Consider the following 104,637-nt stretch of genomic DNA (forward strand, 5'->3'; position numbering starts at 1 on the left):
AGAAATGTTTGTGGTAATTCATATTCTACCAGATGGTTGAAATGGATTTTTTGTGCTCTAATCCAGTGAAAACGATTTTTCTTACTGGATCGGAACAGTGTTCAGTTTAATTTTACAATCGGCGAAAATAATATTTTTACAATTATTTAGTAAATTAAAACCGCTCTCACTTAGAGAACGGTTGAAAATTAAAAAGCATTCAGTTATGATGGCAATTTCGCGAACTGGCTGTGGTAAAGCTGGCTGTAAAAGCCGCCCCGGGCCAAAAGGTCAGCGTGCTTGCCGCGTTCAATAATCTGTCCGTCCTTCATCACCAGGATCAAGTCAGCATTAACGACCGTGGACAAACGGTGGGCCACGACAAAGCTGGTCCGGGCCTGCATCAACTTGTCAAAAGCAGCTTGAATCAGCATTTCCGTCCGAGTGTCGATAGAGCTGGTTGCTTCATCCAAAATCAGCATTGGCGGGTCTAGCAGCATGACCCTGGTGATGCAGAGTAGCTGCTTTTGCCCAGCGCTTAAGCTGTCAGCGGAAAGGGGCGTGTCCAGGCCCTGGGGCAGGCGGCGGATAAAGTCCCAGCTGTGGGCAGCTTTCGTGGCTTCAATGATTTCTTCATCCGTCGCGTCTTCCTTGCCGTAAGCCAGGTTATCCCGGACTGTCCCCTCTTCCAGCCAGGTGTCCTGCAAAACCATGCCGAAATTTTTTCTCAAGGCATGGCGGGACATGTCCTTGATATTGGTGCTGCCTAAGTAGATTCCGCCAGAATCCACGTCATAAAAGCGCATAAGCAGGTTGATGGTGGTCGTCTTCCCGCAGCCGGTCGGCCCGACCAGGGCAACCCGCATCCCCGGCTTGGCAGTCAAGTTAAAGTCCCTGATCAAAGGCTTGTCCGCCTGGTAAGAAAAGTTGACATGGTCAAAAACAACTGAATCAGTCTTGACTTCAGGCAGCTTTTCATCAGCCGTATTCAAGTCAACCGGATCAACTTCTGGCTCTTCATTGATCAGTTCAAAGACCCGACCGGCGCAAGCAGCCGCGTTTTGCAGCTCAGTAATAACCGAACTGATGTCGTTAAACGGCTTCATGTACTGGTTAGAGTAATTAAGCAAAACGCTGAGTCCGCCGACAGTAAGTCGCCCGCCCATGATGGCCAAGGCACCCAGCAGGGCAACCAGGGCATAGATCAGGGAATTGATAAAGCGGGTTGCCGGGTTGGTCAGACTGGAATAAAAGGTCGCCTGCTGGCTGTATTCCTGGAGACGGCGGTTAATTTCAGCGAAACGGCTTGAGGCAGTTTTTTCATAGCCAAAAGCCTTAACCACCTTGACCCCGCTCACCATTTCCTCAATCAAGCTGGTCTGCTCACCCCGGGTCTGGCTCTGCTTTCTGAACATCTTGTAAGACCGGCTGGCAATAAAGCGGGCCACAATGAAACTCAAGGGAGTCAAGACCAAAACCAGGAGGGTAATTTCGACCGACTGGCTGAACATGAAGATCAAAGTAGCTACAATAGTGATCAGACCGGAGAAAAGCTGGGAAAAGCCTAAAAGCAGCCCGTCTGAAAGCTGGTCGGTGTCGGCAATGATTCGGGAAACGATATCCCCACTTGGGTGCTGGTCTAGATATGACAGGGGCAAAAGCTGCAGCTGCCGGATGGCCTTTTCCCGGATATCCTGGACAGTCCAGTAGGTCAGTTTATTGTTGATAAGGCCCATCAGCCAGGTGGCAGCAGCTGAGACAATCACCAAGATTAAAATCTGGATCAGATCCTGGCCAATAGCCGGAAAGTTAACTTTGCCGCTGCCGACGATCTGGTCAATGGCCCGGCCAAAGATGATCGGCACATAAAGCTGGAGGATGACGGAAATTGCTGCCAAAATTACGCTGATGACCAAAAGAAGGCGGTAGCGGCCGATAATTGGCAGAAGCTGCTTCATCGCCTGCCAGCTGTCCATTTTCTTGTCTTGCTTTTTCATCGGCTCTCCTCCTTATCTTCTTTCGCTTCTTTTTCCTTCGGGAACTGGGAATAATAGATTTCCTGGTAAACCTGGCAATTTGTCAAAAGCTCTTCGTGCTTGCCGCTGGCCACCAGCTTGCCATCGTCTAAGACCAGAATCTGGTCAGCCTGCATGATGCTGGAAGCCCGCTGGGAAACCAGGATCTTAGTTACGTCCTTTAAGCTGGCCAGGGCCTGCCGCAGACGCGCCCCCGTTGCCAGGTCAAGAGCACTGTCACTATCATCTAAAATTAAAAGCGGTGCCTGCTTAACCAGGGCCCGGGCAATGGTCAAACGCTGCTTTTGCCCGCCGGAAAGGTTTCTGCCTTCCTGCTCGAGCTGAAAGTCCAGCTGGCCGGGCTTGCCCAAGACTACTTCTTTCGCTTGGGCCAATTCCAGAGCCCGCCACAAGTCATCATCGCTGGCGTCCAGCCTGCCCATCAGCAGGTTGTCCCGGATGCTGCCGGCAAAAAGCTGGGCCTTTTGCGGCACCAGGGCATACTGGTCCAGCAGCTGCTCTTGGGTCAGTTTTTTTATGGAAACTCCGCCCAGCTTGATCTCCCCTTCCCCGCAGTCATAAAAGCGGGTCAAGAGCTTCGAGAGGGTGCTCTTGCCGCTGCCCGTCCCCCCGATAATGCCGATAGTTGCAGCCGGCTTAATTGTAAAAGTCAGGTCAGCAACGGCTGGAGCGGCAGCTTCCGGGTACGTAAAGAAAACATTTTGAAAGTCAACCTGGCTGTTTGTGACCTTTGGCCCTGCCTCAGGATAAGTCAAGTCGTTTTCCGTGGCCAGAACCTGGCCAACCCGGTCACCGCAGGCCCAGGCCCGGTTGATGGTAATAATCAAGCTGGCGAGCTTGATCAGTTCCACGATCATTTGGGCCAGGTAGTTGTAAAGAGCCACCACTTGCCCTTGGACCATTGCTCCGCTATTTACTTGAACGGCGCCAACTTGAATCAAGACAATCGCCGCGATATTGATCATGACATAAGTCACCGGATTTATGGTGGCTGACAGGCGGCCGACAAACTCGTTCAGCTTGGTCATGGCGGAAACCTTTTCATCAAATTTGGCCACGGCAGCTCTTTCTTTCCTAAAGGCCCGGATAACCCGGACCCCGGCCAGGTTTTCATTGCTAAGGCGGGTGATTTCATCCAGCCGCTTCTGCAGCTTCCCGTAAAGGGGGATGCTGACCAACATGATGCCAAAAACAACCAGGGCCAAAAGCGGAATCGCCACGGCAAAGATCAAGGCCGCTTTAGCATTGACCGTGAAAGCCGCGATCATTGAGCCAAAGACGATAAAGGGACTTCTTAATAAAAGGCGCAGGGCCATGTTGAAGCCGGTCTGCACCTGGTTGATATCACTTGTTAAGCGAGTAATCAAGGTGCTTGGCGGCAATTGATCCAGGTTGGCGAAACTAAACTTTTCCACCTTGTCAAATGCCGCCTGCCGCAGCTGGCTGGCCAGGCCCACGCTGGCCTTGGCGGCAAACCACTGGGCCGTGATGCTGGCGCTGATCCCCAAAATTGCCAAGATTACCAGAAGACTCGTCTGCTGGTAAACATAAATCCTGTTTCCTTCTTTAATTCCATAGTCGATAATCCTGGCCACGACCAGGGGAACGAACAGGTCAAAAAGAGCTTCTAGCAACTTAAACAGAGGGGCCAGAATGCTCTCTTTTTTATAGTCTTTGAGATAGCTAAAGACGTATTTCATATGCCACTTCCTTAATTTCTTTGATACTTCAAGACTCTATCATACTTTAATCTTATTAAAATCAACAGTGTGAACTTTCTAAAATTATTTCTAAGTCTATCAATTTTGTGTGTTTAGTACTTGATTTCTTTCGGGATTAGCAATAAAGTTTAGTCATAATATCAAGAGTAAACACTTTTTTATTCTAAATAGCTTTATTTCTATTTCCCGGCAGCCTTTTTAGGCACTAAAATTAGAAATTGTTGGAGAAAAATTATTTTTTGAAAGTTGCGATTTTTTAATAACAATCGTTTTTATTTCTTGGGGAATTGAGATATTATTATATCAGAACTGTTTGATACGCGTAGCATAATCTATCTGACATTTCAATCTTTTTATTATGAGGAGCTTAGTAAACCCGTGAGAATCGAACACCTAGAGATCTTTGTAAACGCCGCGCAGACGCAGAGCTTTACCAAGACTGCACAAAACATGAACATGTCCCAGCCAGCGGTTTCCCTGGCCATATCCTCAATCGAGAAGCAACTTGGCTACCAGCTGTTCAGCCGCTCCCGCCGCAAGATGCTGCTGACCCCAGCTGGCCGGTCTTTGTACAACAGCATCAAAAGCGAATTGAATGACTACCGGACCGCCGTTTCAAAGGCCAAACGGATCGCCATGTCAGAAGGCCAAATCACTTTGAAGGTCGGCCTGATCGGGATTTTGGCCGAGCAGCTGATTCTGCCTGGCCTCATCCGCCAGTTCCGCCGGAGTCGGGACACCGTCAACATTGAACTCTTCGTTGAAAGCAGCCCGGTTTTATTTGAAAAGCTGGCTTCCCATGAACTGGACCTTGTTCTGTCCACTCTGGAAGCCATGCCGAAATACCCGGACTTCACCGCCTACACGATTGGCAAGTTGAAGTGGTGCACCCTGGTGCCAAATGACCACCCTCTGGCAGAAAAGGACCTGCTCTCAGAAAAGGACCTGGACGGCAAGGATCTGGTCTTCCTGGACCTTTCATGTTCATCACCGCTGATCACCTTGATGCAGGACCGGATTGAAAAGAACTGCAAGCAAAGCCGGATCTTCTTTGCCAACAATGTCGTGGCCCAAACCATGATGGTCTACACCCAGCAGGGCCTGGCCATCCAGCCTTACGCTGGCCCGCTTGATAACGACAACTGCGAAGTCAACGGCCTAAAGCGGGTTCCGCTGGACGTCAAGGTCAGCTCAGACTTGACCTTCTTTACTTGCAAGGACGTCCTCAACGAACACGTTTTGGACTTGATGAACTGGCTCAAGGCACAGAACCTGGGCTAAAATTATAATCATACACAAAAATGCTCATCGTCTGATGAGCATTTTTCATTTCTGTTCTTTAGTCTTGAGTTATTTGATTTCATTAAAGGACTTGTTGCAATAGTTGATCAATTGCCGCATATCCTGCTTGCCCCAGTTCCAGGCCCGGAATTCCTTTAGAAATTCTTCTGAGCAATAGTTCAAGTAATGGTCCTCTGCTTCTTCTAAAATCTGCCGGGGATCCATGGCCTTGATCTCTTCCAGCCGGCTTTCCCTAATATAAGCCGGGTCATTCAAAAGAGACTTGCGGCTGACGGGCTTCAGCTGGCAGCCCCAACTGGCTGCCCGGGCACTTGCCAGGTGCAAAAAGGCAGCATTATGGGTGATGCAGTCTTGCAGAATCTGCTGGCCCCGGCCGGATTGTCTGGGCATCTCCAGACTGAAGCAGTACTGCCGGTTTAAAGTCAAAAAAAGGCCATGGTTGTCTAGGCACTCAAAAAGCTTCATCTGGTGCAGGCCCACCAGGTCAAGCGGCTTGTGGCGCATAATGAAAAAAGAAAAATAGGCGTGCGAGCCAAAGGACTGCACATACTGGTCCGACATTCCAATCTGCCGGCAGAGCTGCTTTTTAATAGTCAGTTCATGGGCGGGTTCCTTCTTTCTCAATTCATGAACCAGGCGGCGGCAAGTCTTCTTTTTAAGCAAGACCCAGCCGGCATCGGCGTCATAAACGATCGTCTTGTACTTACCCAAAAGCAGGTCCATCTGGAAGTCGTATGCCGCGACCGTCTTCTGGTTTATCTGGTAGTCCTCGTCGTCCTGAGCGGCTATTTCCCCGCCAGCAAGCAAGGCAGGCAGATTCTGCCGGTCAACCAACGCCACATTCATATCGCGAATTTTCTTTCTCGTTCTCATTTTCTCCTAAACAAGCTCCTAACACTATTTATCGGTTATATGTTGTTATTTTTCTCCTCGTCTAATTTAACAAAAAGGTCCTTGTAAAGCAAGCGGTTTCATTAACTTTGTCCAACTTTTATCAACTTTGTATGCGCTTTCGGCATTAGTTGATTTTCCAGCTGGGGACGTGTAGAATATTTTCCGTAAAAGCCCGGTTGCTTTTAACCGGACAAGTCAAGTTTTGCTAGAAGGAAAATGAAAATTTGCAAGTCGACCTTATCTCACTGACAATTTCAGGGCTGGTCCTGCTGGTCTTGATCCTCAACATTCTCTATTCTCCAGCCTTCAACCGCCTGGACCGGAAACTGCACCAGAAACTGGTGCGGACGCGGAAGAATATTTTTTGGAAGATCATCGCCTTCATCAACGAGCCCAAGTTGGTCATTGTCTGGGACGTCTTGATTGCCGGCCTGCTCTTAAACGAAGATAATTACCGGCTCGGCCTTTGGGTCCTGGCGACCTTAGGAGTGACCGACGCGATAGGCTATATCGTCAAGCACCTGGTCAAGCGGAGCCGTCCGCATGCCCACTTGTCTGAAGAAGAAGGCTACAGCTTTCCTAGCGGCCATGTCTTGGGGGCAACGACCATGTGCCTCATCCTTTACGCCCTGCTCAGACGGAAATTTGACCAGTTCTTTGCCGTAATTCTTTTGGTCTACTGGCTTTTTGTGGTTATCTCCCGCCTTAACCTCCGGGCCCACTACCCTTCAGATGTAATCGGTGCCGTGGCCTTGTCGGTCTTCTGCTTTACAGTGGTGCAGACAATCTATGCGGCCCTCTTTTTGAATTGAGAAATGATAGAGACAAAAAAGTCCAGAGTTCTTAATTGGCAGAACCCTGGACTTTTTAATTTTACTTGTTAGTTGTGAAAGCCGACCATGAGACCGCCTCTTTCCGCGTAGAAAGAGCACAGGCCCCGCATTGGCCGGATGGAAATGTCAGCATCCGGAAATTCTGCTAGCAGCAATTCCTTCAGCTTCTCAGCATCAGCCTCATTTTCGCAGTGGTCGATCACTACCCGGCCACCTTGGTACTTCTCCTCCTTCATCTGCTTGACCAGTTCCCGCAGGGTCTTCTTCATCCCTCTGGCCTTGGTCAAAGGCTGCAAGTCGCCATCAACGCTGGCCATTCCGATCAAATTAATCTTCAGCATCCCGGCAATTTTAGCCACGGCTGGCGACACCCGGCCGTTTAAAGACAGGTTTCGCAGGGACTGGAGGACGAAAACCAGGTGGGTCTTGGTCCGGTAGTCGGCAATTTTGGCTTCCAGGTCAGCGAAGCGGAGATTGTCGTCTTTAAGAATACTTTCGATTCCTTCCAAGATTACTTCCAGTTCCGGGCCTGCTGACCGAGAGTCAACGACCACGATCTGGGCATGCGGGTGGGTCTCTAAATAGATGTCTCTGGCCTGCAAGGCGGAAGAGTAGGTCCCCGACAAGCCGCTGGTAATCGTCACGATCACAGCCTTCTCGCAGCCTTCCAGACTGTCCAGCCAGCGCTGGATGCTTGGCGCAGCCGTCTTGCCTGCTTCCTGGCTGGCCTCCATTTTATCTAAAAAAGCGCCCATGTCCAGCTGCTCGTCATCCAGCCAATTTTCCTGGCCGATGGTCAAAGTCAGTGGCACGACCTCAAGGCCGCGGCTTGGATCACTCAAAGTATTGGCGCTTGAATCAACTATCAGTCTCACGTTTTCCATAATATTATCCCGATTCTACTTTGTTTACGGCATCTTCTGCCTTGCCTGTTTCTAAATCTATTTTAACAGTTTTTGCCAGACTGGGGGATTTTTTCACTAACCGCTTACAGGCCTGTAATTTTGCTAAACTTTTTTAGCAAAGAGTAAAATTTGTAAAAAAACGGTTTTCGGAATCGTTTTCAACAAACTAGCTGTTTACGGATTCACAAGCTTATACTATAATGAACTTGTAAATAATTACAGAGCGAATGCTCTTGCTGTCGGAGAATTCCTCCGCCAGCGTATTTTAAGGAGGATTTTTTAATGACCAAGGTTGTTATTGAAAACGTTCATGCTAGAGAAATCTTTGACTCACGTGGTAACCCAACTGTTGAAGTTGAAGTTACTTTGTCAAACGGCGTAGTTGGCCGCGCTGAAGTTCCATCTGGTGCTTCAACTGGTGAAAACGAAGCTGTTGAATTGCGTGACGGTGGCTCACGTTTGGGCGGCAAGGGTGTTATGAAGGCTGTTAACAACGTTAACACTGCCATCAACAACGAACTGCAAGGCGCAGACCCATTCAACCAACCAGCTATCGACAAGGCTATGATCGAACTTGACGGTACTCCAAACAAGGGTAAGTTGGGCGCTAACGCTATCTTGGGTACTTCAATGGCTACTGCTGTAGCAGCTGCTAAGGCTACCCACCAACCTCTTTACCGTTACCTTGGCGGTACTGACTTGTCAATGCCTCAAACTTTCCACAACGTTATCAACGGTGGTGAACACGCTGACAACGGCATCGACATCCAAGAATTCATGATCACTCCAGTTAAGAAGACTTCATTCCGTGACGGCTTCGAAAAGATCGTTAACACTTACCACACCTTGAAGAAGGTTTTGGAAGAAAAGGGTTACGAAACTGGCTTGGGTGACGAAGGTGGTTTCGCTCCTAACATGAAGGACTCAGAAGAAGCTTTGAAGGCTTTGCACGAAGCCATCGAACGTGCTGGTTACGTTCCAGGTGAAGACATCGCTATCGCCTGCGACTGTGCTGCTTCATACTACTTCAACAAGGAAGACGGCAAGTACCACCTGGAAGGCAAGGTTCTTGACGGTGACCAATTGGCAGAATACTACGACAAGTTGCTCGCAGAATTCCCAGAATTGATCTCAATGGAAGACCCATACGACGAAAACGACACTGAAGGTATGGTTAAGTTCACTCAAAGCCACAAGGACCGTCTGCAAATCGTTCTTGACGACTTCATCTGCACCAACCCTAAGCTGTTGAACAAGGCTATCAAGGAAGGCGCAGGTAACGCTTCATTGATCAAGCTGAACCAAATCGGTACTGTAACCGAAACTTTGGAAACTATCCGTCTTTCACGCAAGAACGGTTACAACACCATGATTTCTCACCGTTCAGGTGAAACTGGTGACACCTTCATCGCTGACTTCGCTGTTGCTACTAACGGTGGCCAACTGAAGACTGGTGCCCCAGCTCGTTCAGAACGTGTTGAAAAGTACAACCAATTGCTGAGAATCGAAGAACAACTCGGTGACGGCGAACGTCTCGACTTCTTCCCAGACAACGTTGACTTGGACTAATTTAGTTATTTAAATTAGCCTCAACTAAAAGAGTTTGCTTCGGCAAACTCTTTTTTTGTGCCCTTTTTTAATGTCTACTCTTGTCTATTTGCTGGAAGCGGTTTGAATTACTAACTTTTTACCATCCAGTTGCCCTTTTAAGAGCTGCTTGACTACCTTCTTGGCGTTTGGGTTGGCCTTCTTGGTAATCCCTGCCTTGCCAGCTTGGTCGCCTTCTTCAAAGCAGCTGTCACGTCTTCTTTCTTGTTCCAGTTAAACAAGGCATAGCTTTGGTCATATAACTTGATGGAAGAAGCGTCAATAGTGATAAAAGGAATTTGTCGGTCTCCTTGTTAGAATCTTAAGTCTTGGACCAAATTTTGTCTATTTTTTAACGTGAAATGCATAAATAATAAATAAAGAATAGTTTTACACTCTTTTTGCCAAATTTTTATGAAAATTGTTTTTCCTCTTGTATTTTACTAAGATTTAGTCTAAAATTAAAGACTAATAAAAGAGCTAAGAAAATTTCTTATTTTTTATTTTTTCTTAAACAGATTGGAGCAAATTACCATGAGGACTAGGAGCAACAGACAAAGCTAAAGATCATCTCTTTGATGAAGCTTTAGCAGCCAATTCGCAAACATCGTTAATTAGGCACTGCTGCCTAGCGACTTGTCTGTCTAATCAGTCACTCTTTTATCCAGTAATATGCTTATATGATCTTTTTAATCTTATTAACTTTATTACAGAATTTAAAAGTACTCTTTCTAATTAGCCAAACAGCTTGCCAGAGTCAGCTTTGCCTTAGATCATAGAAAAGGATCGCACATGAACAAGATCATCGAGGTTAAGCACTTAAAGAAGAACTACGGTGAAAAAGAAGTCCTAAAGGACGTCAACGCCGCCATTGAAAAAGGCAAGGTAATTACGGTTATCGGACCATCTGGTTCCGGGAAGAGTACTTTTTTGCGTTGTCTGAACTTACTGGAAAAGCCAACCAGCGGCCAGGTCATTTTTGAAGGAACGGAACTGACCGACCTTAAAGAAGAAGAATTGGACCAGCTCCGGGAGAAGATGGGCATGGTCTTCCAAAGCTTCAACCTCTTCCCTAACATGTCCGTCATTGAAAACGTCAAGCTGGCGCCAATGAAGGTCAAGGGAATGAGTGACCAGGAAGCTGACAAATTGGCCCATGAACTCCTGGCAAAAGTTGGCCTGGATGACTTTGCTGACCACACCCCGGCCAGCCTGTCCGGCGGCCAGCAGCAGCGTGTCGCCATTGCCCGGGCGCTAGCCATGCAGCCGGACATGATGCTTTTTGACGAACCGACCAGTGCCTTGGACCCGGAAATGGTCGGGGAAGTCTTAAAGACCATGCAGGATTTAGCCCAAACTGGGATGACCATGGTTGTGGTCACCCACGAAATGGGCTTCGCGAGAAAAGTAGCTGATGAAGTCTGGTTCATGGCCGACGGTTATCTCTTGGAACAGGGCAGCCCCGACCAGGTATTCGACCACCCGCAAAGTGATCGGGCCAAGGACTTTTTAGCAAAAATTTTGGAAGCCTAGCTAGCAAAGGAAGAATAAAGCAAGATGAAGAAACTTATTAAAATTATGACCGCCCTCCTCCTCTTGGCTGGGCTCTTTACCGCGGCAATTCCAGCAGTTGATGCCGCCAGCAGCAAGAAAGTGGCCAGCGGCACGGTCATGAAGAAGATCAAGAAGTCCGGCAAATTAGTTGTCGGCATATCCGCTGACTACCCGCCATTGGAATTTACCAAGAACGTCAACGGCAAAAACAAGTATGTCGGCGTCGATGTTGAACTGGCCAAGCAGATCGCCAAGGACCTGGGGGTCAAGCTGGAAATCAAGAACATGGACTTTGACTCCCTCCTGGTTGCCCTGGAAACTGGCAAGATCGACGTCATCATTTCCGGGATGACCCCAACAGCAGAACGGAAGAAGAGCATTGACTTCTCCAAGATCTACTACGCTGAAAAGTCCGACTACTTTGTCATCAATAAGACCAACAAGGCCAAATACACCAGCACCGCTTCCTTCAAGGGTAAGACGGTTGGTGCCCAGACCGGGTCCCTGCAATACACTTCCTTGAAGAAGAACGCTGCTAAGAGCGGAATCAAGTTCAAGGGCCTGGCCAAGATCAACAACCTGCTCATGGCCCTTAAATCCGGCAAAGTTGACGCCGTTTTATTGGGTGAACTGAATGCCAAGACTTACGCCACTAACGACACTTCCCTGTCCCTGGTCAAGTCCAGCCTCAGCCAGGCCCAGATGGGCAATGCTGTCGGTGTAGCCAAGGGGCAAGGCGATCTGGTCAAGGCCATCAACAAGACCATCAACAACTGCCAAAAGCAAGACCTGTTTAACAAGAAGTACATCCCTGCCGCTGCCAAAGCCATGAAACAGGCCTCTAGCAAGACCAACAACTCCATGAGCAAGTACGCCAGCTACTTCGCGACTGGCCTGGGCTACACCATGATCATTACGATTTGCTCCGTCACGATTGGTTTGATTCTGGGTGTCATCTTTGCCTTGATGCGTCTGTCTAAAAACAAGCTTTTGCACGCCATCGCCGTTTGCTACATTGAATTTCTCCGGGGCACCCCGCAGATGGTTCAGATCATGTTTGTCTACTTCGGGGTCGGGATGCTGATCAAGAATATGCCGGCCCTGGCCGCCGGGATCATCGCTATCGGCCTTAACTCCGGGGCTTACGTGGCTGAAGACATCCGGTCCGGGATCAATTCCGTAGACAAGGGGCAAACTGAAGCTGCCCGGTCCTTGGGCCTCAGCCAGGCCAAGACCTACCGCTACGTGGTCTTCCCGCAAGCCTTGAAGAATATCTGGCCAGCCCTGGGCAATGAATTCATTACCTTGACTAAGGACAGCTCCCTGGTCTCCGTCATCGGGGTCGGGGAATTGATGTACGAGACCGGCCTGGTCCAAACCGCGACCTACCGCGGGGTCATGCCGCTTTTTATCACCATGTGCATCTACTTCGTGGTCACCTTTATCTTGACCCGCCTGCTCAACTACTTTGAACGGCGGATGAACCTGACTTCAAGCCGGGCATAAAGACAAAAAATAGAAACAAAAGAAACTGGAAACCATGTATTGGCTTCCAGTTTTTGTTTTGCTTTGATATTAATTATAGAGGGAGATAATCTGCGCCATAAGTGGGGTAACTACCCGGTCTTTACGCCAAACCAGCTGCAGGCGGGTCCGCCACTTGGCTAAATCAACCGGATAAATGCGGCCTTTGGCGTAAGTTCTGGCAATTGATTCCGGCACCAGGGCAATCCCCAGGCCGGAGTCACTCCAGCGGATGGCGGTTCTGGAATCATCGCACTTGACCACGAAATTTGGAGTCAAGCCTGTTTCCGCGAAGGCTTCCTTGAACATGTCCTCAAAGCGGCGGTAGATGACCAGGGGCTGGCCAGCCAGATCTTGCAATCCTACCTTTTCTTTACCAGAAAAAAAGTCCTGGCAGGTAACAGCGGTCATCGGCTCATCGCTGATGTCGACAAAATGCAAGTTGACCCGGTTGTAGGGGGTGCGGACGATGGCCAGGTCCAGCAGGTTGCCCTGCAGCTTGTCCAGGATACCGAAGGTGTTGTCTTCGTAGATGTCAAAGGAGACGCCGGGATGTTGGCGGGCAAAAGCCGTCAATTTAGCGGAGGGAAGCTTGCCAATTGAAGAAGAGACAGAGCCAAGTTTGACTCTTCCCCGCCCGCCCCGGTCCAGCTCCGTGATTTCCGTTTGGGCGTTTTTCGCTAAGGTCAAAATCTGACCGGCATAATCCCGCAGTTTTTTTCCCGCTTCGGTCAGTTCAATTCCATAGGGCTGGCGGACAAAAAGTTTTGCCCCCAGTTCCTCTTCTAATTGCTTTAGCTGGTAGCTGAGGGCCGGCTGACCGACAAAGAGCCGCTTGGCCGCAGATGTAATCTGCCCTTCTTCAGCTACGACTAAAAAGTAATTGAGCTGCTTGAAATTCATTTTCTTCTCTCTTTAATGATCTTTGGGCTTAGTAGATATCAACTTTTTAGATATCTAACATCATAAAACAGTATTTTATTTATATCAACCCGGGGACTACAATGAATAGTGAGAAAAATAACTTCTATATGTAACACGTAACGACTGAAGAATAATTACAAGGAGATGCTTGAATGAAAGTAAAAGGCTTGACGCAGGCCGAAGCTGACCTGCGCTTAAAAAAAGACGGACTCAACCAGGTGCCGCAACCGGAATTCAGCTTCTGGAAGGAATTTGCCGGTAAGCTTTGGAATCTCAGTGCCTGGATTCTGGAGGCAGCACTTCTTTTGGAATGTGCCCTGGGCAAGTGGATTCAGTCCCTCTTCGTTTTGCTCATGCTGCTCTTTGCCGCCTACAATGGGGCGACGCAAAAGAAGAAGTCCCGCAAGGTTCTGAGTTCAATTTCCCAGCAGTTGACCCCGGTAGTCGCTGTTTTAAGAGATGACCGCTGGCAAAAAATTGACTCCAAATACCTGGTAGTCGGCGATATCGTCAACCTGCAAAGAGGGGACATTTTGGCAGCCGACATTGACCTTTTGGACGGGGACTTGACCTTAGATGAATCTTCAATCACCGGGGAAGCCAAGAATGTCCATAAAAAAGCTGGGGCGACCGCCTTCGCGGGCACGACCGTCATGGACGGCGAGGCCTTGGGCAGGGTCAGCGCGACCGGGACCAATTCCAGAAACGGGCAGACCATCAACTTGATTAACACGTCCGCGGCACCTGGCCACTTGCAGCAGCTTTTGACCAAGATTATCTACTACCTCTGCCTTTTGGACGGGGTTTTGACCGTCATCCTCTTGATCGCGGCTGTCATCCGAGACGAAAATGTCTTGGAAATGCTGCCCTTCCTGGCCATGATGTTCATCGCTTCTATTCCGGTAGCCATGCCGTCAACTTTTGCCCTCTCCAACTCCTTTGAGGCCACCCGCCTGTCTAAAGAAGGAGTTTTGACCAGTGATTTGACCGGGATTCAAGACGCGGCCAACCTGAACCTGCTCTTACTGGACAAGACCGGGACTATTACTGAAAACAAGACAGCTGTTGCCTCTTTTGCTAATTTTTCAAAGCTCTCAGATGAAGAAGTCCTGGCTTCGGCCAGCCTGGCCATCGACCAACGCAACCAAAGCGTGATTGACCTGGCTTTAATGGACTATCTGCAAGAGAAAAAGATAGCAGTTAAAGAAGCAGAAGCTTTTATCCCCTTCACTTCCAGCCAGGGCTATTCTGAAGGGCAAGGAGATGGCCATAATGTCAAGCTAGGCTCAGTCAAGCAGCTCAGCAAGATTGACCCGGCTATTTCTGAAAAAATGGCGGCTGTTGACCTTAGCCTGGGCCGGTCAGTCGGGATTTTGCTCGATGACCATTTGGCAGGGATTTTTATCACTAAAGACAAGGTCAGAGCTGATTCAAAAGCTGCCCTGGCCGAACTGGTCAAGCGGGGAATCAAGCCGATCATGCTGACCGGGGACAACCAGAAAACCGCGGCCAGCGTGGCTGAAGAAGTTGGCTTGACTGGCAAGGTCATCTCCATCAGCGACTTTAAAGAGGGCGTAAAGGCTGAAGACCTGGCCGGGATCGCCGACGTTTTGCCGGAAGACAAACTGGCCATGGTGAAATACTTCCAAAAGGCCGGCTATATCGTCGGCATGACCGGGGACGGGGTCAACGACTCCCCTGCCCTCAAGCAGGCTGAAGTCGGCATCGCTGTGTCAAATGCCGCTGACGTGGCAAAAAAGAGCAGCAAGATGGTCCTTTTGGATGAGGGCCTTAGCCCTATCGTCAAGATCCTGGATGCCGGCCACCGGGTTTACCAGCGGATGACCACCTGGTCTTTGACCAAACTGGCCAGAACGGCTGAACTGACCATGCTCTTGACCTTCTCTTATCTTATTTTCGGCTACCTGCCGATGGCCTTAAATGCAATGGTCATCTACACGATCATGAACAACATGGTCACCATGATGATCGGGACCGACAAGACTCACATCACTTACAAGCCGGAGAACTGGGACATGGGCAAGCTGGCTAAAATTGCCTTCTCCTTGGCCGGAGCCTGGACAATCATCGGTTTTACCTTCGTCTCCGCCTTAACAAAGGCCGGAGTAAATCATGATCAAGTTGGGACCATGGTCTACGTCTTCTTAGTTATGAGCGCCATGATGATCGTCTTGATCACCCGGACCAAGCGCTTCTTCTGGCAGTCTGCCCCATCTAAGCCGGTAGCCATTGTCCAGATAACCGATATCCTTTTGACCTGCCTTTTAGCACTTTTGGGCATCGCCATGCCGGTCATCGGGATTAAGGAGCTCTTGACCTCTTTGGCCGTAGCCTTCCTGGCTGCCGTATTGATCGATCTGGTCTACCAGCCGGTCATGAAAAAGGTCCAGCTGGCTAATGGCCAGTAAGGCAAACTGAATAATCTACTAAATACTTATTACTGTTTAATCTGACTAAAAAGGACCCGCTTTCGCGAGTCCTTTTACTTTGCTGTTAGATCTGTTTACTAGTTGCCAATTACTCTTCACTTGCCTGTTTGCTTTTTTCCAGCTGCTTTTGCCGGTATGCAATCAAGCGCTCGAATTCAGTTTTCAGCAAGGCCCCCATCGGGACGGCAATCAGCATCCCTACAAAGCCGCCCATAGCCCCGCCGGCAATCACGCAGGCGATAACATACAGGGGGTGGATGTGAATGGCTGAAGAGAGGAGCTTGGGATTGAGGATATTGCCATCAATCGCCTGGATCAAGAGGAGAATGATCATCCCCACGATCAGGGCCGTCATGTTCTGGCTGAGGGTGCAGGCTAAAACTACCATCCCATAGCCTAAAATCGGGCCAAAGTAGGGGATCAGGTTCCCCAACCCGGTCACCAGGCCAATCAAAAGGCCATATGGGACCTTGGCGATCAGCATGGCCAGACTGACTAAGAGGCCGACGATAAAGGCATCGACAATCTGCCCTCTGATATAGCCAGAGAAGGCCCGGTCAGCGTCAGCGAGGAAGACCTTGATTCCGTTGATTACTTTTCTATTTAAGAGGGTGCCCAGGTTTCTCTTCCAGTAAGCCGCAATCCGCTGGCCATCGTAGAGGAAGTAGATGGAAAAAATTACCCCGAAGAAGAAGTCGCTCAAAAAGCCAGTTACCCGGCTGACCCCTTTTTGCAGGTAGGAAACCATGCCGCTAGTCGACCAGCCCTGCTTTTGCAGGTAGGCCATGATTTCGTTGATAAAGCTGCTGTACTGGGCCTTCAGCTGGTCATAAAGACTTTGCAGGCTGTCCAGGCTGAAATGGCTCAGCTGCTTAGAGAAGGTCACGAAAACCGATGTGGCGGCCAGCAAAATAACCAGCAGCAGTAAGAGCAGGGTCAAGGCCACGGCTGCTGACCGGCTGGCCGTCGCCACTGCCCCCCGGCTGCTGCCCTTGGAAAACTTTCGGTCAAAGAAGTTGGTCAAGGGCATCAAGAGATAGGTTAAAACCAGGCCGTAAGTCAAAGGCTGGGCAATTGCCGCCAGGATCTTGCCTACCCTGACCCAGAAGCCAGTTGACTCATAGGCTAAAAGCAGGATGAAAAGACCGGCAAAGACCGTGCCCAGACAGTAGAGGGCAATCTTAAAATACTTCTGATCAATATGGTTCCAGAATTTGTTCATCATACACCTCGCTAGTTTGACTAGCTTTTATTATAACAGTTTCTGGTCCTGGCCAAAGCAAGAAAAAAATAACAGTTGCGAAAACTGCTATTTTTTAGCTTATTCCCGGTTATGATTTTTACATCACGTGGTGGATCCAGCCTTCCGGGGCTTCGACTTTCCCGTTTTGGATGCCAGTCAAAGTGTTGTAAAGTTCTTCCATAAACTTGCCTGGCTTGTCCATGCCTGATGGCAGGTCGATGACCTGGTCGCCGTTGACAATGCGGCCAACTGGTGACAATACGGCAGCCGTACCGACCAAAGCACATTCCTTGAAGGATGGAACTTCGTCGAAGCGGACCTTTCTTTCTTCAACCGTCAAGTTGAGGTAGTGTTCAGCCAAGTATACAATGGAGCGTCTAGTGATTGATGGCAAAATTGAATTTGACTTAGGAACGACCAAGTGGTTGTTTTGGTCGATGAAGATAATGTTTGAGCCACCCGTTTCCTCAATGTAAGTTTGGGTAGCTGGGTCCAGGTACATGTTTTCAGCAAAACCAGCCTGGTGGGCAGTAACAGTCGCCTTCAAACTCATGGCATAGTTCAAAGCGGCCTTAACGTGACCAGTCCCGCGAGGAGCGGCCCGGTCATATTGGGCAACCTGGACAGCAACTGGCGTAGCCCCGCCCTTGTAGTATGGACCAACTGGCGTAGCGAAGACCCTGAACATGTAGTCAGTTGCCGGAGCAACCCCGATAATTGGGGTGGTGCCGATTTCGTATGGACGCAGGTAAAGAGTCGCGCCTGAACCGTATGGCGGTACCCAGTCAACATTGCCCTTGACCACTTGGTCGATGGCTTCAACGAACTTGTCCTTTGGATAAGGCTGCATTTCGATCCGCTTAGCAGAGTTGTACATCCGTTCCGCGTTTTGGTCTGGCCGGAAGACAACAACTGAGCCGTCCTTCCAGGTGTAGGCCTTCATCCCTTCAAAAACTTGTTGAGCATATTGCAGGGTTTCAGCACATTCATTTAATACGACATTGGGGTCGTCGGTCAGCTTGCCGCCTTCCCAGGCACCGTCGTGGAAATAGTCCACGTAGCGCTTGTCGGTTTGATGATAGCCAAAGCCGATATTTGCCCAATCGAGATCTTTTTTAGCCATGATATTACCTCCTAAAAATTCAATCACTAGTTTTTATAGAAGTAACTATAATACTCTTTCTGAAAGTTAGCAAGGCGTTTTTTAAAATTATTTTCATTTTGTCGCTATTTTCTGCTAACTTTAATTCTTCTAAGGCCTAAGCCTTGCGAAGACAAGCCTTTTTACCCCAATTTTCTCTTTTTTTAAAGCTGGCTAATCCTTTCTTAATTTTCCTTGTTGGTTGACAAAAGGTCCTCATCCAGCCCCCGGCTGCATTCTGCCTGCAGGGTAACATGGTTGATAGCAAACTTTTCCTTCAAGCAGTCTGCAATCTCTTCATCAAGCTCTTCAATCCGCTTGGCAGTAAGACCGGAGTCAACAATAATGTGGGCGTCCAGCATGATGGTATCGTCGCTGTAACGCCAGACATGCAGGTGGTGGAGTTGCCTTACCTCTTTAAAGGCTAAAACCGCCTTTTCGATGGCATCCAGGTCCAGGTCAGGGTTAGTTTCCATCAAAACGTTGGCTGAGTCTCTGGTGACTTCAAAAGCCTCTTTCAAGAGGAAAATTGCCGCGGCCATGGTTAAGATCGGATCCACCAGGGTCCAGTTTTGGTAATAAATCAAGAGGGACCCCACCACGACGGCAACGCTGGACAAGGTATCCGACATCATGTTCAAAAAGAGGGCCCGGGAATTCAAATTCTCCTTGCTCCCCTTGCCTAAAATCAGCATCGAGATCAAGTTGCCGGCTAAGCCGATCAAGGAGACGATAAACATGACTCTCCCTTCGATCGGTTCAGGCTTGCTGAAGCGCTGGATGGCCGAGATGAAAAGATAGATGCTGATGGCTAGCAAGAAAAGTCCGTTGGTGTAAGCCGCCAGGGTTTCCGACCGCTTGTAGCCAAAAGTCTTATGCTGATCCTTGCTTCTTTTGGCGATCAAATTTGCTGCGAAGGCTACCACAATGGAAACAACGTCGCTCAAGTTATGCAAGGCATCTGACAAGAGCGCCAGGGAACCGGAGATAATCCCGCCGACAATTTCAGCGGCGGTAATGATGACATTGAAGATCGTCACCCACAAATATCTTTTGGAAGATTGGTCTTTCATGATTTTTACCTGCGCAATCTTTTATATATCGTTTTCGGTATGTTTACTCTTGCCTACACTATATAACAAAAATGATATATAATCAAGTGGAGATGACTGGAAAGGAGACCCGCATGACACATGAAGAACTAATCGATCAGGCGGCCCGATTTTTCAAGGTCTTGGGCAACAGCCTGCGGATCCACATTCTCTTTTACTTGAGAACCCATGGCGAAAGCCCGGTATCGGCAATAGTTGACCACCTGGGCGTTTCACAGCCAGTGATTTCCAAGCAGCTGGGCATTTTGAAACAGTATGATTTTGTGCAAAAGCGTAAAGAAGGTACTTTTGTCTACTATTCAATCAACGACCAGGATATAGTGCAGATCATCGACGCGATGACTGAACACCTGGACCACCTGGACCGGCTGCAATAATTTAACTTTTATTTTTAATACAAACAAAAACGGCTTCTACTTTCCAGTAAAGCCGTTTTTTCTGTCTTGCTCTTAAAATTAAGCGCCGGTGTATTGAACCAGGGAGAAGATGTCCACGTCCGGGAACTTTTCTCTGCCCTTAAGGTCGGTCAGTTCAATGTAAAAGGCTGCCCCAACAACCTTCCCGCCCAAGCGTTCAATCAATTCCTTAGTAGCGTGCAGGGTGCCGGCCGTAGCCATCAAGTCGTCGCAGATGACTACTCTTTGGCCAGGCTTGATCGCGTCCTTGTGCATTTCCAGCACGTTTGACCCGTATTCCAGGTCGTAAGCTGCCGCTTCAACTTCACGAGGCAGCTTATGAGGCTTGCGGGCTGGCACGAAGCCGATGCCCAGTTCAATTGCTACCGGAGTCCCGACCAGGAAGCCCCGGGCTTCTGGCCCGACGATTACATCAGCTTGCCGGCTCTTAGCGTATTCAGCAATTTCGTGAGTAGCTGCCGCGAAGGCTTCACCGTCCTGCAGGATCGGAGTAATGTCCCGGAAGATGATTCCTTCATTCGGGAAGTCCTTGACGCTGGCAATGTACTTCTTAAAATCAATTGACATTTTGTAGTCCTCCATTTGCTAGGCCACTGGCATAGCGAATTAATTCATTTGAAGAGATTGTTCGTAATTTGTTAACGAAGGCATATTCTGCTTTCACTGACCGGTAATAGGCTGAATCGTCCAAAGACTTCTTTGTCGGACTCGGCTCAGGGAGCAATCTGTCCTCTTCCATTTTAACAAAATCAAGGGTAAAAAACACCCTCAAAATAAACATGATACTGTCCGGATCCATCCCCAGCTGGCTGGCGGCCAGCATGTAATCATTCGGCTTTAGCCCCGGGTGAGCCAAAAAGTACTGCCAGACCAGGCCGAAGTTGCCCCGGCTGGGCAGAGCCTGCCCTGGCAGCTGGTCCAGCTGGAAACGCAGGTAGAGCTGGCGGTAAGGCTTGGCCAGGACAAAGTTCAGCTGGGCCTCATTGGCTGGCACGTCAAGGACTGACACGATTTGCCGGCTGAGGTCTTCATTGTCCTTGGCCAGGGAAATTTGCTCTTTAGTTATGCCAAAATGGTTCATGGCCTGGCTGAGATTTTTCTCATCAAATAAGAGATACTTGTCCGCAAAACCCAGCAAATTCTCCTGCCCGCGGAAGTCCACAATCCGGGCGGCTGGTGCATAAAGCGGCTGCCCGTAATGCAGGTCAACAATCCGGAACTGGACATCGGTCCTGCCTTTAAAAGTGTTAGAAGCAAGCTTGACCAGCATCTGCTGCAAATAAGGCAGGACAGTTTGGTTTAAGCCATGGTCAAAGTCCACCGCCCTGACCGGGCCCACCATGAAGCTGCAGCCCTTCCGCATGGGACGGAAGTTAGAGATCTGCGGCTTGTCAAGCAAAAAGACCGGCTGGGGGTTGTCCGTGCCAAAAGGCCCGGCCTGGGCCAGGTCATAAACGCTGGTCAAATCAACATCTAATGGACTGATCGTGCCATCATATTCCTGGACCTTTTCCGGAGCCTTCTCCCCTGCCTTAAAACTTTGGTTAAAGTCGCGCCTGAGCTGGTTCAGCTTTTCCTCAGTCGTCGACAGGCCGCAGGCAAAATCGTGGCCGCCAAACTGGGTGATGGACTTGCCTTCAAAAGGCTTCAAGGCGTTGAAGAGGTTGAAGCCCTGGCTGGACCGGCCGGAACCCTTGACCAGGCCGGCTTCGTTTTTCGTCAGCATCAAGGTTGGCTTGTGGTATTTTTCCACGATCTTGTTGGCGACTAAGCCCATGACTCCTTCATGCCAGGCTGGGTCATAAAGGGTCAAGGTCGCGTCTTTCTGGTAGCCCCGGCTCTTAATTTGAGCCTCAGCCGCCTGCATGGTCGCTTGGGTCAGGTCCTTTCGCTCATTGTTCAGCTTTTCAATCTGATCGGCTAATTCCTGGGCTTCGCCCGGGCTTTCCGCCAAAAGCAGCCTTACGGCCAGGCTGGCGTCAGCCAGGCGGCCGCAAGCGTTTAAGCGGGGAGCAATGCTAAAGCCGACGTCTTCTTCATCAATCATCCCCTGGCTAAGGCCGGCATTGCGGATAAGAGCCACCAGGCCCGGCCGGGAGCTTTCATTCAGCATCTCCAGGCCCCGTTTGACGATAATATGTCCTTCACCGGAAACCTTGACCATGTCCCCGATCGTTCCGATCATGGCCAGTTCCAAAAATTCGCTGGCCGTGTCTTCTAAGACTGCCCGGGCAATAGTATAAGCTACCCCGGCCCCGCAATAGTCGTCAAAAGGATATGCCTGGCCCGGGTAGTTGCAGTGCACCAGGGCATAAGCGTCCGGCTTTTTATCTTTGAAGGTGTGGTGGTCGGTGACAATCACGTCCACACCGTGAGACTGGGCATAGGCCACTTCTTCAATCCCGGTCACCCCATTGTCAACGGTGATGATCAATTTGGTCCCGTCCGCCACAATCTCCTTGTAGCGGTCCAAACTTGGCCCATAGCCGTCCTTGAAGCGGTCAGGAATGAAGTAATGGACGTCGGCCCCCATGATGGTCAGCATTTCCGTCATGATCGCCGTGGCGGTAATCCCGTCGGCATCATAGTCCCCGTAGATGGTAATTTTTTCTCCCTCGTCCAAAGCCTGGTTGATCCGGCCGACTGCCTTGTCCATGTCATGCATCAAAAAGGGATCAGCCAGGTCATTTTCATTAGCGCGGAGCCAGTAGTCGATTTTTTCTTCGCTGTCAATTCCCCGCAAAGAAAACAACTTAGCCGTTAATGGGCTAAGTTGAAATTCCTCAACCAGGTTACTGGCCAAAGGAGTAGCTGTTCTTTCTTGCCATTTCATCGAAGTTTAAACATCTCCAAATTCTGCTTGCTGGCCGGCTTGACCGCGGTCAGTTTGCCTCTTAAAGACCAGCGGTTTACCCCGCCGTCGGCACAAGTGATCAAGGTCACGATCTTCTTCTTGGTGTTGGCGACCAGCCAGACAGCGCTAGGGTCAACTACCTTCTTGTAGTAGATCTTGTAAGCGTAGACCTTCTTCAAGTCAGTCAAATAGACCATGCTGCCCAGCTTGACCCGCTCAAGGGGTGAAAAAAGGGCACCCTGGTCGGTCATGTAGTGGCCAGCCAAAGGGTAGTTCCCCTTCCCCATCTTCTGGTCAGCCCGCATAGTCCCGCCCCCGGTTGACAAAGCCGAATCCGACAGGCCCTGCATAATCGGCAGGTAGAGCTTGACACTAGGGATGGAAATCGCCCCAATAGCGCCAGCAGTGTTCTTGACTCGGCTGCGGGTGGTTTGGGCAAAGTCAATTGACTTGACCTTCTTAAAGTCGTACATCCCCTTCTTTTTCTGGTTCTGCACGACCTGGTCCCGGGTCAGGCCCTTTAAAGCCGCGGTCTGATTCTGCTTGACCAAAAAAGCGCTGATCTGCCGGTTAAAGACTAAAGCCAGGCCCAGCAAAAAGAGGATTACGGCAATCAGGCGCAGAATAATCCGGCGGACTGGGTGATCTTTTGTATTTTTACTTGCCTTTGATGTCATCGTCATTCATCCGTAATACTGCCATGAAGGCATCCTGCGGGACTTCCACCCGGCCAACTGACTTCATCCGCTTCTTGCCCCGCTTTTGCTTCTCTAAAAGCTTAGCCCGCCGGTCTGGGTCACCGGTGTGGATCTTCCAGGTAACGTCTTTTCGGTAAGGCTTGATCGTGGCCCGAGAAATGATCTTGGACCCGATTGCCCCTTGGATGTCGACTTGGAAGTTTTGCCGCGGAATCAGCTTCTTCAAAAGGCTGCACATTTGAACAGCCCGGTCCCGGGCTTCTTCGCGATGGGCGATAAAGCTCAAGGCATCGATCGGTTCCTTGTTCAAAAGGATGTCGATCTTGACCAGGTTGGTGGCCTTGTAGCCGATGATTTCATAGTCTAAAGAAGCATAGCCCTTGGTCGAAGACTTGAGCTGGTCAAAGAAGTCGTAGATGATTTCTGCCAGGGGCATTTCGTAGACCACATTGACCCGGTATTTGTCCAGGTAATCCATGGTCTGGAACTCACCCCGCTTGCCTTCACACAGTTGCATTACTGCTCCGACGAAGTCGTTTGGCACCATGATTTCCGCCTTGACGTAAGGCTCTTGCAGTTCTTTATATTCACCGGCATCCGGCAGGTCAGCCGGGTTGTCGATCAATTTGACCTCACCTGTTGGCATGATGGCGTGGTAGTCAACTGACGGAGCGGTCATGATGAGGTCCAGGTCAAATTCCTGCTCCAGCCGCTCTTGAACGACGTCCATGTGCAGAAGGCCCAAAAAGCCGCAGCGGAAACCAAAGCCCAGAGCTTGGGAAGTTTCTGGCTCAAATTCCAGGGAAGCATCGTTAAGCTGCAATTTCTGCAGGGCTTCCTTTAAGTCGTCATAATCTCTGTTGTCGGTTGGGTACATACCAGAGTAAACCATTGGCGGAATTTGCCGGTAGCCTGGCAAGGCTTCTTTCGTCGGTTTTTCAGCGCTAGTGATGGTGTCCCCGACCCGGGTTTCCCGGACGGACTTGATATTGGCGGTAATGTAGCCAACATCCCCGGCGATCAAGATGTCTTCTTTAACCGGGTGGGGGCTGGAAACGCCGACTTCAGTTACTTCGTACTTCTTGCCGGTGTTCATGATCATGATTTCGTCGCCCGGCTTAACCGTGCCTTCTTCGATTCTAACGGACATGACCACCCCCCGGTAGTCATCGTACTTGGAGTCAAAGATCAAGGCCTTAAGGGGCTTGGTCAAGTCCCCGGTCGGAGCTGGGATATCGGTTACGATTCTTTCCAAAAGTTCCGGAATCCCTGCCCCGGTCTTGCCGGAAACTTCCACGGCATCGCTGGCGTCCAAGCCCAGCATGTCGCTGATTTCGCTCTTGGCCATGTCCGGGTCGGCGCTAGGCAGGTCAATCTTGTTTAAAACAGGCAGGATTTCCAGGTCATTTTCCAAGGCCAGGTAAGTGTTGGACAGGGTCTGGGCCTGGACACCCTGGGAGGCGTCAACGACCAGAACAGCCCCTTCACAGGCGGCCAGGGACCGGGAAACTTCATAGGAGAAGTCGACGTGGCCTGGGGTGTCGATCAAGTGGAAAATGTAGTCTTCCCCGTCATTGGCGTGGTACTTGACCTGCACCGAGTTCATCTTGATGGTAATCCCCCGCTGCCGTTCAAGGGGCATGTCATCCAGCATTTGATTTTTCAGCTGCCGCTTGGAAACCGTGTCCGTCAATTCCAGAATCCGGTCGGCAATCGTTGATTTGCCGTGGTCAACATGGGCCACGATTGAAAAATTGCGGATGTGCTTTTGGTAGTCTTTTAATTTCTCTAAGTCCATATATTTTCTCGCATCCTTACTAAAGTACTAAACAATTATACCCGAAAACAAACCGTTTGTCTTTTCCCAGTCATCAAAAAAGGCAGTCCTTGCAGACTACCTCCTTAAATTACTTTAAAAATTTAGCTCAGCTTCTCCTTCAAACGTTCAAAGAAGCCTTTTTCCTGCGGGGCAATGGAGCCGCCGCTGGCTTTGACGAATTCCAGCAGTGCCTTGCGCTGGGCCTCGTTGATCGACTTAGGAATCACGATTTCAACCGTGGTTACCTGGTCACCGGTGCTGCCGCCACGCAGGCTCGGAACACCCTTGTCCTTTAAAGTAAACTTCTGGTTTGGCTGGGTGCCGGCTGGAATCTTCAGTTTCGTGTCGCCGTAAACCGTCTTGACGTTGATTTCATCACCCAAGGTTGCCTGGGCAAAGGAAATCGGCACGGTCGTGTAGATGGTCTGGCCACGCCTGATGAAGTCCTTGCTTGGCCGCACCCGGAAGACGATGTAAAGGTCCCCGTAAGGGCCGCCGTTCTTGCCGGCCTCACCTTGGCCGGCAAGGCGGATCTGCTGGCCGTTGTCGATACCAGCTGGCACCTTAACCTGCAGGGTCTGCTTCTGGGTCTTGACCCCCTTGCCGTGGCAATTCTGGCATGGATGCTGGATGATGACCCCACTGCCGGCACACTTGTCACAGGTCGTTTGCCGCTGGATCATGCCCAGAACGCTTCTTTGCGTAATGGTCATCATGCCGCTGCCCCCGCACTTGTCGCAGGTGATCGGGTGTGTGCCCTTTTCAGCCCCGGAACCCTTGCAGACTTCACAGGTAGTTGACCGGCTGTAGCTGATTTCACTGGTCTTGCCCTTGATGGCGTCCATAAAGTCAATTGTCATGGTGTAGTCCAGGTCGGCCCCCCGCTGCGGAGCGGTCGGGTCTACCTGCTGGCGGGCGCCGCCGCCAAAGAAGCTGTTGAAGATGTCACCAAAGTCACCAAAATCAGCTCCGCTAAAGCCCTGGCCACCGTACTGGCCGCCAAAGCCGCCCTGGCCATTCATGCCAGCCTGGCCAAATTGGTCATACTGTTGCCGTTTTTGCGGGTCATGAAGCACTTCGTAAGCTTCGTTGACTTCCTTGTACTTTTCTTCTGCCCCTGCTTCGTGGTTTAAGTCCGGGTGATACTTCTTGGCCAACTTCCGGTAGGCCTTGCTGATTTCTGCGTCACTGGCATCCCGGCTCACGCCTAAGACGTCATAATAGTCACGGTTTGCTGCCATCTGTTTATTATTGCTCCTTTTACTAACAAAAGAAAAGAACTACATCAAGCAGTTCTTCTCCTTTTGTTTAATTATAGTCGCTTTACTTGTCTGGGTCTACCTTGGTGAAGTCGCCGTCAACCGTGTCGCCGTTTGCGCCATTTGAACCATTGTCAGTTGGGCCTGCTTGACCGCCTTGGCCTTGCTGGTTTTGGGCGTTTTGCTGGTAGAGCTTGACAGCCAGGTCTTGGGCAACCTTGCTCAAAGCGTCCTTCTTTTCCTTCATTTCGTCCAGATTGTTGTCCTTTTGGGCCTTCTTCAAGTCTTCCAGGGCATTCTTAACTGGTTGAACGTCGCTGTCTGAAAGCTTGCCTTCAACTTCCTTCAAAGTCTTTTCGGTTTGGAAGATCAAGCCGTCAACTTCGTTTCTGAGGTCAACTTCTTCCTTCTTCTTTGCGTCTTCGTCAGCGTGTTCTTCAGCTTCCTTCTTCATTCTTTCGATTTCTTCGTCTGACAGGCCAGAAGCTGATTGGATGGTAATCTTTTGTTCCTTGCCAGTCCCCATGTCCTTAGCTGAAACATTAACGATACCGTTCTTGTCGATGTCGAAGGTAACTTGGATTTGCGGCACGCCACGTGGAGCAGCTGGAATGTCAGTCAGTTCGAACCGGCCCAAAGTCTTGTTGTCAGCTGCCATTGGCCGTTCACCTTGCAAAACGTGGATGTCAACGGCTGGTTGGTTGTCAGCGGCAGTTGAGAAGATCTGACTCTTGGAAGTTGGGATGGTGGTGTTTCTGTCGATCAGCTTGGTAAAGACCCCGCCCATGGTTTCAATACCCAGGGAAAGCGGAGTAACGTCAAGCAAAACGATGTCCTTAACGTCACCGGAGATAACCCCGCCTTGGATTGCTGCCCCCAAAGCAACGGCTTCGTCTGGGTTGATTGAGTGGTCTGGTTCCTTGCCGGCCCATTGCTTTACGGCTTCTTGAACGGCTGGAATACGGGTTGAACCACCATTCAAGATAACCTTGTCGATGTCGCCAACTGACAGGCCAGCGTCACGCAGGGCGTTGTCAAATGGAATCTTGGTTCTTTGCACTAAGTCGTCAGTCAGTTCGTTGAACTTAGCCCGGGTAAGGTCTGCTTCCAGGTGCAGAGGACCTGCTTCACCAGCAGAGATGAATGGAAGAGAGATGTGGGTTGAAGATACGCCTGACAAGTCCTTCTTGGCCTTTTCAGCTGCATCCTTCAAGCGCTGCATTGCCATCTTGTCCTTGGACAAGTCAACGCCGTTTTCTTGCTTAAAGCCAGCAACCAGCCAGTCGATGATCTTGTTGTCGAAGTCGTCCCCACCCAGGTGAGTATCACCGTTGGTTGACAGAACTTGGAAGACGCCGTCACCTAATTGCAGAACGGAAACGTCGAAAGTACCACCACCAAGGTCGTAAACCAGAACAGTTTCGTCGTCTTCATCCTTGTCCAAGCCGTAAGCCAGGGCTGAAGCAGTTGGTTCGTTGATGATCCGTTGCACGTTGAGGCCCGCGATCTTGCCGGCGTCCTTGGTTGCTTGCCGTTGAGCGTCGTTGAAGTAGGCTGGAACGGTAATAACCGCATCAGTAACTGGTTCACCAAGGTAGTCTTCTGAGAACTTCTTGATGTATTGCAAGATCATGGCTGAAATTTCCTGCGGGGTGTAAGCCTTGTCGCCAACCTTGACCTTGTAGTCACTTTCGCCCATGTGCCGCTTGATGGAAACGATGGTGTTCGGGTTGGTGATGGCTTGCCGCTTGGCAACTTCACCGACTTGAATTTCGCCGTCCTTAAAGGCAACTACTGAAGGGGTAGTTCTGGCGCCTTCCGGGTTGGTAATAATCTTTGGTTCCTTGCCTTCCAAAACCGCAACTGCTGAGTTGGTGGTACCTAAGTCAATCCCAATAACTTTAGACATTGTCTTTTATCTCCTTTGTTTTATTTTTGCTTGTTTATTGCTTTATTTAAAAAATTGCCTTACTGGGCAACGACAACCATGGCCGGCCGCAGGGTCCGGTCCTTGTAGACGTAACCCTTTTGCAGAACCTGAACGACATGGTCTTTTTGATCATCATTTTCAGCCGGTACGCTTTGGACCGCCTGGTGCAATGTCGGATCAAACTTTTCGCCATCAGCCTTGATTTCTTCAATGCCGTTGTCCTTCAAGGCTCTGATCAAGCCTTCCAGGGTCATTTCGATCCCTTTCTTCAGCTGGCTGGAAGCCTCGTCGTCGGCCTTGACCTGGAGGGCTCTTTCCAAGTTGTCTACGCTGGCCAGGATATCCTTGCCCAGACGCTGGGACTCGTACTTGACCAGGTTGGCTCTTTCCTTGCTGTAGCGGCGCTGGGCGTTTTGAATCTCAGCTTCGCTTCTTAAGTATTTGTCTTCCAGGTCCTTGTTCTTCTGGGTCAAAGCGGCAACTTCAGCCTTGAGCTGGTCCAATTCTGCATCAGTTGTCTTGTCTTCTTTAACTTCTTCTTTTTTGTCTTCTTTTACGCTGCCCTTGTCAGCTTCAGCTGACTTGGCTTGCTTTTCCTGGTCTTCTTGCGGCAAATCCTTCTCACTTGGAAATTCTTCTTTGCTCACGACAAACCTCCTTATTTAAATCTGCCATAGTAATCTAACAACTTGCGGGCCAGTTCCTGGCGGAAGTATTCCATCAAGCCGATCATTTCCGAATAAGGCATGTTTCTCGGCCCCAGCAGGGCGATCGTCCCCCGGCCGTAGCGGCCCACACTATATTCAGCCGTCACCAGGCTGAAGTCCTTGAGCAGGTCATTTTGCAACTCACTGCCTAAGCGGACATGAACTGGATAATGGCCGTGACTGTCACTCAGATCAATTAGCTCATCAGCTAAAGAGCTGGAATTGATCAGTTCATAGAGCGACTTGATATCTTTTAAATCGCTGTTTTCTGTATTATTGAGCAGGTTCAGCTGACCGTCAACGTACAGCTGCTCGCTTGCCGCGTCTTTAATGACGGCTTCCAAAAGCTCCAGAAATTCCGGGGCGTTCTTGCCGACAATATTGGAGCTGGACAATTGCTCAAAAGTCTGCTTATTGATTTCGCTTAGATTCTTGCCAACCAGCTGGTCATTGATCAAGCGGACAGCTTGTTCAATTTCATCCCCTGAGATGTGCCGCGGCAAGGTGTAAAGCTGGTTCTTGACGCTCCCATCGCTGGTTACCAGGATAGCCATGACCTGCCGGGGAGCCAGGGGCACGATTCTGAAGCCCGTAATGCTGATATTCTTGACTTCCGGCCCTTCAGCAAAGGCCGTGTAGTCAGTCAGGTCTGACAGGATCCTGGCGGCTTCCTTGACGATCTCGTCCACTTGGTTGAACGGCTGGTCAAACTGGTAGCCAATTTGATTGTAAATTTCTTCCGGCAGCTGCAACGGCTGCACTAAATTGTCCAGGTAGTAGCGGTAACCCTCAGTCGATGGCACACGGCCACTGGAGGAGTGGGTCTTTTCAATCAAGCCATGCTCTTCCAGGACTGCCATCTCATTGCGGATGGTCGCGCTGGACACTTTAATCGGCAATTGATTCATGACTGTCTTTGAGCCAATCGGCTCATGCGTCTTGGTAAAGTCTTGAATAATTGTCTTTAGAATAAGTTCTTGACGTTCGGTCAACATAACATCGCCCTCACTTTTAGCACTCACATCTTTCATGTGCTAACATGGTATAGATTAACAAGAAATTAGCAGTTAGTCAAGGAGAATGCTAAAAAAATCCCACAAAAAAACGGTCTCTTTAAAAAGACCGTTCTTATTACTGCTTAATCAGTGAACTGAAATAGTTTTCACTGGCGACCTGGTCCAGCTTCAGCTGCTCGCTTAAAGCCGCCATGTCGGCAAACTTTTCTTCCCCGCGCAGATACTTGTACCAGGCGATGGTAATTTGCTGGCCGTAGATGTCCTGGTCAAAGTCGAAGATATTAGATTCGATGTAAATCTTCTTCTCATCATTGAAGGTGACATTGTAGCCGACACTGGTCATTGACTGGTACCAGCTGTCTCCCACCTGGGTCATGGTCGCGTAGACGCCGATTTTCGGCAGAACTTTTGGCCAGGCCAATTCCAGATTCGCAGTTGGGAAGCCCAGTTTGTGGCCATTTCTGAAGCCGTGGACGACTTTGCCGCTGGTCAAATACGGATGACCCAAAAGCTCCGTGGCCAAGCGGAGATTGCCACTTTTCACAGCCTGGCGGATTTCAGTTGAACCGATTTTTTCCCCGGCAAAGATCTGCTTCGGGACCACCTTGATGTCAAAGCGGCCCTTGGCAAAGACGGGCAGATTTTCCATGTTGGCCACATCCTTTGGGCCATAGCTGTAGTCAAAGCCGGCAACAACCGTGTCTGCCTTCAGGCCCATGATAATTTCATCAACGAAGGCCTGGGGGGCCAGCTGGCTGAATTCCGGGGTGAACTTGAGAATTACCAGGTAGTCGACCCCGATCTTGGACATTTCGTAGGCCTTTTCCTCCGGGGTGTTCAGGTACTCAAAGTTCTTGACCCCGGCATAGACCTCCTTGGGGTGGCGGTCAAAGGTCAGCACCATCAATGGCAGATCCTTCTCATCTGCAATTATCCGGGCTTCCTTGATCAACTTCTGGTGGCCGATATGAACTCCGTCAAAAAAGCCCAGAGCCAGCACAACCTTGCCGGCCGTCAGTTCTTCCTTGAACGGATAGCTTAGATTTATTACTTTCAAACTTAATCCCTCAATTACTCATTAGCTAAAAGCATTAGGTCCGGACAGTAGAGACCTTGTCCCTTAGCCCGGTAAATCGCTTTAACTTTTTCATTATACCGCAAAGCGACCTTGTCTGCATCAAGAGTAAGTTTGATCCAGGCCCCGTTTTTCACCTGTTGCCATAAGGCATCGTCTAAATCAAATTGCGGGTAGTCAGCGAAAAAGCTGTCGATTGGCTGAATATAATCTTCAGCATGGTCCAGATTTTCCGCCAGTTCTTCCAAAGTTACCGCGTCTTGCAGCTTGTAGCCGGAGCTGGCCGTCCGCCGCAGTTTGGTCATCACTGCCGGCAGACCCAATTTTTCACCCAGATCGTTGACCAGACTGCGGACATAGGTCCCCTTGGAGCATTCGACTTCGTAAGAAAATGTCTGCCGGCCCTTTTCAGGGTCAAACTGGCTAGGCCGCGTCAAATCATAGCGGAAAACCTGGACAGACCGCTTAGGCCGATCAACTGAAATCCCTTCTCTGGCATATTCGTAAAGGCGCTTGCCATTCACCCTGACGGCGGAATAAATTGGCGGCTGCTGGACGATTTCCCCGGTCAAAGCCTGCATAGCCTCTTTAATGGCCTGGTCACTGACTGGCTCAATCAGTTTTTTCACTGCCAAAACTTTCCCCTCCAGGTCATAAGAGTCCGTGGCCAGGCCCAGCATCCCTTCACCAACGTAAGCTTTTGGCCGCTGATGCATCAGCTCAATCAGTTTTGTTGCCTGGCCCAGAGCAATAGGCAAAACGCCAGTGACTTCCGGGTCCAGGGTCCCGGCATGGCCGATCTTCTTTTGCTTTAAGAGCCGACGCAACTTATAAACCACATCCCCGCTGGTCATGCCCGCTGCCTTGTCGATTACGATAATTCCATTGAACATTGTTTTCTCCTTGCTTAAAACGCAAAAAAGCGCCCGAAGGCGCTTTTTGCTAGTTCTGGCGATCTTGTTCCTGCTTCTTCAAGTCAGCGAGCAAACGGTCGATCTTGCTGCCGTAAATCACGGACTGGTCCCGCTTGAAAATCAGTTCCGGAACCTTGTACATGGTCAAGCTCTGGCCGAGCAAGTGCCGCATGGTTCCCTTAGCCTTTTCCAAACCGGCTTCCGCTTCTTTTTGCGCCTGTTCATCTTCAGTCAGCAGACTGTAGTAGACAGTCGCGTATGAAAAATCATTGCTGCACTCCACGGCGGTAAAAGTCACGTCGCTGACCCGGGGATCGCGGATGTTCTTGCGGATGATCTTAGTCAGCTCCCGCAAGATTTCGCCTTCAACCCGTCCTTTTCTGTGCTTCATTTCAGCCTCCTGTTAACCTGGCTTAACTTCCTGCATTTCGTAGGCTTCCAGTTCGTCGCCTTCCTTGATGTCGTTGAAGTTTTCAATGGTCAAACCACAGTCAAAGCCTGCCTTGACTTCCTTGACGTCATCCTTGAACCGGCGCAATGAAGCAACCTTGCCGTCGTACTTGACCACGCCGTCTCTGATAACCCGAATGCCTGATTCTCTAGTCACGTAACCACTGTCGACAAAGGCACCAGCGATTGTCCCGATCTTGGATACCTTCCAAGTTTCACGGACAGTAAGGTTACCGATAACCTTTTCCTCGTAAGTTGGTTCCAGCATCCCTTGCATAGCGGCCTTAACGTCATCGATCGCCTTGTAGATGATGCTGTAAAGGCGGATGTCGACGCCTTCTTGGGCAGCCTGGCTCTTGGCCGTAGCCGTTGGCCGGACGTTGAAACCGATAATCAAGGCGTTTGAAGCGCTGGCCAGAGTAACGTCACTTTCGTTGATGGCCCCGACGCCGGAGTGAATAATGTTAACCCGGACGCCTTCAACGTCGATCTTTTGGAAGGATTGAGCCAAGGCTTCGGCAGACCCTTGCACGTCAGCCTTCAAAACGATGTCAACAGACTTCATGCTTTCCCGCTTCATCGTGTCAAAGAGGTTGTCCAGAGTAACGTGCTGAACGTTTTCCCGCTGCTTTTGCAAGGATTGCTGTGCCCGGGCTTCACCAACCGCGCGGGCAGTCTTTTCATCGTCAAAGACAACCAGCTTGTCGGCTGATTCCGGCACGTCGTTCAAACCAGTAATTTCAACTGGCATTGACGGCGTAGCCTTCTTGACCTGGTGGCCTTTGTCGTTGGTCATGGTCCGGACGCGGCCAAAAGTGTCACCGACAACGATTGGGTCACCGACCCGCAGGGTCCCCTGCTGGATCAAAACGTCGGCAACCGGCCCCTTGCCCCGGGACAAACGGGCTTCAACAACAGTACCGATGGCCTTTTGCTTCGGATCAGCCTTCAGTTCCAGCATGTCGGCTTCAAGGATGATGTTTTCCAAAAGTTCATCGATCCCCATCCCGGTCTTGGCTGAGATGTTAACGAAGATGGTTGAACCGCCGTAATTTTCCGGAATCAGTTCATACTGCATCAATTGTTCAGTGACGTGGGCAGGGTTGGCGCCTGGCCGGTCCATCTTGTTGATGGCCACAATGATTGGCACGCCCGCGCTCTTGGCGTGGTCGATAGCTTCAATGGTCTGCGGCATAACCCCGTCATCAGCGGCAACGATCAAAACGACAATGTCGGTGATTTCCGCCCCGCGGGCCCGCATGCTTGAGAAGGCCGCGTGACCTGGAGTGTCCAGGAAGGTGATCAAACGGTCGTTGATCCGGACCTGGTAGGCCCCGATGTTCTGGGTGATCCCGCCGGCTTCGTGTTCAGAAACCCGGGTGTGGCGCAGGCGGTCCAGCAAGGTGGTCTTACCGTGGTCGACGTGCCCCATGATGGTGACGACTGGCGGACGGACAACCTGGTTTTCAGAGTTCTTGGACTCTTCCATTTCCTGGGCGAAAATGTTGTCGATGTCGGAAATGTCTTCGTGGACCTTTTCAACAGCTTCGATGCCGTAGTCAGCAGCCAGCAGTTCGATGGTGTCCTTGTCCAGTGACTGGTTCTGGTTGGTCATGATCCCCAACATGAAGAGCTTCTTCACGATTTCAGCTGGTTCCCGGTGGAGGATCTTACCCAGGTCTTGAGCGTTCATGCCGACTTCGTATTCAAAGCTTTCTGGAAGCGGACGATCCTTTCTTTGGGTAACCTGCTTCTTGACTTGCGGGGTATTTTGGTACTTCTTGTTCTTGCGCTTGCGCCGTTCGCTGCGGTCACTATTTGCGCCCCGGCCCTGGTCAGCGTAGGAGTTTTGCCCCTTGCGGCCAGGCTTGCCGCTGTTTCTGCGGCGGTTATCCTTGTTTTCCGGCATTGGCACTTCAGTGAAGCTTGGCCGTGAACTGGGCCGGCGAGAAGATGAAGGCTTGGCAGCTGGCTTTGCACTGCTTGCCTGGTTTTGCTTCAAGCGGGCTGGGGATGGCTTCAAGATCTTTGGCCCGCGGACCTTTGGTGCTTCAGCTGTCTTTTCAGCACTTTCGACCTTCTTGACAACCGGCTTGCTTTCACTGGCCGCAACCTTGTTCAAGGACTTCTTGTATTCCCGCTTAGCAGCCTTGCTTTCCTGGTCCAGACGGACTTCGTCAGCCCGCTGCTTTTGCTTGAGGTCCTTCAGCAAATCCTGGGCGGCTGGCCGGCGGCGCTTGCTGTGGTCGTTAGAGTGGTTGTTTGCCCGGCGGCGGGTATTTGATCTCTTGCCTTCAGTCTTCTTTTCGCCCTTGCGAATCGCACTGACTGAAATCTTTAATTTACCAGACTTGCCGCTGGTTTTCTTGTTATCCATGCCCAATTCCTTTGAAGTTTCGTTTTCTTGTTTCTTGGTCATTAGATCACACTCCTTCTTTAATCTTATCCAGCAAGGCTTTCGCAAAACCACGATCTGTTAATGCCAAAACTTTGCGTTTCTTACCTACAGCCTGGCTGAGTTCAGCTTCCGTAAAAACGCCGACCAATGGCGTTGGGTGGGCCTTCAAGGCGGCTTCAATCTCGCTCCGGCTGTTTTCTGCTAAATCATTCGCGATGATAACGCACTTAAGCTTGCCTTTCTTTAATTTGGCCAAAACGATGTCCGTACCCGAAACGGTCTTCCCGGCCCGGGTGGCCAAACCAAGCAAGTTTAAGGCTTTCTCTCGGTTGTTAATTATTTTTGATCACCAAATAATTCTTTTCTTGCCTTCTGGTGGTCCACGTAAGCGAAGAGCTCGTCGTAAAATTCATCGGCGACCTTCACGCCCAAACTGCGTTCCAGTACCTTTGACTTCCGGGCAGCCGCGATCTTCTCCGGTTCTAAGGAAACATAAGCGCCGCGGCCTGGCTTCTTGCCACTTGGATCAACAAAAACATTCTTTTCCTTGTCGACAACGATTCTGACCAGGTCCTTCTTCGGCTGCATCGTATCGGTCAACAAGTCTTTCCGCATGGGGATTTTTCTCTTTTTCAAGGAAATCACCTATTCTTCTTCGTCAAGATCCAGGTCTTCCGCTTCTTCAGCTTCAGTACTTTCATCAGTTTCACTTTCTGCTTGTTCATCTGCTGCTTCTTCTTCAGTTGCTGCTGCTTGATCCAGGTCTTGTTCTTCTGCTACTTCAGTTTCGTCTTCTACTTCGCTTTCGTCAACAAATTCGACTTCAGATTCTGGCCGGATGTCAATCTTGTAGCCAGTCAAGCGGGCAGCCAGGCGGACGTTTTGCCCCTTCTTGCCGATGGCCAGGGAAAGCTGGTAGTCCGGCACGATCACAAAGGCCTTCTTTTCATCGTCTTCGTCTTCAAACTGAACAGCGATGACTTCAGCTGGGTTCAAGGCATTGGCGATGTAGTCAGATGGGTCTTCTTCGTACTGCACGATGTCGATGTTTTCCCCGCCCAGTTCGTTGACCACGTTTTGGACACGGGTCCCTCTTGGGCCGACACAGGTACCAACCGGGTCGATGTTCGGGTCGTTGGACTTAACGGCGATCTTGGTTCTTTCGCCGGCTTCCCGGGCGATGGACATGATTTCAACGGTCCCGTCAAAGATTTCCGGCACTTCTTGTTCAAAAAGCCGCTTAACTACGTCCGGAGCAGTCCGGGACACCCGGATCTGGGCCCCCTTGCCGTCAGCGCCAACCTTAGTTACCAGGACGCGGACCCGGTCTTGCGGGTTGTAGTGTTCACCTGGAATAGTGTCGCGCTTGATGTCCATAACGGCTTCAACATTGCCAATGTTGACGTAAACGAAACGGTTGTCGGTTCTTTCCACCGTCCCGGTTACCAGTTCATCTTCGTATTGAGAGTACTCGTTGACGATGTGGGCATTTTCAGCTTCCCGCAGCCGCTGCATTACGACCTGCTTGGCCGTAGCTGCCGCGGTCCGGCCAAAGTTCTTTGGGGTAACTTCGAACTTGATCGTGTCGCCAACTTCGTAAGCCCGGTTGATGGCCAGGGCATCCTTTAAGCTGACTTCCACCCGGTCGTCTTGCACTTCGTCAACTACCGTCTTCAAAGCCATAACCTTAAAGTCGCCCTTCTTTTCATTAAAGTCGATTTCAACATTTTCAGCCTGGCCGTAGTTCTTCTTGTAGGCAGCGGCCAGAGCGGCCTTCATGGCTTCAACGATAACATCTTGTTTGATGCCCTTGGTCTTTTCCAAGACGTCAAAGGCTTCCAGCATTTCTTTTGACATAAGTTTTGGATCACTCTTTCTAAAATTCGATTGCAAAACGGGCGCTGGCGATCTGCTTGCGCGGAATAGTCAGCTGCTTGCGCCGGGTCTTGATCTTGATTTCCAGTTTAATCTCCTGGTCATCCAGGTCAAGCAAATGACCTTCAAAGACCTTCTCGCCTTCCAATTTTTGATAGAGACCGACGTGGATATACTGACCCTTGGCCTTTTCCCAGTCCTGCTCCTTCTTGATCGGTCTTTCCAGTCCTGGTGAGGACAGTTCCAAAATATACGGGTCTGGCAGCGGATCTGGCTGCATTAAGTCCAATTTTTCTCCAACCAACTCACTCAGCTCCGCAATCGTTTCGATGTCAATCCCGTTTGGCTGCTTGTCCACGTAGATTCGCAGATAGTCTTGACTCTTTTCCTTGACATATTCCAAATCAACAAGTTCACAGTCATGACCGATAATGACCGGTTCGATTGCTTCTTGGATAGGTGTTAAGTTTTTTGGCAAAATTTTCCTCCGTAATAAAAAGAGTGAGCATTGCTGCTCACTCGAATTTACCATATTCGATCTGAAAAAGATTATAACAAAATTTTTCCCACTTGTAAATAGGAAGCTCTTAGAAGAGAGAAAGTTGGTTTTGATCAGGCATCCCCTCTAAGACATTGTTGTTTTCAAAGAAGTCCATAATCTTCTGGGAAACCTTGCCCCGTACCTGCAGGTCTTCTTTTGACAAAAACGGTGCTTCACTGCGGGCGGCCACGATCTGCTTGGCGGCAGAGTCGCCCAAGCCGTCAACCGCGTTAAACGGAGCCAGAATCGTGTGCTTGTCAACAATCTTGTAGGTTGTAGCTTCAGACTCGTTGATGTCGACCATTTTAAAGTTGATTCCCCGCTCAATGGCTTCATTGACCAGTTCCATGTAGGTCTGCAGGTCCTTTTCCAGCTTGGTAGCCGCCGTCCCTTTTTCCTTGATCCGGTTGATCAAGGCAACAACTGTGTTCTTGCCCCGGCTCATGGCTTCCAGGTCAACCTTGTCAGCTCTGACTGAGAAGTAGGAAGCATAGTAGATCTCTGGGTAGTAGACCTTAAACCATGCTACCCGCAGAGCCATCAAGATGTAGGCGGCCGCGTGGGCCTTCGGGAACATGTACTTGATCTTTAAGCAGGACGGAATGTACCAGTCTGGAATATTCTTGTTTTCCTTTAAAACGGCCATGTTCTCGTCAGAAATCCCCTTCCCCTTCCGAACGGTTTCCATGGTCCAAAAAGCAACTTCGTTAGGCACGCCCCAGTGGATCAAGTCAGTCATGATGTTGTCACGGCAGCCGATCACGCTCTTCAACTTGCAAGTGCCGTTGTTAATCAGTTCTTCGGCATTGCCCAGCCAGACGTCCGTCCCGTGGGATAGGCCGGAAATCTGCAGGAGTTCGGCAAAAGTAGACGGTTTGGTCTCTTCCAGCATCCCCCGGACAAAAGGCGTCCCGAATTCCGGCAGGCCCAGGGTCCCGGTCTTGGAATTAATCTGCTCTGGGGTAACCCCCAAGGCTTCCGGACTGGAGAAGAGGGACATGACCTTAGGGTCATCTGTTGGAATCGTCAAAGGATCAATCCCGGACAAGTCCTGCAGCATTCTGATCATAGTCGGGTCCTGGTGACCCAGGATATCGAACTTCAAGAGGTTGTCGTGGATCTGGTGGAAGTCAAAGTGGGTCGTCTTCCACTCCTTGGAAATATCATCTGATGGATACTGCAAAGGGGTCAGTTCATAGATATCCTTGTCATCCGGCAAAACGACGATCCCGGCCGGGTGCTGGCCAGTCGTGGCCTTGACCCCGGTAACCCCGATGGCCAGGCGGTCAACTTCCGCGTTGTTCATCTTGATTTCCGGGTGCTCGTCCTGGTAGTGCTTGGCATAGCCAATCGCCTTTTTATCGGCCAGGGTACCAACCGTACCGGCTTTAAAGGAGTGGTTTGGCCCAAACATAACTCTGATGAAATTGTGGGCAACTGGCTGGTAGTCACCAGAGAAGTTCAAGTCGATGTCGGGCACCTTGTCGCCGTGGAAGCCCAGGAAGGTTTCAAATGGGATGTTCTGCCCGTCTTTAACCATCATGACCTGGCAGTCTGGACACTTTTTATCCGGCAAGTCAAAGCCGGAGGCGTATTCGCCGTTTTCAAAAAATTCTGACTTCTTGCACTTCGGGCAGCGGTAGTGGGGCGGCATAGGGTTGATTTCCGTGATCCCCATCATGGTCGCGACCAGACTGGAGCCGACAGAGCCCCGGGAGCCGACCAGGTAGCCATCTTTAACTGACTTGGCCACCAGCATCTGGGAAATCAGGTAAACGACCCCATAGCCGTTACCGATAATGGCATCAAGCTCCCGGTCAAGCCGCGCCTGGATATTGTCCGGCAAGGGATCACCATAAAGTTCGTGGGCCTTGTCATAGGTTAGCTTGCGTACCCGCTCAGCCGTATGCGGAATCTTTGGCGGGAAGCTTTCGTCTTGGACCGGCTGCACCCCTTCATCGATCATGGCATTGATCTTGTTGGGGTTAGTGATAACCACTTCTTTGGCAACTTCTTCGCCCATGAAGCTGAATTCATCCAGCATCTCCTGGGTGGTATAGAAGTGCAGGTCAGGGTGCTGCTTGTTGCGGTTTGGATTACCCCTTTGGGCAGCCAGCAATACGTCCCGGTAAATGGCTTCATGCTTGTCGATATAGTGGGCATCGCTGGTTGCTACGACTGGCTTGTCCAGTTCCTTGCCCAGCTTGTAGATATTAGTCAGAATTTCTCCCAGCTGACCTTCGTCGGCAATCAAGCCATCCGCGATCAGGCTTGAATAGTTTGACGGCGGCTGGATTTCCAAAAAGTCGTAGAATTCCGCCTTCTTTTTGGCTTCTTCATAACCCTTCTGCATCATGGCAATGAAGACTTCCCCCTGGCTGCAGGCAGACCCGTACAAAAGGCCAGCGTGCAGGCGGCGGAGTTCTGACTTAGGAGTTCTGAGCCCCTTGAAGTTATACTTGATTCCGGCCAAGGAAACCAGTTCATACAAATTCCGCAGGCCTGGCTTTTGGTTCTGGGCTAAGACCGTAATATGGGTCGGCCGGGCCCGCTTGTAGCCTTCCCCGTTGCTGTAGTCGTTCATCTTGCCCAGGTCGTCTTCCTGGTACTTGTCGTTAAAGGCATCTAAAAGTTTGAACATCAAATAGCCGGTTGCCTCGGCGTCCTGGTTGGCCCGGTGGTGGTGTTCCAGGACCACATTGTACTTGCGACAAAGCGAGTCCAGGGTGTGGCGGGACTGTTCCGGGTGCAGGAGGCGGGAAACTTCCAAAGTGTCGACGACCGGCTGGCTGATTTCCGGGTAGCCGCAGCGCTTCAAAGCCGCGTCAACGAAGCCCACGTCAAACTGGACATTGTGTCCGCAGAGCGGGTCACTACCGTAAAAATCCATGAACTGTTTGATCACGACATCTTCGTCATCAGCTGCCTGAACCATCTCGTCGGTGATTGAAGTCAAGTTAATCGTAGTTTCAGACAAAGGGTGGTGGGGATTGATGAACTTGTCGAAGCGTTCAATCACTTCCCCGTTCTTCATCTTGACGGCCCCGATTTCAATGATCGTGTCGTAAACCGAAGACAGACCGGTCGTTTCAACGTCGAAAATGACGAATTCCTGGTCTTCATATGGCATGTGAGCCGGGTTTAAAACCAGCAGGCCGTGGTCTTCAACCATGTTGGCTTCCAGGCCCATGATGACCTTCATCCCGGTCTTTTTGCCCGCTTCAAAAGCATTCGGCAGGGCCTGCAGATCGGCATGGTCAGTGATGGCAATGGCGGGCTGGCCGAACTTCTTGGCTGTCTTGATGATGTCCGCCACGTCAGCTGTCGCGTCCAGCTGGCTCATGTTGGTGTGGACGTGCAATTCCACGTGCTTTTCTTCACCCTGGTAGGCTTCTTTCCGGCCCACGTGCTCGGTTAATTCCATGCTGTAGATGTTGAAGATTAAATCATGGGCGTACTGGTCGTCTTTAAGACTGCCCTGCATGCGGATCCAGACACCAGGCTTGATCCCCTTCAAGTATTCGATTTCTTCCTTGTCAGAATCACGGACAAATTTCTTAAAGGAGATGGAGCCGGTATAGTCAGTCATTTCCCCATTAAAAATAAAGGAACCCGACCGCAGTTCCTGCATTTCCGCCTTGAAGACATGGCCTTCGACAACCGCGCTACGCTGGTCTTCTGACAAATCCTTCAACTGGGTGATTTCTGCCTTGTCACTGATGGCGCCTGGGCCAAAGCTGGTCTTCTTACCCCGCCGGCCCTGGTAGCTGGACCGGGGAGCTGGCTTGGGCTTGGCCGGGGCCTGCTGGAAGGCTTCCTGCATGTTCTTTTCATGGGCTTCCACCAGCTGGGCCAGGCTTTCAAAGTCGCTTTGCCCAGCCTGGTCATCAACTTCTGTCAAAAGCTTGACGTTAAAGAAGCCATAATCGCGCAGTTCTAAAGAGAAACTGTCTAAAAGCCGCTGCTCCAGCATTTTATCAAAAAGCTGGCCGCTAACTGGAATAACCCAGCGGCCACTATCTTCATGAGGCGTCTGCCCAACCAGGAAACTCTGGGCCGCCGGATTGGCAGACAAGACTTCTGAATTTTCAACCACGTAATGCCAGTAGTCTGGCAGGTACTGCTGCTGACCATCAGCCGTTTCAACTAACAAGCGGGTGTCGACAAAGTCATTAAATTCATGCTTGATTGCCTGGTTCAAGGCATTGTAGCTTTCAAAGCGCAGTGGAGTAGTAAAAAAAACGTGGATATCCCATCTACGTTCTTTTCTGTAGACATCCACGTTTTTTATCTCCCCTGCCTGTAAAACCGCCTCGTCAGCTGCCCCTGCCGGGAAGCCGACCTGTTTTAACAATTTAAGAAAAAGTTGGTTTTTATCAGTCACGAGAGTTCAATCCTAATCTAATTCGCTGGCAATAAAGTCTTCCAGGTCGGTAACGGCCAGCTTTTGTGCCTGGTCGTCGCCTGGGCGCTTGACTTCAACGATCCCGTCAGCCGCGTCGCGGCCAACAGTAATTCTGATTGGCGCGCCAACCAGGTCAGCATCGTTGAACTTGACGCCTGGACGTTCGTTACGGTCATCGTAAAGGACGTCATACTTAGCAAACTTAGCTTCCAGGTCTTCGGCCAGCTTGCTTTGGGTTTCATCCTTCATCTTCATCTGGATGATGTGAATCCCAAATGGCGCGATTTCCTTTGGCCAAGCAACCCCGTTTTCAGTCGCGTGCTGTTCAACAACGGCTGAAAGCAGGCGGGTAACCCCGATCCCGTATGAGCCCATGATGACCGGTTGGGACTTGCCGTTTTGGTCCAAGAACTTGGCCCCCATGGTTTCCGTGTAGTAGGTCCCCAGCTTGAAGATGTGACCAACTTCAATTGAGGTCGTGAACTGCAGTGGTTCATGGTCAACCGGGTCAGGTTCGCCTTCATTGGCAACCCGGAGGTCAGCAAAACGGTCAGCCTTGAAGTCCCGGTCCAGGTTGGCATTGATGAATTGCGCATCGCTTTCACCAGCACCAACAACCACGTTGTAGAGGCCTTTGACAGTTTCGTCAGCCACGATTTCGTCAGCCCAGTCAGCATTTACCGGGCCAACGCCGCCCTTACCAGCCCCGGTCAGTTCTTCCAGGTCGCTAGTTTCAGCAACCCGCAGGCTGTCGCAGTCCAAGAGGTGAGTCAGCTTGACTTCGTTGACTTCTTTGTCAGCCCGGATCAAAACCAGAACCTTCTTCTTTTCGTCAACGATGTAGAGAACGCTCTTGACAATTCTGGTTGCCGGTACTTGCAAGAAATCAGCCAGCTTGTCAATTGAGTCGCAGCCTGGAGTAGCAACCTTTTCCATTGCCTTCAGTTCTTCAGGCTCTTGCTTGAAGGTATCAACGCTGACGGCCATTTCCAGGTTAGCGGCGTAGGTACCAGAAGCGTTGGTGGCAATAGTGTCTTCACCGACAGCGGCAGGTGCCTGGAACTCAGTGGAGTTCTTGCCCCCCATAGTCCCAGAATCAGCGATAACTGGCCGGACTTCCACGCCCGTGCGCTTGAAGATCTTGAGGTAGGCTGCCTTTTCATCATCAAACTGCTTATCCAGCTGTTCTTGGCTGGCCGCAAAACTGTAGCCGTCCAGCATTACGAATTCTCTGCCCCGGAGAAGACCGAAACGTGGCCGGTTTTCATCCCGGAACTTGGTTTGAATCTGGTAAAGGTGCAGGGGCATTTGTTTGTAAGACTTGAGGCTCTTAGCCACCACGTCAGTGAAGGTTTCTTCGTGGGTTGGCCCCAGCAGCATTTCCCGGCCATGCCGGTCCTTCAAACGGAACATTTCCGGACCATACTTCGGCAGACGGCCGGATTCTTCCCACATTGAAGCCGGCAGCATATGCGGCATGATCATTTCAACCACGCCAGCATTGGCCATTTCTTCTTCAATGATCTTTTCAGTCTTGCGCAAGACCTTGTAACCCAGCGGCAGGTATGAGTAGACACCAGCCGTAACTTGCCGGATGTAGCCGCCCCGCAGCATTACTTGGTGGCTCTTTGCAACCGCGTCGGCTGGAGTTTCCTTCAGCGTCGGCATGAAAAAGATTGATTGACGCATAATTAACTAAATTCTCCTAAACATTTATTATTTCAAGGACTACTTGATAAAGTAGCGGTAGATGTCGTTGCCAGTTACCGCGATGATCAAAATCAGCAAGAAGACCACCCCGATCAAGTCAACAACTGTTTCATGCTCCTCTGGAATCGGCTTGCCCCGCAGGAGTTCGATGAGTTCCAGCAAAAGCTTGCCCCCGTCCAGGCCGGGAATCGGAATCAAGTTGACGATCCCCAGGTTGATGGACAGCATGCCGACAAAGGCCAGCATATAGGTTAGGCCCATGGAAGTTGCCTTAGAGGTTTCCGAGTAGATCCCGACTGGACCAGACAATTTGTTTAAGCTGAAGTGCTTGAACAAGTTGCCCAGGGCCTGGAAGATCATCCCCGTCACCTGCCAGCTGAAATCCCAACCCCGCTTCAGCTTGGCGGAAAATGAATTGTCGGCCTGGGCAACGATGCCAACCAGGTAAGACTTGGTCTTCTTTGAGTACTTTGGCGTCAGCTTGACTGACTTTTCGCTCCCCTTCCGCTTGACCTTGACAGTCATTGTCTTGCCCTTGGAAGAAGAGATTGCCTGGCTGACCTGGTCAAAAGTGCTGATCTTCTGGCCGTTGATGGCCATGATCTGGTCACCCTTTTGCAAAAGGTGCTGGGCCGGTGAATTAGCCGCTACCTGACCGACAGTCGTCGTTGCCGGGCCAACTGAGGCAAAACTGTAGATCATCAAGACCACAAAGCCCAAAACGATATTCATGAAAGGTCCGGCAAAAGAGGTTGACAGTTTCTTCCAAGGCTTGGCCGCCGGCAGCTGCACGTCCCGGGGAGCAATCTGCAGTTCAGTGCCCGTTTCATCGATCATGGTCGCGTCATGGTCGACCTTGTAGGTCACCAGCTGGCTCTCGTCCCCGTTTTCATATCCTTCAATCGTCAAGTCATCAACCAGGTCGGCCTTGGTCACCCGCAAAGGGCGGCCTTCAATTGGCAGGTCCGATTCTGAAGCATCGATTCGTGTAACAATTCCAGCCCCATTCAGTTCCAAGACAACAGCCGTCCCAGGGTCGATTTCACTCTGCTCGTCGGGACCAGCCAGGCGAACATAGCCGCCAAGCGGCAGCCAGCGGATCGTGTAGGTAGTCTGTCCTGGCCGCCACTGAACAAGTTTTGGCCCCATGCCGATTGAAAATTCGCGCACCAAAATACCGGCCTTTTTCGCCACGAAAAAGTGTCCAAATTCGTGGACAAAGACCACCAGGCCGAAAACTATAATGAAGGCTAGAATACTTTTCACAGTGACCTCCTAAATCCCAAAGATCAGGGCGACGATTGGCAAAACGAAAAGCGTACTGTCAAACCGGTCCAGGATCCCGCCGTGACCCGGCAAGATCTTGCCGGAGTCTTTAACGCCGTAGAAGCGCTTGTAGGCAGATTCAACCAGGTCGCCCATCTGGCCGGCGATTGACAGGAAGAAGGAAGCAATGATCAAGCTCGTCTTGTCGCCGCCGACTGGAGCCAGGTTGACATAAATTGCCGTCACGATAACCGCGATGATCACGGCCCCGATTGACCCTTCCCAAGTCTTGTTCGGGCTGATTACTGGCCAAAGCTTGTGCTTGCCGAACTTGCGGCCAACCATGTAGGCAGCCGTATCAGTTGTCCAGACAATCACGAAGGCAAAGAGCAAGCGCCACAAGCCATGGACTGGATCGCTGTTTCTGATCGCAGCCAGGTAGTGGAAACCAGTCCCAATATACAAACTTGACAGGACGTAAACGCCAATATCGTCAAAAGTCGTCTTGTTCTTAGACAAAACCGTCCAGGTCAAAAGCAGCATTACCAAGGCATAAAAGACGCCCCACTTGCTCCAGTGTTTTGGCAAAAAGCCGAAGAAGGAATTGGGCACGGTCCAGGTCAAGGTGGCCAGGGCAGCTAGGGTAAAGTCAACTGAGACCAGAATCTGCTTCTTCATCAAGAAGACTTCACTAATGCCGACAGCAGCCAAAAAGGCAGCCAGCCAGTCAATCCACATACCCCCGGCAACCAGGACCGGGATAAAAATCAATAAGGCAACAACTGCTGTAATTACTCTTTGTTTCATATTACCTAACTATCTGTTTCATCTAATTTACCAAAGCGCCGGTCCCGGTGCTGGTAGATCTTAACCATTTCGGCCAAGTCGTTTTCGTCGAAGTCCGGCCAGGCCTTGTCCGTAAAGGCAAGCTCTGAGTAGGCAATCTGCCAGAGCAGGAAGTTGCTGATTCTCTGCTCGCCAGAGGTTCTGATCAAGAGGTCTGGATCAGAATAAGGGGCAAACTTGGCAGTCATCAGCTTGGCGGAAACCATGTCTTCAGTAATTGCCTCCGGCTCAATTTCCCCGCTAGCAGCTTTTTTAGCCAGAGCCTGCACGGCTGAAACGATTTCTTTTCTTGACCCGTAATTGAAGGCAAAATTCAATACGAGGCCGGTATTGCCAGCCGTTTCCGCCATGGCCCGCTCAACCACTTCCCTGGTTGAATCCGGCAAGGCATCCAGGTAGCCCATGATGTTGACCTTAACATTGTGGGCCTGCAGGCGGGGCATGAACTTGTCAAAAAACTTGACCGGCAGGTTCATCAAATAATTGACTTCATCCTTTGGCCGGGCCCAGTTTTCCGTTGAAAAAGCATAAAGAGTCAGGACTTTAATTCCTAACTCATCTGCCGCGAGCGCAATCTTTTCAACGTTGTCCATCCCGGCCTTGTGGCCCATGAAGCGCGGCATGTGCCGCTTCTTCGCCCAGCGGCCATTGCCATCCATGATGATCGCCAAATGATTCAGCTGCTTATTCTTATCCATAATTAACCCTGAGTGATTTCCTTGCGCTTGTTGTCAGCCATTTGGTCAATCTTCTTGGTTGATTCGTCAGTGACCTTCTGGACTTCCTTTTCCAGGCGCCGTTCTTCGTCTTCAGTGATTTCGCCGTCTTTCTCCTGCTTCTTTAAAGCCTTCATGGCTTCCTGGCGAACGTTGCGGACAGCGATCTTGGCTTCTTCAGCCAGCTTGCCGACTTCCTTGGCAATTTCCTGCCGACGTTCCCCAGTCAGTTGCGGGATAACCAGGCGGATAACGTTACCGTCATTGGCCGGGGTAAGCCCCAGGTCAGAAGCCAGAATGGCGTGTTCGATATCGTTTAAGGAAGTCTTGTCGTAAGGGGTAATCATCAAAACCCGTGGTTCTGGGATGGTAATCCCGGCCATTTGCACCAGCGGAGTTGGTACCCCGTAGTATTCAACCATAACCCGGTCCAAAAGGGAAGCGTTGGCAACCCCGGCCCGGACAGTCGCCAGATTGCTCTGGTAGACTTCGATGGACTTGTTCATGTTGCTCTTTGCTTTAGCAATCGTTTCGTTGTTCATTATTTGTCACCTCTGATAATGGTCCCGATGTTTTCGCCTTCAACAACCCGCTTGATGTTGCCTGGAGTGTTGACGTTGAAGACAATCAATGGAATATGGGTATCCATGGACAAGGAGCTGGCAGTTCTGTCCATGACTTGCAGGCCCTTGGAGATCATGTCCAGCTGGGTCAGTTCAGCAAACTTCTTGGCGCTTGGATCCAGGTTCGGGTCAGCCGTGTAGACCCCGTCAACCCCGTTCTTGGCCATCAGGATCACGTCAGCGTTAATTTCTGCTGCCCGCAAAGCAGCCGTAGTGTCAGTTGAGAAGTACGGGTTGCCAGTGCCGCCACCGAAGATAACGACCCGGTTCTTTTCCATGTGGCTGATTGCCACCCGGCGGATGTAAGGTTCAGCCACTTGTCGCATGGAGATTGAAGTTTGCAGTCTGGTTGGCACACCGGCAGTTTCCAGACCATCTTGCAGGGCCAGGCCATTCATGATCGTGGCCAGCATGCCCATGTAGTCAGCCTGAGCTCTTTCCATGCCCAGCTTGGCTCCGGTTTCACCGCGCCACATGTTGCCGCCGCCGCAAACGACGCCGATCTGCACGCCCATGTCATGAACCAGCTTAATTTCATGTGCCAATTTCTTGATCACAGTTGGGTCAATGCCAGTTCCCTTTTCCCCGGCCAAAGCTTCGCCGGAAATTTTCAAAATGATACGATGATATTTAACTTGACTCATAATGCCCTCCTAATTAGCTCTAACTATTTTACCATAAAACAGAAAACTGTCTCTCCTATTTACGCTATTTCCCCAGCTTAAATTTGCAAAAGCAAATTTGCCGACAAAAAAAGGATGGGTTCCCCCATCCTTTTTCTTGCTAGAAGAAATTAGTTCTTCATTTGTGCAGCAACTTCAGCAGCAAAGTCTTCTTGCTTCTTTTCGATGCCTTCGCCGACTTCGAAACGAACAAAGCTTACTACGGAAGCGTTGACTGATTCAAGGTATTGTTCAACAGTCTTGCTGTCGTCCATAACGTAAAGTTGGGCAAGCAAGGTGTTTTCTTGGTCAACCTTGGTGTTGTCCAGCATGAAGCGGGCCATCTTGCCTGGGATGATCTTGTCCCAGATCTTTTCTGGCTTGCCTTCAGCCTTCAATTCTGCCTTGATGTCTTCTTCAGCTTGAGCAACGACTTCGTCAGTCAATTGAGCCTTTGAACCATACTTAAGGTGTGGCAAAGCTGGCTTGTTGACCATGGCACGTGATTCGTTGTCTTGGTCAATCTTGTGGTTGAGCTGAGCCAGTTCTTCGCGAACGAAAGCTGGATCAAGTTCTTTGTATGAAAGAACCTTTGGGCTCATTGCGGCAATGTGCATTGCAATGTGCTTAGCCAAAGCTTCGTCGCCGCCTTCAAGAACAGTCAAGACGCCGATGTGACCGCCGTTGTGTTGGTAAGCGCCAAAGTGTTGGTCATCAGTCTTTTCAAGAACAGCGAAGCGGCGGAAGGAAATCTTTTCGCCGATAGTTGCAGTAGCATTTACGTATGCTTCTTCAAGGCTTTCGCCTGAAGGCATGGTCAATGCCAAAGCTTCTTCGTTGTTGGCTGGCTTGCCCTTGGCAATAGTTTCAGCAGTTTCGTTAACCAAAGTCTTGAACTGGTCGTTTTGAGCAACGAAGTCAGTTTCAGCGTTAACTTCAACGATAGCAGCAACGTTGCCGTCAACGTAAACGCCAGTCAAACCTTCAGCAGCAATCCGGTTAGCCTTCTTGGCAGCCTTTGCTTCACCCTTTTCGTGGATGATTTCGATAGCTCTTTGCATGTCGCCTTCGGCTTCAACCAGGGCCTTCTTGGCGTCCATGACGCCGGCACCAGTAGTTTCACGCAATTCCTTGACTTGCTTAGCAGTAATGTTTGCCATTTAAAAAAGTCCTCCAGGTCAAACTAAATAACAGAATTCTTCCTAAAGATAGTTTACGACAAATTATTCAGCGTCGTCTACTTCTTCAGCAGAGTTTTCTTCAGCACTTTCAGACAATTCCTTTTCAACGTCGGCGTTATCTGCACCTTGCTTGCCTTCGATTACGGCGTCAGCCATAGCACCGGCAATCAAGCGGATAGCACGGATAGCGTCGTCGTTTGAAGGGATGATTACGTCGATCGGAGTTGGGTCAGTGTTGGTGTCAACCATGGCTACAACTGGGATACCAAGCTTGTTAGCTTCGTGAACGGCGATCTTTTCCTTCTTAGGGTCAACGACGAACATTACGTCAGGAATCCGAGGCATGTCTTCGATACCGCCCAGGAACTTTTGCAGCTTGTCCAATTCCTTGGTCAGCAAAGCAACTTCCTTCTTTGGCAGTACGTCGAAGGTGCCGTCTTCAGCCATCTTCTTCAAGTCCTTCAAACGCTTAACCCGGCTTTGGATAGTAGTCCAGTTGGTCAAAGTACCACCCAACCAGCGTTGGTTGACGTAGTATTGACCTGCACGGGTAGCTTCTTCAGCGATTGCTTCTTGAGCTTGCTTCTTGGTACCAACGAACAAGAAAACACCGTCGTCTTGAGCAACAGCCTTAACGTAGTTGTAGGCGTCGTCAAGCATCTTGATGGTCTTTTGCAAGTCGATGATGTAGATCCCGTTTCTTTGAGTGAAGATGTATGGCTTCATCTTCGGGTCCCATCTTCTGGTTTGGTGACCAAAGTGTACACCAGCTTCAAGCAATTGCTTCATAGATACAACTGACATAAATAAATTCCTCCTAGGTTATTTCCTCTCAAGCGTTCATTTCAGCATTCAACCGTTTGTCTTTAGGCACCTGAATGCCAATCGCTCTTGATGTGTTTTCTAGCGTGCAATCGCACGCTTGTCTATCATACTCGATTTTCCTTTTAAACGCAAGCTTTTCCGCCTAAAAATTAACCCCCTGCTCTTTGAGGAATTTTTCCTTCCATGCCCGGTCATGGTGCTTGAACCAATATTCCCGCTGCATGGCCGTCCGCTTGTCGGCATACTCTTCATGATAGATCATTTCCACCGGCCGCCGGCTCTTGGTGTACTTGGCGCCTTTACCGGAATTATGAGCGTCCAGCCTCTTCTTTAAATCGTTGGTATAGCCGCCGTAAAAGCTGCCATCACTGCACAAGAGAACATAGAAGTAGTGCTTTTCCTCCGGCAATTTGGCCTCTAAAATTTCCTTGATTGCTGGGGTATTACTGCCATCTGCCTCATGGACTTCGATTGCATCGCGAAGAATCAGCCCGTCACCCTTCCCGCTTCTGACCGCTTCAACGATGACCAAATTAGCATCTTGCCCTCTTCTAGAAACAAATGGCTGGACAGTCTTAACGGCCAGGTCATGTTTAAAGCCGTAATTGATGATCTCACCCAGCCGCTCTGGCCGGTGGACCATGAACATCTTCCCCTTCATTTTCAAGAGGCCGGCTGAAACGGCGATAATTTCCTCTAAGTTGATTTCCAGTTCATGGCGGGCAATGGCTTTAGACCGGTCCGGGTTCAGCTTATGGCCGGCCGGGGCCTTGAAATAAGGCGGGTTGACCACGACGACGTCATAGCTGTCTTTTCGCAAAAAGCTGCCCGCGTCTTTGACATTGCCCTGGTGAACCGTGATCCTGTCCTGCATATCGTTTAATTCGACCGATCGCCGGGCCTTGTAAACGATGTCCTCTTGCAGTTCAACATCATCGTAATGGGCCTTGTTAAAAGCAGCCATGTAGAGGCTGGCTGCCGCGTTGCCGCTGCAGAGTTCAACCACCTTGGACCGGTTTTTGATGGCTTCTTTGGCCCAGTAAGCCAGAAGCAGGGTGTCCAGGGAAAAGGCAAAAGACTGCCCGTCCTGGATGATTTTCAGCTGCTCGCCCAGCATGTAATCGATACGTTCATTTTCCTTAAGTTCAATCATGTAATTCTGAAGCCCGTCCCTTATTCTTAGATGTGTTATAATTTATTCTACATCATTTGGAGGTTCTTTTATGCTTTATCGTATTTTCAGACCGATCGCCCGCTTCATCGTCTGGGTCTTAAACGGCCACCTGCATGTCCACCACAAGGAAAGACTGCCAGAAGGTACCTATATTTTAGTTGCCCCGCACCGGAACTGGTGGGAGCCGATTCTTTTCGCCCTGGCCGCCAGCCCTACGGAATTCATGTTCATGACCAAGCAGGAGCTGTTTAAAAATCCGATCCTCCGCTGGATCTTAAACAATGCCCACGCCTTCCCGGTCAACCGCAAGCACCCAGGTCCTTCCGTCATCAAGATACCGGTCAAAGGCCTAAAGTCTGAAGGCCTGTCTTTGATCATGTTCCCTTCCGGCACTCGGCACTCAGCCTCCCTTAAGTCCGGCGCCCTGGTTATCGCCAGAATGTCCGGCCGCCCCTTGCTTCCGGCAGTCTACCAAGGCCCGCTGACTTTTAAGGGAGTTTTGCAAAGAAAGGGCATGGAAATCAACTTTGGCGACCCAATCGTCATCGACCGCAAGACCAAATTGACCCCGGAAACTGAAGCTGCCTACAATCAGCAGCTGGAAGACGCCTGGAAAAAGATCGACCAGGAACTGGATCCGGATTTCCACTATGAAGCTAAATAATTAAAGATGACAAAACAACAAGAAAAGGATTGAGTATGGCGCTCAATCCTTTTTCTTTATGCTTTTTCTACTCTTGCTTATTACTTGTTATTTTCCAGGTATTCCATAATCTGGACAGCGTTAGTTGCCGCCCCCTTCCGGATCTGGTCACCGGTGCACCAGAGAGTAAGGCCGTTAGGGTTAGTCAAGTCCCGGCGCAGGCGGCCAACTTGCACGATATCTTTGTTGGAGTTTTCCAATGGCGTCGGCGTGTGATCAGTAACCAGGAGGTCGCCGTCAAAAGCCGCGATGGCTTTTTCAGCAGCTTCAACTGAGACCGGTTCTTCAGTGACAACCGTCACCGCAATTGAGTGGGACCGGTAGACCGGGACCCGGACGCAGGTGCAGGTCACCAACAAGTCTGGCAAGTGCAAGATCTTTCTGCCTTCATTCTGCATCTTCATTTCTTCAGTCGTATAACCGTTTTCCAAAGGACTACCAATGTCAGCGATGACGTTAAAGGCGATCTGGGCCGGGAAGACCTTGGCTTCCACGCTCTCGCCCTTGGTCAATGCCGTTACTTCATCCTTCAGTTCGCTGATCCCGCCCATGCCAGCGCCAGAAACGGCCTGGTAAGTGCAGGCATTGATAGCCTTAATCGGGGACAACTTGGCAATCGGTGCCAGAGCCATCAAGGTAATGGCGGTTGAACAGTTGGGATTGGCAATCACGCCGTGGTGGTCTAAGGCATCTTGGCCATTAATTTCAGGAACTACCAAAGGCACGCCGTCTTCTTGCCGGAAGGCTGAGCTGTTGTCAATGTAGACTGCCCCGCTCTTTTCGACCAGGGGCCGGTATTCCTTAGACAAGCTGTTGGAAACTGCCCCCAAAACGTAGTCCAGGCCATTCAGTCTTTCCTGGCTGACCACTTCCAGGGTCAATTCCTGGCCAGCAAAGGGCAGTTTTTTGCCCTTGGAGCGCTCGGAAGCAAAAACGCGTAGTTCTTCAACCGGCAATTGTCTTTCTTCAATGCATTCCAGCATCTGCCGGCCAACGGCCCCTGTAGCTCCTAAAATACCAATTTTCATTTATCTTTCCACTCTTTCTTCACTAATAAACTGCTGATAAATTTCCTTGATTGCCGGCACCAGGTCTTGGTTATTGACGCCAATGACGATGCTTTGCTCGTCGCAGGCCTGGCTGATGGTGCGGATGTTGATCTGCTGGTCACCCAGAGTTGACAAAATCTTGCCCGACATACCAGGCATCTGCCGCATGGCCCGGCCAACCACGGCCTACATGGCCTGCTGGTCTTCGACCTGGACTTTTAACAATTCCTGGCACTTGTCCAGGTCAATCGAACCATCATAATGGAAACGGATCACCCGGCTGGCGTCAATGAAGTCCGCGTCCAAGTATTCAGCCAGGCAGAGACCGGTCAAGTATTCGCCACGGGAAACCGGATAGTCCAGGTTCAAATTCTGGGCCAAGTTCTGCCTGATCTTGGCAAATTCCCTGCCCAGGTCGATTTTGAGGCCCAGGCTGCGCTTAATTTCCATGTACTTTTCTACGATAGACTGGAAAATCGATTCATAGCTGACATCGTAGGTAATGTGGGCCGCGCAGAGATAGAGGAGGTCAGTGACTTTATGGTCCTCCTGCCCGCTCTTGCCGCAGGCGCTAGTGACCACATACTCGCGGTCCGGGTCAGCCAGAATAATCTGCTTGACCTTCTTAAACTGTTCGCTGTTGGCGACTGAAGAGCCGCCGAATTTGACTGCTTTACTCATCTGCCACTCCCGCCAAAAAGGCTGCCGGGTCCCCGCTTTCCTTGACCAGGCTTGAAATTTCCGGCAAAGTCAGCTTTTTGGTCAGAAATGCCTTTTCGCTGATTCTTTCTGCTACTGCATCCTTGAAAAAATCCGCCCGGTCAGTCCGCAGGTAAAAGGTCTGCTCTTCCTCATCAGTCAGCTGGGTCGGCTGGCTGCTTGCAACGATTTCCTTTTTCCTTTCAGCCAAATCCAAGAGGTCCTGGACAGCAGCGTGGGCGGTTGGCAAGGGCCCCGCCCCCTGGCCGACAAAAGTTGCCGGACCCAGGGAGGCGGAATCAGTTTCCAGGGCATTGAAGTTAAGGCCTACTCCGGCTAAAAGGCTGGTCTTTTTTAGCATGACCGGCAAAACCTGCAAGGACAGCTTCTCACCTGCCTGCCGGCCCCGGCCCAGCAACTTGATGGTCCGGCCATTTGCCTTGGCCCAGGCAAAGTCTTCCTTGGTCAAATGCCGTATCCCCCACTGGTCAACCTGGCTTGGATCAGCAATTTTGCCAAAAGCAGTCAATGCTGACAAGCAGACCTTGTAGCAGACGTCCCCGCCGTCGATGTCATCGCTGGGATCTTTTTCCGCGTAGCCTAGTTCCTGGGCCTCTTTTAAACAAGCGGCAAAGTCCAGGTCCTTTTCTGCCATTTGGGAAAGGATGTAGTTGCTGGTCCCGTTAAAAATCCCCTGGAAGGCCGTAACCGGCTCCAAGCGCTGGATATGCTTGATGCTGTCGATCCAGGGGATGCCGCCGCCAACGCTGGCCTCATAGGCCAATACCAGGCCCTTCTGCCTGGCTAAATCGAAGAGCTCGCCGGCATAGACCGCCAGCATCTTCTTATTGGCCGTCACCACGTGCTTGCCGGCTTCCAGGACCCGCTTAACATAGCTGTGGGCCGGTTCTAACCCTCCGATACACTCGCAAACCACTGAAATTTCCGGATCACTCACGATTTCCTCAAAGTCAGTCGTATGCTGGTCATCCAGGATCTGTTCATCTCTGTGCACCAGGATTTTTTTAATTTTAATCTTCCGCAAAAGAGGAGTTTCAGCTTCTTCAACCAGCTTGACAATACCCCCGCCAACCACGCCGCGGCCTAAGATCGCAATTTGCATACCCGCCTCCGTTGTTTCTAATTTAGGGACACTTGTTTTTGAATTAAAAACATAGTATCATTATCCGCAAGGCTTGACAAGGGAAAAGTTAGTTATTATTAAACAAAAATTAAAGCAATTTGTCAAAGGAGGATTTGCCATGACTGACTATTTTTACGTTCATAAAAAGATCCTGCCCGACTATCTGGAGAAGGTCCTGGAGGCCAGGGAAATGCTGGACAGCCGGGAAGCAGCCACAGTCACCGAGGCGACTGAGCGGGTCGGCATCTCCCGCAATACATACTACCGCTATAAAGACTATGTTTTTAGAGCCAAGGACCCTTCAAGGGGCCAGCAGGCGGTCTTTTCCCTGCTTTTAGCTGACCAGCCCGGGGCCCTGTCAGCCGTTTTAACCTGTGTTACCGGCCACCAGGCCTCGGTTTTGACCATTTCCCAGGCCATTCCTTTGGCCAGCCATGCCAGTGTCTTGATGTCCCTGGATTTGAGCGGCCTTGAAGGTGACCTCAACACCCTTTTGGGCGATTTGCAGTCCCTGCCCTTTGTCAAAAATCTCCAGCTCGCTGGATTAGAATAATAAAAGAGCGCGTCAGATGAACGCGCTCTTTATTTTGCTTTAATTCATTCTTAGTTTTCACGGTTTTGCTGGAGGGTGTAAAGATCATAGTAGTAGCCCTTTTGCGCCAGCAATTCCGCGTGCTTGCCATGTTCGACGATTCTCCCCTTGTCCAAAACGATGATCTGATCAGCATCAGCAATCGTCGATAGGCGGTGGGCAATGGCCAGGGTCGTGCGGCCCTGGCGCAGCTTTTTAAGACCTGCCTGAATCAGGCTCTCCGTTTCCGTGTCCACGTTGGCGGTTGCTTCATCCAAAATCAAAATCCTAGGATTGGTTACCAGGGTCCGGGCAAAGGAAATCAACTGTCTTTCCCCGCTGGAGAATTCCGACCCGCCTTCAATGACCTTGGCCTGGTATTTTCCAGGCAATTTTTCGATAAAGCGGTCTGCCTGGACGGTTTTGGCGGCTTGTTCAATCTGCTCATCAGTGATCTTGTCATTGTACAAGCGGATGTTGGAAGCCACATCCCCGTAGAACATGAAAGGTTCCTGCAAAACCAGGCCCAGCTTCTGCCGCAGTTCTGCCTTAGTAAAGTCCCGGATATCAGTCCCGTCCAATAGGATCTGGCCATCGTGGAACTCGTAAAAACGCATCATCACGTTGATGATCGAACTCTTGCCTGACCCAGTATGGCCAACAATCCCCAAGGTCTCACCTGGATTAAGGGTAAAGGATATATCGTGAAGAACGTCATGCTTGCCATCGTATGAAAACGACACGTGCTTAAACTCGATTTTCCCTTCTGTGATCTTAGCGTCAGCCAGCTCTTTTTGCTCAGGCTCGTATTCTTCCTGGTCCAAAATCTTGAAGATCCGCTTGCCGGCTACAATCCCGTCAGTAAAGAAAGTCAACGAGTTCATCATGTCCGACAAGGGATTAAAAAAGTTCTGCACGTAGTTGGCAAAAGCATAGATCATGCCGGCCGGGACAAAAGTTGCCCGGAGGGGGTAGCCGAACCAGACTAACACGCAGGTCAAGGCCAAAGAATAGAGCAGAGCCGTAAACGGCGACAAGAGCAGGCCGTTGGTTCTGATCAGCTTAAAGCGTGTCTGCATCTGCTGGCGGTTGATTTTTTCAAAATCATCGTCTATCCGCTTTTCCTGGCGGAACTGCTGAATTACGTTTATACCGGCAATGCTTTCTTCCAGCTTGGTGTTGATCAAGGAGTTCCGGGCCCGGTATTCGTGGTAGATTTTGGAGTTGACCCGGTTGTAAAGCCAGATTGCCCCAACGATCAGTGGCATAAAGGCCGTCACGATCCCCCCGGCCACCGGGTCAGCCATATACATGGCGATCAAGGCGGTTACCATGGAGACGATCCCTAAAAGAAAGGCAGCGAAAACCTGCATGAAGCTGCCCAAGGTCATCGTGTCATTGGTTACGCGGGACAAGATCGACCCGGCTGGAGTCTGGTCAAAATACCGCATCCCCAGGGTGTGAATTTTTGCATAAAGGACCCGGCGAACCTTTTCCAGGGCCTTTTCTCCGGCCAGGGCATAAAGGTATTCATAGGTAAACTGGCAGACCGACTTAAATACTACGCCAATGCCGTAGATCAAGGCAACATAATAAACCGTGCTAAAGTCAACCCGGCCGCTTTTTAGATAATGGTCCATGTAATACTGCAGCCAGGTTGGCAAGAGCATGTTAATCGCGGAAACTGCCACCATCCCTAAGACGGCAACCAGTAATTCTCCCTTGTAAAGCCAGACAAAGGTCCATAGCCGCTTTAAAATCTGCCCCTGTTCTTTGGTCGAAATCGGCTGCTGCCAGATTGACTGGAAGTCTTCATTATTCATCGTCATCTTCACCTACCTTCTGAGCCAGTTCCTGCCGCTGCCACATCCGGGCATACCAGCCCCCCTTGGCCAGCAATTCTTCATGTGTCCCTTTTTCTGCCACCTGCCCGTCCTGCATTACCAAGATTATGTCAGCATCCATCACGCTGCTTAAGCGGTGAGCAGCAATGACGGTGATCTTCTTTTCCCGCTCTTTTTTCAAGTTGGTCAGGATCGCCTTCTCAGTTTTAGCGTCAACAGCTGACAAAGCATCGTCCAAGATCAAGATTTCGCTGTCATGCAGAAGTGCTCTGGCAATCGACATTCGCTGCTTTTGCCCGCCTGACAGGGAAACCCCGTTTTCTCCAATCATTGTCTCATAGCCATTTGAAAAGGCCAGGATATCGTCGTGAAGGGCGCTCTTTTTAGCCGCGGCTTCTACCTCTTCCTGGCTGGCCTCCGGCTTGGCAAAGGCAATATTGTCTCTGACCGACATGGAGAACAGGAAGTTGTTTTGGGGAACGTAGGAAATTTCCTTCAAGTAGACGTCCAGGGGAATCTGCCGGATGTCGTGGCCGGCAAAAGTGATCCGGCCCTTGTAGTTATCAAACTCCCGCATCAAAAGCTGGATAATGGTCGTCTTGCCTGACCCGACCCGGCCAACCAGGCCGATCGTCTGCCCGTTTTTCAAGTCAAAGTCCACTGCCCCCAAGGCATTCTTGTCTGGTTCATCCGGGTAAGCAAAACAGGTCACGTGATAGCGCAAATCCCCAGTCAGCTTCTGCTCCTTGTCCATTGAATCCGAGTCCACGATCAAAGATTTTTCATTGAGCAGGCTCATGACCCGATCGTAGCTGGCACTCCCCCGCTCAAGAACGTTAAACAGGTAGCCAATGGCAAACATCGGCCAGACCATAGCCCCAATGTAGGAAACAAAGGAAATTAGCTGGCCCAGGCTGATCGTCTTGCTGAGAACCAGCCGGCCACCGTAAATAATGGTGATCATATAGGTGATCCCGATGATCATGGTAATCATCGGATCGTAGAGTGAGTCGATCCGGAAGACCTTTTTATTGATATCTACTGTTTCATAGGTCATCTTGTTAAAAGCTTCCGCATCTTCTTTTCCCTGGCCAAAAGTCTTCAAGACCTTAATCCCGGACAAGGATTCTTGAGTTTTGTTGTTCAAGCGGGAAAAAGCCGCCTGCGAATCCATATAAGCATCGTGCAGGCGATCGCCCAGATAACGGGCACCAAAAGCCAAAAGGGGCAGCGGCAGCATGGCAACCAGGGTCAAGCGCCAGTCTACCAGGATCATCATGGCCAGCAAGGTGGTCCCCCCGGTAAAAATCGCGTCGATCAAGGTCAAGATCCCGTCACCGGCCACGTTCTGCACGGCCTGGACGTCATTGGTCGCCCGGGCCATCAAGTCCCCGGTCCGGTAGCGCTGGAAGAAGGTCCGGTCCATCTGCAGAAAATGCCAGAAGAGCCGGCCGCGGAGTTCCTTTTCCAAAATTGCCGCTCCGCCGTAAATCTGCTTGCGCCAGAAATAGCGGCAAACGTACAGGGCCATAGCCGCCAGCAAAATTGCCAAAACATAGCTAAAAAACTGCTGCCAGCTGATTTTCCCCGTATCCAACTGGTCAGCCATCATGCCCAGGATCCGCGGCGGGACCAGGTTGGCTGCCGAGGTCAGGATTAAGGCCGTAATCCCTAAGGCATAACGCTTGCGGTGGGCTTTAAAGAACCAGCCCAGCTTGCTGAAAGTATCCATTTTTTCCTCCCTCTTTTATTTCGGTTTTATTTTTTTTCCTTCTTTTCTAATTCCCCTAGCCCGCAAAAAAAGAGCGCCAGGATTCCCCTAGTGCTCTATGGCTGACCAGCCTAGTTCTTGGCTGACTGGTGCTTAATCATGTTCATCACTTGGTTTACCTTCTTGGCTGAAGGCTTCTGGCCCATTTGTGACATCATGGTTTCAACCATTTCCCGGGTAATTGGGGGATTCTTCTTAAAGTAGTTCTTCATGTAAGTCCGGGCACCGTAAAAACCGGCAACCGCACCCAGAAGAGCAGCCAAAATAATCAAGAAAATCGCCAAACCTAAATTCATTATCGCTAAACCTCCATTGGTCTTTATTTGTTATCCGCCTCAGCGGAGATGCATTCGTTAGTCACACAAATACTATCTTACAAAACTTTAGACCATTTTTAAAGGATAAATCTTATCTGAGACCCTTTTCCTTCTGAATTTGCTTGGCTTTCTCCGGCGTAACATCCTTGCCTTTGCCGTCAACAATCACGAGGCTGTCCAGCTGCTGCTTGAAGCCCGCCCGGAAATTGGCGATAAACTTCTTGTGCAGTTCCTTGCGTTCAGCTTCTTCAGCTTCTGTCAAGCCGCTTTCCTGCTTCTTCTTGTACAATTCATTGATTCTTTGTCTTACTTGATCTGATTCTGCCATAAAATATAGCCGCCTTTCTTGTGATAAGAATAGTGTACTCGCTTTGTAAAAATAAAAAAAGTCTTAAGCCTAGAACGCCTGTTTGCAAACTTCCCGAATATTTGCTAAAATAAATAATAACCGACAATAAGATTTTTGACGAAGGAAAAGTAACTATGGCAACTCACGACTCAAAACAATTAGAAATTCTGCAATACATCTACGACACTGTTGAAAACCGGGGCTTCCCGCCAACTGTCCGGGAAATCTGCGCGGCTGTAGGCCTGTCCTCAACCTCTACTGTCCACGGCCACTTGACCAGACTGGAGCACAAAGGCTACCTCATCAAGGACGCTACCAAGCCCCGGGCTTTGGAAATCACCCACGCCGGCCTTGACGCCTTGGGCATCAAGCCTAAAGATATTCCGGTCATCGGGGTTGTTACCGCCGGCCAGCCGATCCTGGCTGTCCAGGACGTGGAAGACTACTTCCCGCTTCCGCCGAACCTGGCCAGTGATGCCGGTGAGCTCTTCATGCTCCGGGTACACGGCACCTCAATGATCAATGCCGGTATCTTGAACGGGGACTATGTCATCGTCCGCAAGCAGACCACGTCCCAGAACGGGGAAATCGTGGTCGCCATGACTGATGACGGCGAAGCAACGGTCAAGCGCTTCTACAAAGAAGACCTCCACTACCGCCTGCAGCCGGAAAATGATGCCATGGATCCAATTATTTTGGACCATGTGCAAATTTTGGGCAAGGTTGTTGGCCTTTACAGAACAAATATTGATTAATTCAATATTGCCGGTAAGTGACCAATATTGACTAATATTTTTCGAAAAAGATGCTTTGTTTTATGCAAATCATCTTTTTCTTTTAACCGTTTTCTGAAAACGGTTGACATTTTCATAGCGTTTTCTATTGCTATTTTCCTAAAACTCCGTTAATCTAGTAACTATTCGACAAATTATTAGTTAAAGGGGTTTTCAATTAATGAATATCATCATTGCTTTTCTACCAGCCATTGGTTGGGGGGTTATGCCTTGGATCGTCAACAAGGTTCCTAACAGCAAGCCGGCTAACCAAATCTTAGGCGTCGGCATGGGTGCCACTATCGTCGGCATCATCGTGACTTTAAGCCAGCATCCGGCCATGTCCATGCCTGTCTTCTTCCTGTCCCTTCTCTCCGGTGCTTTATGGACCATCGGCCAAATCGGCCAGTTTATTTCCTTCACCCGGATCGGGGTCAGCAAGACCATGCCGATCTCAACTGGCCTGCAGCTGGTCGGCAACACCATCATCGGGGCTTTGATCTTCGGTGAATGGAAAACCAGCAACGACTTTATCTTCGGGATCATTGCCCTGATCATCATCATGGCCGGCGTCATCTTGACCGCCTACACTGAAAAGGGCGACGACTTCACTCAAAAGACCACCAACAAGGATATCCTCTTCCTGGTCTTGACCACGGTCGGCTACCTGGCCTACTCCGCCTTCCCGAAGACGATTACGGCGGATGCTGAATCAATGTTCCTGCCGCAAACCATGGGGATCCTGCTGGGGTCTGTGACCTACCTGGCCTTCAGCGGCAACAAGGCTGCCTTCAAGGAAAAGGCCAGCTATCTTGACCTCTTCGCCGGTATCAGCTTCGGTATCGCGGCTTACACCTACATTATCTCCGCCCAAGTCAACGGAGTAACTAACGCCTTCATTTACGGGCAGCTGAGCGTGATCATCTCCACTATCGGCGGGATGACTCTGCTGGGCGAACGCAAGCAAGGCAAAGAACTGGTCGCGACGCTTGCCGGCCTTTGCCTGATCGTTGTCGGCGCTATCCTTTAAAAAGTTTAGTTAGAGATAAAAACAAAACTACAAATATAAAATTTACGTGCTAGCAAAAAAGCTGGGAGCAGACGCTCCCAGCTTTTTTGCTTTCTGTTTTGTTCTGATTCACTATTGAATCTTGACCTTCTGGCTTTCTGCCTGCTTAACGTCAAAGCCGGAGACCTTGCCGAACCACTTCTTGACCAGCTGGTCGTATTTGCCGCTGGTCCGCAGCTTCTTCAAGGCCTTATTAATGGCCTGGCGCATTTCAGTCTGCCCCTTTTCAACCCCAATACCGTAGGGCTCCTCTGCCAAACTGGCCTTAGTCAAGGTGAATTCCGGAGTATCAGCGATCAAACCAGCTAAAATCCCGTTGTCATCGATCATGACGTCCCCTTGCCCGGCTTTTAAAGCGTTGAAGGCTGACCCGTAGTCGTCAAACTGCTTGACGCTGGCCTTTGGAGCCAGCTTGGCTACCTGGTTGGCCACGTCGGTCCCCTTGATGGCAATAACCACGACTCCCTTTTTATTCAAGTCAGCAATGCTTCTGATCTTACTGGACTTCTTAACGATCATGGATTCGTTGGCGTTAAAGTAAACGTCAGAGAAGTCAATCACCTTCATCCGCTCCTTGGTGATGGTCATGGTTGAAATGACCGCATCAAGGGAACCGTTGTGCAAAAGGGTGATCCGGGTCTTTTCCGTGATCGGCCGGAAGACAGCCTTGCCTTTAGGGCCAAGTATCTGCTTGGTGATGGCCGTGGCCAGGTCGATTTCAAAGCCTTCGATCTTGCCGGTCTTGATGTTGGTCAAACCGAAGAGCTTGGTATCCGGCCGGACCCCCCAGGTAATCTGCTTGGACTGCTTGGCCCGGGCATAGCTGTTCTCCTGCTTGCTAGAACAGGCGGTCAGGCTGGTCGCTAGCAAAAGCAGCAGACCACAGGCCAAGGCCTGGATGATTCTCTTGATTGTTTGCGGCTGTCTTTTCATGTTTTTCATCTTTCTATCATATCGGATCTATTTAACATTATACCCGATATTCAAGAAAGTTTCTTTTGTTTATATTAAAAGTCACTTTTTCTTATTTTATTAAGCCAGGCCTGGTAAAAATTTTGAAAAATTATGATTTCAGAAAAGTAAAGCCTTTTCCTGGAGTTTTTTCTACTGAAAAAATGCAAATTAAAATCAACCGTAATCTACATTTTTCATGGCTGACCACTGCTTGCCCAGGCTTTGCCCGGCAATTTCAAAGGCTAAGAGCTGGTCCAGGTCAGCAAATTTTTTCACTTTCAACTGCCCGCCTTTTTCCAAGCGCCAGGTGAGCTGCCGGTAGACCTTTCGTTCACTGGACTGGCCCAGACTGTATTGGCGGCCGGCTAAAGAAAACTGAATATCGCAGCCGTCTTTAATCGCCTGGACAAATTCCTCCAGGCTGTCAAACTGAACGCTCCAGACAGCTACCTCGCTCATCCGGGGCCAGCAGTCAGCCAGGGACTGCCCCGCAATCTGGCAGGTCAGAAATTCCTCAGTATTGGCAAAAAACTGCTGCTCATCCGGCAAATCGCAGTTGATCAAGGTCTTGCTGGCCGGGGTCAAGGGATTGCCGTCATCAACTAAAAGCCACTGCTGGCCGTTTAACTTAAAATGTATCTCATCGCTGTCATCAGCGGCTGTTTCTAATTCTTGAAAACTGGAAATCGGACGCTTGCTTACTGACATAAATGCCCTTTCTAAAAAAACGAGATTTGATTATTAGACATTATTGTACATCTTTTTCAGTCCTTTTGTCTCGTAATCTCTCCGATTGCCCGCCGCATTTCGGCCAAATCCAGGACGCTATAGGCAAATTCTTTTCTGACCAGGTCATCTGGTAGGTATTCATCATACTTGTCAAAAACCGGCACTTCCTGAGGATAAAGCAAATCCAAAGGGTCAAAATCTTTAGCAGCTTCTTCAGCCAGAATCTGGTAGAATTCGCCTTCACTGACATCCATGCTGAACTGGATGTAGTATGGCCGGACTGAGTCAAAATTCTTGAGCCCTAAGCGGCTTGCGCATTTAAGGCGCAAGAAGCGCTCTAGGGCCAGAAAAGCGTAAGAACCCGTCCAAGGGAAAAGGCAGTAGGTCTTAGCCCCCAGGTTAATCAGCTGCTTATCTGGCAGGCAGGCAGCTTGCGCCATTGCTCTCGTTTCGCTCAAGCGGGCAGCCGCGTTTTTCATCAAGTAGGGGTACTGCCTCTCTTCTGCCAGAATCGTCCTCATCTGCTGGAGAACTTTGGGATGGATATCACCAGCTACATCCCCAAAATAAGCCGGGATTCGGCCTTTAACCTGGTGGACGTAGACTTGCCGGCGGCGGCGGTCGATTTCTTCAACCACCCAGACATGGCCGGCGATGGCGATTTTTTCACCCAAAGGCGGGGGCTTAACGATCGTCCCCAGTTCTTCTGACTCAGCGTGGACGCTGTATTCCTCGTTTTCTTGGAAAACGGCGTAAAACTTGAAATTGTTGGTCACCCGCTCGCCGGCTAGGCCAACGATCAAACCGCCATTTTCCGTCAGCTGAATCTGGTCGGTCTTGATCAAGTGGCGGAGCAAAACCTTATAGTCATCCTGGCTGACCCAGCGGAAGTAGGACAGGGTCAAAACCCGGGAGGCAAGTTCTGCCGGACTCATCTCCCCGCCGGCCATCAAAGTGCTCATGGTCTGGTGGTAAAGGAGGCTGTAAGGTAATTGGTGGTCTCTTGGCGGCTCAACCCAGCGCTCTTGTAAATACAGCTCAACCAGGGCTATCCCCTGCAGAAGCGACCAAGGGAGCAAAACTGGCAGCATGGCCCGGCTTTCAGCCTGCTCTTCGCGCATGACAAACCACATCTCTGCTGGATTGCCCCGCCGGCCAGTCCGTCCCATCCGCTGCAAAAAGCCGGAAACGGTAAAGGGGGCTTCAATTTGAAAGGCCCGCTCCAGCTGACCGACGTCAATACCCAGTTCCAAGGTAGCCGTCGCGCAGGTCGTAATATTGGCATCTTCGTCCTTCATGATGGCCTCTGCCCCCTGCCTAAGGGCCGCGGACAGGTTGCCATGGTGGATCATGAAGCGGTCTGGTTCATGCTTATATTCGCAATATTGCCTAAGAACCTGGCAGACAGCTTCACATTCTTCCCGGCTGTTAGTAAAGACCAGGCACTTTTTCCCCCTGGTATGGTCAAAAATATAGGCCAGGCCCGGGTCAGCTAATTCTGGTGCCTGGTCGCTGGCTTGATCCAAAACGGCCTGGGCCGGCAGGGCAGAATGGTCTCCAGCCTGGTCACCGCTTTTATAAAAGTGCTCCATTGACAAGCGCCAGCGCTGGGGCTGACTTTTCACCTTAGGGATCCTGGTCTGATGGCCCGAACCCGCACCTAAAAACTGTCCAGCTGCTCCTGGATCGCCGATCGTAGCTGACAGTCCGATCCGGCGTGGTTTAACACCAGCCAGCCGGTTTAAGCGCTCTAAGAGGCAGAAGGTCTGCCCGCCCCGGTCGCTTCTTAAAAAGGAGTGCAGCTCATCGATGACAACATAGCGGAGGTCGCCAAATAAGCGGGGAATATCCGCGTGCTTGTTGATCATGAGGCTCTCTAAAGACTCCGGCGTTATCTGCAGGACCCCTTGGGGCCTTTTGAACATTTTCCGCTTTTGAGAAGCCGAAACATCCCCATGATAGCGCCAAACCGGGACATCACTGTCTTCGCAGATGTCTTTTAACCGGTCATACTGGTCATTGATCAAGGCCTTTAAAGGAGCGATATAGAGGCAGGCAATGGAGTCAGCCGGATTTTCCGCCAAATCTGTCAAGATGGGAAAAAAGGCTGCTTCGGTTTTCCCGGAAGCAGTCGAAGCCGACAAAAGCAAATTGTCGTTAGTAGCAAAAATCACCTGGGCCGCTGCCGTCTGCAAAGGCCGCAGGGTCTCCCAGCCCCGGGAATAGATATAGTCCTGGATGAAGGGAGCATAGCGGGAAAAAGTATCCATAAAAAACTTCCCTAAATAAATCTAAATAGTAAATTCAGCAAAGTCGCTGGCCTTTTCATCAGAGACGGCATCTGGCTCAGTGTAAGCAAAGTCCCCGTCTGTCAAAAGACTCTGCACGGTCTGACCAGGATTTTGCAAGACAATGTCTAAGAGCTCGATAAAGTCCCGGATGATTTCTCTTGGGGTGATCATGCTGCTCGTGCCAACTCTGGCATATTCAATCTTGATAAAGTCAGCCAAGTCCTTTTCGCTGATCGTCCGCTCATAGCCATAAAGGCTGGTATGCATGTCGGCCAGTTTCTCCGTTAAAACCAGCATTTCTTCTGCCGTCAAGGGTTCCAGGCGGATCACGGGAGCATACAGGTCCCGCTGCCCTTCCTTGGCAAACTTGCCTTCGGCCAGGCGGGACCTGAGGGCTTCGTAAGAGTAAACTCCCCGCCGCCGGTCTTCGACTGCCTGGGGCGTGGCCCCCATAATAATGCCCAGGTACTTGGCCTTGCCCTGCATGGCGTCATTGTACATGCTGAGTAGCTTTTCATAGTTGTACTGGCGGGAGATGGCGTTGGGAATCTTGTAGAGGTTGACTAATTCATCGACCATGATAAACATGCCACTATAGCCGGCCTGGCGGAAGAAAACGGCAAAAAGCTTCAGGTACTCGTACCAGTCTTCATCAGAAATAATGATGTTGACGCCTAGGTCCTGCTTGGCTTCTGTTTTCAGCCGGTATTCCCCTCTGAACCATTTAACCACCTTACCCTTGCTGTCTTCGTCGCCAGCCAGGTAGGCATGGTAGTAGCGCTCTAAGAGCTGGGCAAAGTCATAGCCATGCACCATTTCGCTCAAAGAAGAAATCTGGCTGACAATCTTTTGGTCAACAGCTGTCTGAAAGCCGGGGTCATCAAAAGGAATTTTGCTGGCTACTGCCGTTTGGACATTGTTGATCCAGCGGTCCAGGACTAAAGTTAAGGCTCCGCCTTCCGGCCGGGTCTTGGTGGCCAGGTTCTGGATCAGTTCCCGGTAGGTGGCCAGGCCCTGGCCCTTGCTGCCCTGCAGGCGGCGTTCCGGGGACAGGTCGGCATCTAAGACGATAAAATTTCTGTCCATCACGTAGTTGCGGATGGTCTGCAGCAAAAAACTCTTGCCTGACCCGTACCGGCCCACGACAAAGCGGAAGGAGGCCCCTCCTTCTTTGACTAAGTCAACGTCGTGTAAAAGGGCCGCGATTTCCGCCTTCCGGCCCACCGTGATATATGGCAGGCCAATCCGGGGCACTACCCCGCCTTTAAGTGAACTGATAACCGTTTGGGCAATCCGCTTGGGAATCCGTTTCTTTTGCTCCACTATTTCTCCTCAATCCCTAATAAGTCGGCAAGGTCGCTCCGGTAATCTTCCACGATTTCCGCCTTCTGGCCATCGCAGTCGATTACGGCATCGCCGATTTCGTCAAAAATCTTCTCATTGATCTGGTCCACGACCACGCTTAAGAGCAGGTGCCGCTGGCGTAAAAAGTCCTGGTAGGGCTGGCCGGAAAAAAGAGCCAAAAGCAGCTGCTCTTCATTCTCGTCTAAGCCCAGGTCACTAGCAGCTGATTCATCGATAACCTTTGTCATCTTTTCCTCTGTAGCAGAAGACTTAGGTACTTGCTTACTTTTCTCGATAGAATTTTTCTCTATTCTTTCAGCTTCTTCGGCTTCCAGCTGCCGTTCTTCTTCAGTCAGCAGGCTTTCCTTGGTTTCAGCCGCGTCAGCCCGGATCTGGTCCAGGCTGGCCAGATTGATCTTAACCTTTGGCCGGGCCCTTTCTACCAGGATTTCCTGGTAGTCAGCAATTCCTTGTACGATTGCCTGCTTAAAAGCGGGAGGCAGGTCTTTTTCTTTCAAGGCCCGTCCCTGCTTAAAGGCCTGCCGGCTCAAGCGGTCAAATTCATGCATGAAATTGGCCAAAATCTGTCTCTGCCGGCTGGAAGGCCAGTAGACTTCATTACTCCACTGCCCGCCCTGGCAGCGGTAGACAAGGCCAGGAGCTAAAATGAGCTCAGCTTCTTTGACCGGATCAAGGCTGAAGAAAACTGTATCAGCAAACATTTCTACCGGCAAGGTCGTTTTTTCCCCGACCAAAAGCTTAAGCAATTGATAAGGGTTAAGGCGGACTTCCTGCCAGACCTGGGCTAAAAGTTCATAAAACTTCTCCGGTTCCTTTTTCAGCAAGGGATTGTTCTTAGGCAAATAAGAAGACAAGCAGCAAATGGCCTGGTAGAGTTCCTGCCCGCTTGCTTCACCGGACAAGAGATGATGATAAACCTCCCCCCGCATCAGCTCGTCTGCAAAAGCCGGGCGGATTTGATCAAGGGAAAAGCCGTAATAAACCAGGTAGTTCTGCAAGATATGCTTTTGCTGCCAGCTAGTGGAAATATCCTTTTGCTCCGCGCACTTGGCAAAAAGAAGGCGGAGTTGACGGAGGCCATCAGCTTTATCCTTAACCCCAATCTGGCAGACTAATTCACTGGCCAGCAAATAGACATAGGGAGCCGGAGCTGGCTTGTACTTGCCCTGCCGGAACTTGGTCCGCCAGGAAAAATAGGACCGCAACTGGTCGACGGTCAGATCATGGTAGACTGGCCGCTGCTTGTTAATTGGGACCATTTTGGCAAAATCATCCTCGTAATTTGCCATCAGCATCCCCTGCCGGTAAAAATTGCTCTCCCGGCGGGGTACTGCCAGATAGTCGTAAGCCTCCTGCATCTGCTTGATCCCTTCCGGGACCACGGGCTTGCCCTTTTCAGCCAGCAGGCGGTCAAAGTCGCTGTCTTTGAAAAAAGCCGGCCGCTTTGGCCGTTTAGGGATCACTTCTTCTTGGAAGTCTTCTCCCTCATCATCCAGCAGGTAGATTTCATGTTCTTGGCTGCTATCTTGCCTATCTACATCTTCATTTTTTACAACTTCCAAGGGCCGGGAGCTCTGGTAGGCAGAATCCAGGGTCTTGTAAAAGAAGCGGTCGTTTAAAGCAGGATTTGTTAAATCAACACTGATCCAGGCCGGGTCCTGCATAAAAACCGCTGGTCCAAAAGCAGGCTGGCCAGCCAAAAACTTAGCCAGTGACCCGCATTTCAGTTCAACCGTTTCGCGGCCGTCCTTCTTAAGGAGCAGGGCAAAGCTTTCATTTGCTCCTGGGACCGTGACGGCAGCCAAGGTCTGCCCGGCCAGGTCGACGTAGCTAGCCTCAATATCATATTTGCTTTGAATGTAGTCGGCTACTTCCGCCAAGCGCATGCCTGCCCCTCCTTGCTGTTTTTATCATAATTATAGCACGATTTTTCGAACGTTAGTTCCAAAACGCGCAAAAATAAAACTGCCTTGCAAAATGCAAAGCAGTTTCAGATTCGTTGTCAGAATTAACGACGACGTTCTGCGATACGAGCAGCCTTACCGCTACGAGTCCGCAAGTAGTAAAGCTTAGCACGACGTACGCGGCCGTGACGGGTAACTTCAACCTTGGCAACACGTGGAGTGTTAACTGGGAAAGTCCGTTCAACGCCAACGCCGGAAGCAATCTTACGAACAGTGTAAGTAGCACCGATGCCAGTACCCTTCTTCTTGATTACGACACCTTCGAAGATCTGGATACGTTCGTGAGTACCTTCAACAACACGTACGTGAACACGAACAGTGTCCCCGGCACGGAATTCAGGCATGTCGTCACGAAGTTGTTCTTTAGTCAATTCTTGAATTAATGGATCCATTATTGTTTCTCCTTCTACGGCATTCATCAACCTCTCTGGGCCAGCGGAACACCCCTAATCTTTATTGGTAAAATACCACGTCTAATAGAATACCATCTTTGGCCAGGCAAAGCAAGCTTCTTTAGTCCAAAATCTTGAGCAAGTCTTCCTTTTGCAGGCTGGTGCTGGAAACAGACTCTGCCGTCAAGATGCCTTGCGCCAGCTGGCTCTTAGCTTCCTGCAAGTCCAAAATAGCTTCTTCAACCGTGTCCTTGGCAATCAGCTTGTAGACCGTTACCTTCTTTTCCTGGCCGATCCGGTGGGCCCGGTCAGTTGCCTGGTTCTGGGCCGCCACGTTCCACCATGGGTCATAGTGAATGACGGTATCCGCCCCGGTCAAGTTGAGCCCCGTCCCCCCGGCCTTAAGGGAAATCAAGAAGACCTTAGCCGGACTGTCTTTATGGTTGAAGACGTTGACTAAAGTCAGCCGTCTGGCTTTAGGGGTCTGGCCATCGATCCGTAAAAAGCCGATTTCCTCTGCCTTCAGGCTTTCTGCTAGCAGGTCCAGCATGCTGGTAAACTGGGAGAAAAGCAGGACCTTGTGGCCCGCGTCAATCGCGCTCTTGATCAAGTCCACGCAGGCCAGGCGCTTTTCAGATTCACCCTTGTAGTCTTCATAAAGCAGGCCCGGGTCGCAGCAGATTTCCCTGATCCTGGTCAATGCTGCCAGAATCTGAATCTGCTCGCGCTTGATGCCTTCATCATCCTCAGCCATGACTTTCTTTTTCAAGCGGGCAATTTCAGCGTCATAGAGCTTTCTCTGCTCCTTGCCCATACCGACATAGCGGACTTCCTCCAGCTTGTATGGCAGGTCCTTGAGGACGTCTTTTTTCAAGCGGCGCAGGATAAAGGGGCCAACCATCTGACTGAGCCGGGTCAGGCAGTCCTGGTCATCTTCTTTAACGATCGGGCTTTCAAAATCCTTCTTAAATTCCCGGTAGCTCTTTAAAAAGCCCGGCATGATGAAGTTAAAAATACTCCACAGTTCGCTCAAACGGTTTTCAATTGGTGTCCCGGTCAAGGCAAAGCAGTGTTTGGCCTTGACGACGGAAACGGCCTTAGCCGCGGCTGTCCGCGGATTTTTGATCATCTGCGCCTCATCGATTACTTCATAGGCAAAAGTATGCGGGGCATAGTTAGCAATATCGCGCTTAAGCAGGTCATAAGAAGTAATCACAACGTCGATATCCTTTAAATCTGCCAGCTGCTCGCTTCGCTCTTTCTTAGAGCCGGCTAAAACCAGGGTCTTCATTTTCGGGACAAACTTTTTAAACTCAGCTTCCCAGTTCAGAACCAGGGAGGCCGGAGCCACGATCAAACTTGGCTGGCCCTTTTGACTGGCCAGGAGGCTGATCACCTGCAAGGTCTTGCCCAGACCCATTTCATCCGCCAGAATCCCGCCAAAGCCATGCTGGGCCAGCCGGTTCATCCAGGCAGTCCCGGTCTTTTGGTAGGGCCGGAGAATCTTCTCCAGTCTCTTTGGCAATTCCAGTGACGCTTCTTTTTGGTCAAAATCGTCGATCAGTTGCTGGAAGTGGTCGTCGCGCTCAATTTCACCCATCTCCTGCTCTTTTAAGAGCTGGTCAACGTAAAGGGCCCGGTAGGCCGGCATTTCCAGCTGCTCTTTGCCAAAATCCTTAGCGGTTAAATCTAAGTTTTTAGCTAAAAGGGCCAGCTTTTCCAAGTCCTGGCTGGCTGGATTAAGGAAGCTGCCGTTCTTCAAGCGGATATACTTCTTCCGGTCCTTGTACTGGCTGAAGACCTCCGCTAATTCTTCTGGCGTCAGCTCACTTTGCAGATCCAAGCGCAAAAGCCCGTCACTTAAGGAAAGGCCAAAAGCCAGATTCAGCCTGTCTTTAAGCTTGAGCTTTTTAAAGGCTGGAGTAACTTCAACTTCATCAAAGGCGGCAAGCAATTTCGGCATCCCTTCCAAAAGCTGGTATACCGCGTCGTCATCCCCTTTATCCAAGCGGCAGTCGCCGTCTTCCAGGTCAAAATATTTCTCCAAAAGCTCAGCCAGCTTCTTTTCCTTGTACCAGTCCCGCTTAACTGCCCTCTCCCCGCTTTCGCCCAAGCGGAGCTCTTTGCCCTGGTAAAAGACCCGGGCCTGGCCAACTACATCATCGCCCTCTACATCCAGGCGCAGCTGGCTCTTTTCCAGGCCTCCTGCCTCTTCCAAAAGCTGCTGGGCAGCCTGACTAATAGTCAAGTTGCTGTATTTTTTCAAAAGGGGCAGGACAGTGGCCTTGAATTGGCTCAGCTGGTTTATGTCAAAGGACACGTCAATATTTTCTTTATTGCCAAAAAGGGCGTACAGCATGTTGCCAAGCTTGCCGGCAATAAATGCCTCATCTGTCAGCTGATAGCTGGCCCGGATCCCCCGGAGTACCGGCGGGCAAATCCCGGTAATGCTGATCCCCCGGCTCCCGTATACGTCGATCTCAAGCTCAGCTTTCTCCAGTTCGCCCCGCTTGGCAGGAACGACCTGCTTATTGTCCAAATTTTCGACTTCGCTGCCTTCAACCGCCGCGAAAAAGCCGTCAATCCGGCCGGAAGCAATCTCAATGCTCCTTTTTGACTTCCCGTAAATTTCCGCCCCATCTGCCGCGATGGTGGCCAAAAAGCTGAACAGGCGCTGGCTGGCCGGGTCAAAAGAATCTGGTGACACCAAGACTTCTTCCTTGCCCAGGGACATTGGCCGCCAGCTTAAAACGTCGTCGACAAAATTCTGGATGTTTTTGACCACGTAAAGGCGCTTTTGGCCAACTTTAAACTTGACTGAAAGGGACCCGCCCGGCTCTTTTTCCAGCTGGGCCAAAAGCTTCACGTCCTCTAAAGCATCCCGGTCAAATTCTTCCAGCATCTCTGCCCGGGCCAAGGCGCGGCCTGCCTGGTAGTCAGTTAATTCACCCGGGTTTTCCCGCATAATCATCAAAACCAGCTTCTGCAGGAGGGCAATTTCATGCCGGCAGGGGCCGATAATTTCATCCTGCTTGCATTCGCTAAAATTGCAATTCAGCTCAATCACCTTATTAAGGCCAACTTTAACGCTGACCCTGTCCCCGTTACCGCGGTTGGCGAAATGGCTGAAGCCGGTAACCGTTAAAAGGGGCTGGTCAGCATGAGCCTGGCTGTCATCCAGGTTAACAGCAACCAAGTGGGCCAGGGCCGGATTATCCCAGATCCGCTCCCAAAGGACAGGATCAAAGTCAACTGATGCAAGAATTTTACCAGGATCAAAAATATAATTGACGTATTTTCTGCCCAGGCCGTAGACCTTTTCAATGATCTCTTCCTGCCGCTTTTTACGGTCACTTGCCGGCAAATCACTGGTCAAGGGTTCCTGGATGGCCTGCATCCCTTCGATAAAAAGCTCCGTGGCGTATAAGCAGGCTGCCTCGTGCTTGCAGTTGTAGCCTTCAGAAGCGTATGGGCAGTCACAGTCCATCCACTTGATCTCGCTCCAGTCATCAGAGAAGTCGATTTCTACGTCATAGCTCTGCCCGGGCTTGCCGACCCGGCAGTGGATGCCAGCCGGCAAGTCGCTGTAGCTGGGCGCGTAGACCCAGTCCCTTTTCCAATAGTCCCTTCCCCGGTCCAGGATCCGGTTGGAAAAAAGCTTCCTCCATTGCAGCGTCATCAAATCACCTATTAGCCTGCTCGTCTTCTCTGATCTGCCGCAGCATTCTGACTTCTTCCGGGGTCAAGTCCCGCTTCTCCAGCAGGTCCGGCCGGTGCTCCTTGGTAGCCTTCAAGGCCTGGTAGTGCCGCCATTCATCGATCTTGCCGTGGTTGCCTGAAAGGAGGACATCTGGCACCTTTTGCCCCGCAAAATCAGCTGGCCGGGTGTATTGCGGATATTCCAACAGGCCGTCTGAGAAGGATTCTTCAACTGGTGACAAGGCATTGCCCAGAATCCCTGGCAAAAGGCGGACAGTAGCGTCGATCATGCTCATAGTTGGCAGCTCCCCGCCAGTCAAAACGTAGTCGCCGATTGACACAGTTTCGTCAGCCAGGTCGTAAACCCGCTGGTCAAAACCTTCAAAGTGCCCGCAGATGAAGGTCAGGTTTTCTTCCTTGGACCATTCCTGAGCCATCTGTTCATTGAAAGTTTTCCCCTGGGGCGCCGTAATGATGACCTTGCCCTTCTTTTCCAGGGAATCAAGGGCCTTCTTGATCGGCATCACCTGCAGAACCATCCCGGCCCCGCCCCCATAAGGAGTGTCATCGACGGACTTGTGCGGCCGGTCAGAAAAATCGCGGAAGTTGACCAGGTTCAGCTTCCACTTGCCATCTTCCTGGCCCCGGCCAAGCAGGGAAACCTGCAAGGGGGTAAACATTTCAGGAAACAGGGTCAATACGTTGATGTTCACTATCTCAAGCCCTCCATTAATTCAACCCGGATTTCTTTATTATCAATATCCACGCTCTTAACGACCTGCGGGATGTATGGGAGCCAGAAGTTCTTGCCGTTTTCGTCAGTTACTTCCCAGATGTCATTGGCGCCTGGCGCTTCAATATCAGTCAATTCGCCGATTTCTTCCCCGCTTTCATCGTCGAAAACCTTGCAGCCCAAGAGGTCTCTATAGTAGTAGACCCCATCAGGTAATTCCCCTTGGTCTTCTTCGCTGATCAAGATTTCCGTCCCCTTCAGCTTTTCCGCCTGGTCGATATCGGTGATTTCCTCAAAAGTTACCAGCCAGAACTGCTTAAAGGGCCGGCCAGCGGCTACCGTCACTTCCCGGCTTCCGTCGCCCAGGTAAAGACGGGAACCAGTTCTGAAGCGGTCTTCCGGAAAGTCGGTGGTCAAAGCGACCTTGACTTCACCCTTTAAGCCATGGGTCGCGATGATTTTGCCAACATTGTAGTAATTCATGGTGTATGTTTTTCCTTTTCAAACAAAAAAGTTTGAAGCTAGTGCCCCAAACCTTTTCCAATTATTTGTTGTACTTTTCGTCGTGCAACTTAGCCATCAAGCCAGCGCCTGAAAGAAGTGAACGAACAGTGTCTGAAGGTTGTGCACCCTTCTTCAGCCATTCAAAGATCTTGTCTTCATCAAGCTTCAATTCCTTTGGTTGTGAAACTGGGTTGTAGTAACCAACTTCTTCGATGAAGCGGCCGTCACGCGGTGCACGTGAATCTGCTACAACAATCCGGTAAAATGGCTTTCTCTTAGCACCCATACGGCGCATACGAATCTTAACTGACATTAATTAGTCCTCCTAAATTTCAATAGTTATACTATAACATCCAAAGAGCAGCCTGTAAAGTATTTTTACTTAACAGCCTGCCCTTTTTTTAAAATTATGAGTGGAAGCGCTTGATCTTCTTCATTTTCTTGGCCTTCTTCTTCTTGAAGCTCTTCCCCATCCGCCGCATGGCCATCTTAGCCATCGGGCTGTTCATGCCAGGCAATTTCTCCAAGTCCTTGAAGTTCCCCTTAGTCACCTTGGACATCATGTCCTTGGCCGTCTTGAACTCCTTGATCATTCGGTTGACTTCCACAATCGGCACGCCTGACCCGGCCGCGATCCGCCGGCGCCGGCTCGGGTTAAGCAGGCTTTCGTCTTCTCTTTCGGCTGGCGTCATGGAGTAGACGATGGCCTTGGTGTGGGCGATCTGCTTCTCATCGATTGAGAAGTTCTTTAATTGCGGGTTATTGGCCATGCCGGGAATCATCTTCATGATTTCATCCAGCGGCCCCATCTTTTGCACCTGTTCCAGCTGGTCGATAAAGTCGTTGAAGTCAAAAGTGTTTTCCCGCATCTTCTGGGCAACTTTTTCCGCCTGCTTGGCATCGTAGTCCTGCTGGGCCTTTTCGATCAAGGTCAGCATGTCCCCCATGCCCAGGATTCTGGAAGCCATCCGGTCCGGGTGGAAGACTTCCAGGTCGGTCAGCTTTTCCCCTTGCCCAGTGAAGAGGATCGGCTTGCCGGTAATGGCTCTGATCGACAAGGCGGCCCCGCCCCGGGTGTCACCATCCAGCTTGGTCAAGATGACCCCAGTCACGTCTAGGCGTTCATTGAAGGTCTTGGCCACATCAGCCGCGGCTTGCCCGGTCATGGCGTCAACGACCAAGAGGATATTGTCCGGGTGGCTGACCGCCTTGACTTCTTCCAGTTCCTTCATCAAAGGTTCATCAATTTCCAGCCGGCCGGCCGTGTCGATGATTACGTAATCGTTTCTGTGGACGGCTGCTTCGGCCAGGCCGTCTTCCACAATCTTGGCCACGCTCTTTTCTTCCGGGTCGCTGTAAACTGGAACATTCAAGTCCGCCCCGATTTGCTTGAGCTGGTCAATGGCCGCTGGCCGGTAGATGTCACCGGCAATCAAAAACGGCCGGGCCTTTTCTTCCTTCATCAAGCGGTAGGCCAATTTGCCGACCGTGGTAGTCTTACCTGTACCTTGCAGACCGACCATCATGATAACGGTTGGGATATGCGGGGACTTGGTTAAGCCGACCGCTTCTTCCCCCATCATCTTGGTCAGTTCTTCATTGACGATCTTGATGACCTGCTGGCCTGGAGTCAGTGATTCCTGCACTTCCTGTCCCAGGGCCCGCTTTTTGATGGTCTTGATAAAGTCCTTGACCACCTTGAAGTTGACGTCGGCTTCAAGCAAGGCCAGGCGGATTTCCCGGGAGGCGGCGTTGATGTCTTCTTCAGAAATCTTCCCCTTCCCGGTCAAGTTGCGCAGGGCCTTCTGCAAACGTTCACTTAAATTTTCAAATGCCATCTTATTCTCCTCTAATTATCTGCAGCAAGTCTTCCAGCTGCAATTTGGCCGTTTCCTGGTCACCGGCGGCCAGGCTGGCTAAGGCCTGACTGATGCCTTCTTCCAATTGGCTGTAACTGGCCAGCAGCTGCAGCTTGTCTTCGTATTTTTCCAAAGACTTGGTGCTGCGCCGTAAATTGTCATAGACCGCTTGTCTTGAGACATGCCGGTTGTCGGCAATTTCGCCTAAAGACAGGTCGTTATAGTAATAATCTTCAAAATAATCCTGCTGGCCCCGGGTGAGCAAGGCGCCGTACATGGCGTACAGGTCACCCAGAGCTTCATTTTTGCTCAATTCATCCATCTTTTTTACCTGGTTACCAGTATAGCAAAAAGCACTGCAAGTGCAGTACTTTTTAGAGATTTTTATCCATATTGAAAGTCAGCTTGGACAGCTTGATGGCTTCCTTAAAGAGCTGGCCCCAGAGCTTTTCGCTTTCCTGGCGGCAGTGGGCCACTGTTTCCTGGTTGGCCTTGGTCAAAAAGGCAGTTAGTTCTTCGCCGACGAGGCCTTGGGCCTGGTCAGTCACTTCAGCCACCCGGGCGCGGAAGTAGCGGTTCAGCTCAGTCAAATAGGTCGCGTCCATTTGAACAAAGTGGGAGTAGTGGCTTTCCACCAGAGCTGCTAAAGACTTGTAGAACCACCAGGCATCTGACTGCCGGTATTCCAGGGAAGTATCGTTATAAGAAGGATCAGTGTCATTCATATTGGTAAAGAAAGGCACAAATGGAGTGAAAGTCGGTCCCCCGATGCAGAGCCACATGATCCCGGCTAAACCTTCTTCCTGGTCACTTCTAACTTCCAAGATGTGGGCGTTTTGGGTCCGGTTGAGGCCGATTGGCCGGTAGCGGTGGTGCTCTTCATCCGTCCCGCGGGTGCCAAAGGGATCAAAGACCGTGTCTTGGTAGTGTGAGCCCAGGATGTATTCGATGTCTTCTTTGCTGATCTTCTTTTCGGCCTTGCGGATAAATGGCAAGTCTGGGTCTTCAGGGTCTTGCTCAATGCTTGGGTTCAAGATCTTTTGCCCGTACCAGACCCGGGAAGTGTTGTAGTGACGGTCCTGCTCAGTATAGGTGCCGAAGATGTGGCGGAAGTTCCAGGCGTAGATGTCTGGATTTAAGTTGTGGTCAGCCACAAATTCCCGGATGCCTTCGCTCCACATGAAGTCGTCCGGCTTGTCAAAGTCGACTTCCTCAATGGAAACCCGATTAGCAGCAATTGCGTAGGCATCGTCTGGAATTCTTTGGGCCACCCAGTGGTGACCGGTTACGATTTCCATGTACCAGATTTCGTCCTTATCAGAAAAGAGCACGGAGTTGCCGGCTGGTGACCCATACTTGGCAATCAGCTTGCCCAGATACTGTACGCCATCCCGAGCTGAATCAATATAAGGCAAAACAACGTTAACGATGCAGTCTTCGTCAAGACCGTCCACCACTAATGGATCAAAGGCCAAGGTCCGCTCATTGCCGTAAGTTGATTCGGTGGCTGACATGGCCACGTTCTTTTCGTTAATCCCGCTTTCTTCATAGTAGCCGTACTTCTTGTAGTCAACGTTTGGCACGGCTGGGTAGCGGTAGGCATCTTCTGGCAGGTCCATTGCGAACTTGTTCAGCCAAGATTTGATCTTGCGGCCCTTTTGCCCGTGAACGGCAGGATTCACGACGAACTTTTGCTGGTTTAATGGAGAAAAGGTATCGTCATTTCTGGCGATCAAGTTGTTGCCATCCATGGCGGCCTTTTTGCCAACCAGGATGCTGGTACATGCATCATCTTTCATAGAAATTGAAAATCTTCTTTCTTTTATTTTTGCAAAAACTAATTCAGGTAACTTTTTGACTAATTCTTACAGCAGGTCGTGGAAAAGGCCGACGGCGTAGTTGGCCGCGTCAAAGTCGGCCAAGTCTTCCGCCTTTTCGCCCAGGCCAACCAATTTGACTGGCAGCTTCATTTCGTGGCGGATGGACAGAACTACCCCACCCTTGGAAGACCCGTCCAGCTTGGTCAAAACTAAACCAGACAGCTTGGTCGTCTTGTTAAAGTCCTTGGCCTGCAGGAGGGCGTTTTGCCCAGTTGACCCGTCCAGAACCAGGAGGGTTTCAGCTGGCTGGTCTGGCAAGCGCTTCTTGATGGTCCGCTGGATTTTTTCCAACTCGTTCATCAAGTTGACCTTGTTTTGTAAACGGCCCGCCGTGTCAACCAAGAGGTAGTCTGCTTCTTCCGCAATCGCCCGCTCTAAGCCGTCGTAGACCACGGCAGCCGGGTCAGCCTTGTCCGGGCCAGTTACGACTGGAACCCCAGTCCGCTTGCCCCATTCAACCAGTTGCTCAACCGCGCCGGCTCTGAAAGTGTCGGCAGCGACTAACAGGACCTTCTTGCCCTGGTCGTGGAAACGCTTGGCCAATTTGCCGACCGTAGTGGTCTTGCCGGCCCCGTTGACGCCGACGAAGAGGTAAACATTTGGCTTGGCGTTAGGATCATAAGCCAGCTTTTCATTTTCGCTGTCGGCATTTTCGTCGTAGACTTCCACCAGCTTTTGCACGATGACCCGCTTCAAGTCATCCCGGCTCTTGGCCTTTTGCAGCTTGGCTTCTTCTCTGAGCTGGTCGGTCAGTTCCTCACTGGTTTCATAGCCAACGTCAGATTCAATCAGCAATTCTTCCAAGTCGTCAAAGAAGTCTTCGTCAACCGTTCTGAACTTGGCCAAAAAGGCGTTGAGGCGGGCGCCAAAGCCCTTGTTGGACTTCTCCAACCCTTTTTCATAGAGCTCAGTCGTTTTTTCTTCTGTACTTTCTTCTGCTGGTTCAGTTGTCTCTTCTTCTGCTTCAGTCTTTTCTTCTTCAACTGCTTCTTCTGCAGTTTCAGTTTCTTCTACTGCTTCTTCTGCAGTTTCAGTAGTTTCTGGCTTTTCTTCCTCTACTGCTTCTTTAGCAACTTCAGTTTCTTCGGTAGATTCTTCTTCAACAGTTTCTTCTGCTTCAGCCTTTTCTGCTACTGCTTCTTCAGAAGTTTCTGTAGTTTCTGTACTTTCTTCGACTGACTCATTTTCCGCTTCTACGGCTTCTTCCTGGTCAGCCTTGACTTCTTCTGGTTTTTCTTCGTCTTTTTGGCCAAACAGGCTCTTTTTGATTCGATCAAATAATCCCACGGTTATACCTCATCTTTTAAATCTTTCAAGGAGACCGACAAAATCTGGGATATCCCGGATTCCTGCATGACCACCCCGTAGAGCTGGTCAGCTTGTTCCATGGTCCCCCGCCGGTGCGTAATCACGATAAACTGGGTCTGGCTGTCATATTGGCGCAGGAAACGGGCGAAACGGACAACATTGGCATCATCCAGGGCCGCTTCCACTTCATCCAGCACGCAGAATGGCACTGGGTTGACTTCCAGCATGGCAAAAAGTAAGGTGATCGCCGTCAGCGACCGCTCCCCGCCGGACAAAAGGCTCAAGCGCTGCAATTTTTTGCCAGGCGGCTGGGCGATGATTTCCACCCCGCTCTCCAGCAAATCGTCCGGATCCGTCAAGCTCAAGCGGGCATTGCCCCCGCCAAAAACCACCGGGAAAAGGCGGCTGAAAGAAGCCGAAATCTGCTGGAAGGTCTGGCTGAAGCGGTCCTTGACTTCCTGGTCCAGTTCATCCATCGACTGCTGCAGGTTGCTTCTTGCTTCCAGCAGGTCGTTTTGCTGCCCATTCAAGAAGTCATAGCGGTCCTTGACTTCCTTATACTCGTCAATCGCCCCCAAGTTGACCGGGCCGATATCTTCCAAAGACATCCGGTGCAGCTTGACGCTGCGGCGCAGGTTCTGCTGGTTTTCTTCTGTATTTTCCAGCTTGGCCTGGGAAAGCGCGGCTTCATAAGTCAAGGAGTAGTCTTCTCTTAAACTGTCCAGGTGCTGCTTGAGCTCACCTTTAACCGTGGCCAGCTTGACTAAGAACCCTTCTTGCTCGCTGGCCGCGTCTTTTCTTAAGTCATAGTTTCTGGTCGCCACGGCTTCCAGCTGGTTGATCTGCCCGTTTAGCTGGCCCAAGAGTTGGCTGGCTGCATCCAGATCTGCCTGCTTGTCCTTTTGCTCAGCCAGGAGCTGGTCTTTTTCAAGGCCCAGCTCCTCTTTCTTGCTTGCTGACATTTGACTGGAACTGTCCAAAGCAGCCAGTTTTTCTTCCAGCTGCGCTATCTGCTTCTGGCTGGCTGCCTTTTGCCGGCCGCGCTCAGCTTTTCTGGCCTGCAGGTTTTCTTGCTTGTTGGCCAAAACTGCCAATTGCGGGTCAAGTTCAGCTAATTTTTCTTGCACGCCCCGGTTTAAGTCAGTGTAATTCTGAATAGTCTCTTGCAGACTGGCCAAGTCTTGTTTTTGCTGGTCGGCTAAAGCGGCCAGCTCTTCTTTCTTGGCCTTTTGGACCTTTTCTTTATCAGTCAAATCTGCCAGGTAGGCAGCTTGTTCAGCCTGCTGAGCCTGGTAGAGCTGAACGGCGCTTTCCAGCCGCTTGACTTCTTTTTCCTGGCTTTGGAAAGTCAAAACTGCCGCGCTCAAGTCCTGCTGTAGGCTCTGCAAATCCCGGCTGATTTGGTCCCGGGTCTCCTGCTTGTCTTTGACTTGCTTGTCTAAACCTGCCAGCTTTTCTTCTTTAATATGGAACTGTCCTTCTAATTCCTCTAGCATGGCCGTCGTCTTGTTGATTTCAGCCGTTGTCTGCAAGGGGGAATTATTCCGCTGGTTGCGAGCACCGCCAGTCATGGCCCCGCCGGGACTGATGACATCCCCGTCCAGGGTAACGACCCGGTAGTGGCCGATCTGCCTGGAGACAGCCAGGGCCGTGTCCATATTGTCAACGATAATGATGCTGCCCAGCAGATACTGGATAGCTTCTGAAATGTCAGTATCGCCTTTAGCCTCAACCAATTCGCTGGCCAGGCCTTGGAAGCCGGCAAAGCGTTCCAGAGCCTGCCGGGTTGAAGCTGGGATTGCCCGGTATCTTAAAGCATCCAGAGGCAAAAAAGTTGCCCGGCCCAGTCTTCTGACCTTCAGCTGCTGAATAGCATCTTTAGCCGCCATCCGGTCCTTAGCCACCAGACTTTGGACACTGCCGCCAAGGGCAGTCGTCATGGCTGCTTCCAAGTCAGCCGGGAAGGTTAAAAGCTCCCCAACTGCCCCGATAATGCCCGGGAAGCGGTCTGGCTGGTTTAAAACCTGCTTGACGCCGGCATAGTAGCCATCATGCCGCTTTTGGATATTGACCAGGGCATCCCGGCGGGCAGTCAGCCGCTGGAGGTTGGTCAAATCTGCCTGCAGCTGCTTTTGAGCGACCTGCTGGTCAGCAGCTAAATGCCCTAATTGATCGCTGGCTTCCTTTAATTCCGCCTGCAGCTGGTCATTTTCTGCCCGCAGCTTTTGTCCCTTAGACCGCAGGCCTTCCAGTTCTTCCTGGCTCTTGGCCAATTGGCTGGAGGTATCTTCATAGCGCTGGTCCTTGCTCTCTTTGGCCCGCTTAATTTCCCCTTCCAGGTAGACCAGTTGGTTGTTGGCACTGGTTTGGTCCTGCAGAGTCTGAATATATTGCGATCGCAGGTCTTCAACTTTCAATTTGAGACTGGCCGGGTCTTCTTTCAGCTGGTCAGCCAGCTTCTGCCTTTTTTCTTTCAGCTGGTCTAATTGCCCGGCATATTCAGCTTCCTGGTCAGCCAATTTGGCGATTTCCGCATCCGTAGCCGCCAGATTTTCTTTTATGTCAGCCAGTTGTCGCTGGTATTCCAGCCTGGTCGCCTGGTCAAACTGCCGGGACTGCTGGGAAACCTGCAAGGAAGTGTTGATTTTTGAAAGCCGGTTGGTCAACTTAAGGACTTCTGCTTGCACCTGGTCCCGCTTTTGGCTTTCCAGCTGGAATTCTTCTCTTTTAGCCGCCAGCTTGGCCTGGGACTGCTTGACTTCCGCGTCCAGCCGGCTTAAAAGTTCCTGGCTCTTGGCCAGTTTATTGGAGACTTCCCTTTCTTCCTGGTCCAAGTCAGCGATTTCAAAGGCCAGCAGGGTCTTCAAGTCCTCATCAAGGGCGGCTTTTTGAAATTGGTATTCCTGGGCCAAGGAGCTCTGTTCATGCAGAGGCTCCAGTCGCTTCTCCAGCTCGTTGACCAGGTCATTGATCCGGATCAAGTTGTCATTGGTTGTTTCCAGCTGCTCCTGGGCCTGCTGCTTTTGCTGCTTAAAGTGGAGCACCCCGGCTGCTTCTTCGAAAATTCCCCGTCTTTCCCGGGCCTGGGAATTGAGGATCTGGTCCACCCGCCCCTGGGAAATGATGGCCAGGCTGTTTTGGGAAATGCCAGAGTCCAAAAAGAGGGCCCGGACGTCCCGCAGGCGAACTGGCTGCTGGTTAATCAAGTATTCATTGTCGCCGGACTTTAAAATCCGTCTGGTGATTGTGACCTGGTCAGCTGGAAGGTCCAATTCCTTATTCCGGTTGTCAAAGACCATGGTCACTTCAGCCCGGTTTAAGGGCTTGCGGAACTGACTTCCGGCAAAAATCACGTCTTTCATGTTGCGGCCACGCAAGGACTTGGCACTGCCTTCCCCCATGACCCAGCGAATGGCTTCAGTAATGTTGCTCTTGCCTGACCCGTTAGGACCGACAATACCGGTAATCCCCTTGGTAAAGTCGATCACCGTCTTGTCCGCAAAAGACTTGAAGCCCTCCAAAATTAAACTAGTTAAAGGCACTATTTTCCTCCATTCAAGTGCTCCAAGGCATGGTTGGCCGCGTCCTGCTCAGCCTTTTTCTTGTTGCGTCCTTCCCCGTTTGCCAGCTTCTTGCCGTCGACCAGGACTTCAACTTCAAAGTGAGGCGGCTGCTGGCTCTCATTTAACACCCGGTATTCGATATTCACGCTGCCGTTTTGCTGCAGAAGTTCCTGCAGGTCCGTCTTAAAGTCCCGCGACGGGGTAAAGTAGCCAGCCGCGATTAAAGGATAAACGGTCTGGCTGAGAAACTTTTCAACCACTTCAATTCCTTGGTCCAAAAACAAGGCGCCGTTGAAGGCTTCGAAGACGTCTTCCAAAAGGGCCTTGCGGTTGCGGCCGCCAGCTTTTTCCTCGCCGACGCCAAGGTTGATTTCCCCTTTAAAGCCGCAGTCCAGGGCCACTTTTGAGAAGCCTTCAGTGCGGACAATATTTGATCTCAGTCTGGTCAGTTCCCCTTCATGTAAGTGCTGGAAGTGGCGGTAGAGGTAGTCAGAGACCGTAAATTCCAGGACCGCGTCCCCCAGAAATTCTAACTTTTCGTAATTCCCCAAAGTTTTGCCGGGATTTTCATTGAGATAGGAGGAATGGGTAAAGGCTTCCTCCAACAAGCGGGCATCCTTGAAGCGGATCCCGTATTTTTCATCCAGCATTTTAATAAATTTAGTTGAGACCATGAACTTTACATCCTTTCATAACACTAAAAATTATATCAAAAGCCCACTATTAGAGCGCCTTTTTTACCCAATTCCAAGAAAAAACTCTGCCTTGTCCGGCAAATGGACAAAACAGAGTCGCAGATTATTTTTTATAACCAATTTTATACCATAATGGATGGCTGTTGTTCATTTCTGCCGGTTCATAAGAGAGGTTGACCAGCTGCTTGTTGATGGCTGTAATCTTGTAGGAACTGGTCAAAGGAATTACAAAGGCTTGCTCTTGCATGTATCTTTGCCACTCTTTGAAGACCTTGATCCGGTAGTGGATGTTAAAGGCAGCATCGGAATCCATTTCTTCCAAAAGCTGGCTATTGGTCTTGGTAGCGAAGCGTTCCAGGTTGTACTGGGTCCCCGCCCCGTAGATACCATTTTGGGAAGGCTCATTGTTTAAAGTCCAGCCGGCAATGAACATGTCGACCTGGCTGTCATCTTGGAAGAGCAGGTTATAAAAAGTATTGAATTCCAGCAAGTGGCCAGTGGTCAGTTTGACGTTTAAGCCAATTTCTTTCCACTTCTTAATGTAGTTGCTGATGATCTTGCTTTGGCTGACGTCACCGGTCATGGCAGCCAGGTGGATCACCAGCTTATGCCCCTGCGGGTCCCGCCGGTACTTTTCCCCCGACTGGAGCTTGTAGCCTGCCTTGTCCAAAAGCTTTTTCGCCTTAGCCGGGTTATAAGGATAACCCTTGCTCTTGTCATCGTAGTAGTCGCCAAATTGCGACGGAATCAAGCTCTTGATGCGGAAGGTCAAGCCAGATGTGTACTTACGCTGGATCTGGGTGACGTTCATTGCGTAGCCGATCGCCTGTCTGAGAGACTTGTTAGCCATCTTGGAATTCTTGTTTATCTTAACTGAGTTGGTCTTCTCGTCCCACTTCCCCAGTTTGAAGCCCAGATAGTTGTATCTCAAAGGAATCGTGGCCACGAACCTGTAGTTTTTGGTAGTCCTGATCTGCTGCCACTGAGAGTTAACAACTTCGATGATGTCGTAAGTTTTTTCTTTAATGGCCGTGGAAACTGACTTTGGCGAAATAATGGAAATAGTGATCTTGCTCAAACTCGGCGTCCCCCGCCAGTAGTATTCATTGCGGGTCCAAACCGCCTTCTGGCCCGCTTCAATGCTCTGGACCTTGTAAGGTCCAAAGTAGAGGGGCTTTTTACGGATTTCGATGCAGGTTCTCAATTTCCCGAAAGGCACATCCCTAAGGTAGTGATATGGCAGGGCAGATTCCCAGAAGTAGCCGTTGCCAGACTTCAGCATCCCCGGGTGCATTTGCTTAAAGTGGATCACGACCTTGCGGCCATTTTCCCCATCCGGCATTTCGATCCCGCTGATCGTCTTGGCTTTGCCATCATGATATTCCTTCAGACCCACCACGTCCTGCAAAGAAGAAGTGTAGTGGGAGCTGTTAGTGGCCTTGTTGGCAATTACTTCGTAGGCATATTCCACGTCTTTTGCCACGACCTGCTTGCCATCAGACCACTTGACCCCTTTTTTAATATTGATAGTGATCTGCTTGGCCTGCCGGTCCAGGCTGAAGGTCGCCGCCCCACTATCGGTGATATTGTAGCTGTTGTCCGTGTCAAACAATGATTCAGACCCGAACTGGGCTAAGGCCGCGTCAGTTGTTGAATCTGCCAGTTCATCAGAAAAAATCCCCGTAAAAGGAGTATCAGTTTCCAGGGCTACCCGGATGCTGCCTCCTTTTTTTGTCTTGGAGAAACTGGTGGCTACGGGGAACTGCATGGCATCTTCAGCTCCGCTGTTATTGTCCTGTTTGCTTTTATTTGCCCTTTGTTGTGAACAGGCTGCTAAAGTTAAGGCAGCTAGCAGGCAAATTGCTATTTTCGTTATCTTCTTCATCAGTCAAGAGTCCTTTTTGCTAAATCGCTACATTACTTAGTTTACCATAACAAAAGGGGCAAGACCGGGCCTAAGCCGGGAGAACAGAAAAAAGAGGGGGGATTTCCCCCTCTTTTTAGTAATGGCATATTAATTATTTTTTACTTCTTAAAGCCAGTTTCGTACCAAAGAGTAGCTGACTTAGACGGCTTGGTAGAGTAGTTGATCAGCTTGTTGTTGACCGAAGTGATCTTGTAAGCATTGTTCAAAGGAATTACAAAAGCTTCCTTTTGCATGTATTGTTGCCATTCGTGGAACTTTTGTACCCGGTAGCTGTGGTCAAAGGCCTTGGCGCCACCCATTTCCTTCAGCAGCTTGGTGTTTTCGCTGGTTGCGAAACGGGTGAAGTTATATGGCGCCTTGGCGCTGTAAAGGTCGTCTTGAGTAGGTTCACTGGACAGGGACCATGCGGCCATGAAGACATCTACTGATGGGTCATCGTTTTGCACCTTGTCATAGAAGGAGTTGAATTCGATTAAACGGCCACTAGTCAAAGTTACGTGCAGGCCAACCTTCTTCCATTGCTGGATGTAGTTTTGCACGATTGCTTCCTGGTTTGAAGTGCTGCTCATGGCTGCCAGGTGGATGGTCAGCTTCTTGCCATTAGGATCCCGGCGGTAAGTTTCACCCTTCTTCTTCTTGTAACCGGCCTTGTCCAGCAAAGCGTTGGCCTTCTTGATGTTCAACGGGAAGCCCTTCAAGCTCTTGTCATAGAAGTCACCGAAGCCTTCTGGCACTAGAGTCTTAACTCTGAAAGACAAGCCTTGGGTGTAGTGCTGGTCTACTTCATCAACGTTCATGGCATAACCCATAGCTTGACGGAGATAGCGGTTGCTCATCTTAGAATTCTTATTCATCTTGACTGAGCCGGTCTTCTTGTCCCACTTGCCGACCTTGAAGCCCATGTATGAGTATTCCAATGGAATTTGGGCAACGAAGTTGTAGCCCTTGGTCCCCTTAACTTCCTTCCATTGGGAGTTAACAACGTCAATGACATCAAACTTCTTGGACTTGATAGACTGGGAAGCTGAGTTTGGGGAGATTACTGAGATGGTGATCTTGTCCAACTTTGCTTGACCACGGTAGTAGTAAGGATTTCTTACCCAAGTCGCGGATTGGCCCCGGACCAGCTTGGAGAGCTTGTAAGCACCAAAGAAGAGCGGGTTCTTCCGGACCTTGTCGCTAGATTGCAGCTTGCTGAACGGCACATCCTTCAAGTAGTGGTATGGAGCTGCATCTTCCCAGAAGAAGCCGTTACCTGACTGGGTCATACCCGGCTTCATTTCCTTAAAGTGCAGAACTACCTTGCGCCCGTTTTCACCGTCAGGCATTTCGATCCCGGAGATCTTCTTGGACTTGCCTTCGTGGTATTCTTCCAAGCCGACAATGTCGGCAAGTGAACTGGTGTAGCGGGATGACTGGCTGGCCTTGTTGGCGATGATTTCGTAAGAGTATTCAACGTCCTTAGCAGTTACCTGCTTGCCGTCAGACCACTTGACGCCCTTCTTGACTTCGATAGTAACCGTCTTGGCCTTCCGGTTCATCTTGAAGGTTGCGGCACCCTTGTCGTTGATCTTGTACTGGTCATCCGTTGCAAACAGAGTTTCATTCCCAAACTGCATAAAGTCTTGGTCGTATTGGCTGTCAGAAACTTCATTCAAGAAAACACCCTTGACTGGCGTGTCAGATTCTTCACCGATAGTGATGCTGCCGCCCTTCTTGGCTACACCAGTTGCAGTAGCTTCCGGGAATTTCTTGGCATCCTTAGCCCCGCTGCTACTGTCGCTGGAGCTGCTCTTGCCGCAACCGGCCAGCAAAGCTGCCCCGGCCAGAAGCACTCCAAATGTTCCGAGCGTTCTTCTCTTCATAATTAAATTTACCTCCACACAATATATTCAAAAGATAAAGCACACAGCATATGAATAGTTATCGAGATAGCAATTCACAAAAATTATCTTTCATGTCTTTTACTTTAACATTTTCATTTTAAAAGTCAATGAGAAATTTAATTTAATGCTAATTAATTTAATTTTCTCTTTGCCGAGCGTCGCCAGCCTTTTGCAGGGCCTGGCCGACATAGTTGATGCTCAAGCAGATCACCAAAAGCAAGACAGTTGCCGGCAGCCAGAGCCACGGCCGATCAATAATGTTAACCGGGTCATTGGCAAAACCGATCAAGGTCCCCAAAGACGGAATCTTGGTTGGCAAACCATAGCCGATGAAGGACAGGACAGTTTCAATCCCGATGTTGCCAGAAACGCTCAAAACGACATCGATGATGATCATTGATGCAATATTTGGCAGAATCTCCCGGAACATGATCTTGGTATTTGAAGACCCTGAAGTCTTAGACGCCAGAACATAGTCTCTTTCTCTTTGTGACAAGATAAAGGACCGGTAGTATCTGGCTTCAACCGTCCAGCCAAACATCGAAATCAGCAGAACCAAAGTCATGGAATTATAGTTTGGCAGAACCGTTACCAAAACGATCAAAATTGGCATTTGCGGCAAAATCTGCACGAAGTCGACAATTCTCATGATGATGGAGTCAATAGTGCCGCCATAATAACCAGCTACCAGGCCGACTACCAGGCCAACCACTTCACAAAACAAAGTGACCAGAAGGCCAATCATAATCGAGTTGCGCCCGCCCATGATCAACAGATTCAAAATATCCCGACCCCCGTTGTCCGTGCCCAGCAAGTGGCCATTTTCTCCCCAGCCAGCGTAGGATTCCAAAATGTGCATTTCAGTAACTTGCTCGCTATTTAGGAACAAAGAACCGCCAAAGGTAAGGAGCAAAATAACGACAATTGTGCAAAAAGCTACAGTTGCAGCCTTGCTTTTAAAAATTTCTCTAAAAGCAATCTTCAAAGCGGATGGTGGAATTTGGGCTCTGTCATCTTGCTTCTTTTTCTTACCAACAGTAAATAAAGCCATCATTTCACCTCTACTTCACGCGAATTCTTGGGTCAACCAGACTCATGATAATGTCAGACAAGAGGTTGCCCAGCAGAGTCAAGGTCCCGTAAATCATGATCAAAGCCGTCAAAGTGGTGTAGTCACGCTGGCTGATTGAGTCAAGGAAGAGCTTCCCCATCCCTGGGAAGGAGAAGACCGTTTCAATGATCATTGACCCACCAAGCAGACCAGTAATGGTGTTCCCCATAAAGGCAGCGATCGGCAGGAAAGAGTTCCGCAAAATGTGCTTGTTGAAGACGACTTTTTCAGGAACCCCCTTGCTCCGGGCTGTCTTGACATAGTCTTCCACCTTATTGTCAATGATCCCGGTCCGCAAGTATTGCACCGTCCCGGTCGTCGCGATGATCGCGTACAAAATTGCCGGCAAAATCATGTGCTGCAGGCGGCTGAAGAAAATTCCCCAGAAGCCGCTGGCATTGGCGGAAACCGTCCCGCTGATCGGGAACCAGCCCAAAGTAAAGCCAAAGAACCAAAGGCCCAGCAGGTAGAAGACAAAGCCCGGGATAGCGTATGTCACGTAGTTGAAAACTGAGATTGCCCGGTCCTGCCATTCACCTTCGTGCTTGCCGGCACTGATCCCCATTGGGATGGCAATGCCGTAAAGCAGGACTGTTGACAAAAGAGACAGCCAGAAAGTATTCTGAGCTCGGTCGGCAATCAAAGATGCTACTGGGACGTGCTGGATGTAGCTTTGCCCCAAATCACCATGCAAGAGGTTCTTAATCCAGCGTACGTATTGCACCGGTACCGGGTCGTTCAAACCATATGCCTGCTTTAAGCGGGCAATTTCCTTAGGACTTGAGTTAGGGTTGATCAAGCCGGTAAACGGATCCCCAGGCATCATTTTGGCCAGCATGAAGACAATAATACTAAGCAGGATCAATTGCGGGATCATGATCAAAATCCGTCTTAAGACTGTTTTCCACATTTGCTATTCTCCTCCCTTGATCTGCTCTTTAGGCAGGGCTACCTGGTGGTTGGGGCCAACCTCAGTCAACGGGTAGACCCGGCCATCTGCATCATACCAGTTTGCCTGGCCCTGCAAAAATTCACGTTCGATTTCCCGCCGTCTGGCCGCGTGTTCCGCCCGGTGTTCAACATCAACCTTCGGAATCGCGGACAAGAGGCGCTTAGTGTAAATATGCACCGGATTCTTGTAGATTTCTTCCTGGCTGCCCACTTCCACCAAACGGCCCCGGTGCATGATCGCCAGATTTTCGGACATGTGCTTAACCACACCCAAGTCATGGGAAATGAATAAGAAGGCGATGTTATATTGCTGCTGAATGTGTTTCATGAAGTTCAGAACCTGGGCTTGAACTGACAAGTCCAAGGCACTGGTTGGCTCGTCAGCTACAATCAACTTAGGATTCGTTGCCACGGCCCGGGCAATCCCAATTCTCTGCCGCTGACCACCGGAAAATTCATGCGGGAACTTGTAAATCGCGTCGCTCGGCATCCCGACGATGTCCAGCAATTCTTGTACTCGATCCCGTTCTTGATCTGTCGTCAAGTTTTCAAAGTTTCGGATTGGTTCAGCAATAATATCTTCAATCCGCTTGCGGGGGTTAAGACTGGACATGGAATCCTGGAAGATCATCTGTACGTCCTTGTTGTAGTTCATCTTCCGGCGGACGGATTCCTTGGTAATGTCTTCACCCTTGTAGAGAATCTGTCCGCTGGTCACCTTCTCCACACCAACGATCGCCTTGCCAGTCGTGGACTTGCCCGAGCCTGATTCACCGATCAAGCCATAAGTTTCCCCTTCTTTAATTGAAAAAGAAACCCCGTCAACTGCCCGGACATAATCAGTAATTCTATTCCAAAAGCCCGACCGGATTGGGTAGTGGACTTTCAGATCTTTAACTTGGATAATTTCTTCTGCCATACTTGCTACCTATCCTTCATCTTGAAAGTGGAAAGTCTTCCAGCAGGTGCAGCGGACAAAGTGATTTGGCTCAACTTCGTGTAGCTGCGGGTCTGCTTCATGCGCTTCAGCTGGAATCCAAGGAATTCTAGCCGCGAAGCGGTCACCAGTCCGCGGCATGTTTTTCAGTGAAGGAACAGTTCCCTGGATTACATGGAGGTCATCCTTGTCATCATCTGACTGCGGCATAGAGTTTAACAGTGACCGGGTGTAAGGGTGAAGAGGATGAGTAAATAAGGTTTTCACATCAGCTTTTTCCACGATTTGCCCGGCATACATCACAGCAACTTCATCAGCCGTTTCTGCCACAACGCCCAAGTCGTGGGTAATCAAGATGATGCCTGAACCGGATTCTTCCTGGATTTTCTTAAGCAGATCCAAGATCTGGGCTTGAATGGTCACGTCCAAAGCGGTCGTTGGTTCGTCAGCAATAATGATTTCTGGCTTGCAGGCTACTGCCATCGCGATCACGACTCTTTGCCGCAAACCACCTGAAAGTTCGTGCGGATACATGTCATACATGGCTTCCGGCTTTGGCATCCCGACTTGCTTGAAAAGTTCAATCACCCGGCCGCGGCGCTGCTCTTTATTCATGTCCGTGTGGTAAAGCAAGGCTTCAGCCACCTGGTCCCCGACTTTCATCAAGGGGTTCAAGCTGGCCATCGGGTCCTGGAAAATCATGCCAATATTATTGCCGCGAACTTGGTTAAATAAATCCTCATCCAAATTCACTAAGTTCAAGTTCTTGTAGTTGATTTCTCCTTCAACCCGGGTGTTTTTCCGGTTATACAGACCAACAATGCTGGAGGCAATCGTACTCTTGCCGCAGCCACTCTCGCCGACAATGGCCAAAACTTCGTTGCGCTTGAGAGTAAAATCGATGCCATCAGCCGCGTCATAGAACTCGCCTTGCAGACGGTAGCCGGTATGAAGCTTTTCGACGTCTAGTAAAACGTTTTGCTGATTGTCCAACTTTTTTCTCCTTCAAAATAATTATTAGTTAGAAAATAAATGTTACACTAGTAGATTTTAACTTTTCTCAAATCTTTTGCAATAGTTTTTTAATTATTTTCTAGTGCTTTTTAGTTATTTCTTCATCATGTCCACCAATTCATACCATAATCATTAAATCATTATTCGGTTTTTGTCATATTTTTCCCTTCTTTCTAAAAAAAGTGTACAAAAAAAGCATTTGCCACAGATCTTTCTTTGGCAAATGCTAATTAAATATTAGTTGTTTTCAATTTGCTTTCAATGCACTTTAGCCTTGATGGCTCTTGATGTAAGCTACCGCGTCAGCGACCGTGATGATCTTAGCAGCGTCTTCATCAGGAATTTCAGCGCCAAATTCGTCTTCCAGCTGCATGATGAATTCCACCAAGTCAATGGAGTCAGCATCCAGATCCTTGGTAAAGTTAGTGTCCATGGTGATCTTGTCTTTGTCCAGCTGGAAGTTGTCCGCGATCAAAGTGGCAATCTTGTCAAAAATTTCTGCTTCAGTCATTATTCTTTCTCCTATGATTTCTAACTGCCCTATTAACTAGGGTATTTTCTTTTTCTTATCCTTATTTGCTGAATTCTTTCTTGAAGGTATTGGTCAAGTCTTCAGCCAAAATCTTGTCGATCTGCTTAACCGCGTAGTAGACGGCCCGGGCGTCAGACCGGCCGTGCTGCTTGACGACTGGTGAGTTCAAACCAAGCAAAACCGCCCCGCCGTATTTGGCCGTGTCAAAACGGCTGGCCACTGACTTCAAGGCATCTTTAGCTAAAAGAGCCCCAAGCTTGGCCTTGACCCCATTGTTCAGCAAGCCGTCTTTCAGCATGTGAATGATGACGCTAGCCGTTCCTTCGATACTCTTTAAGACCGCGTTACCGGTAAAGCCGTCTGTAACCACGACGTCAGCCTTCCCTTGCAATAGTTCGTGCCCTTCAATGTTGCCAGTGAAGTTCAAAGAACTGTCCTTCAAGAGTTGGTAGACTTCCTTATGCAGGTCGTCGCCCTTGTCGAATTCTGCTCCGTTGTTTAAAAGAGCTACTCTCGGCTTGGATACGCCGCGAACCTTTTCAGCATAGTAGGATGCCATTTCCGCCCATTGCAGCAAGTATTCCGGCTTGCTAGTGGCGTTAGCGCCTACGTCAATGATGTTGAAACCATCATCTGAAGATTCAACCGGCATGGTCGGCATAAGGCCTGGCCGGGCAACGCCCTTGATCCGGCCAACAATGAAGATCCCGCAGGTTAGAAGCGCCCCGGTATTGCCCAGTGACAAAAGGGCGTCTGCCTTGCCTTCCTTGACCCAGTTAGCCGCCACAACCATGGAAGAGTCCTTCTTGGTCCGCATGGCCTTGACTGGTTCATCTTCATCCAGGATCACTTCCGTTGTAGCCACGATTTCAATCTGGTCATCGCCTGCTGGCAGCAGCTCCTTCAGCTTGCCTTCATCGCCGAAGAAGATAAACTTGTCTTCCGACAGTTCTGGCTTGGCCTTTAAAACTGCTTCTACAATCGCCTCAGGAGCGTTTTCCCCGCCCATGGCGTCAATCGCGATTTTTCTCATCAATAATCTCTTTTTCTATATTGGACTAAGCTCTCGCTTGTACGATTTTCTTATATTTTATCACAGCGCGGAGGTCTGCCAACTTTTCTGCTTTTAAGTCCGGATCAGCCTGGACAATCCGCTTGGCTTCATCCCTGGCTACCACCATGACCTGGTAGTCACTGACAACGCTGCCTAACCTGAATTCCGGCAGGCCTGACTGAGCCTTGCCAAAGAGGTCACCCTCGCCCCGCATCTTGAGGTCTTCTTCGGCGAGCTTAAAGCCGTCGTTAGTTTCTGCCACGATCTTCATCCGCTTTTTCCCGGCTTCAGTCTTCGGATCAGCCAAGAAGACGCAGTAGCTTTGCGTCTGCCCCCGGCCGATCCGGCCACGCAGCTGGTGGAGCTGACTTAAGCCAAAGCGGTCAGCGTCAAAGATTACCATCAAGTTGGCATTGGCTACGTCAACCCCGACTTCAATCACGCTGGTAGTAACCAGAATATTAATCTCTCCGGCCGCAAAGCGGTCCATGATCTCTTCTTTGTCAGCTGCCGCCATCTTGCCATGCAAAAGGACAACTTCCCGATCTGGAAATTCGCCGGCCAGCCTTTCATGCAAGGCTTCAGCGTTTTCCAGGTCAATCGTTTCTGACTCAGTAATCAAGGGCGTAACCGCGTAAATCTGGAAGCCTTCCGCCAGTTGCTGCCGCATCAATGAATACACCTCATCCAGCTGACTGCTGGTCTTCCAGTAGGATTTAATCGGTTTACGGCCGGCGGGCAGGTGTCTGATTTCTGACAAAGCGGTGTCGCCATAGACAGTCAAGGCCAATGACCGGGGAATCGGGGTAGCCGTCATGGCCAGGATATCCGGCCGATCCCCCTTGTTGATCAAGGCCAGGCGCTGGGCAACGCCAAAACGGTGCTGCTCGTCGATAATAACCAGGCCCAGCTTCTTAAAAGCCACTTGTTCTTGGATCAAGGCATGGGTGCCGATCACCACATTGATGCTGCCATCGGCCAGTTCCTTGTAGATTTCCCGCCGCTCCATTGTTTTGGTCGATCCCGTTAAAAGGGCTACCCGGACGCCAAAGGCTTCCAGCATGGCGGAAATCTTTTGGTAGTGCTGGTTGGCCAGAATTTCAGTTGGCACCATCAAGGCCGCCTGGTAGCCAGCTGTCACTGCCCCATAGATGGCAAACACTGCCACCACAGTTTTCCCGGACCCAACGTCCCCCTGAAGTAGGCGCTGCATCTGCCGGTCAACGAACATGTCGGCAAAAATCTCATTAATCACCTTTTTCTGGTCAGGAGACAGGGCAAAAGGCAGGGACTTGGTCAGCTTGCTGATTTCTTCCAGGTCGTAGTGCTTGACATAGCCGCTGTGGCTCTTATTCTGGCTGGACATCAAGGCCAGCTGCATTTGAAAGAGGAAGAATTCCCGGAAAACGGCGCTTCTGCGGGCCTCTTTAGCTTGAGCCAGGTCTTTAGGGTGGTGCATGGCGATGACCAGATCCCGGTCCTCCATGAGCCGGTAGTGCTTCCGCAAGTCCTCTGGCACGGCATTGCCCATCTTGTCCATACTTTCGGCAATCGCCAGGTCAATCATGGTCTGCAACTTCTTTTGCTTGATCTGCCGGTTAACCGAATAAATCGGCGCCATCCCGTCATCACTGTTTTTATTGGCTAAGAGCTTATAAGCTGACAGGCTCTGCTTTCTTAGGTCATATTTGCCATAGACAGCGATTTCCTGGCCCACGCTCAGCTGCTTGGTCAGCCATGGCTGGTTAAAAAAATTGACCATGATAATATCATGATCAATTCGCAGTTTGAAGCTGACCCGGCTCTTGTGGTAGCCAAAATAATTTTGGTAAGGGTTAGTTGCCACGATCCCCTTCAGCATGACCTTCTGTCCGTCTTCCAGCTGGTCCAGCGGCAGGTTCTCCAGTTCGTCATAGCGGTAGGGAAAGTAGAAGAGCAAGTCGTAGATGCTGTAAATGCCCAGCGACTGCAAAGCTTCTGCCGTCTTGGCCCCCACGCCCTTCAAGGCCGTTACCGGTCTGAAAATAGCTTCGTTTAAAGTCATTATTCTACAGAAATCAAGAAGTTGTAAACTGGCTGGCCACCGTCGTGAATTTCGAATTCGCAGTCATCATCTTCGTGAGCTGCTTCCAAGCGGTCAACAACTGCCTGGGCTTCTTCCTCAGTAGCATCGCTGCCGTACATTACGGTCACGATTTCAGAGTCTTCATCCAGCATCTTTTCTGTCATAGCGACAGTTGCGGCAATTGGGTCAACGTCGTCAACCACAATAGTGCCATCAACGATACCAATGAAGTTGTCCTTGTGGATTTCAACGCCGTTGATTTCAGTGTCACGGGTTGCCCGGGTTACTTCACCGGACTTGACAGAACCAAGTTCATCGGTCATGGCTTCAACGTTCGCGTCAACACTGGCTTCCGGGTTGAAGGCCAGCATAGCAGTCAAACCTTGCTGGATAGTCTTGGAAGGCACGATGCCGACTGGGATTTCAGCAACTTCAGCTGCCTGCTTGGCAGACATGATGATGTTGCCGTTGTTTGGCAGGATGATCGCCTGCTTGGCACCAGACTTGGTGATGGCGTCCATGATGTCTTGAGTTGAAGGGTTCATGGTTTGCCCGCCGGAGATGATCCGGTTGACCCCTTCGCTTTCAAAGAGCTTGCGGACACCGTTGCCGGAAGCAACCGCGATCACTGCAAAGTCAACGCTTTCTTGTTGTTCTTGTTCGTTGTCAACGATCGTTTCGTGTTGAATCCGCATGTTGTCGATCTTGATCTTGCCCAATTGGCCGAATTGTGACCCGTAAAGGAAGACCTTGCCTGGGTATTCAGTGTGTACGTGAACCTTGGCGATTTCGCCGTCAGAAACTGCCAAGAGGGAGTCACCCAGTTCTGACAGGTAGCTTCTGAATTCTTCCAGATCGAATGGCTTCTTATTTGGCACGTCAGCCTTAAGGTCAACCATGATTTCGGTACAGTAGCCGTTGGCGATGTCGGAAGTTGCCAATTGCCCTTGCACTGCCTGGTGGTGAGTCGCGTTGATCAAGGAGTTCATGTCGTCAGCATCTGGCACGTACTTGTCGTCGAAGTTTTCACCCAAAAGGCCTTCCAGGAAGCCTTCGTAGATGAAGACCAAACCTTGGCCGCCGGAGTCAACCACGCCGACTTGCTTAAGAACTGGCAGCAGGTCAGGAGTGCTCTTCAGAGCTTCCTTAGCGCCTTCAACGATCGCTTGCATTACTTCTTCTACATCATCGGTTTCATTTGCCTTGTTAGCACCTGCTTGAGCGCCGACCCGGGCCACAGTCAAGATGGTTCCTTCAACCGGCTTCATCACAGCCTTGTAGGCAGTAGCTACACCATTGCTAAAGGCATTTGCCAATTCCTGGGCGTTCAAAGTGGTCTTGCCTTGAGTTGCCTTGTAGAAGCCGCGGAAGAGCTGGGAAGTGATAACCCCGCTGTTGCCGCGCGCACCCATCAGCATCCCCTTGGCCAGGCTTTCAGTCAAGTCGCCGACACTGTTGCTTGCGTTTTCGGATACGGCCTTAGCACCGCTTTCCATCGTGAGATTCATATTCGTGCCAGTGTCGCCGTCAGGAACTGGGAAAACATTTAGATCATTGACGAATTGCACGTTCTTGCTCATCCGGTGAGAGGCAATCCGCACCATGTCTCTAAATTCTTTACTGCTAATTTCACTTAAAACCAATATTGAATCCTCCACTTATCTAGTCGTCGAGAACCTTTACACCTTGAACAACGACGTTGACCGCCTTGGTGTCGATCCCCAGCTGGCTTCTTAAGTTATATTTGACACTGTCTTGTACATTACGACTTACTTCAGAAATTTTCAAGCCGTAACCAACAATAATATAGACATCAACAGTTACTTGATTTTCGTCAGACTTAACAACGACGCCGCGCTTATAGTTTGCCCGGCTTAAAATGCTGTCGACTCCGTCTCTGATGGCATTCTTGGATGCCATACCGACAACGCCATAGTTAGACGTAGCTGCACCACCAACAACAGTTGCAATTACACCGTTTGAAATATCAATCAAACCATACTTTGTCTTGATTTTAACAGCCATGTTTATCCTCCGTCTTATTTCCAATATACACCCTTATTTTATCATAACGAGATCAAAAGCTAACAGTTCCGACTTATTTTCTGGAAAATACTTTTCAAAATAATAATTGAAAAAGATCAAAGTTTATGGTAAAGTCTAATAGTATGACATGACATGTAAAGGGGGTTTAGCAGCATGGCAAAAGATTTCGTAACCGGTAAGAAGACCACTTTTGGTAACACGCGTTCACACGCTTTGAACTCATCACGTCGTTCTTGGAAGCCAAACCTTCAAAAAGTTCGCATTCTTGTAAACGGCAAGCCTAAGCGCGTTTGGGTTTCAACCAAGACTTTGAAGTCTGGTAAAGTTACCCGTGTCTAGTGACGAAACGGGCCCGGTAGATCAACGATCTGCCGGGTTTTATTTTTGGCAAAAAGTTCAAATAAACAACTAAAACAGGCAGCTCTGGGAGCTGCCTGTTTTTTACTTTTCCGCCAAATTGACCACCCGGTCAAACATGGCTATTTCTTCGTCTGAAATCTTGTGGGCGACTTCGATTACGGTACCAGGGAAATTCTGCAGAATTGTTTGATGAATTTGCTTTGACAAGCGAGGATCCAAAGCCGAAGTAGCTTCATCAGCCAGAAGAACCGGCCGCTTGGCCAAGAGGGCTCTGGCAATTTCTAGCCGCTGGCCCTGGCCACCGGACAGATTTTTGCCTTCTTTGCCGACTTGGTAGTCCAAGCCTTTTTCTTCAACCAGGCCGCTTAAGCCAGCTTTTTGGCAAACTGCCAGCAGATCTTCGTTGCTAACCTTTCTGCCCAAAGTAATATTGTATTCAATAGTATCGTCAAGAATATAGGGCTTCTGCTGAACAAAGGAGAAGTACTCGTGATCCTTACTCCAGTTGCCATCCGCGTCATCACCGTTGATTTCGTAATTCCCATCTGCCAGACGGATTCGGCCAACCAGAACATTAAGCAAAGTCGACTTGCCCCAGCCAGACGGTGCTTCCAACAGGACTTTTTCTCCGCTCTTAACAGTCAAATCGAGATCGTTCAAGAGCTTCCGGTCCCCTCTTTGCACGCTTGCATCGTCTAAAGAGAGTTCTTTAAACTCTTCCCGGTCAGCAGCATTTTCTTTTGCTGCGAAATCTGCCACGGCAGAAAACTTTTTCCAGATCGGGTTGCTGGTTTTAATATCATTGACAGATGAAAAGATGCCGACAATCGGATTGATGAAGTTGTTGGCCAGCTGGGAGATCATCATAAAGGTCCCCAAAGTGATCTGCCCTTTAGTTACAAAGTAGATGCCCAGGCTGAAAGGGATAATCATGCTGCAGACATAGGCAAAGGAAGTAATAACTTCAGTCGTCACCATTTCCGTCTGCTTCATCCTGGCCAGAGCCGTCTCCATTCTCTGGCTGTAGTGGAGCATTCTGGAAAAAATGCTGTCTTCAGCATCGTAAAGTCTGGCAAAGGCAGCAAAATTGATGGTGTCCGTCATTGCCTCAGTATATTTGCTGTTCTCCCCTTCCCAGGCAGAAGAAGCAGCTTCAATTTTTGGCCCGAAAATATTCTGCAAAAGGCCAGGAGCCAGGGAGGCGACCAGGAAAATCAAGGACAGAGCCCAGGAAGACAGCATGGCTGCCGCAAATGCCGCGATAAACTGCAGGCCATTGAAAATAATGTCAAGTTCAGCTTCTACCCGGTGACTTTCCACCTGCTTCAAGTCATTGGTCATAAAGGATAGGTCAAATTTGGGATCAGAATTATCTGAATACAATAAATATTTTGTTACCTGCTCTTTAATCTTCAAGTTGACGTCCCTAATAATATTAGCCTGCATAATTTGGTAGATTAAGGCCAGGCAGGCAAAAAGGACAATCCCGACAACCGCTTTAATGGTTAATTGTAATAAACTCCCCTTAGGATTTCCGGCAAAATTAATGAATTCCTGGAAGACATAAGCGATAAAAACCGCCTGCATGGCCTTAGCAGCAGCAAAGACCGCAAAGACCAGCAGCTTCCACTTGCTGGCATATTTTAACGTCATTTCTCTGCTCCTCGTAAGTAATAGACTACACTACTGCAAGTCTGTCTATTCAAATAATTAACGAATTTCTCAAACTCATCAAAGATCTGATCATGATCATCAAAAGCCCCTTTATTCACATCTTCCTCTCCAAAAATCATTTTCGAGAAAGAGTCAATGCTCTTTTCAGCACCATCAAATTGAAGCATCCTATTAAATAGCACATTTTTGATTGTATCTGCTACTTCTACTTTGGACAGATGACTTATGCTTTTAAAATATGCTGATATGTATTTGGAAACTTTTGTAACATCACTTGATGTACAAGATGTTAATATCTGCAGATAAATTCTGTTACCTCTTACAACGGGATTGGCGAAGACAAAATACAGTTTAGGTATTTTTTTATGAAGGCTCGTCAAGATTGAATTCTTCCCGTTATTCAACACAGAAAATAAGAAACTCAAGGATGCTATTTTGATTTCATCAACTTCTGATGAGCAAAGATTATAAACCAATGACACATATGCAGTTCTTGCTTTTTCCATTCTATTCAAATCGTGGTTGCCAGTATCTATCGAAAGAGAATCTTCTCTCGTTCTACTTGTAATATTAATTGAATTTTGCTTGGGAAAATCGATTTTTGAAACTGCACTCTTAATTCTTTTAAGCGCACTTTCTCTTCCTGTAGCAAAAATCACAATATTATCGGGATATAATGTTTGTTTCAGAAATTGCGACAATTCCTTCACAGAGACACTAGCAACAATATCCTCTGAACCCAAAATTGGATCCGAAAACACATCATTACTACGAAAGGATATATTTCGTGATATAGTTGCAAATCGTTCAAGACTACTCGATAAGTATTGATTTATTTCCTGGATAACAACCTTTTTTTCGATTTCAAGATCTGCATCAACTACATTGAAATTTATCAAGAAGTCAAAGAAAGTATCAATTGCTCCAAAATAATCCTCATCTGACATTCCTAATATATTTATCGAAATATATTTTGTATTTGTATGTCCATCGATACTGATGTAATCCGGCATATTGCTACAATGAGTCAGCACATGCTCTAGTAAGTGAGGCAATCCTACTGAATCTTGACTAATAAAATATAATCTAAAAGAAATTCCTGTCAAATATGAATCGCTGATACTTTTCTGATAAAAAATTATGCCATTTGTTAATTTTAATCTTTGATTTGGATAATTTCCCATAACTTGCTACTTGAGCATTCCTTCCCACATGTCGGACACTCATTTTCTCTACCGAAACTAATAAATTTTTCTTCCTTCAGCTTGTTAAAATCGAATCTAAGAAGGGTGTTCACACAACTTGCTTTCTTAGTCAACTCATCTAGCCATCTTCTTGTAATCCAAGCAGTTTCCAACATCATGTTAGGAACAATTAACGGTGTAATGGGTAAAAAACTAGCATTTTGGAAACTGGCGATCAACTTTCTGAATTGTAGATTATCCCGATTGGTTAACAAACAATCTACACACCCGGTTTTTCCAGGATAAACTATCATTAACTTTGCTGAGTCTCTTGATGTAAATCCATATAAACTTGGAATATTTCTAGAAAAACATGCGCGATTTACTGTTCTCTGTGCGATATATGGTGGTTCATCAATGCAACAAAAAGCCCAATCCGCATCTGATAATTCTTTTACAGCATCTGTCACTCCCTCAATTCTCCTGGTTGAAGTTGTAACGTTTATTTTGGGATTTCGATCGCTAAGATACTTCTTTACTGCATCAACTTTTAATTTTCCGACATCTTTGGCCGAAAATAGTATCTGACGATTTAGATTCGATTCACTTATGACATCCGGATCGACGATATGAATATTGCCTACTCCCAAATTCGCCAATTGAAGAGCAATTAAACTGCCTCCTCCACCCGCACCAAAAATTGTAATCTTCAGACGCGCTAATTTGTTTAAAATCTCATAGCCATCTATTCCTTCACTGTAATAATAAGTGACGTCACTCTTAAATCGATTACCGGATGTCAAGCTATCCAATTTTTTTGTCAATATGGACAATGCATGTACTTTGAACAATTTGACTATGATAGCACTTATATCATAAATCTTTAATTTTGTGTTCATTGATAGCAAATCATCCACACTGTGATTTCCATCCATGAGCTTTAGAATAGAAAAAATATCTTCACTTCCTGTGTTTAACTGTACTACATCTGTATCATCAGTTCCTATTCTGATTGCATCTGTGCCATAGCGATAGATTAACTTATCTCTATGTACCATAGGGTAATAGCTTAATAATTCTATGTAATCCATAATAAAATATAAATAAAGGAGTACTAATCGGAAGATTGAGTACCCCTAGTTTATTAAATAAAGTACCAATTAGTAGTCTTTGTATCCCCATCGCGAACTTCAGTTACTTCAAAAGAAAATTCCTTAGACGCGCCTTCGATCATTTCTTCAAATTTTTCCATTGCTTTCATATCTATTTTCACCTCCTTAGCTTATAATTAGAATAATACTACAGTTCATTAAAAAGTCAATCTAATTTTAATTAAAAAACACATCGAATTTTATTCAATGTGCTTTTCTTGGATAATTTATTTATTTTTCGCTCTTCTTGCGCTTGCCAAAAGCGAAGAGACTTGCACTGGCCAGCAGTGCCACAATCCCTGCCAGGAAGGCGGACTTATTCTGGCTTTCACCAGTTTGCGGCAAAGCAGTACTTGATCCTGCCGGAGTCTTAGCAGCAGAAGTTGCTGGAGCAGTCTTTTGAACAGGACTGGCTGGAGTGGCTTGCTTTTTGCCAGTTGCCTTGATGTCAGTCTTGCCTGCCGAAATTACGATAGTTTCGGTTTCACCGGAGTCAGCTGGACTTTCACTTGGCTCGTCTTTCGCTGGAGTTTCAACTGGTTCGTCTTCACTCGGCGTAGTTGGAGTTTCACTCGGTTGATTATCACTTGGAGTGGTTGGAGTTTCACTCGGTTTGTTATCACTTGGAGTGGTCTGAGTTTCGCTCGGCTTATTGTCACTTGGAGTAGTCGGAGTTTCGCTCGGCTTATTGTCACTTGGAGTAGTCGGAGTTTCGCTTGGCTTGTTTGCTTCTTCCAAGGATTCCAAAATAGCCAGGTGCTTCTTGGCTTCAGTAAGCGCCAAATCAGCGGCTTCCTTGGCCTTAGCTGCGACAGCTGAATCAGCTTGCTTGCTTGCCAAGTTGGCTTGTGCTTCAGCCAAATCCTTCTTAGCTGCTTTAACTGCTTCGTTTGCGGCTTGCACTTCAGCTTGAACAGCCTGCAAGTCGGAAAGCTTCTTTTCTGCAGCAGCCTGCTTGGTTTCCGCGCTTTGTACGGCAGCGTGTGCCTTCCCTGCAGCTTGAGCAGCTTCTTCTGCAGCAGCATCAAGTTCTGCCAACTTAGCCTTTTCGCTGGCAGCATTCTTTTCTGCTTCAGCCAAAATAGCAGCCTTTTCCGCGGCCTCTTTGTTTGCGCTGGCCAGCTTGCTTTGCGCTGCCTTGTCTGCGGCAGCTGCATCTTCTGCAGCCTTCTGTGCACTGGTAGAAGCTTCTTTGTCGGCTTCCAATGCCTTTTGGGTATCAACAGTCTTTTCCTTAGCTGACAAAAGCTTTGCCTTAGCAGCCGCGAGATCAGTTTGAGCTTGGCTAAGACTGCCATTTGCTTCATCAAGGGCTGCTTGCTTCGCCTTGGCGGTTGCTGCCAAAGGAGCCAACTTTTCATTTTCTGCAGCCAAATCAGCTTGCGCAGCAGTTAAATCAGCCTGCTTAGTTTGGTAAACTACAGCCGTCTGGGCATATGCCGTCTGGGCAGCAGTAAGGTCATCAGCTGCCTTAACAGCGGCTGCTTCAGCTGCCTTCAACTGGTCAGCACTGTTTTCCTTTTCCTTCATAGCTGCAGCAAGAGTTTCATCTGCCTTGGTTAAAGCACCTTTCTTTTCAGCTAACTTATCTTCAGCCTTTGCAAGTTCATGCTTTGCTTGATCCAACTTGCTGTTAGCAGCCTTAAGCGCGTCAACTTTTTCATCAGCCGCCTTTTGAGCAGCGGCAGTAGCCTCCTTGGCCTTTATCAGCTTCTCTTTGACGGATGCTTCATCATATGGATTTTCCAGAGTCTTGATCCCATTGGCCTTTTCCCACGTGTTTTGGTCGCTGATCGGTCCAGACAAAATTGATGTGCTAGTATAAGTCCTTTTACCCTCAGTTCTGGCGGTCGTTGTTACTTGATCAGTAAGGTTTGGCACTACAATAAAGTGATACTGTTGAAGGTGGTAACCATCATCAACATCTGTACCATCAGCAGAAAAACCAACATAAGTTTTTAAATCCTGGTTAGTATTATTGAACCGCAATGCATCTATACCCAGCAGACTGATTGCATGCCCCATTTCGTTGCCGCCAGTATTGTCATCAAAAAGCATCCCCATAACGCCTTCGAACACATGGGATTTTGCTTCATACATCGTGATAGTATCGCTCGGACTGCTTCCAAAACTTAATCTCGTACTTAAGTTTTCAATTGCCTGGCCTTCAGAGTCTTTTAAGGCCAGTAAGCCATATTTCTTAGCGACGATGTTAACCACAGCATTATCATGCCCCTTGTATGCACCGTTCCAGCGGTCATTGCGGTAACCAGTTGCAATTTCGCTTGCCGCTGCATTTGCACCAAGTGATCCTACTGTTTGACCTGCAAGATCAGCAGTTCCCAAGGCAGCCCGGGCTGAATTGAGCAACTGAACAAGATAAGCCCCCAATTCCTCTTGCTGCTTCTGGGTCAAGTTGTTTAAGTCAACGTCGACATTCTTATCACTATCTAATCCATAGTAGGTGTTCAAGTTCATGCCAGCAGCCATTGCATCTGCCCAAGTATTGATGGCTTGCTTATAGGTGGCTTCATCAATTTCTTTCTTGTTGTACTGCTTTTGCGCGTTTGCAAATGCCAGCGTTGACTGCTTCAAGGCATCATTGGCCACTACCTTAGGTAAAGCCTGGTATTCCTGCTCAGCTTCGCTTTCGGCTGCCTTCTTTGCAGCTAAGTCTTTATTTGCGGCGTCGCCAGCATCCTTAGCCTCCTTATCCGCGGCAGTCAGTTCCGTAACCTGGCCGTTTACCTGGTCAACCGCCTTTTGCGCTTCTGCTGCTTCTTGAGCTTTTGCCGCCTGGTCACTGCTTGCCTTTTCCAGCTTTTCTTTTGCAGCTTGATCTGCTGCCTTGGCAGCAGATAAATCCTTTTGAGCATTAGAATTTGTAGTCTTGGCATTTTCCAAATCTTTTGCCAATTTTGGCAAGCCCAAGTCGTCAACTACCTTTTGGGCCTGGTCAACTTTACCTTCCGCTTGGCTTACATTGCCTTCTTGCTCAGCCTTAGCCGCCTGTGCTTCATCATTAGCCGTCTTGGCTGCTTGTGCCTTTTGGCTGGCTGAGTCTGCCGTCTTTTCAGCTGCACTTGCTTCATCTTCAGCCGATTTTTCTGCCTTTTGCGCATTTTCCAAGTTTTCCTTGCTCTTTTGCGCTTGATCTGCCGCGCTCTTAGCTGCTTGATCTGCTTGAGCTTTCTTGTCAGCAGAATCATTGGCTGCTTTTTGCGCTTGGCTCAAACCCACTCGGTCTAAATCCGCTTGGGCTGCCTTTTGCGCTTCTTCAGCCTGGCTAGTCAGCTGCGCTTGGTCACTGGCCGCCTTTTTTGCCGATTCTGCTGCTTGATCTGCCGTCTTGGCTTGATTGTTTGCATCGGCAAGATCTTTTTCTGCCTGGCTGACTGCCCCTTCGGCAGCTGGTTGCTCTGCTTTAGCTTGATCAGCTGCTTTTTGGGCAGCGGCTTGCTGGTTGCTTGCCTGGTCATAAGCCGTTTGGGCTTGACCAGCCGCGCTCTTAGCTGCCTCTTCCGCCTTTTGGGCGGCACTTGCTTGATCAGCCGCGCTTTGCTGTCTCTTTTCCGCCTCACTGACCGCGGTCTTGGCGTTTTCAACCGTATCCGCCTGGACCGCTGGAGTTGTCACTTCAGCCTTGACGCTGCCTTGACTGACCACACCTACACCGACCACGCCGATCCCGGCAGTCGCTACAACAGCTATTTTCCGTAAATCTTTCTTCGCTTTATTTTCCATATGACTCACCTATATAAATACACAATAGTTCGAGATAATATCCCTTAACTTTTATTATGTTAGAGAATATTGGGTCAGATTATGTCAAATTGTGTCATTTGATATGATTTTGCCGAGTGTCTGCTTTAACAGCTTTAATATCTAGACCGACCTTTTTCAAGCAATACCTAGCAAGTAAGTATCACAAACGCTCCCTTGATATGGTTTTCAA

85 protein-coding genes are annotated in these 104,637 nt (G+C 49.8%); 12 read left to right on the forward strand and 73 right to left on the reverse strand.

The window, feature by feature from the left end:
* Positions 1-203: 203 nt before the first annotated feature.
* Positions 204-1,976, reverse strand: coding sequence for an ABC transporter ATP-binding protein (locus tag Q0J41_RS04395; protein ID WP_296226731.1), 1,773 nt, complete (start codon positions 1,974-1,976; stop codon positions 204-206).
* The gene (locus Q0J41_RS04400; RefSeq protein ID WP_296226734.1) at positions 1,973-3,715 is read right to left on the reverse strand and encodes an ABC transporter ATP-binding protein; all 1,743 of its coding nucleotides are present in this window, start codon (positions 3,713-3,715) and stop codon (positions 1,973-1,975) included. Before Q0J41_RS04400 ends, Q0J41_RS04395 begins: the two co-directional genes overlap by 4 nt.
* 399 nt (positions 3,716-4,114) lie before the next feature.
* Here Q0J41_RS04400 and Q0J41_RS04405 point away from each other — a divergent pair, with 399 nt between their 5' ends.
* Positions 4,115-5,017 carry a LysR family transcriptional regulator gene (locus Q0J41_RS04405; protein WP_296226736.1) on the forward strand — a complete coding sequence of 301 codons (903 nt, stop codon included), beginning with the start codon at positions 4,115-4,117 and terminating at the stop codon, positions 5,015-5,017.
* 69 nt (positions 5,018-5,086) lie between these two features.
* Here the strand turns inward: Q0J41_RS04405 and Q0J41_RS04410 are convergent, their stop codons facing one another.
* Complete coding sequence (locus Q0J41_RS04410; protein WP_366937239.1) at positions 5,087-5,884, reverse strand: hypothetical protein; 798 nt, start codon at positions 5,882-5,884, stop codon at positions 5,087-5,089.
* 272 nt (positions 5,885-6,156) lie between these two features.
* On the opposite strand from Q0J41_RS04410, the gene Q0J41_RS04415 reads away from it, so the two are divergent.
* Positions 6,157-6,744 carry a phosphatase PAP2 family protein gene (locus Q0J41_RS04415; protein ID WP_296226740.1) on the forward strand — a complete coding sequence of 196 codons (588 nt, stop codon included), beginning with the start codon at positions 6,157-6,159 and terminating at the stop codon, positions 6,742-6,744.
* Between the two features lie 68 nt (positions 6,745-6,812).
* On the opposite strand, the gene Q0J41_RS04420 is transcribed toward Q0J41_RS04415, so the two are convergent.
* Positions 6,813-7,649, reverse strand: coding sequence for a DegV family protein (locus Q0J41_RS04420; RefSeq protein ID WP_296226742.1), 837 nt, complete (start codon positions 7,647-7,649; stop codon positions 6,813-6,815).
* A 303-nt stretch (positions 7,650-7,952) separates the two neighbouring features.
* Between Q0J41_RS04420 and eno the strand changes: the two genes are divergently transcribed.
* The 3 genes from eno (at position 7,953) to Q0J41_RS04435 (ending at position 12,317) form a co-directional block, all read left to right on the forward strand.
* Complete coding sequence (eno, locus tag Q0J41_RS04425; protein ID WP_296226744.1) at positions 7,953-9,239, forward strand: phosphopyruvate hydratase; 1,287 nt, start codon at positions 7,953-7,955, stop codon at positions 9,237-9,239.
* Between the two features lie 810 nt (positions 9,240-10,049).
* Positions 10,050-10,790 carry an amino acid ABC transporter ATP-binding protein gene (locus Q0J41_RS04430; protein WP_296226746.1) on the forward strand — a complete coding sequence of 247 codons (741 nt, stop codon included), beginning with the start codon at positions 10,050-10,052 and terminating at the stop codon, positions 10,788-10,790.
* 24 nt (positions 10,791-10,814) lie between these two features.
* A complete protein-coding gene (locus tag Q0J41_RS04435; protein WP_296226748.1) occupies positions 10,815-12,317 on the forward strand; it encodes an ABC transporter substrate-binding protein/permease in 1,503 nt (500 codons plus the stop codon).
* Between the two features lie 69 nt (positions 12,318-12,386).
* On the opposite strand, the gene Q0J41_RS04440 is transcribed toward Q0J41_RS04435, so the two are convergent.
* On the reverse strand, positions 12,387-13,238 hold the full coding sequence (locus tag Q0J41_RS04440; protein WP_296226750.1) for a LysR family transcriptional regulator: 852 nt from the start codon (positions 13,236-13,238) through the stop codon (positions 12,387-12,389).
* 173 nt (positions 13,239-13,411) lie between these two features.
* Between Q0J41_RS04440 and Q0J41_RS04445 the strand changes: the two genes are divergently transcribed.
* A complete protein-coding gene (locus Q0J41_RS04445; protein ID WP_296226752.1) occupies positions 13,412-15,688 on the forward strand; it encodes an HAD-IC family P-type ATPase in 2,277 nt (758 codons plus the stop codon).
* 109 nt (positions 15,689-15,797) lie between these two features.
* On the opposite strand, the gene Q0J41_RS04450 is transcribed toward Q0J41_RS04445, so the two are convergent.
* The 3 genes from Q0J41_RS04450 to Q0J41_RS04460 form a co-directional block, all read right to left on the reverse strand.
* Positions 15,798-16,931 carry an AI-2E family transporter gene (locus tag Q0J41_RS04450; RefSeq protein WP_296226754.1) on the reverse strand — a complete coding sequence of 378 codons (1,134 nt, stop codon included), beginning with the start codon at positions 16,929-16,931 and terminating at the stop codon, positions 15,798-15,800.
* A gap of 118 nt (positions 16,932-17,049) precedes the next feature.
* Positions 17,050-18,075, reverse strand: coding sequence for a branched-chain amino acid aminotransferase (locus Q0J41_RS04455; RefSeq protein ID WP_296226756.1), 1,026 nt, complete (start codon positions 18,073-18,075; stop codon positions 17,050-17,052).
* A 203-nt stretch (positions 18,076-18,278) separates the two neighbouring features.
* On the reverse strand, positions 18,279-19,166 hold the full coding sequence (locus tag Q0J41_RS04460; RefSeq protein ID WP_296226758.1) for a cation diffusion facilitator family transporter: 888 nt from the start codon (positions 19,164-19,166) through the stop codon (positions 18,279-18,281).
* A gap of 113 nt (positions 19,167-19,279) precedes the next feature.
* On the opposite strand from Q0J41_RS04460, the gene Q0J41_RS04465 reads away from it, so the two are divergent.
* On the forward strand, positions 19,280-19,582 hold the full coding sequence (locus tag Q0J41_RS04465; RefSeq protein ID WP_296226760.1) for a metalloregulator ArsR/SmtB family transcription factor: 303 nt from the start codon (positions 19,280-19,282) through the stop codon (positions 19,580-19,582).
* A gap of 78 nt (positions 19,583-19,660) precedes the next feature.
* On the opposite strand, the gene Q0J41_RS04470 is transcribed toward Q0J41_RS04465, so the two are convergent.
* From Q0J41_RS04470 to Q0J41_RS04595, 26 genes are all read right to left on the reverse strand, one after another.
* Positions 19,661-20,188: an adenine phosphoribosyltransferase gene (locus Q0J41_RS04470; protein WP_013439788.1), complete on the reverse strand. Its 528-nt coding sequence runs from the start codon at positions 20,186-20,188 to the stop codon at positions 19,661-19,663.
* The gene (gene recJ, locus Q0J41_RS04475; protein ID WP_296226764.1) at positions 20,178-22,454 is read right to left on the reverse strand and encodes a single-stranded-DNA-specific exonuclease RecJ; all 2,277 of its coding nucleotides are present in this window, start codon (positions 22,452-22,454) and stop codon (positions 20,178-20,180) included. The genes Q0J41_RS04470 and recJ overlap by 11 nt, the downstream gene beginning before the upstream one ends.
* Positions 22,451-23,152, reverse strand: a complete 702-nt coding sequence (locus tag Q0J41_RS04480) for a class A sortase (RefSeq protein WP_296226765.1) — start codon at positions 23,150-23,152, stop codon at positions 22,451-22,453. Before Q0J41_RS04480 ends, recJ begins: the two co-directional genes overlap by 4 nt.
* Complete coding sequence (gene lepA, locus Q0J41_RS04485; RefSeq protein ID WP_296226766.1) at positions 23,133-24,971, reverse strand: translation elongation factor 4; 1,839 nt, start codon at positions 24,969-24,971, stop codon at positions 23,133-23,135. Before lepA ends, Q0J41_RS04480 begins: the two co-directional genes overlap by 20 nt.
* Before the next feature lie 122 nt (positions 24,972-25,093).
* Entirely contained in the window at positions 25,094-26,233 is a 1,140-nt protein-coding gene (dnaJ, locus tag Q0J41_RS04490) for a molecular chaperone DnaJ (protein WP_296226767.1), read from the reverse strand.
* 82 nt (positions 26,234-26,315) lie between these two features.
* Positions 26,316-28,160, reverse strand: a complete 1,845-nt coding sequence (gene dnaK / locus Q0J41_RS04495) for a molecular chaperone DnaK (RefSeq protein WP_296226768.1) — start codon at positions 28,158-28,160, stop codon at positions 26,316-26,318.
* Positions 28,161-28,219: 59 nt separating this feature from the next.
* On the reverse strand, positions 28,220-28,828 hold the full coding sequence (gene grpE, locus Q0J41_RS04500; RefSeq protein ID WP_296226769.1) for a nucleotide exchange factor GrpE: 609 nt from the start codon (positions 28,826-28,828) through the stop codon (positions 28,220-28,222).
* A gap of 11 nt (positions 28,829-28,839) precedes the next feature.
* Positions 28,840-29,883: a heat-inducible transcriptional repressor HrcA gene (gene hrcA / locus Q0J41_RS04505; RefSeq protein WP_296226770.1), complete on the reverse strand. Its 1,044-nt coding sequence runs from the start codon at positions 29,881-29,883 to the stop codon at positions 28,840-28,842.
* 136 nt (positions 29,884-30,019) lie between these two features.
* The gene (gene ribF / locus Q0J41_RS04510) at positions 30,020-30,961 is read right to left on the reverse strand and encodes a riboflavin biosynthesis protein RibF (protein WP_296226771.1); all 942 of its coding nucleotides are present in this window, start codon (positions 30,959-30,961) and stop codon (positions 30,020-30,022) included.
* A gap of 14 nt (positions 30,962-30,975) precedes the next feature.
* Positions 30,976-31,872 (reverse strand): tRNA pseudouridine(55) synthase TruB, encoded by an 897-nt coding sequence (gene truB / locus Q0J41_RS04515; protein WP_296226772.1) that lies wholly within the window; start codon positions 31,870-31,872, stop codon positions 30,976-30,978.
* 49 nt (positions 31,873-31,921) lie between these two features.
* Positions 31,922-32,284, reverse strand: coding sequence for a ribosome-binding factor A (locus Q0J41_RS04520; protein ID WP_270447765.1), 363 nt, complete (start codon positions 32,282-32,284; stop codon positions 31,922-31,924).
* A gap of 12 nt (positions 32,285-32,296) precedes the next feature.
* On the reverse strand, positions 32,297-34,762 hold the full coding sequence (infB, locus tag Q0J41_RS04525; RefSeq protein ID WP_296226773.1) for a translation initiation factor IF-2: 2,466 nt from the start codon (positions 34,760-34,762) through the stop codon (positions 32,297-32,299).
* Positions 34,763-34,766: 4 nt separating this feature from the next.
* A complete protein-coding gene (locus tag Q0J41_RS04530) occupies positions 34,767-35,051 on the reverse strand; it encodes a ribosomal L7Ae/L30e/S12e/Gadd45 family protein (protein ID WP_296226775.1) in 285 nt (94 codons plus the stop codon).
* A 26-nt stretch (positions 35,052-35,077) separates the two neighbouring features.
* Complete coding sequence (locus Q0J41_RS04535) at positions 35,078-35,377, reverse strand: YlxR family protein (protein WP_296226777.1); 300 nt, start codon at positions 35,375-35,377, stop codon at positions 35,078-35,080.
* Positions 35,378-35,386: 9 nt separating this feature from the next.
* Positions 35,387-36,598: a transcription termination factor NusA gene (gene nusA, locus Q0J41_RS04540; RefSeq protein WP_296226780.1), complete on the reverse strand. Its 1,212-nt coding sequence runs from the start codon at positions 36,596-36,598 to the stop codon at positions 35,387-35,389.
* 19 nt (positions 36,599-36,617) lie between these two features.
* Positions 36,618-37,094, reverse strand: coding sequence for a ribosome maturation factor RimP (gene rimP / locus Q0J41_RS04545; protein ID WP_296226782.1), 477 nt, complete (start codon positions 37,092-37,094; stop codon positions 36,618-36,620).
* A 109-nt stretch (positions 37,095-37,203) separates the two neighbouring features.
* Positions 37,204-41,541: a PolC-type DNA polymerase III gene (locus Q0J41_RS04550; RefSeq protein ID WP_296226785.1), complete on the reverse strand. Its 4,338-nt coding sequence runs from the start codon at positions 41,539-41,541 to the stop codon at positions 37,204-37,206.
* A gap of 12 nt (positions 41,542-41,553) precedes the next feature.
* Complete coding sequence (locus Q0J41_RS04555) at positions 41,554-43,251, reverse strand: proline--tRNA ligase (RefSeq protein WP_296226787.1); 1,698 nt, start codon at positions 43,249-43,251, stop codon at positions 41,554-41,556.
* A gap of 39 nt (positions 43,252-43,290) precedes the next feature.
* The gene (gene rseP, locus Q0J41_RS04560) at positions 43,291-44,538 is read right to left on the reverse strand and encodes an RIP metalloprotease RseP (protein ID WP_296226789.1); all 1,248 of its coding nucleotides are present in this window, start codon (positions 44,536-44,538) and stop codon (positions 43,291-43,293) included.
* A 9-nt stretch (positions 44,539-44,547) separates the two neighbouring features.
* A complete protein-coding gene (locus Q0J41_RS04565; protein ID WP_296226790.1) occupies positions 44,548-45,345 on the reverse strand; it encodes a phosphatidate cytidylyltransferase in 798 nt (265 codons plus the stop codon).
* 5 nt (positions 45,346-45,350) lie between these two features.
* Positions 45,351-46,082, reverse strand: coding sequence for an isoprenyl transferase (locus Q0J41_RS04570; RefSeq protein ID WP_296226792.1), 732 nt, complete (start codon positions 46,080-46,082; stop codon positions 45,351-45,353).
* A gap of 2 nt (positions 46,083-46,084) precedes the next feature.
* The gene (frr, locus tag Q0J41_RS04575) at positions 46,085-46,642 is read right to left on the reverse strand and encodes a ribosome recycling factor (protein ID WP_050890309.1); all 558 of its coding nucleotides are present in this window, start codon (positions 46,640-46,642) and stop codon (positions 46,085-46,087) included.
* On the reverse strand, positions 46,642-47,367 hold the full coding sequence (gene pyrH, locus Q0J41_RS04580; protein ID WP_296226799.1) for a UMP kinase: 726 nt from the start codon (positions 47,365-47,367) through the stop codon (positions 46,642-46,644). The genes frr and pyrH overlap by 1 nt, the downstream gene beginning before the upstream one ends.
* A 149-nt stretch (positions 47,368-47,516) precedes the next feature.
* Entirely contained in the window at positions 47,517-48,545 is a 1,029-nt protein-coding gene (gene tsf / locus Q0J41_RS04585) for a translation elongation factor Ts (protein ID WP_296226802.1), read from the reverse strand.
* A 63-nt stretch (positions 48,546-48,608) separates the two neighbouring features.
* Positions 48,609-49,370, reverse strand: coding sequence for a 30S ribosomal protein S2 (gene rpsB / locus Q0J41_RS04590; protein ID WP_296226805.1), 762 nt, complete (start codon positions 49,368-49,370; stop codon positions 48,609-48,611).
* 163 nt (positions 49,371-49,533) lie between these two features.
* Positions 49,534-50,544 (reverse strand): GIY-YIG nuclease family protein, encoded by a 1,011-nt coding sequence (locus tag Q0J41_RS04595; protein WP_296226807.1) that lies wholly within the window; start codon positions 50,542-50,544, stop codon positions 49,534-49,536.
* 70 nt (positions 50,545-50,614) lie between these two features.
* Between Q0J41_RS04595 and Q0J41_RS04600 the strand changes: the two genes are divergently transcribed.
* On the forward strand, positions 50,615-51,229 hold the full coding sequence (locus Q0J41_RS04600; protein WP_296226810.1) for a 1-acyl-sn-glycerol-3-phosphate acyltransferase: 615 nt from the start codon (positions 50,615-50,617) through the stop codon (positions 51,227-51,229).
* An 80-nt stretch (positions 51,230-51,309) separates the two neighbouring features.
* Here Q0J41_RS04600 and Q0J41_RS04605 read toward each other — a convergent pair whose 3' ends face one another.
* From Q0J41_RS04605 to Q0J41_RS04620, 4 genes are read right to left on the reverse strand one after another with little or no spacing between them, the layout of a single operon-like run.
* The gene (locus tag Q0J41_RS04605; protein WP_296226812.1) at positions 51,310-52,296 is read right to left on the reverse strand and encodes an aspartate-semialdehyde dehydrogenase; all 987 of its coding nucleotides are present in this window, start codon (positions 52,294-52,296) and stop codon (positions 51,310-51,312) included.
* Entirely contained in the window at positions 52,297-52,500 is a 204-nt protein-coding gene (locus tag Q0J41_RS04610) for an ACT domain-containing protein (RefSeq protein WP_296226814.1), read from the reverse strand.
* Positions 52,501-52,503: 3 nt separating this feature from the next.
* The gene (locus Q0J41_RS04615) at positions 52,504-52,998 is read right to left on the reverse strand and encodes a hypothetical protein (protein ID WP_296226816.1); all 495 of its coding nucleotides are present in this window, start codon (positions 52,996-52,998) and stop codon (positions 52,504-52,506) included.
* Positions 52,991-54,139, reverse strand: coding sequence for a homoserine dehydrogenase (locus Q0J41_RS04620; protein WP_296226818.1), 1,149 nt, complete (start codon positions 54,137-54,139; stop codon positions 52,991-52,993). The genes Q0J41_RS04615 and Q0J41_RS04620 overlap by 8 nt, the downstream gene beginning before the upstream one ends.
* A gap of 139 nt (positions 54,140-54,278) precedes the next feature.
* Between Q0J41_RS04620 and Q0J41_RS04625 the strand changes: the two genes are divergently transcribed.
* On the forward strand, positions 54,279-54,713 hold the full coding sequence (locus Q0J41_RS04625; RefSeq protein ID WP_296226820.1) for an ACT domain-containing protein: 435 nt from the start codon (positions 54,279-54,281) through the stop codon (positions 54,711-54,713).
* Positions 54,714-54,763: 50 nt separating this feature from the next.
* Here Q0J41_RS04625 and Q0J41_RS04630 read toward each other — a convergent pair whose 3' ends face one another.
* The 4 genes from Q0J41_RS04630 to Q0J41_RS04645 all read right to left on the reverse strand — a co-directional run bounded on the left by Q0J41_RS04630 (position 54,764) and on the right by Q0J41_RS04645 (position 58,991).
* Positions 54,764-56,554 (reverse strand): ABC transporter ATP-binding protein, encoded by a 1,791-nt coding sequence (locus tag Q0J41_RS04630; protein ID WP_296226904.1) that lies wholly within the window; start codon positions 56,552-56,554, stop codon positions 54,764-54,766.
* Entirely contained in the window at positions 56,547-58,307 is a 1,761-nt protein-coding gene (locus Q0J41_RS04635; protein ID WP_296226823.1) for an ABC transporter transmembrane domain-containing protein, read from the reverse strand. Before Q0J41_RS04635 ends, Q0J41_RS04630 begins: the two co-directional genes overlap by 8 nt.
* Before the next feature lie 110 nt (positions 58,308-58,417).
* Positions 58,418-58,642, reverse strand: coding sequence for a YneF family protein (locus Q0J41_RS04640; protein ID WP_296226826.1), 225 nt, complete (start codon positions 58,640-58,642; stop codon positions 58,418-58,420).
* A gap of 112 nt (positions 58,643-58,754) precedes the next feature.
* Positions 58,755-58,991: a DUF896 domain-containing protein gene (locus tag Q0J41_RS04645; RefSeq protein WP_296226829.1), complete on the reverse strand. Its 237-nt coding sequence runs from the start codon at positions 58,989-58,991 to the stop codon at positions 58,755-58,757.
* A 155-nt stretch (positions 58,992-59,146) separates the two neighbouring features.
* On the opposite strand from Q0J41_RS04645, the gene lexA reads away from it, so the two are divergent.
* Together lexA and Q0J41_RS04655 are read left to right on the forward strand one after the other, a co-directional pair.
* Positions 59,147-59,767, forward strand: a complete 621-nt coding sequence (lexA, locus tag Q0J41_RS04650; protein ID WP_296226830.1) for a transcriptional repressor LexA — start codon at positions 59,147-59,149, stop codon at positions 59,765-59,767.
* Positions 59,768-59,966: 199 nt separating this feature from the next.
* Entirely contained in the window at positions 59,967-60,815 is an 849-nt protein-coding gene (locus tag Q0J41_RS04655) for a GRP family sugar transporter (protein ID WP_296226832.1), read from the forward strand.
* Between the two features lie 111 nt (positions 60,816-60,926).
* Here the strand turns inward: Q0J41_RS04655 and Q0J41_RS04660 are convergent, their stop codons facing one another.
* From Q0J41_RS04660 to Q0J41_RS04790, 27 genes are all read right to left on the reverse strand, one after another.
* The gene (locus Q0J41_RS04660) at positions 60,927-61,787 is read right to left on the reverse strand and encodes a transporter substrate-binding domain-containing protein (RefSeq protein ID WP_296226834.1); all 861 of its coding nucleotides are present in this window, start codon (positions 61,785-61,787) and stop codon (positions 60,927-60,929) included.
* Positions 61,788-61,982: 195 nt separating this feature from the next.
* Positions 61,983-62,516, reverse strand: a complete 534-nt coding sequence (locus Q0J41_RS04665) for a hypothetical protein (protein WP_296226836.1) — start codon at positions 62,514-62,516, stop codon at positions 61,983-61,985.
* A 56-nt stretch (positions 62,517-62,572) separates the two neighbouring features.
* Complete coding sequence (locus tag Q0J41_RS04670; protein ID WP_296226838.1) at positions 62,573-64,807, reverse strand: DEAD/DEAH box helicase; 2,235 nt, start codon at positions 64,805-64,807, stop codon at positions 62,573-62,575.
* A gap of 21 nt (positions 64,808-64,828) precedes the next feature.
* Complete coding sequence (locus Q0J41_RS04675) at positions 64,829-66,151, reverse strand: ATP-binding protein (protein WP_296226839.1); 1,323 nt, start codon at positions 66,149-66,151, stop codon at positions 64,829-64,831.
* Positions 66,151-68,079: a TerB N-terminal domain-containing protein gene (locus Q0J41_RS04680; protein ID WP_296226840.1), complete on the reverse strand. Its 1,929-nt coding sequence runs from the start codon at positions 68,077-68,079 to the stop codon at positions 66,151-66,153. The genes Q0J41_RS04675 and Q0J41_RS04680 overlap by 1 nt, the downstream gene beginning before the upstream one ends.
* Positions 68,080-68,201: 122 nt before the next feature.
* Entirely contained in the window at positions 68,202-68,549 is a 348-nt protein-coding gene (rplS, locus tag Q0J41_RS04685) for a 50S ribosomal protein L19 (RefSeq protein WP_003612033.1), read from the reverse strand.
* A 121-nt stretch (positions 68,550-68,670) separates the two neighbouring features.
* Positions 68,671-72,228, reverse strand: a complete 3,558-nt coding sequence (locus Q0J41_RS04690) for a DEAD/DEAH box helicase (RefSeq protein WP_296226850.1) — start codon at positions 72,226-72,228, stop codon at positions 68,671-68,673.
* 4 nt (positions 72,229-72,232) lie between these two features.
* The gene (trmD, locus tag Q0J41_RS04695) at positions 72,233-72,961 is read right to left on the reverse strand and encodes a tRNA (guanosine(37)-N1)-methyltransferase TrmD (RefSeq protein ID WP_296226853.1); all 729 of its coding nucleotides are present in this window, start codon (positions 72,959-72,961) and stop codon (positions 72,233-72,235) included.
* On the reverse strand, positions 72,961-73,464 hold the full coding sequence (gene rimM / locus Q0J41_RS04700) for a ribosome maturation factor RimM (RefSeq protein WP_296226855.1): 504 nt from the start codon (positions 73,462-73,464) through the stop codon (positions 72,961-72,963). Before rimM ends, trmD begins: the two co-directional genes overlap by 1 nt.
* A gap of 61 nt (positions 73,465-73,525) precedes the next feature.
* Positions 73,526-73,798: a 30S ribosomal protein S16 gene (gene rpsP / locus Q0J41_RS04705; RefSeq protein ID WP_002879737.1), complete on the reverse strand. Its 273-nt coding sequence runs from the start codon at positions 73,796-73,798 to the stop codon at positions 73,526-73,528.
* 94 nt (positions 73,799-73,892) lie between these two features.
* On the reverse strand, positions 73,893-75,323 hold the full coding sequence (gene ffh / locus Q0J41_RS04710) for a signal recognition particle protein (protein WP_296226860.1): 1,431 nt from the start codon (positions 75,321-75,323) through the stop codon (positions 73,893-73,895).
* Position 75,324: 1 nt separating this feature from the next.
* Complete coding sequence (gene ylxM / locus Q0J41_RS04715) at positions 75,325-75,666, reverse strand: YlxM family DNA-binding protein (protein WP_296226862.1); 342 nt, start codon at positions 75,664-75,666, stop codon at positions 75,325-75,327.
* A gap of 52 nt (positions 75,667-75,718) precedes the next feature.
* Complete coding sequence (locus Q0J41_RS04720) at positions 75,719-77,143, reverse strand: C69 family dipeptidase (protein WP_296226863.1); 1,425 nt, start codon at positions 77,141-77,143, stop codon at positions 75,719-75,721.
* Positions 77,144-77,209: 66 nt separating this feature from the next.
* Positions 77,210-78,511: a signal recognition particle-docking protein FtsY gene (ftsY, locus tag Q0J41_RS04725; protein ID WP_296226866.1), complete on the reverse strand. Its 1,302-nt coding sequence runs from the start codon at positions 78,509-78,511 to the stop codon at positions 77,210-77,212.
* A gap of 2 nt (positions 78,512-78,513) precedes the next feature.
* Positions 78,514-82,074, reverse strand: a complete 3,561-nt coding sequence (smc, locus tag Q0J41_RS04730) for a chromosome segregation protein SMC (protein WP_296226868.1) — start codon at positions 82,072-82,074, stop codon at positions 78,514-78,516.
* Positions 82,074-82,769 carry a ribonuclease III gene (gene rnc / locus Q0J41_RS04735; RefSeq protein ID WP_296226870.1) on the reverse strand — a complete coding sequence of 232 codons (696 nt, stop codon included), beginning with the start codon at positions 82,767-82,769 and terminating at the stop codon, positions 82,074-82,076. The genes smc and rnc overlap by 1 nt, the downstream gene beginning before the upstream one ends.
* A 124-nt stretch (positions 82,770-82,893) precedes the next feature.
* A complete protein-coding gene (locus Q0J41_RS04740; protein WP_296226871.1) occupies positions 82,894-84,675 on the reverse strand; it encodes an oligopeptide ABC transporter substrate-binding protein in 1,782 nt (593 codons plus the stop codon).
* A gap of 140 nt (positions 84,676-84,815) precedes the next feature.
* On the reverse strand, positions 84,816-86,582 hold the full coding sequence (locus tag Q0J41_RS04745; protein ID WP_296226874.1) for an oligopeptide ABC transporter substrate-binding protein: 1,767 nt from the start codon (positions 86,580-86,582) through the stop codon (positions 84,816-84,818).
* Between the two features lie 157 nt (positions 86,583-86,739).
* Positions 86,740-87,654 (reverse strand): ABC transporter permease, encoded by a 915-nt coding sequence (locus Q0J41_RS04750; RefSeq protein ID WP_296226876.1) that lies wholly within the window; start codon positions 87,652-87,654, stop codon positions 86,740-86,742.
* 10 nt (positions 87,655-87,664) lie between these two features.
* The gene (gene opp4B, locus Q0J41_RS04755; RefSeq protein ID WP_296226878.1) at positions 87,665-88,624 is read right to left on the reverse strand and encodes an oligopeptide ABC transporter permease; all 960 of its coding nucleotides are present in this window, start codon (positions 88,622-88,624) and stop codon (positions 87,665-87,667) included.
* A 3-nt stretch (positions 88,625-88,627) separates the two neighbouring features.
* Positions 88,628-89,584: an ABC transporter ATP-binding protein gene (locus tag Q0J41_RS04760; protein WP_296226880.1), complete on the reverse strand. Its 957-nt coding sequence runs from the start codon at positions 89,582-89,584 to the stop codon at positions 88,628-88,630.
* A 9-nt stretch (positions 89,585-89,593) separates the two neighbouring features.
* Positions 89,594-90,595, reverse strand: a complete 1,002-nt coding sequence (locus Q0J41_RS04765) for an ABC transporter ATP-binding protein (RefSeq protein ID WP_296226882.1) — start codon at positions 90,593-90,595, stop codon at positions 89,594-89,596.
* A gap of 289 nt (positions 90,596-90,884) precedes the next feature.
* Positions 90,885-91,127 carry an acyl carrier protein gene (gene acpP, locus Q0J41_RS04770; RefSeq protein ID WP_003611988.1) on the reverse strand — a complete coding sequence of 81 codons (243 nt, stop codon included), beginning with the start codon at positions 91,125-91,127 and terminating at the stop codon, positions 90,885-90,887.
* Positions 91,128-91,188: 61 nt separating this feature from the next.
* Complete coding sequence (plsX, locus tag Q0J41_RS04775) at positions 91,189-92,181, reverse strand: phosphate acyltransferase PlsX (protein ID WP_296226885.1); 993 nt, start codon at positions 92,179-92,181, stop codon at positions 91,189-91,191.
* Positions 92,182-92,206: 25 nt separating this feature from the next.
* Positions 92,207-94,246: an ATP-dependent DNA helicase RecG gene (gene recG, locus Q0J41_RS04780; protein WP_296226887.1), complete on the reverse strand. Its 2,040-nt coding sequence runs from the start codon at positions 94,244-94,246 to the stop codon at positions 92,207-92,209.
* On the reverse strand, positions 94,246-95,910 hold the full coding sequence (locus Q0J41_RS04785) for a DAK2 domain-containing protein (RefSeq protein WP_296226889.1): 1,665 nt from the start codon (positions 95,908-95,910) through the stop codon (positions 94,246-94,248). The genes recG and Q0J41_RS04785 overlap by 1 nt, the downstream gene beginning before the upstream one ends.
* Positions 95,911-95,929: 19 nt before the next feature.
* Complete coding sequence (locus Q0J41_RS04790) at positions 95,930-96,292, reverse strand: Asp23/Gls24 family envelope stress response protein (RefSeq protein WP_002879711.1); 363 nt, start codon at positions 96,290-96,292, stop codon at positions 95,930-95,932.
* 174 nt (positions 96,293-96,466) lie between these two features.
* On the opposite strand from Q0J41_RS04790, the gene rpmB reads away from it, so the two are divergent.
* On the forward strand, positions 96,467-96,652 hold the full coding sequence (rpmB, locus tag Q0J41_RS04795; protein ID WP_270447714.1) for a 50S ribosomal protein L28: 186 nt from the start codon (positions 96,467-96,469) through the stop codon (positions 96,650-96,652).
* Between the two features lie 102 nt (positions 96,653-96,754).
* Here rpmB and Q0J41_RS04800 read toward each other — a convergent pair whose 3' ends face one another.
* The 4 genes from Q0J41_RS04800 to Q0J41_RS04815 form a co-directional block, all read right to left on the reverse strand.
* Positions 96,755-98,326: an ABC transporter ATP-binding protein gene (locus tag Q0J41_RS04800; RefSeq protein WP_296226895.1), complete on the reverse strand. Its 1,572-nt coding sequence runs from the start codon at positions 98,324-98,326 to the stop codon at positions 96,755-96,757.
* Complete coding sequence (locus Q0J41_RS04805; RefSeq protein ID WP_296226897.1) at positions 98,323-99,531, reverse strand: insulinase family protein; 1,209 nt, start codon at positions 99,529-99,531, stop codon at positions 98,323-98,325. The genes Q0J41_RS04800 and Q0J41_RS04805 overlap by 4 nt, the downstream gene beginning before the upstream one ends.
* Positions 99,504-100,622 (reverse strand): ThiF family adenylyltransferase, encoded by a 1,119-nt coding sequence (locus Q0J41_RS04810; protein WP_296226899.1) that lies wholly within the window; start codon positions 100,620-100,622, stop codon positions 99,504-99,506. The genes Q0J41_RS04805 and Q0J41_RS04810 overlap by 28 nt, the downstream gene beginning before the upstream one ends.
* Before the next feature lie 291 nt (positions 100,623-100,913).
* On the reverse strand, positions 100,914-104,426 hold the full coding sequence (locus Q0J41_RS04815) for an SEC10/PgrA surface exclusion domain-containing protein (protein ID WP_296226902.1): 3,513 nt from the start codon (positions 104,424-104,426) through the stop codon (positions 100,914-100,916).
* Positions 104,427-104,637 lie beyond the last annotated feature (211 nt).

Origin of the sequence: uncultured Lactobacillus sp. (assembly GCF_944327175.1) — a bacterium.
Taxonomy (GTDB): Bacteria; Bacillota; Bacilli; order Lactobacillales; family Lactobacillaceae; genus Lactobacillus.

Excerpts from the sequence above, each read along its gene's own strand:
- Q0J41_RS04395 (WP_296226731.1), bottom strand. The coding sequence starts at position 1,976 with ATGAAAAAGCAAGACAAGAAAATGGACAGCTGGCAGGCGATGAAGCAG.
- Q0J41_RS04400 (WP_296226734.1), bottom strand. The coding sequence starts at position 3,715 with ATGAAATACGTCTTTAGCTATCTCAAAGACTATAAAAAAGAGAGCATT.
- Q0J41_RS04410 (WP_366937239.1), bottom strand. The coding sequence starts at position 5,884 with ATGAATGTGGCGTTGGTTGACCGGCAGAATCTGCCTGCCTTGCTTGCT.
- Q0J41_RS04420 (WP_296226742.1), bottom strand. The coding sequence starts at position 7,649 with ATGGAAAACGTGAGACTGATAGTTGATTCAAGCGCCAATACTTTGAGT.
- eno (WP_296226744.1), top strand. The coding sequence starts at position 7,953 with ATGACCAAGGTTGTTATTGAAAACGTTCATGCTAGAGAAATCTTTGAC.
- Q0J41_RS04430 (WP_296226746.1), top strand. The coding sequence starts at position 10,050 with ATGAACAAGATCATCGAGGTTAAGCACTTAAAGAAGAACTACGGTGAA.
- Q0J41_RS04435 (WP_296226748.1), top strand. The coding sequence starts at position 10,815 with ATGAAGAAACTTATTAAAATTATGACCGCCCTCCTCCTCTTGGCTGGG.
- Q0J41_RS04440 (WP_296226750.1), bottom strand. The coding sequence starts at position 13,238 with ATGAATTTCAAGCAGCTCAATTACTTTTTAGTCGTAGCTGAAGAAGGG.
- Q0J41_RS04445 (WP_296226752.1), top strand. The coding sequence starts at position 13,412 with ATGAAAGTAAAAGGCTTGACGCAGGCCGAAGCTGACCTGCGCTTAAAA.
- Q0J41_RS04450 (WP_296226754.1), bottom strand. The coding sequence starts at position 16,931 with ATGAACAAATTCTGGAACCATATTGATCAGAAGTATTTTAAGATTGCC.
- Q0J41_RS04455 (WP_296226756.1), bottom strand. The coding sequence starts at position 18,075 with ATGGCTAAAAAAGATCTCGATTGGGCAAATATCGGCTTTGGCTATCAT.
- Q0J41_RS04460 (WP_296226758.1), bottom strand. The coding sequence starts at position 19,166 with ATGAAAGACCAATCTTCCAAAAGATATTTGTGGGTGACGATCTTCAAT.
- Q0J41_RS04465 (WP_296226760.1), top strand. The coding sequence starts at position 19,280 with ATGACACATGAAGAACTAATCGATCAGGCGGCCCGATTTTTCAAGGTC.
- Q0J41_RS04470 (WP_013439788.1), bottom strand. The coding sequence starts at position 20,188 with ATGTCAATTGATTTTAAGAAGTACATTGCCAGCGTCAAGGACTTCCCG.
- recJ (WP_296226764.1), bottom strand. The coding sequence starts at position 22,454 with ATGAAATGGCAAGAAAGAACAGCTACTCCTTTGGCCAGTAACCTGGTT.
- Q0J41_RS04480 (WP_296226765.1), bottom strand. The coding sequence starts at position 23,152 with ATGACATCAAAGGCAAGTAAAAATACAAAAGATCACCCAGTCCGCCGG.
- lepA (WP_296226766.1), bottom strand. The coding sequence starts at position 24,971 with ATGGACTTAGAGAAATTAAAAGACTACCAAAAGCACATCCGCAATTTT.
- dnaJ (WP_296226767.1), bottom strand. The coding sequence starts at position 26,233 with ATGGCAGCAAACCGTGACTATTATGACGTCTTAGGCGTGAGCCGGGAT.
- dnaK (WP_296226768.1), bottom strand. The coding sequence starts at position 28,160 with ATGTCTAAAGTTATTGGGATTGACTTAGGTACCACCAACTCAGCAGTT.
- hrcA (WP_296226770.1), bottom strand. The coding sequence starts at position 29,883 with ATGTTGACCGAACGTCAAGAACTTATTCTAAAGACAATTATTCAAGAC.
- truB (WP_296226772.1), bottom strand. The coding sequence starts at position 31,872 with ATGTTCAATGGAATTATCGTAATCGACAAGGCAGCGGGCATGACCAGC.
- Q0J41_RS04520 (WP_270447765.1), bottom strand. The coding sequence starts at position 32,284 with ATGAAGCACAGAAAAGGACGGGTTGAAGGCGAAATCTTGCGGGAGCTG.
- infB (WP_296226773.1), bottom strand. The coding sequence starts at position 34,762 with ATGACCAAGAAACAAGAAAACGAAACTTCAAAGGAATTGGGCATGGAT.
- nusA (WP_296226780.1), bottom strand. The coding sequence starts at position 36,598 with ATGTCAAAAGAAATGCTGGAAGCCTTTGACGTCTTGGAAAAGACCAAG.
- Q0J41_RS04555 (WP_296226787.1), bottom strand. The coding sequence starts at position 43,251 with ATGCGTCAATCAATCTTTTTCATGCCGACGCTGAAGGAAACTCCAGCC.
- Q0J41_RS04565 (WP_296226790.1), bottom strand. The coding sequence starts at position 45,345 with ATGAAACAAAGAGTAATTACAGCAGTTGTTGCCTTATTGATTTTTATC.
- Q0J41_RS04570 (WP_296226792.1), bottom strand. The coding sequence starts at position 46,082 with ATGGATAAGAATAAGCAGCTGAATCATTTGGCGATCATCATGGATGGC.
- frr (WP_050890309.1), bottom strand. The coding sequence starts at position 46,642 with ATGAACAACGAAACGATTGCTAAAGCAAAGAGCAACATGAACAAGTCC.
- pyrH (WP_296226799.1), bottom strand. The coding sequence starts at position 47,367 with ATGAGTCAAGTTAAATATCATCGTATCATTTTGAAAATTTCCGGCGAA.
- tsf (WP_296226802.1), bottom strand. The coding sequence starts at position 48,545 with ATGGCAAACATTACTGCTAAGCAAGTCAAGGAATTGCGTGAAACTACT.
- rpsB (WP_296226805.1), bottom strand. The coding sequence starts at position 49,370 with ATGTCAGTTGTATCTATGAAGCAATTGCTTGAAGCTGGTGTACACTTT.
- Q0J41_RS04595 (WP_296226807.1), bottom strand. The coding sequence starts at position 50,544 with ATGATTGAACTTAAGGAAAATGAACGTATCGATTACATGCTGGGCGAG.
- Q0J41_RS04600 (WP_296226810.1), top strand. The coding sequence starts at position 50,615 with ATGCTTTATCGTATTTTCAGACCGATCGCCCGCTTCATCGTCTGGGTC.
- Q0J41_RS04605 (WP_296226812.1), bottom strand. The coding sequence starts at position 52,296 with ATGAAAATTGGTATTTTAGGAGCTACAGGGGCCGTTGGCCGGCAGATG.
- Q0J41_RS04615 (WP_296226816.1), bottom strand. The coding sequence starts at position 52,998 with ATGAGTAAAGCAGTCAAATTCGGCGGCTCTTCAGTCGCCAACAGCGAA.
- Q0J41_RS04620 (WP_296226818.1), bottom strand. The coding sequence starts at position 54,139 with ATGCAAATTGCGATCTTAGGCCGCGGCGTGGTTGGCGGGGGTATTGTC.
- Q0J41_RS04625 (WP_296226820.1), top strand. The coding sequence starts at position 54,279 with ATGACTGACTATTTTTACGTTCATAAAAAGATCCTGCCCGACTATCTG.
- Q0J41_RS04630 (WP_296226904.1), bottom strand. The coding sequence starts at position 56,554 with ATGAATAATGAAGACTTCCAGTCAATCTGGCAGCAGCCGATTTCGACC.
- Q0J41_RS04635 (WP_296226823.1), bottom strand. The coding sequence starts at position 58,307 with ATGGATACTTTCAGCAAGCTGGGCTGGTTCTTTAAAGCCCACCGCAAG.
- Q0J41_RS04640 (WP_296226826.1), bottom strand. The coding sequence starts at position 58,642 with ATGAATTTAGGTTTGGCGATTTTCTTGATTATTTTGGCTGCTCTTCTG.
- Q0J41_RS04645 (WP_296226829.1), bottom strand. The coding sequence starts at position 58,991 with ATGGCAGAATCAGATCAAGTAAGACAAAGAATCAATGAATTGTACAAG.
- lexA (WP_296226830.1), top strand. The coding sequence starts at position 59,147 with ATGGCAACTCACGACTCAAAACAATTAGAAATTCTGCAATACATCTAC.
- Q0J41_RS04655 (WP_296226832.1), top strand. The coding sequence starts at position 59,967 with ATGAATATCATCATTGCTTTTCTACCAGCCATTGGTTGGGGGGTTATG.
- Q0J41_RS04660 (WP_296226834.1), bottom strand. The coding sequence starts at position 61,787 with ATGAAAAGACAGCCGCAAACAATCAAGAGAATCATCCAGGCCTTGGCC.
- Q0J41_RS04665 (WP_296226836.1), bottom strand. The coding sequence starts at position 62,516 with ATGTCAGTAAGCAAGCGTCCGATTTCCAGTTTTCAAGAATTAGAAACA.
- Q0J41_RS04670 (WP_296226838.1), bottom strand. The coding sequence starts at position 64,807 with ATGGATACTTTTTCCCGCTATGCTCCCTTCATCCAGGACTATATCTAT.
- Q0J41_RS04680 (WP_296226840.1), bottom strand. The coding sequence starts at position 68,079 with ATGCGCTTGGCGGAAGTAGCCGACTACATTCAAAGCAAATATGATATT.
- rplS (WP_003612033.1), bottom strand. The coding sequence starts at position 68,549 with ATGGATCCATTAATTCAAGAATTGACTAAAGAACAACTTCGTGACGAC.
- Q0J41_RS04690 (WP_296226850.1), bottom strand. The coding sequence starts at position 72,228 with ATGACGCTGCAATGGAGGAAGCTTTTTTCCAACCGGATCCTGGACCGG.
- rimM (WP_296226855.1), bottom strand. The coding sequence starts at position 73,464 with ATGAATTACTACAATGTTGGCAAAATCATCGCGACCCATGGCTTAAAG.
- rpsP (WP_002879737.1), bottom strand. The coding sequence starts at position 73,798 with ATGTCAGTTAAGATTCGTATGCGCCGTATGGGTGCTAAGAGAAAGCCA.
- ffh (WP_296226860.1), bottom strand. The coding sequence starts at position 75,323 with ATGGCATTTGAAAATTTAAGTGAACGTTTGCAGAAGGCCCTGCGCAAC.
- ylxM (WP_296226862.1), bottom strand. The coding sequence starts at position 75,666 with ATGGATGAATTGAGCAAAAATGAAGCTCTGGGTGACCTGTACGCCATG.
- Q0J41_RS04720 (WP_296226863.1), bottom strand. The coding sequence starts at position 77,143 with ATGAAAGATGATGCATGTACCAGCATCCTGGTTGGCAAAAAGGCCGCC.
- rnc (WP_296226870.1), bottom strand. The coding sequence starts at position 82,769 with ATGGTCTCAACTAAATTTATTAAAATGCTGGATGAAAAATACGGGATC.
- Q0J41_RS04740 (WP_296226871.1), bottom strand. The coding sequence starts at position 84,675 with ATGAAGAAGATAACGAAAATAGCAATTTGCCTGCTAGCTGCCTTAACT.
- Q0J41_RS04745 (WP_296226874.1), bottom strand. The coding sequence starts at position 86,582 with ATGAAGAGAAGAACGCTCGGAACATTTGGAGTGCTTCTGGCCGGGGCA.
- Q0J41_RS04750 (WP_296226876.1), bottom strand. The coding sequence starts at position 87,654 with ATGGCTTTATTTACTGTTGGTAAGAAAAAGAAGCAAGATGACAGAGCC.
- opp4B (WP_296226878.1), bottom strand. The coding sequence starts at position 88,624 with ATGTGGAAAACAGTCTTAAGACGGATTTTGATCATGATCCCGCAATTG.
- Q0J41_RS04760 (WP_296226880.1), bottom strand. The coding sequence starts at position 89,584 with ATGGCAGAAGAAATTATCCAAGTTAAAGATCTGAAAGTCCACTACCCA.
- acpP (WP_003611988.1), bottom strand. The coding sequence starts at position 91,127 with ATGACTGAAGCAGAAATTTTTGACAAGATTGCCACTTTGATCGCGGAC.
- plsX (WP_296226885.1), bottom strand. The coding sequence starts at position 92,181 with ATGAGAAAAATCGCGATTGACGCCATGGGCGGGGAAAACGCTCCTGAG.
- recG (WP_296226887.1), bottom strand. The coding sequence starts at position 94,246 with ATGACTTTAAACGAAGCTATTTTCAGACCGGTAACGGCCTTGAAGGGC.
- Q0J41_RS04790 (WP_002879711.1), bottom strand. The coding sequence starts at position 96,292 with ATGGCTGTTAAAATCAAGACAAAGTATGGTTTGATTGATATTTCAAAC.
- rpmB (WP_270447714.1), top strand. The coding sequence starts at position 96,467 with ATGGCAAAAGATTTCGTAACCGGTAAGAAGACCACTTTTGGTAACACG.
- Q0J41_RS04800 (WP_296226895.1), bottom strand. The coding sequence starts at position 98,326 with ATGACGTTAAAATATGCCAGCAAGTGGAAGCTGCTGGTCTTTGCGGTC.
- Q0J41_RS04805 (WP_296226897.1), bottom strand. The coding sequence starts at position 99,531 with ATGGGAAATTATCCAAATCAAAGATTAAAATTAACAAATGGCATAATT.
- Q0J41_RS04810 (WP_296226899.1), bottom strand. The coding sequence starts at position 100,622 with ATGGATTACATAGAATTATTAAGCTATTACCCTATGGTACATAGAGAT.
- Q0J41_RS04815 (WP_296226902.1), bottom strand. The coding sequence starts at position 104,426 with ATGGAAAATAAAGCGAAGAAAGATTTACGGAAAATAGCTGTTGTAGCG.